Annotated in this window: 100 protein-coding genes, 3 tRNA genes and 1 riboswitch (2 of these 104 cut by a window edge); of the genes, 32 read left to right on the top strand and 71 right to left on the bottom strand. The window is 61.7% G+C overall.

Annotated elements, in window-relative coordinates; all coding sequences use genetic code 11:
* The 21 genes from EIC84_RS13740 to rpsB form a co-directional block, all read right to left on the bottom strand.
* A protein-coding gene (locus tag EIC84_RS13740; protein WP_003067346.1) for a Kdo hydroxylase family protein crosses the window boundary here: on the bottom strand, positions 1 to 662 show its 5' portion. 223 nt of this gene lie to the left of the window's left edge; only the first 662 of its 885 coding nucleotides appear in the window; the start codon lies at positions 660 to 662; the stop codon falls past the left edge of the window.
* A 46-nt stretch (positions 663 to 708) separates the two neighbouring features.
* Positions 709 to 1,128 carry a DUF4149 domain-containing protein gene (locus EIC84_RS13735; RefSeq protein ID WP_003067348.1) on the bottom strand — a complete coding sequence of 140 codons (420 nt, stop codon included), beginning with the start codon at positions 1,126 to 1,128 and terminating at the stop codon, positions 709 to 711.
* Positions 1,129 to 1,257: 129 nt separating this feature from the next.
* Entirely contained in the window at positions 1,258 to 1,734 is a 477-nt protein-coding gene (gene greA / locus EIC84_RS13730; protein WP_003067350.1) for a transcription elongation factor GreA, read from the bottom strand.
* 220 nt (positions 1,735 to 1,954) lie between these two features.
* Positions 1,955 to 5,206 (bottom strand): carbamoyl-phosphate synthase large subunit, encoded by a 3,252-nt coding sequence (gene carB / locus EIC84_RS13725; protein ID WP_003067353.1) that lies wholly within the window; start codon positions 5,204 to 5,206, stop codon positions 1,955 to 1,957.
* Positions 5,199 to 6,371: a glutamine-hydrolyzing carbamoyl-phosphate synthase small subunit gene (gene carA / locus EIC84_RS13720; protein ID WP_034362605.1), complete on the bottom strand. Its 1,173-nt coding sequence runs from the start codon at positions 6,369 to 6,371 to the stop codon at positions 5,199 to 5,201. Before carA ends, carB begins: the two co-directional genes overlap by 8 nt.
* A 172-nt stretch (positions 6,372 to 6,543) precedes the next feature.
* Positions 6,544 to 7,335: an RNA methyltransferase gene (locus EIC84_RS13715; protein WP_003067356.1), complete on the bottom strand. Its 792-nt coding sequence runs from the start codon at positions 7,333 to 7,335 to the stop codon at positions 6,544 to 6,546.
* 128 nt (positions 7,336 to 7,463) lie between these two features.
* Positions 7,464 to 8,195 (bottom strand): ribonuclease HII, encoded by a 732-nt coding sequence (gene rnhB, locus EIC84_RS13710; RefSeq protein WP_034362608.1) that lies wholly within the window; start codon positions 8,193 to 8,195, stop codon positions 7,464 to 7,466.
* Complete coding sequence (lpxB, locus tag EIC84_RS13705) at positions 8,158 to 9,354, bottom strand: lipid-A-disaccharide synthase (RefSeq protein ID WP_003067359.1); 1,197 nt, start codon at positions 9,352 to 9,354, stop codon at positions 8,158 to 8,160. The genes rnhB and lpxB overlap by 38 nt, the downstream gene beginning before the upstream one ends.
* Before the next feature lie 50 nt (positions 9,355 to 9,404).
* On the bottom strand, positions 9,405 to 10,193 hold the full coding sequence (gene lpxA, locus EIC84_RS13700) for an acyl-ACP--UDP-N-acetylglucosamine O-acyltransferase (protein ID WP_171832531.1): 789 nt from the start codon (positions 10,191 to 10,193) through the stop codon (positions 9,405 to 9,407).
* 15 nt (positions 10,194 to 10,208) lie between these two features.
* Entirely contained in the window at positions 10,209 to 10,649 is a 441-nt protein-coding gene (gene fabZ, locus EIC84_RS13695) for a 3-hydroxyacyl-ACP dehydratase FabZ (protein ID WP_003053425.1), read from the bottom strand.
* Positions 10,649 to 11,650 (bottom strand): UDP-3-O-(3-hydroxymyristoyl)glucosamine N-acyltransferase, encoded by a 1,002-nt coding sequence (gene lpxD, locus EIC84_RS13690; RefSeq protein WP_034362610.1) that lies wholly within the window; start codon positions 11,648 to 11,650, stop codon positions 10,649 to 10,651. The genes fabZ and lpxD overlap by 1 nt, the downstream gene beginning before the upstream one ends.
* A gap of 16 nt (positions 11,651 to 11,666) precedes the next feature.
* Positions 11,667 to 12,173, bottom strand: coding sequence for an OmpH family outer membrane protein (locus EIC84_RS13685; RefSeq protein WP_012839124.1), 507 nt, complete (start codon positions 12,171 to 12,173; stop codon positions 11,667 to 11,669).
* On the bottom strand, positions 12,173 to 14,488 hold the full coding sequence (bamA, locus tag EIC84_RS13680; protein WP_003067368.1) for an outer membrane protein assembly factor BamA: 2,316 nt from the start codon (positions 14,486 to 14,488) through the stop codon (positions 12,173 to 12,175). Before bamA ends, EIC84_RS13685 begins: the two co-directional genes overlap by 1 nt.
* Positions 14,489 to 14,531: 43 nt before the next feature.
* Positions 14,532 to 15,902 carry an RIP metalloprotease RseP gene (rseP, locus tag EIC84_RS13675; protein WP_034362624.1) on the bottom strand — a complete coding sequence of 457 codons (1,371 nt, stop codon included), beginning with the start codon at positions 15,900 to 15,902 and terminating at the stop codon, positions 14,532 to 14,534.
* Between the two features lie 91 nt (positions 15,903 to 15,993).
* The gene (gene ispC, locus EIC84_RS13670) at positions 15,994 to 17,172 is read right to left on the bottom strand and encodes a 1-deoxy-D-xylulose-5-phosphate reductoisomerase (protein ID WP_003067373.1); all 1,179 of its coding nucleotides are present in this window, start codon (positions 17,170 to 17,172) and stop codon (positions 15,994 to 15,996) included.
* Complete coding sequence (locus EIC84_RS13665) at positions 17,169 to 18,026, bottom strand: phosphatidate cytidylyltransferase (protein ID WP_003067375.1); 858 nt, start codon at positions 18,024 to 18,026, stop codon at positions 17,169 to 17,171. Before EIC84_RS13665 ends, ispC begins: the two co-directional genes overlap by 4 nt.
* Before the next feature lie 14 nt (positions 18,027 to 18,040).
* Positions 18,041 to 18,778, bottom strand: a complete 738-nt coding sequence (uppS, locus tag EIC84_RS13660; protein ID WP_003067377.1) for a polyprenyl diphosphate synthase — start codon at positions 18,776 to 18,778, stop codon at positions 18,041 to 18,043.
* Positions 18,779 to 18,801: 23 nt separating this feature from the next.
* Positions 18,802 to 19,362 carry a ribosome recycling factor gene (gene frr / locus EIC84_RS13655; RefSeq protein WP_003067379.1) on the bottom strand — a complete coding sequence of 187 codons (561 nt, stop codon included), beginning with the start codon at positions 19,360 to 19,362 and terminating at the stop codon, positions 18,802 to 18,804.
* Between the two features lie 37 nt (positions 19,363 to 19,399).
* Complete coding sequence (gene pyrH, locus EIC84_RS13650) at positions 19,400 to 20,122, bottom strand: UMP kinase (RefSeq protein ID WP_003053409.1); 723 nt, start codon at positions 20,120 to 20,122, stop codon at positions 19,400 to 19,402.
* A gap of 93 nt (positions 20,123 to 20,215) precedes the next feature.
* Entirely contained in the window at positions 20,216 to 21,109 is an 894-nt protein-coding gene (gene tsf / locus EIC84_RS13645; protein ID WP_003067381.1) for a translation elongation factor Ts, read from the bottom strand.
* Positions 21,110 to 21,217: 108 nt separating this feature from the next.
* Positions 21,218 to 21,970, bottom strand: coding sequence for a 30S ribosomal protein S2 (rpsB, locus tag EIC84_RS13640; protein WP_003067383.1), 753 nt, complete (start codon positions 21,968 to 21,970; stop codon positions 21,218 to 21,220).
* A gap of 227 nt (positions 21,971 to 22,197) precedes the next feature.
* Here rpsB and EIC84_RS13635 point away from each other — a divergent pair, with 227 nt between their 5' ends.
* On the top strand, positions 22,198 to 23,586 hold the full coding sequence (locus EIC84_RS13635) for an amidase (protein ID WP_003067385.1): 1,389 nt from the start codon (positions 22,198 to 22,200) through the stop codon (positions 23,584 to 23,586).
* A 97-nt stretch (positions 23,587 to 23,683) separates the two neighbouring features.
* On the top strand, positions 23,684 to 25,279 hold the full coding sequence (locus EIC84_RS13630; protein WP_003067387.1) for an NAD(P)H-hydrate dehydratase: 1,596 nt from the start codon (positions 23,684 to 23,686) through the stop codon (positions 25,277 to 25,279).
* 64 nt (positions 25,280 to 25,343) lie between these two features.
* Here the strand turns inward: EIC84_RS13630 and rnr are convergent, their stop codons facing one another.
* Positions 25,344 to 27,977, bottom strand: coding sequence for a ribonuclease R (gene rnr, locus EIC84_RS13625; RefSeq protein ID WP_034362627.1), 2,634 nt, complete (start codon positions 27,975 to 27,977; stop codon positions 25,344 to 25,346).
* Between the two features lie 34 nt (positions 27,978 to 28,011).
* Here rnr and EIC84_RS13620 point away from each other — a divergent pair.
* From EIC84_RS13620 to EIC84_RS13610, 3 genes are all read left to right on the top strand, one after another.
* A tRNA-Leu gene (locus EIC84_RS13620) sits at positions 28,012 to 28,096 on the top strand.
* A 145-nt stretch (positions 28,097 to 28,241) separates the two neighbouring features.
* Positions 28,242 to 28,326, top strand: a tRNA-Leu gene (locus EIC84_RS13615).
* Between the two features lie 141 nt (positions 28,327 to 28,467).
* A tRNA-Leu gene (locus EIC84_RS13610) sits at positions 28,468 to 28,552 on the top strand.
* 146 nt (positions 28,553 to 28,698) lie between these two features.
* On the opposite strand, the gene EIC84_RS13605 is transcribed toward EIC84_RS13610, so the two are convergent.
* Complete coding sequence (locus EIC84_RS13605) at positions 28,699 to 31,359, bottom strand: DUF349 domain-containing protein (protein WP_003063734.1); 2,661 nt, start codon at positions 31,357 to 31,359, stop codon at positions 28,699 to 28,701.
* A gap of 215 nt (positions 31,360 to 31,574) precedes the next feature.
* Positions 31,575 to 35,471, bottom strand: a complete 3,897-nt coding sequence (locus EIC84_RS13600; protein ID WP_003063736.1) for a DUF748 domain-containing protein — start codon at positions 35,469 to 35,471, stop codon at positions 31,575 to 31,577.
* Positions 35,472 to 36,340: 869 nt separating this feature from the next.
* Here EIC84_RS13600 and EIC84_RS13595 point away from each other — a divergent pair.
* From EIC84_RS13595 to nrdR, 3 genes are all read left to right on the top strand, one after another.
* Complete coding sequence (locus tag EIC84_RS13595) at positions 36,341 to 37,174, top strand: lytic transglycosylase domain-containing protein (protein WP_034359288.1); 834 nt, start codon at positions 36,341 to 36,343, stop codon at positions 37,172 to 37,174.
* Positions 37,175 to 37,289: 115 nt separating this feature from the next.
* Positions 37,290 to 37,444, top strand: a riboswitch (ZMP/ZTP riboswitch).
* A 35-nt stretch (positions 37,445 to 37,479) separates the two neighbouring features.
* Positions 37,480 to 38,727: a serine hydroxymethyltransferase gene (gene glyA / locus EIC84_RS13590; RefSeq protein ID WP_003063740.1), complete on the top strand. Its 1,248-nt coding sequence runs from the start codon at positions 37,480 to 37,482 to the stop codon at positions 38,725 to 38,727.
* A 21-nt stretch (positions 38,728 to 38,748) separates the two neighbouring features.
* Positions 38,749 to 39,225, top strand: a complete 477-nt coding sequence (gene nrdR, locus EIC84_RS13585; RefSeq protein ID WP_003053388.1) for a transcriptional regulator NrdR — start codon at positions 38,749 to 38,751, stop codon at positions 39,223 to 39,225.
* Positions 39,226 to 39,370: 145 nt separating this feature from the next.
* On the opposite strand, the gene EIC84_RS13580 is transcribed toward nrdR, so the two are convergent.
* Together EIC84_RS13580 and aroC are read right to left on the bottom strand one after the other, a co-directional pair.
* Positions 39,371 to 41,206 (bottom strand): bifunctional UDP-sugar hydrolase/5'-nucleotidase, encoded by a 1,836-nt coding sequence (locus EIC84_RS13580; protein WP_003063743.1) that lies wholly within the window; start codon positions 41,204 to 41,206, stop codon positions 39,371 to 39,373.
* A gap of 50 nt (positions 41,207 to 41,256) precedes the next feature.
* Complete coding sequence (gene aroC / locus EIC84_RS13575) at positions 41,257 to 42,354, bottom strand: chorismate synthase (RefSeq protein ID WP_003063745.1); 1,098 nt, start codon at positions 42,352 to 42,354, stop codon at positions 41,257 to 41,259.
* Between the two features lie 67 nt (positions 42,355 to 42,421).
* Between aroC and EIC84_RS13570 the strand changes: the two genes are divergently transcribed.
* Entirely contained in the window at positions 42,422 to 42,688 is a 267-nt protein-coding gene (locus tag EIC84_RS13570) for a hypothetical protein (protein ID WP_003063747.1), read from the top strand.
* 81 nt (positions 42,689 to 42,769) lie between these two features.
* Here EIC84_RS13570 and EIC84_RS13565 read toward each other — a convergent pair whose 3' ends face one another.
* Entirely contained in the window at positions 42,770 to 43,222 is a 453-nt protein-coding gene (locus EIC84_RS13565) for a CBS domain-containing protein (RefSeq protein ID WP_003053381.1), read from the bottom strand.
* 253 nt (positions 43,223 to 43,475) lie between these two features.
* On the opposite strand from EIC84_RS13565, the gene EIC84_RS13560 reads away from it, so the two are divergent.
* From EIC84_RS13560 to EIC84_RS13545, 4 genes are read left to right on the top strand one after another with little or no spacing between them, the layout of a single operon-like run.
* Positions 43,476 to 44,774 (top strand): O-acetylhomoserine aminocarboxypropyltransferase, encoded by a 1,299-nt coding sequence (locus EIC84_RS13560; protein WP_003063749.1) that lies wholly within the window; start codon positions 43,476 to 43,478, stop codon positions 44,772 to 44,774.
* 15 nt (positions 44,775 to 44,789) lie between these two features.
* Positions 44,790 to 46,289 (top strand): DUF4303 domain-containing protein, encoded by a 1,500-nt coding sequence (locus EIC84_RS13555; RefSeq protein ID WP_003063751.1) that lies wholly within the window; start codon positions 44,790 to 44,792, stop codon positions 46,287 to 46,289.
* A 28-nt stretch (positions 46,290 to 46,317) separates the two neighbouring features.
* Positions 46,318 to 47,127 carry an alpha/beta fold hydrolase gene (locus EIC84_RS13550; protein WP_003063752.1) on the top strand — a complete coding sequence of 270 codons (810 nt, stop codon included), beginning with the start codon at positions 46,318 to 46,320 and terminating at the stop codon, positions 47,125 to 47,127.
* Between the two features lie 17 nt (positions 47,128 to 47,144).
* The gene (locus tag EIC84_RS13545) at positions 47,145 to 48,032 is read left to right on the top strand and encodes a PoNe immunity protein domain-containing protein (protein ID WP_003063753.1); all 888 of its coding nucleotides are present in this window, start codon (positions 47,145 to 47,147) and stop codon (positions 48,030 to 48,032) included.
* Here the strand turns inward: EIC84_RS13545 and EIC84_RS13540 are convergent.
* Entirely contained in the window at positions 48,018 to 48,830 is an 813-nt protein-coding gene (locus EIC84_RS13540; protein ID WP_003063754.1) for an alpha/beta fold hydrolase, read from the bottom strand. The two genes, EIC84_RS13545 and EIC84_RS13540, sit on opposite strands and share 15 nt — an antisense overlap.
* Positions 48,831 to 49,082: 252 nt before the next feature.
* Here EIC84_RS13540 and EIC84_RS13535 point away from each other — a divergent pair, with 252 nt between their 5' ends.
* A complete protein-coding gene (locus EIC84_RS13535) occupies positions 49,083 to 49,439 on the top strand; it encodes a DUF962 domain-containing protein (protein ID WP_003063755.1) in 357 nt (118 codons plus the stop codon).
* Between the two features lie 101 nt (positions 49,440 to 49,540).
* Here the strand turns inward: EIC84_RS13535 and EIC84_RS13530 are convergent, their stop codons facing one another.
* On the bottom strand, positions 49,541 to 50,824 hold the full coding sequence (locus EIC84_RS13530) for a YhjD/YihY/BrkB family envelope integrity protein (RefSeq protein ID WP_237704426.1): 1,284 nt from the start codon (positions 50,822 to 50,824) through the stop codon (positions 49,541 to 49,543).
* A 551-nt stretch (positions 50,825 to 51,375) separates the two neighbouring features.
* Between EIC84_RS13530 and EIC84_RS13525 the strand changes: the two genes are divergently transcribed.
* Positions 51,376 to 51,891 carry a DUF2069 domain-containing protein gene (locus EIC84_RS13525; protein ID WP_003063757.1) on the top strand — a complete coding sequence of 172 codons (516 nt, stop codon included), beginning with the start codon at positions 51,376 to 51,378 and terminating at the stop codon, positions 51,889 to 51,891.
* On the opposite strand, the gene EIC84_RS13520 is transcribed toward EIC84_RS13525, so the two are convergent.
* Positions 51,878 to 52,831, bottom strand: a complete 954-nt coding sequence (locus tag EIC84_RS13520; protein WP_003063758.1) for a LysR family transcriptional regulator — start codon at positions 52,829 to 52,831, stop codon at positions 51,878 to 51,880. The genes EIC84_RS13525 and EIC84_RS13520 overlap by 14 nt on opposite strands.
* A gap of 143 nt (positions 52,832 to 52,974) precedes the next feature.
* Here EIC84_RS13520 and EIC84_RS13515 point away from each other — a divergent pair, with 143 nt between their 5' ends.
* On the top strand, positions 52,975 to 54,405 hold the full coding sequence (locus EIC84_RS13515) for an FAD-binding oxidoreductase (RefSeq protein ID WP_003063759.1): 1,431 nt from the start codon (positions 52,975 to 52,977) through the stop codon (positions 54,403 to 54,405).
* 64 nt (positions 54,406 to 54,469) lie between these two features.
* Here EIC84_RS13515 and EIC84_RS13510 read toward each other — a convergent pair whose 3' ends face one another.
* The gene (locus EIC84_RS13510; RefSeq protein WP_003063760.1) at positions 54,470 to 55,096 is read right to left on the bottom strand and encodes a hypothetical protein; all 627 of its coding nucleotides are present in this window, start codon (positions 55,094 to 55,096) and stop codon (positions 54,470 to 54,472) included.
* 241 nt (positions 55,097 to 55,337) lie between these two features.
* Here EIC84_RS13510 and EIC84_RS13505 point away from each other — a divergent pair, with 241 nt between their 5' ends.
* From EIC84_RS13505 to EIC84_RS13495, 3 genes are all read left to right on the top strand, one after another.
* Positions 55,338 to 56,168: a thymidylate synthase gene (locus EIC84_RS13505; RefSeq protein ID WP_034361728.1), complete on the top strand. Its 831-nt coding sequence runs from the start codon at positions 55,338 to 55,340 to the stop codon at positions 56,166 to 56,168.
* Between the two features lie 123 nt (positions 56,169 to 56,291).
* A complete protein-coding gene (locus EIC84_RS13500) occupies positions 56,292 to 56,795 on the top strand; it encodes a dihydrofolate reductase (RefSeq protein ID WP_003063762.1) in 504 nt (167 codons plus the stop codon).
* 193 nt (positions 56,796 to 56,988) lie between these two features.
* The gene (locus EIC84_RS13495; protein WP_003063763.1) at positions 56,989 to 58,071 is read left to right on the top strand and encodes a metallophosphoesterase; all 1,083 of its coding nucleotides are present in this window, start codon (positions 56,989 to 56,991) and stop codon (positions 58,069 to 58,071) included.
* 95 nt (positions 58,072 to 58,166) lie between these two features.
* On the opposite strand, the gene EIC84_RS13490 is transcribed toward EIC84_RS13495, so the two are convergent.
* Complete coding sequence (locus EIC84_RS13490) at positions 58,167 to 58,400, bottom strand: DUF333 domain-containing protein (protein WP_231879701.1); 234 nt, start codon at positions 58,398 to 58,400, stop codon at positions 58,167 to 58,169.
* 392 nt (positions 58,401 to 58,792) lie between these two features.
* Positions 58,793 to 59,695, bottom strand: a complete 903-nt coding sequence (locus EIC84_RS13485) for a LysR family transcriptional regulator (protein ID WP_003063765.1) — start codon at positions 59,693 to 59,695, stop codon at positions 58,793 to 58,795.
* Positions 59,696 to 59,886: 191 nt separating this feature from the next.
* On the opposite strand from EIC84_RS13485, the gene EIC84_RS13480 reads away from it, so the two are divergent.
* The 4 genes from EIC84_RS13480 to xth all read left to right on the top strand — a co-directional run bounded on the left by EIC84_RS13480 (position 59,887) and on the right by xth (position 64,725).
* Complete coding sequence (locus EIC84_RS13480) at positions 59,887 to 60,792, top strand: tripartite tricarboxylate transporter substrate binding protein (protein ID WP_080554119.1); 906 nt, start codon at positions 59,887 to 59,889, stop codon at positions 60,790 to 60,792.
* Positions 60,793 to 60,802: 10 nt separating this feature from the next.
* The gene (locus EIC84_RS13475; RefSeq protein ID WP_003063768.1) at positions 60,803 to 62,404 is read left to right on the top strand and encodes a sulfatase; all 1,602 of its coding nucleotides are present in this window, start codon (positions 60,803 to 60,805) and stop codon (positions 62,402 to 62,404) included.
* A 42-nt stretch (positions 62,405 to 62,446) separates the two neighbouring features.
* A complete protein-coding gene (locus EIC84_RS13470) occupies positions 62,447 to 63,541 on the top strand; it encodes a porin (RefSeq protein ID WP_003063770.1) in 1,095 nt (364 codons plus the stop codon).
* A 407-nt stretch (positions 63,542 to 63,948) separates the two neighbouring features.
* Complete coding sequence (gene xth, locus EIC84_RS13465) at positions 63,949 to 64,725, top strand: exodeoxyribonuclease III (RefSeq protein WP_003063772.1); 777 nt, start codon at positions 63,949 to 63,951, stop codon at positions 64,723 to 64,725.
* Positions 64,726 to 64,738: 13 nt separating this feature from the next.
* Here the strand turns inward: xth and EIC84_RS13460 are convergent, their stop codons facing one another.
* The 32 genes from EIC84_RS13460 to surE form a co-directional block, all read right to left on the bottom strand.
* Positions 64,739 to 65,506: a hypothetical protein gene (locus EIC84_RS13460; RefSeq protein ID WP_223305606.1), complete on the bottom strand. Its 768-nt coding sequence runs from the start codon at positions 65,504 to 65,506 to the stop codon at positions 64,739 to 64,741.
* Between the two features lie 200 nt (positions 65,507 to 65,706).
* Positions 65,707 to 67,257, bottom strand: coding sequence for a nitrogen regulation protein NR(I) (gene ntrC, locus EIC84_RS13455; RefSeq protein ID WP_003063776.1), 1,551 nt, complete (start codon positions 67,255 to 67,257; stop codon positions 65,707 to 65,709).
* Positions 67,258 to 67,303: 46 nt separating this feature from the next.
* Positions 67,304 to 68,413 carry a nitrogen regulation protein NR(II) gene (gene glnL / locus EIC84_RS13450; RefSeq protein ID WP_003063778.1) on the bottom strand — a complete coding sequence of 370 codons (1,110 nt, stop codon included), beginning with the start codon at positions 68,411 to 68,413 and terminating at the stop codon, positions 67,304 to 67,306.
* A gap of 36 nt (positions 68,414 to 68,449) precedes the next feature.
* A complete protein-coding gene (locus EIC84_RS13445) occupies positions 68,450 to 68,962 on the bottom strand; it encodes a hypothetical protein (protein WP_003063780.1) in 513 nt (170 codons plus the stop codon).
* Between the two features lie 179 nt (positions 68,963 to 69,141).
* Complete coding sequence (glnA, locus tag EIC84_RS13440; RefSeq protein WP_003063782.1) at positions 69,142 to 70,557, bottom strand: type I glutamate--ammonia ligase; 1,416 nt, start codon at positions 70,555 to 70,557, stop codon at positions 69,142 to 69,144.
* 322 nt (positions 70,558 to 70,879) lie between these two features.
* Positions 70,880 to 71,767 carry an EI24 domain-containing protein gene (locus EIC84_RS13435; protein ID WP_003063784.1) on the bottom strand — a complete coding sequence of 296 codons (888 nt, stop codon included), beginning with the start codon at positions 71,765 to 71,767 and terminating at the stop codon, positions 70,880 to 70,882.
* 14 nt (positions 71,768 to 71,781) lie between these two features.
* Positions 71,782 to 72,762 carry a sterol desaturase family protein gene (locus EIC84_RS13430; protein WP_003063786.1) on the bottom strand — a complete coding sequence of 327 codons (981 nt, stop codon included), beginning with the start codon at positions 72,760 to 72,762 and terminating at the stop codon, positions 71,782 to 71,784.
* Between the two features lie 21 nt (positions 72,763 to 72,783).
* Positions 72,784 to 73,611, bottom strand: a complete 828-nt coding sequence (locus tag EIC84_RS13425; RefSeq protein ID WP_034361734.1) for a polysaccharide deacetylase family protein — start codon at positions 73,609 to 73,611, stop codon at positions 72,784 to 72,786.
* A gap of 72 nt (positions 73,612 to 73,683) precedes the next feature.
* Positions 73,684 to 74,850 carry a YncE family protein gene (locus EIC84_RS13420; protein WP_003063790.1) on the bottom strand — a complete coding sequence of 389 codons (1,167 nt, stop codon included), beginning with the start codon at positions 74,848 to 74,850 and terminating at the stop codon, positions 73,684 to 73,686.
* A 279-nt stretch (positions 74,851 to 75,129) separates the two neighbouring features.
* Positions 75,130 to 75,654, bottom strand: a complete 525-nt coding sequence (locus EIC84_RS13415; RefSeq protein WP_003063794.1) for a phosphoribosyltransferase — start codon at positions 75,652 to 75,654, stop codon at positions 75,130 to 75,132.
* A 40-nt stretch (positions 75,655 to 75,694) separates the two neighbouring features.
* On the bottom strand, positions 75,695 to 77,071 hold the full coding sequence (locus tag EIC84_RS13410) for an adenylosuccinate synthase (RefSeq protein ID WP_003063796.1): 1,377 nt from the start codon (positions 77,069 to 77,071) through the stop codon (positions 75,695 to 75,697).
* Positions 77,072 to 77,108: 37 nt separating this feature from the next.
* Positions 77,109 to 78,257 carry an ATP phosphoribosyltransferase regulatory subunit gene (locus tag EIC84_RS13405; RefSeq protein WP_003063798.1) on the bottom strand — a complete coding sequence of 383 codons (1,149 nt, stop codon included), beginning with the start codon at positions 78,255 to 78,257 and terminating at the stop codon, positions 77,109 to 77,111.
* A gap of 93 nt (positions 78,258 to 78,350) precedes the next feature.
* Positions 78,351 to 78,539, bottom strand: a complete 189-nt coding sequence (locus EIC84_RS13400; protein WP_003063799.1) for a DUF2065 family protein — start codon at positions 78,537 to 78,539, stop codon at positions 78,351 to 78,353.
* A 147-nt stretch (positions 78,540 to 78,686) separates the two neighbouring features.
* Positions 78,687 to 79,577 carry a protease modulator HflC gene (hflC, locus tag EIC84_RS13395; RefSeq protein WP_003063801.1) on the bottom strand — a complete coding sequence of 297 codons (891 nt, stop codon included), beginning with the start codon at positions 79,575 to 79,577 and terminating at the stop codon, positions 78,687 to 78,689.
* Between the two features lie 11 nt (positions 79,578 to 79,588).
* A complete protein-coding gene (gene hflK, locus EIC84_RS13390; RefSeq protein ID WP_003063802.1) occupies positions 79,589 to 80,980 on the bottom strand; it encodes an FtsH protease activity modulator HflK in 1,392 nt (463 codons plus the stop codon).
* 71 nt (positions 80,981 to 81,051) lie between these two features.
* The gene (hflX, locus tag EIC84_RS13385) at positions 81,052 to 82,215 is read right to left on the bottom strand and encodes a GTPase HflX (protein ID WP_003063804.1); all 1,164 of its coding nucleotides are present in this window, start codon (positions 82,213 to 82,215) and stop codon (positions 81,052 to 81,054) included.
* 101 nt (positions 82,216 to 82,316) lie between these two features.
* A complete protein-coding gene (gene hfq, locus EIC84_RS13380; RefSeq protein ID WP_012839170.1) occupies positions 82,317 to 82,571 on the bottom strand; it encodes an RNA chaperone Hfq in 255 nt (84 codons plus the stop codon).
* Positions 82,572 to 82,675: 104 nt separating this feature from the next.
* Positions 82,676 to 84,016, bottom strand: a complete 1,341-nt coding sequence (gene der, locus EIC84_RS13375; RefSeq protein ID WP_003063809.1) for a ribosome biogenesis GTPase Der — start codon at positions 84,014 to 84,016, stop codon at positions 82,676 to 82,678.
* Positions 84,017 to 84,031: 15 nt separating this feature from the next.
* Positions 84,032 to 85,207: an outer membrane protein assembly factor BamB gene (bamB, locus tag EIC84_RS13370; protein WP_003063811.1), complete on the bottom strand. Its 1,176-nt coding sequence runs from the start codon at positions 85,205 to 85,207 to the stop codon at positions 84,032 to 84,034.
* 2 nt (positions 85,208 to 85,209) lie between these two features.
* Positions 85,210 to 85,887, bottom strand: a complete 678-nt coding sequence (locus EIC84_RS13365) for a tetratricopeptide repeat protein (protein ID WP_003063813.1) — start codon at positions 85,885 to 85,887, stop codon at positions 85,210 to 85,212.
* A 49-nt stretch (positions 85,888 to 85,936) separates the two neighbouring features.
* The gene (gene hisS / locus EIC84_RS13360) at positions 85,937 to 87,253 is read right to left on the bottom strand and encodes a histidine--tRNA ligase (RefSeq protein ID WP_003063815.1); all 1,317 of its coding nucleotides are present in this window, start codon (positions 87,251 to 87,253) and stop codon (positions 85,937 to 85,939) included.
* A 199-nt stretch (positions 87,254 to 87,452) separates the two neighbouring features.
* On the bottom strand, positions 87,453 to 88,733 hold the full coding sequence (gene ispG, locus EIC84_RS13355; RefSeq protein WP_003063818.1) for a flavodoxin-dependent (E)-4-hydroxy-3-methylbut-2-enyl-diphosphate synthase: 1,281 nt from the start codon (positions 88,731 to 88,733) through the stop codon (positions 87,453 to 87,455).
* A gap of 19 nt (positions 88,734 to 88,752) precedes the next feature.
* A complete protein-coding gene (locus tag EIC84_RS13350) occupies positions 88,753 to 89,742 on the bottom strand; it encodes a helix-turn-helix domain-containing protein (RefSeq protein ID WP_003063821.1) in 990 nt (329 codons plus the stop codon).
* On the bottom strand, positions 89,735 to 90,586 hold the full coding sequence (gene pilW, locus EIC84_RS13345) for a type IV pilus biogenesis/stability protein PilW (protein ID WP_223305607.1): 852 nt from the start codon (positions 90,584 to 90,586) through the stop codon (positions 89,735 to 89,737). Before pilW ends, EIC84_RS13350 begins: the two co-directional genes overlap by 8 nt.
* Before the next feature lie 25 nt (positions 90,587 to 90,611).
* Entirely contained in the window at positions 90,612 to 91,733 is a 1,122-nt protein-coding gene (gene rlmN / locus EIC84_RS13340; RefSeq protein WP_034361741.1) for a 23S rRNA (adenine(2503)-C(2))-methyltransferase RlmN, read from the bottom strand.
* 132 nt (positions 91,734 to 91,865) lie between these two features.
* Positions 91,866 to 92,291 carry a nucleoside-diphosphate kinase gene (ndk, locus tag EIC84_RS13335; RefSeq protein WP_003053316.1) on the bottom strand — a complete coding sequence of 142 codons (426 nt, stop codon included), beginning with the start codon at positions 92,289 to 92,291 and terminating at the stop codon, positions 91,866 to 91,868.
* Positions 92,292 to 92,413: 122 nt separating this feature from the next.
* A complete protein-coding gene (locus tag EIC84_RS13330) occupies positions 92,414 to 94,003 on the bottom strand; it encodes a pseudouridine synthase (protein WP_003063829.1) in 1,590 nt (529 codons plus the stop codon).
* Entirely contained in the window at positions 94,000 to 95,172 is a 1,173-nt protein-coding gene (gene scpB / locus EIC84_RS13325; protein WP_034361743.1) for an SMC-Scp complex subunit ScpB, read from the bottom strand. The genes EIC84_RS13330 and scpB overlap by 4 nt, the downstream gene beginning before the upstream one ends.
* Positions 95,173 to 95,271: 99 nt before the next feature.
* Entirely contained in the window at positions 95,272 to 96,330 is a 1,059-nt protein-coding gene (locus EIC84_RS13320; RefSeq protein ID WP_003063836.1) for an RluA family pseudouridine synthase, read from the bottom strand.
* 2 nt (positions 96,331 to 96,332) lie between these two features.
* Positions 96,333 to 97,193 carry a peptidoglycan DD-metalloendopeptidase family protein gene (locus tag EIC84_RS13315; RefSeq protein ID WP_003063839.1) on the bottom strand — a complete coding sequence of 287 codons (861 nt, stop codon included), beginning with the start codon at positions 97,191 to 97,193 and terminating at the stop codon, positions 96,333 to 96,335.
* 13 nt (positions 97,194 to 97,206) lie between these two features.
* Positions 97,207 to 97,992 carry a protein-L-isoaspartate(D-aspartate) O-methyltransferase gene (locus EIC84_RS13310; protein WP_034361763.1) on the bottom strand — a complete coding sequence of 262 codons (786 nt, stop codon included), beginning with the start codon at positions 97,990 to 97,992 and terminating at the stop codon, positions 97,207 to 97,209.
* The gene (surE, locus tag EIC84_RS13305) at positions 97,989 to 98,774 is read right to left on the bottom strand and encodes a 5'/3'-nucleotidase SurE (protein ID WP_003063843.1); all 786 of its coding nucleotides are present in this window, start codon (positions 98,772 to 98,774) and stop codon (positions 97,989 to 97,991) included. The genes EIC84_RS13310 and surE overlap by 4 nt, the downstream gene beginning before the upstream one ends.
* Positions 98,775 to 98,896: 122 nt before the next feature.
* Between surE and EIC84_RS13300 the strand changes: the two genes are divergently transcribed.
* From EIC84_RS13300 to EIC84_RS13290, 3 genes are all read left to right on the top strand, one after another.
* A complete protein-coding gene (locus tag EIC84_RS13300; RefSeq protein WP_003063846.1) occupies positions 98,897 to 99,874 on the top strand; it encodes an NADPH:quinone oxidoreductase family protein in 978 nt (325 codons plus the stop codon).
* A gap of 86 nt (positions 99,875 to 99,960) precedes the next feature.
* Positions 99,961 to 101,568 carry an alkaline phosphatase gene (locus EIC84_RS13295; RefSeq protein WP_003063848.1) on the top strand — a complete coding sequence of 536 codons (1,608 nt, stop codon included), beginning with the start codon at positions 99,961 to 99,963 and terminating at the stop codon, positions 101,566 to 101,568.
* 22 nt (positions 101,569 to 101,590) lie between these two features.
* Positions 101,591 to 103,261: a phospholipase D family protein gene (locus EIC84_RS13290; protein WP_003063850.1), complete on the top strand. Its 1,671-nt coding sequence runs from the start codon at positions 101,591 to 101,593 to the stop codon at positions 103,259 to 103,261.
* 1 nt (position 103,262) lies between these two features.
* Here the strand turns inward: EIC84_RS13290 and EIC84_RS13285 are convergent, their stop codons facing one another.
* Complete coding sequence (locus EIC84_RS13285; protein ID WP_003063852.1) at positions 103,263 to 104,642, bottom strand: NAD(P)/FAD-dependent oxidoreductase; 1,380 nt, start codon at positions 104,640 to 104,642, stop codon at positions 103,263 to 103,265.
* A gap of 386 nt (positions 104,643 to 105,028) precedes the next feature.
* Here EIC84_RS13285 and EIC84_RS13280 point away from each other — a divergent pair, with 386 nt between their 5' ends.
* From EIC84_RS13280 to EIC84_RS13270, 3 genes are all read left to right on the top strand, one after another.
* Positions 105,029 to 105,292, top strand: a complete 264-nt coding sequence (locus tag EIC84_RS13280) for a ParD-like family protein (RefSeq protein WP_003063854.1) — start codon at positions 105,029 to 105,031, stop codon at positions 105,290 to 105,292.
* Entirely contained in the window at positions 105,289 to 106,095 is an 807-nt protein-coding gene (gene map, locus EIC84_RS13275; protein WP_003063857.1) for a type I methionyl aminopeptidase, read from the top strand. The genes EIC84_RS13280 and map overlap by 4 nt, the downstream gene beginning before the upstream one ends.
* 140 nt (positions 106,096 to 106,235) lie before the next feature.
* On the top strand, positions 106,236 to 106,568 hold the full coding sequence (locus EIC84_RS13270) for an SMR family transporter (RefSeq protein WP_003063858.1): 333 nt from the start codon (positions 106,236 to 106,238) through the stop codon (positions 106,566 to 106,568).
* Here the strand turns inward: EIC84_RS13270 and EIC84_RS13265 are convergent.
* From EIC84_RS13265 to EIC84_RS13245, 5 genes are all read right to left on the bottom strand, one after another.
* A complete protein-coding gene (locus tag EIC84_RS13265; RefSeq protein WP_003063860.1) occupies positions 106,562 to 107,254 on the bottom strand; it encodes an alpha/beta hydrolase in 693 nt (230 codons plus the stop codon). The two genes, EIC84_RS13270 and EIC84_RS13265, sit on opposite strands and share 7 nt — an antisense overlap.
* 195 nt (positions 107,255 to 107,449) lie before the next feature.
* Complete coding sequence (arfB, locus tag EIC84_RS13260; protein ID WP_003063861.1) at positions 107,450 to 107,860, bottom strand: alternative ribosome rescue aminoacyl-tRNA hydrolase ArfB; 411 nt, start codon at positions 107,858 to 107,860, stop codon at positions 107,450 to 107,452.
* Positions 107,857 to 108,795, bottom strand: coding sequence for an alpha/beta fold hydrolase (locus EIC84_RS13255; protein ID WP_003063862.1), 939 nt, complete (start codon positions 108,793 to 108,795; stop codon positions 107,857 to 107,859). The genes arfB and EIC84_RS13255 overlap by 4 nt, the downstream gene beginning before the upstream one ends.
* Positions 108,789 to 109,232 (bottom strand): type II 3-dehydroquinate dehydratase, encoded by a 444-nt coding sequence (gene aroQ, locus EIC84_RS13250; RefSeq protein ID WP_003063863.1) that lies wholly within the window; start codon positions 109,230 to 109,232, stop codon positions 108,789 to 108,791. Before aroQ ends, EIC84_RS13255 begins: the two co-directional genes overlap by 7 nt.
* 133 nt (positions 109,233 to 109,365) lie before the next feature.
* On the bottom strand, positions 109,366 to 109,701 hold the full coding sequence (locus EIC84_RS13245; protein ID WP_003063865.1) for a hypothetical protein: 336 nt from the start codon (positions 109,699 to 109,701) through the stop codon (positions 109,366 to 109,368).
* A gap of 226 nt (positions 109,702 to 109,927) precedes the next feature.
* On the opposite strand from EIC84_RS13245, the gene EIC84_RS13240 reads away from it, so the two are divergent.
* From EIC84_RS13240 to EIC84_RS13230, 3 genes are all read left to right on the top strand, one after another.
* Positions 109,928 to 111,745: a glutamine--tRNA ligase/YqeY domain fusion protein gene (locus EIC84_RS13240; RefSeq protein ID WP_003063867.1), complete on the top strand. Its 1,818-nt coding sequence runs from the start codon at positions 109,928 to 109,930 to the stop codon at positions 111,743 to 111,745.
* Positions 111,746 to 112,055: 310 nt separating this feature from the next.
* The gene (locus tag EIC84_RS13235; RefSeq protein ID WP_003063869.1) at positions 112,056 to 113,477 is read left to right on the top strand and encodes a YdgA family protein; all 1,422 of its coding nucleotides are present in this window, start codon (positions 112,056 to 112,058) and stop codon (positions 113,475 to 113,477) included.
* A gap of 323 nt (positions 113,478 to 113,800) precedes the next feature.
* Positions 113,801 to 115,343, top strand: the 5' portion of a protein-coding gene (locus EIC84_RS13230) for a DUF3300 domain-containing protein (RefSeq protein ID WP_003063871.1). Its footprint extends 581 nt past the window's final position; 1,543 of the gene's 2,124 nt are visible here — the first part of the coding sequence; its start codon is at positions 113,801 to 113,803; its stop codon lies off the right edge, out of view.

Here is a 115,343-nt window from a genome sequence, read left to right as displayed (position 1 = left end):
GGATCGCCCTTCATGCCGTCATGCAGCTGCAGCATCAAATGGTCGTATTCGCTGCGATAGGACTTGGTCACATGCAGCAGCTCCAGCGCCTTGGCCTGCCAGGCGCTGTAGGGCTTGGCACGCGGCACAAAACGCTTGGCCACATCGGTGAAGGGCTCGCCCACTCGCCAGACCCGGGGCTGGCCATCCGGGTTGACATTGGTGAAGACGCGCAGAATGCGCTCGCCATAGTTGGGCCGCGAAGGAAAGGCATCCACATGCATGCGCTTGTCGTCGGCACGCCAGGACTGCGCCCGCGTCTCCACCTGCGAAGGTCGGTAGCTGGTGGGTGCCATGCGCACCACCGGCATATAGGCGGGAAACAGGCCGGCGATCAGCGCCGTGGCCTGGTCGCGAAAGCGCCTGACCATGCCCGCCACCTGGGCCTGCGTGGCCTCGTCGCCTGCCACACCCTTGATCGAACCATCCACATTGAGGCTGATATTGCGCGTCTTGGGATCGCGCACATCGGGGCGCAGCAGCGCTTTCTCCTGCTCGGTCAGCTGAAAGCTCAGTTGCGGAAAGTACAGCACCTTGCCGGCTTCGACGGCAGCAGTCCATTCATCGCGCCCCTGGACCTGGCTCCAGTCGGTCGCGTCGATTTTTACGATTTGAGATTCCATGGCTTCGGCAGTGTACTCCCCGCAGCTGGCGCGGGCTTGCACTGGATCAAGCCGGCTTGCGCGCGCCCGCCACACGCCACAGCACGATGGCGGCGCACAGCCACTGCAGCGCATACATGCCGGTGCCTACGCTGTGCCAGAGCCTGAGGTTCTCGCGCGCCACGATCTTGGGCGACACGCCGTACTGCACCAGCAGCGCCAGCAACATGCCGGCGATAACAAAACCGATAGCTGCTTGCGCCCATTGCTCAATCTTTTCAGCATGTTTTCGCTTTGAAAACACCAGCAGAAGAGCGCAACATGCTATGGAAATCCAGGTCTGCGCGGCGAACAGCTTGGCCGCCATAAAGCCCGCCAGAGCCGGCGTGGGCAGATGGGCAAACAGCATCGGCACGGCCACAAAGCCAATGGAGCACAGACTGCCCCACCATAAAGCGGCCAGGAAAACAGGCAAACGCTCGTACATAGTCACGAATCCTTGAACGCGGCGCAGCGCCCAGGCCAGAAACATCAAGCAAGGGCAGCCCCGCAGCGAAGATGTTGCCCCCCTCCGCGAGGCAGAGAGCGGGAAGGCGCGCAGCGCCTCAGGGGGTGCTTATACGTACTTTACGCCAACGATTTCATAGCGACGCTCGCCGCCCGGTGCCTGCACCACGGCGGTATCGCCCTCTTCCTTGCCGATCAGGGCACGGGCAATGGGGCTGGACACATTGATCAGGCCGTGCTTGAGATCGGCCTCGTCCTCGCCCACGATCTGGTAGGTCACGGGCGAGCCGCTGTCTTCATCTTCCAGGTCCACGGTCGCGCCGAACACCACGCGACCGCCGGCATCCAGCTCGGTCGGGTCGATGACCTGCGCGGCGGATAGCTTGCCCTCGACCTCGAGGATGCGGCCTTCGATGAAGCCCTGCTGCTCCTTCGCGGATTCATATTCGGCGTTTTCGCTCAGGTCACCCTGAGCACGGGCCTCTGCAATGGCTTGAATGACCGCGGGACGATCCACAGTCTTCAGGCGTTGCAGTTCCACTTTGAGCTTTTCTGCTCCGCGCTTGGTGATTGGGATGGTGGCCATGATCGAGTCTCCAAATTCAGCAAACGCCGCGCCAAGCGCGGCACCTCTCGCACAGTCCTGAGTGACAACGTCAAACAGGGGCCTGTGCCCCAAAAGCAAACCGCCGCACGTTGCCGCGCGGCGGTTCAAATACATTACCGCAGATTATGCCGTGTTTGCCGCGGCACAAGTGCGGTAAAAACCCGGCAGCCCTTGCGGGCTGCTTCGGGCGTCAGGCTTTTCAGGCCTTGGTCAGCATGGCATGCAGCTCTTGCACCGAGTGCACGTCCAGATTGCCGCGCATGGCCTTCATGCCTTCCACGGCCGCTTCCGCGCCGAAGATGGTGGTGAAGGTGGTCACACGTGCCAGCAGCGCGCTGGTACGGATCTGGCGCGAGTCGGCGATGGCGTTGCGACGCTCTTCCACGGTGTTGATGACCAGGGCAATTTCGCCGTTCTTGATCATGTCCACGATGTGAGGACGGCCTTCAGTCACCTTGTTGACCGCCTGCACTTCCAGGCCAGCCTCAGCAATCGCTGCAGCTGTACCGCGTGTAGCGCACAGGCTGTAGCCCATGGCAACCAGTTCCTTGGCCACGGCCACGGCACGGGTCTTGTCGTTGTTCTTCACCGACAGGAAGACCTTGCCTTCGGCGGGCAGGTGCACGCCGGCACCCATCTGGCTCTTCACAAAGGCTTCGCCAAAGGTCTTGCCCACGCCCATGACTTCACCGGTGGACTTCATCTCGGGGCCGAGAATGGTGTCCACACCAGGGAACTTCACGAACGGGAACACGGCTTCCTTGACGCTGAAGTAAGGCGGTGTGACTTCCTTGGTGATGCCCTGCTCGGCCAGCGTGTCGCCGGCCATGCAGCGTGCAGCCACCTTGGCCAGTTGCACGCCGGTGGCCTTGGAGACGAAGGGCACGGTGCGCGAGGCACGAGGGTTCACTTCCAGCACGTAGATCACGTCCTGGCCGTCCGCTTCCTTGATGGCGAACTGCACATTCATCAGGCCCACCACATGCAGGCCTTCGGCCATGGCTGCGGTCTGGCGCTTGATCTCAGCGACGGTCTCGGCCTTCAGGTAGTAAGGGGGCAGCGAGCAGGCGGAATCACCGGAGTGAACGCCGGCTTGCTCGATGTGCTCCATCACGCCGCCGATGTACACGGCACCGGTCTTGTCGCGCACGCAGTCCACGTCGCACTCGATGGCGTTGGACAGGAAGTGGTCCAGCAGCACGGGAGAGTCGTTGGAGACCTTCACGGCTTCGCGCATGTAGCGCTCAAGGTCACGCTGCTCGTGCACGATTTCCATGGCACGGCCGCCCAGCACATAGGAAGGACGCACCACCAGGGGGTAACCCAGGCCGGCAGCCTTTTCCAGGGCTTCGGCTTCGGTACGCGCAGTGGCGTTGGGAGGCTGGCGCAGACCCAGTTCGTTGAGCAGCTTCTGGAAGCGCTCGCGGTCCTCGGCGGCGTCGATCATGTCGGGCGTGGTGCCGATGATCTTCACGCCTTCGCGCTCCAGGCCCAGTGCCAGCTTCAGAGGCGTCTGGCCGCCGTACTGCACGATCACGCCTTCGGGCTGCTCCACGTCCACGATTTCCAGCACGTCTTCCAGCGTCAGAGGCTCGAAGTACAGGCGATCGGAAGTGTCGTAGTCGGTGGACACGGTCTCGGGGTTGCAGTTGACCATGATGGTTTCGTAACCATCTTCGCGCATGGCCATGGCGGCGTGCACGCAGCAATAGTCGAACTCGATGCCCTGGCCGATACGGTTCGGGCCACCGCCCAGCACCATGATCTTCTTCTTGTCCGTGGGAGCTGCTTCGCACTCTTCGTCATACGTGGAGTACATGTATGCGGTGTTGGAAGCGAACTCGGCCGCGCAGGTGTCCACGCGCTTGAACACGGGACGCACCTTCAGCGCCTTGCGCGCTTCGCGCACGGCCTTGTCGCTGGTGTGCAGCAGCTTGGCCAGACGGCGGTCGGAAAAGCCCTTTTGCTTGAGGGTGCGCAGAGTCTGGGCATCCAGAGCCGCCAGAGCGCCTTCGCCCTTGGCTTCGTAGAGCTTGTCCAGGTCGAGTTCGATCTTGACGATCTCCTCGATCTGCACCAGGAACCACTTGTCGATCTTGGTGATGTTGTGCACCTCGTCCAGCGACCAGCCGGCAGCAAAAGCGTCACCCACATACCAGATGCGGTCGGGACCGGGCTCGCCCAGCTCCTTTTCCAGGATTTCGCGGTCCTGGGTCTTTTCGTTCATGCCGTCCACGCCCACTTCCAGGCCGCGCAAGGCCTTCTGGAAGGATTCCTGGAAGGTACGGCCGATGGCCATCACTTCGCCCACGGACTTCATCTGCGTGGTCAGGCGGTTGTCGGCAGCAGGGAACTTCTCGAAGGCGAAACGCGGGATCTTGGTGACTACGTAGTCGATCGAGGGCTCGAACGAAGCGGGGGTCTTGCCACCGGTGATTTCGTTCTTGAGCTCATCCAGCGTGAAGCCCACGGCCAGCTTGGCCGCGATCTTGGCGATGGGGAAGCCCGTGGCCTTGGAAGCCAGTGCCGAGGAACGCGAGACGCGGGGGTTCATCTCGATGACGATCATGCGACCGTCCTTGGGATTCACCGAGAACTGCACGTTGGAGCCGCCCGTGTCCACACCGATCTCGCGCAGAACGGCCAGAGATGCATTACGCATGATCTGGTATTCCTTGTCGGTCAGTGTCTGGGCCGGCGCCACGGTGATGGAGTCACCGGTGTGCACGCCCATGGGATCCAGGTTTTCGATGGAGCAGACGATGATGCAGTTGTCCGCGGTGTCGCGCACCACCTCCATCTCGTACTCTTTCCAGCCCAGCAGGGATTCTTCGATCAGCAGCTCGTTGGTGGGCGAAGCCTCCAGACCGCGCTTGCAGATGGTTTCGAATTCCTCGGGGTTGTAGGCAATGCCGCCGCCGGTGCCGCCCAGCGTGAAGCTGGGGCGGATGACGGTGGGGAAGCCCATCTGCTTTTGCACGGCCCAGGCTTCGTCCATGGAGTGGGCGATGCCGGAGCGCGCGGAGCCCAGACCGATCTTGGTCATGGCGTCCTTGAACTTCAGACGGTCTTCGGCCTTGTCGATGGCTTCGGGCTTGGCGCCGATCAGCTCGACCTTGTACTTGTCCAGCACGCCGTTCTTCCACAGGTCCAGCGCGCAGTTCAGCGCGGTCTGGCCGCCCATGGTTGGCAGGATGGCATCGGGGCGTTCCTTGGCGATGATCTTCTCGACCGTCTGCCAAGTGATGGGCTCGATGTAGGTGACGTCGGCGGTGGCCGGGTCGGTCATGATCGTGGCAGGGTTGCTGTTGATCAGGATGACCTTGTAACCCTCTTCACGCAGGGCCTTGCAGGCCTGCACGCCGGAGTAGTCGAACTCGCAGGCCTGACCGATCACGATGGGACCGGCGCCAATGATCAGAATGCTTTTTAGGTCGTTGCGCTTAGGCATTTTTGTGTTTCTCCATCAGCGCTGTGAAGCGGTCAAACAGATAGCCGATATCGTTGGGGCCGGGCGATGCTTCGGGGTGACCCTGGAAGCAGAAGGCAGGCACATCGGTGCGCTCCAGACCTTGCAGCGTGCCGTCAAACAGGCTGATGTGCGTGGCGCGGGCATTGGCGGGCAGCGACTCCAGCTCCACCGCAAAGCCGTGGTTCTGGCTGGTGATGCTGACGTGGCCGGTGTCCAGGTCCTTGACGGGGTGGTTGGCACCGTGATGGCTGTTCTGCATCTTGAAGGTCTTGGCACCGGAGGCCAGAGCCATGATCTGGTGGCCCAGGCAGATACCGAACACCGGCATCTTGGCTGCCATGATCTCTTGCACAGCGGCAATGGCGTAGTCGCAAGGCTCTGGGTCGCCGGGGCCGTTGGACAGGAACACGCCGTCGGGGTTCAGGGCCAACACATCCTTGGCTGGAGTCTGGGCGGGCACGACGGTCACGTCGCAACCGCGCTCGGCCAGCATGCGCAGAATGTTCTTCTTCACGCCGAAGTCATAGGCCACAACCTTGAACTTGGGCGATTCGAGCTTGCCGTAGCCTTCGCCCAGCGTCCACTCGGCCTCGGTCCATGGGTAGGACTTGTCGGTGGACACGACCTTGGCCAGATCCAGCCCCTTCATGCTGGGGGCAGCCTTGGCGGCGGCGATGGCCTCGTCGATCCTGGCCTGGGTGACTTCTTCACCAGAGGCCAGACCCACGATTGCGCCGTTCTGCGCGCCTTGGTCACGCAGCAGTCGCGTGAGCTTGCGGGTGTCGATGTTGGCGATGGCGACGGTCTTACCTTCGGTCAGGTACTCGGACAGCGTCTGGGTGCTTCGGAAGTTGCTGGCCAGCAGGGGCAGGTTCTTGATGATGAGACCTGCGGCATGGATCTTGTCAGCTTCGACGTCTTCAGGATTGACACCGTAGTTGCCGATGTGCGGATACGTGAGCGTCACGATCTGCTGGCAATAGCTGGGGTCGGTGAGGATTTCCTGGTAGCCGGTCAGCGAGGTGTTGAAAACGACTTCGCCAACAGTGGTGCCTTGCGCACCAATCGAGTTGCCAATAAAGACCGTGCCGTCTGCGAGCGCCAGAATGGCGGATGGGAAATTTCCCTTGAGAGACAAAAGCACTGGGTTCTCCGGTTTTTTAATTACGGTTACGCCCAACGAAGCCCCGGCGTGTGCGCTGGGACATTTGTGTCTGCAGGGAATGGCGAGGAAGCGTCGCTAGGCGTATGAAGGAATGCTTGAAAGCCGCCCATTATAGGCTCTGTCCGCTTCACCCCTTTGAAGCGCCCCGGGATTACCCTCTACGGCGTAGCATGCTTACGCTGCTCGCATGCAGGCAGATCGCGGCCGCAGCAGCCACATTGAGTGACTCCTCACCTCCGGGCTGCGCAATGCTGATGCGGTGGCTCGCCATCTCCATCAGCGCATCGCCCACACCCTGCCCTTCATGACCCATGGCCCAGGCACAGGGCCATGGCAGATCTGCCTCATGGATCAATGTCCCCTGATGGGAGCTGGTCACTACCAGGGGCACTTGCAGGCCTTGCACATCATCGACCGAGGCCGCCTCGACCAGATGCAGGCCGAAGTGAGCACCCATGCCGGCACGCAGCACCTTCTGACTCCACAGTGCGGCCGTGCCCTTGAGCGCCAGGATCTGGGTGAAGCCGAAGGCCGACGCGCTGCGCAGGATGCTGCCCACATTGCCGGCATCCTGGACGCGGTCCAGCACCACGGTGGCAACGCCCGGCTGCACCTGCACACCCGCATCCCAGTCCATCACATAGCCCATGCGGGCAGGAGATTCCAGAGCGCTGATCTCGTCGAACAAGGCATCTGCCAGCACCACGACCTTGCCGGCAGCCTGCACCCACTCCTCGGGCGCCTGAGGCCAGAAAGACTGCGCAAAAACGGCAAGCTTTGGTTTCAGACCCCGCACCAGGGCCGCACGGCAAAGATGATCGCCTTCAAGCCAGACCTGCCCCTGTTTGCGATAGGCCGTGCTGTCCTGGGACAGACGGCGCAGTTCTTTGACGAAAGCGTTGTCGCGCGAATGAATGTCCGTGACCTGGGGGCGTGCAGCCATGTCGACCTCTGAGAAAAAACAAAAACCCGGCATGCAAGCGCCTGGCCGGGCTTGAAACAAGAAGATAGAACGCCCGAGGCGGCCCTGCGCCGCACTCGGGAATGCAGACAATGTCGATCAGGCGCGCATCAGACGTAGAGCGATGCCTGCGACATCAGCAGGCTGGACGTCACACCCGACAGCCCGGTCTCGCACAGCACAGGCTGCGCCATGCCGCCTGCACACACCTGGCCGGCTTGCAGCACCTGGGCCACGGGCGCAAAGGAGCGCCTGTGCTCTGCCGTCGCACCATGGGCGCGCAAGGCCTGCAGATGCGCGGCCGTGCCATAGCCCTTGTGTCCGGCAAAGCCGTACTGCGGGTACTGGGCATCCAGGCGTTCGCACCAGCGGTCACGCGTGACCTTGGCCAGGATCGAAGCTGCGGAAATGGCCTGCACCAGCGAGTCCCCCTTGACGATGGCCTCGGCCTGCACATCGATCTGCGGCAGCTGGTTGCCGTCCACCAGCACCAGCACGGGCTTGAGACGCAGGCCCATCACCGCGCGACGCATGGCCAGCAGCGTGGCCTTGAGGATGTTGATCTCGTCGATCTCCTGCACCGAAGCCTGAGCTATGCAAAAGCACAGCGCCTTGGCACGGATCTCGTCGTAGAGCACCTCGCGGCGGTTGGCCGTGAGCTTCTTGGAGTCATTAAGCCCGGCAATGGGCTTCAGGTCGTCCAGGATGACGGCGGCAGCCACCACCGGACCGGCCAGCGGGCCGCGCCCTGCCTCATCCACCCCGGCAACCAGCCCGGGCGGATGCCAGGGCAGGCAACCTTGCTCAAGCAGCGGGGGTGGCAATGATTTTTTGGATCGCATGGGCAGCCAGTTCGGCGGTATCGCGGCGCAGTTCGTGATGTAGCGCGGTGAAGCGCTCAACCAGCGCTTCAATGGTGGCAGGAGAATCCTGGCTGGCTCTGAGCCAGCCCAGTGCGGCCTGGGCCAGCGCCTCGGGTGTTGCCGCATCCTGCAGCAGCTCGGGCACGACAAAATCGCCGCACAGAATATTGGGCAGCCCCACCCAGGGCTGCAGCTGTTTGCGCCTCATCAGGCGCCAGCTCCAGGGATGCATGCTGTAGCTGATGACCATGGGGCGCTTGTAGAGCGCCGCCTCCAGCGTGGCGGTGCCGCTGGCAATCAGCGTGCAGTCGCAGGCTGCCAGCACATCGTGGGACTGGCCCTTGACGATGAGACATTTGCCCTGCATGCCGGCCTCGGCAGCAATGCGCTGCACCTCTTCGTACAGCGAAGGCACGGCCGGCACCACGATCCGGGTCTGAGGCAACGCCTTCTGGACCAGCGCCGCCGCCTTGAAAAAGCCTGAGGCAATGTAGCGCACCTCGGAGCGGCGGCTGCCGGGCAGCAAGGCCAGCACCAGACCCTCTTCGGCCAGGCCCAGGCGCGCACGCGCGGCCGCTCTATCGGGGTGCAGCGGAATCACCTGCGCCAGCGGATGACCGACGTAGGTGGCTTCGATGCCATGCTGGGCCAGCAGTTCGGGCTCGAACGGGAAGATGCACAGCACATGGTCGGCCGCGCGACGGATTTTCTCCACGCGATCGGCACGCCAGGCCCAGATCGATGGACAGACAAAGTGCACGGTCTTGATGCCGGCTTCACGCAAGCCGGTTTCCAGCCCCAGGTTGAAGTCGGGGGCATCCACACCGACGAAGACCGAGGGTGGATGCGCAATCAGGCGCTGGCGCAGCTTTTTGCGAATACCGAGCAACTCGGCCACGCGCGCCAGCACTTCCCAGCTGTAACCATGCACGGCCAGGCGCTCTGACTGCCACCAGGCGTCAAAGCCGCGCTCCTGCATTCTGTCGCCGCCTATGCCCATGGAGCTCGCATCGGGCCAGCGCTGACGAAGACCGTCCAGCAACAGCGAAGCCAGCAGATCGCCCGAGGCCTCGCCTGCCACCATGGCAATGCTGGGCGCTATGGAATCTGGAGCAGCTTGCGCTTGCTTATTAGTCATTTCAGAGCTATTCACGTCTCAAACTCAGATAGGGACAGCGCGAGTCGCTATCAACGTGTAATGCCGTTGCTTGCCGATGCCAGAAAGGACTGCATGAAGTCCACGTCCTGCACGGCTTCAGGCGTTGCCGATTTGATCGCATCCATGGCCGCAATGGCATGTTCCAGCGTCAGACCCTGGCGGTACAGCAGCTTGTGCATTTCACGCACGGCGGCAATGCGCGCATCCGAGAAGCCACGACGCTTGAGACCGATCAGATTCACGCTGCGAGCGGCCAGCGGATTGCCATCCACCGTCATGAAGGGCGGCACATCCTTGTTCACATGGGCCTGAAAGCCCACCATGGCATGTGCACCTATGCGCATGCGCTGCAGCACACCGGTCAGGCCACCAATCGTCACCCAGTCGCCGACATGCACATGGCCTGCCAGCGTGGTGTTGTTCGCCAGTGTGGTCTGGTTGCCAATGATGCAGTCATGCGCGATATGCACATAGGCCATGATCCAGTTGTCATTGCCGATGGTCGTCTCGCCACGATCCTGCGTGGTCCCCGTATTGAAGGTACAGAACTCGCGCACCGTGTTGCGATCGCCGATCACCAGACGTGTGGGCTCGCCCGCGTACTTCTTGTCCTGGGGCTGCGCACCCAGCGATGCAAACTGGAAGATGTGGTTGCCTTCACCAATGGTGGTGTCGCCTTCGATCACGCAATGCGCCCCCACCTTGCTGCCGGCGCCAATGCGCACCCTGGGGCCGATGACCGCATACGGCCCCACCGACACCGAGGTGTCAAGCTGGGCCGCCGGGTCCACCACGGCGGTGGGATGAATCAAGCTCACAGCCGCCATCAACGCTTATCCCACGTGACGCATGGTGCACATCAGCTGAGCTTCAGCGGCCACTTCGCCATCCACGCTGGCGACGGCGTTGAACTTCCAGATGCCGCCACGCACGCGGTCGATGGTGATCTCCAGGGCCAGCTGGTCTCCCGGCACCACGGGGCGCTTGAAGCGAGCAGAGTCGATGCCCACGAAGTAGTAGATATTGTTTTCATCGGGCACCTGGCCCATGGCATCGAAGGCCAGCAGGCCGGCAGCCTGGGCCAGGGCTTCAAGAATCAGCACGCCGGGCATGACCGGACGACCGGGGAAATGCCCGGTGAAGAACGGCTCGTTGAAGGTGACGTTCTTGATCGCCTTGATGCGCGTGTTGCGCTCAAGCTCCAGCACCCGGTCCACCAGAAGAAAGGGATAGCGGTGAGGCAGTTGCTTGAGAATTTCTTGAATATCCATCATCAATTTCCGTTGTTGCTTTGCCGGCCCTCAGCCAGCGCTTGTTCAAGCTTCTTGACCCGCTCCCGGAGCGTGTACAACTGCCTGAAGGTTGCAGCGTTCTTTTCCCATTGCTCGTTCTCTTGCAACGGAAAGATGCCTGTATAAAAACCTGCCTTGGGCAAAGAGCGAGTGACCATGGAGGTCGGCGAAATCACCGTGCCATCCGCAATCGTCAAATGCCCCAGAATATTGGCAGCTCCACCAATCTGGCAGCGCTTGCCGATGCGCGCACTGCCGGCAATACCGGTATTGCCGGCAATCACCGTATGCGCACCAATGTGCACATTGTGGGCAATCTGCACCAGATTATCGATCTTGACGCCATCTTCAATGACTGTGTCATCAAGTGCCCCACGATCCACGCAGGTGTTGGCGCCGATTTCCACATCGTTGCCGATGCGCACGGCCCCCAGCTGCTCTATCTTTTCCCATTGGCCCGCCGAAGGCGCGAAGCCGAAGCCGTCGGCACCGATGACCACACCGGGATGCAGAATGCAACGCTCGCCCAGCACACAGCCCTGGCTGATGGTGACGCGCGATTTCAGCACCGTATCGGCACCGATGACCGCGCCGGCCTCCACCACACACTGCGGCCCCACATAAGCACTTTCATGCACCTGGGCCGTGGCATCCACCACTGCGCTGGCATGAATGCCGCGCGGCCTGCCGCCCTGCTGGTGCGCCTTCCACCACTGGGTGGCACGCGCGAAATAGGCATAAGGATCGGCCGTGACAATGCAGGCACCACGCTGCGCCGCTTCATCGCGCATCATCGGCGCCACAATGACACAGGCCGCCTGTGAGGCGGCCAGTTGCTGGCGATAGCGGGGATTGCTTAAAAAGCTCAGATCACCGTGGCCCGCAGAGTCCAGTGGAGCGATGCGCGAGATAGGCATCTCGCGCTCGCCACCTACCAGTTCTCCACCGAGCGCATCGAGAATCTGTCCCAATAGAACGCTCACAAAAGTATCCTTGGGATTACTTTGTGCCGTTCAGGGCCTTGATGACCTTGTCGGTGATATCAAACTTGGGATTGATATACACGGCCTCTTGCAGGATGACATCGTACTTTTCAGTCTCGGCCACTTGCTTGACAACCTTGTTCGCACGATCCAGCACGGTGGCCAGTTCTTCGTTCTTGCGAGCATTCAGGTCTTCCTGGAATTCACGGCGCTTGCGCTGGAATTCACGATCCTGATCCACCAGCTGACGCTGGCGCGAAGCACGCTGGCTCTCGGACATGGTGGTAGCTTCACGTTCGAACTTGTCCGAGGCGTTCTTCAAGGAGTTGCCCTGATCGACCAAATCCTTTTCACGCTTAGAAAACTCCTGCTCAAGCTTGGCTTGGGCAGCCTTGGCAGCGGATGCCTCACGGAAGATACGATCCGTGTTCACAAAACCGGCCTTGAATTCCTGTGCATGCGCAGAGACGGCCATGGCGCCAAGCAGCACAGCCAAAGAAAGATGGCTAGAGAGAGATTTCATTAGAAAGATGTTCCGATTTGGAATTGCAGTTTCTGGATTCTATCGCCGGTTTCCTTACGGATTGGCTGAGCATACGCCAAACGCAGAGGACCCAGCGGCGAAATCCAACTAATACCGATACCGGTGGAAGCACGCAAGGTTCCCAGATCCATGCTTTCACCTTCCGCCCACACATTACCCACGTCCACAAAGCCGAACAGACGCAGTGTTCTGTCATTACCGGCACCCGGGAATGGGACCATGAATTCGCCATTCAAGGTCAGCTTGCGCGTACCGCCCAAGGCCAGATTGGTGTTCACCGTGTCACGACGCCCCAGAGAGCCTTGCTCAAAGCCACGCACCGAGCCCAAACCACCCGAATAGAAATTCTTGAAAATGGGATAGGAATTACCGCCCAGGCCCTTGCCCCAGCCCAGCTCGCCGTTCAGGGCAATCGTGTACTTCTTGTTCAGCGGAATATATTGCTGAATCTGGTAGTTGGCCTTCGCATAGCGCATATCGCTCATGAACGAAGCTTCCAGATTCACACGCTGATAGCGACCGGCATTGGGTGCCAGTGCACTGTCGCGGTTATCACGAGACCATCCCAGCGTCAGAGGGATGCCGGTCTTGGAGCAACCAATGTTTTCGCCAGCCAGACCACCGCAATACTCGTTATAGACCGCCGGCATATAGGTGCCGGGCTTGATCTCGTTGCCTTCGACACCGGCACCGAAGAAGATGGTGTCCACTTCGCTGAAGGGCACGCCGAAACGCACGCTGGCACCCTTGGTGATGATCTTGTAGGCGCCATCGTCATAGTAGGGACGGATGGTGCGATAGTACAGGTCATAGGTGCGCGAAATACCCGTATCCGTGAAGTACGGATTCGTGGTCGACACCACCATGGTGCGGTTGTACTTGCTGGTGTTGATGTCCAGGCCCAGATAGTTGCCCGAGCCGAACACGTTTTCCTGCTTGATACCGAAGGACAGCGAGACCTTTTCTGCGCTGGAGAAACCGGCACCCAGTTGAATCGAGCCCGTGGGCTTTTCCACCACATTGATCATCAGATCGACCTGGTCGGGAGAGCCTGGCACTTCCTGGGTTTCGATTTCAACCTGGGTAAAGAAGCCCAGACGGTCGACACGGTCGCGCGACAGCTTGATCTTCTGGCCGTCATACCAGGATGCCTCGAACTGGCGGAACTCGCGGCGAATCACTTCGTCGCGGGTCTTGTTGTTGCCGCTGACGCTGATGCGACGGATATAGGCGCGGCGCGAAGGCTGAGCCTGCAGCACCAGGGACACACGGTTGTTGGCACGATCGATTTCGGGCACGGCTTCCACCTTGGCGAAAGCAAAACCGAAATTGCTGTAATAGTCGGTAAAAGCCTTGATGGTCTCGGAAACCTGGTCGGCGTTATAGGGCTCACCGGGCTTGATCTTGACCAGCGACTTGAACTCGTCGTCACGATCCAGGTAGTTGCCTTCGAGCTTCACGCCGGAGACCACATACTGATTGCCTTCGTGAATATTCACGGTCAGACCGATGCTTTGCTTGTCCGGAGAGATGGCGACCTGTGTGGACTCTACACGGAACTCCAGATAGCCGCGCTGCAGATAGTAGGAGCGCAGCGACTCCAGATCGGCATTGAGCTTGTTGCGAGCGTAGCGGTCAGACTTGGTGTACCAGCTCATCCAGTTGCCTGTGTCCTGGTCGAACAGGTCCTTGAGCGTCGATTCCTTGAAGGCCTTGTTGCCCACAATGTGGATTTCGTTGATCTTGGCCGGTTCACCTTCGGAGACGGTGAAGGTCAGGTTCACTCGGTTGCGCTCGATAGGCGTCACCGTGGTCACCACTTCAGCGCCATACAGACTGCGGTTGATGTACTGGCGCTTGAGTTCTTGCTCGGCGCGATCAGCCAACGCCTTGTCGAAAGGGCGGCCATCGGCCAGGCCCACGTCACGCATGGCCTTGAGCAGAGTGTCCTTGTCGAACTCCTTGGTGCCGGCAAAGTTCACCTCGGCAATGGTGGGGCGCTCTTCCACAACCACCACCAGCACATTGCCATTGGCTTCGAGACGCACGTCCTTGAACAGACCCAGAGCAAACAACGAACGAATGGCAGCCGCGCCCTTTTCGTCGTTGTAGTCATCGCCCACGCGCAAAGGCATGGAGGCGAACACCGTACCGGGCTCCACTCGCTGCAAACCCTCGACGCGGATATCTTGAACTTTGAAGGGCTCCAATGCCCATGCCGCTTGCGCAGCTAAAACCATAGCAGCCAGGGCAGTTGCAGAGCGCACGCCCAAGCGATTGAAATGTTTTTTCATGAGTGGAAATCGCCGCGAATGCGGCCTACCGTAGCGGTAAAAATTAGCCCCAGAGCCGGTTGATATCGTTGAAAAAGGCGACTGACATCATCAGCAATATGACTGCGACGCCTGCACGCTGCAGTCTTTCAGCCCAGACATCAGAGACACTGCGCCCCGTCAAACCTTCCCAAAGATAATACATCAGGTGCCCACCATCCAGAACGGGCAATGGTAGCAGGTTGAGAACGCCCAGGCTGATACTGATAAGCGCGAGGAACGACAGGTATTGCACCAGCCCCATGCTGGCGGACTTGCCTGCATAGTCTGCGATCGTCAAAGGACCGCTGATATTCTTGAGCGAGGCCTGACCGATCAGCATGCGCCCCATCATGCGCAGTGTCATGGAGGACAGCTCCCAGGTCTTGTGCACACCGGCGCTCAAGCCATCCAGAAAGCCATGGCGCACCAGCACCATCTCGGGCTGGCTGCCAATAAAGGCGTTCACACGTGCAGTTGCTGCTTGTCCATCCTTGCCAGGTACTATTTCCGGCTGCACCCGCAGGTTCAGACGCCGGCCCGCACGCTCCACAGCCCAGGCCTGCGGCTCGACTCGACCGGACGCACCCGAGGCACGAATCGCGGCACGCGCCTGAGCACCATCCTGAGCTGCCTGACCATCGATGCTGAGCAGCACATCGCCTTTTTGCAGACCCGCCTTTTCCGCCGGGCCACCTGCAACAACCTCTTCTATAACCGGACGACTCCAAGCACCCTGCAGCCCGACCTTGTCAAAGAAAGCTGCATCCGGTTCCTTTTGTTGCAAAGAAGCGAGATCGAGCAGCACGACACGCGCTGCGCCATGTTCTTGTACCGCCACCTCCAGCTGCAAGGTTTCACCTTCAATGGCAGCTGTCGTCACCAGCCAGCGCAAATCACCCAGGGCACGCACAGGCTGCCATTCCTTGCCACCCACAGAGGCACGCTGCACCCAGTCGCCGCTTTGAATACCGGCCTGATGCAGCAACGTGCCTTCCGGAGGAGCCGCAAGCCGGGCTGCAGGCTCGTTGGTGCCCACCCAGTTGACCACCGCCAGCAGCGCCACGGCCAGCAACAGATTGGCCGCAGGTCCCGCCGCAACAATCGCTGCACGTGAGCGCAGGGGCTGATTGTTGAAGGCCAGGTGTTTTTCCTCGGGTCTGACCTCGCCCTCGCGTTCGTCAAGCATGCGCACATAGCCGCCCAGAGGCAGCGCCGCGATCACATATTCGGTACCCGACTTCTTGCCGACCCAGCGCAACAGCGGCTTGCCAAAGCCCACGGAGTAACGCAGCACCTTGACGCCACAAGCCACGGCAACGCGATAGTGGCCCCACTCATGCACCGCAATCAGAACGCCGAGCGCCACGATGAAAGCCACAACCGTCAGCAACACCTGAAACTCCTTAATGCCAATCAATGCTTGGAGCGTGCAGCAGGCCGCAAGTTCAACCGCAAGCCCTCAAGCCACCAAACTCGGTGCCAGATCAGCGCGCCCACAGCCTGACTATGTCAGCCGCACGCTCGCGCGCTCGCTCATCGAGCGCCATCAACTCTTCCAGACTGCCCACGACACCGGGTTGCACGGATTCCAGCGTCTGCAGATTGACGGCATGAATGCGGTCAAACGACAGGCGACGCTCCAGGAATGCGGCGACAGCCACTTCGTTCGCTGCGTTGAGCACCGTGGTCGTACCCTCGGGCGCGCGCAGCGCCTGCCAGGACAGATGCAGGCCCGGAAAGCGATACGCATCCGCCTCCTCGAAGGTCAGCGCCGCCAGCTTGGCGAAATCCAGCACAGGTGCGCCGCTCTCGATGCGCTCTGGCCAGGCCAGACCGCAGGCAATCGGCACACGCATATCGGGCGTGCCCAGCTGAGCGAGCACGGACGCATCCTTGAACTGCACCATGGAATGCACGATCTGCTGCGGATGGATCACCACCTTGATCTTCTCGGGCGCCATATCGAACAGCCAGCGCGCCTCGATCACCTCCAGCGCCTTGTTCATCATGGTGGCCGAGTCCACCGAGATCTTGCGCCCCATGGAAAAATTGGGATGCGAGCAAGCCTGCTCGGGCGTGATTTCGGACAGTGTCGCCGGGTCGCGTTGGCGGAACGGTCCGCCCGATGCCGTCAACAGCAAGGAGTCAACGCGATCAACCCAGGTGCTGCTGTCTTCGGGCAAGCACTGGAAGATGGCCGAGTGCTCGCTGTCGATGGGCAGCAAAGTGGCTCCATGGCGCTTGACGGTGTCCATGAACAGCGCGCCGCCCACCACCAGGGCCTCCTTGTTGGCCAGCAGCAGACGCTTGCCGGCCCTGGCGGCCGCCAGACAGGGTGCCAGTCCGGCCGCTCCGACAATCGCCCCCATGACAGCATCCACATCGGGATGCGACGCGATCACTTCAAGCGCGTCCCGCTCCTGAAGCACCAGTGTTTGAAGCCCGTTTTGCTTGATTGCCTCAGCCAGTTGACGAGCATGGGGCGCACTGGCCATCACAGCGAACTGCGGCTTGAACTGCGCGCATTGCCTGAGCATCAGATCCACCTGCGTGGCTGCGCTCAGCGCGAAGATTTCGTATTGTTCAGGGTGGCGCGCCACCACATCCAGGGTATTGGTTCCGATGGAACCGGTAGAACCCAGAACCGTGATTTTCTGCTTCATGGATGCACAAAGGATGAGAGCATCATCGCCAACGGCAGTGTGGGCAGGAGGGCATCAATGCGATCCAGGACACCACCATGGCCGGGCAGCAAGCCGCTGCTGTCCTTGACACCGACGCTGCGCTTGATGAGGGATTCGACCAGGTCGCCCACCACACTCATCGCAGCCATAAACACCGCAGCCAGCAGCAGGAACCAAAGTCCGCGCGACTGCAGCACCGAATAGAAACTGAGAACACCGGCGCCGTAGTGACGATCTGCCCAGCTCCAGACCAGAGCCAGCACAATCACCCCCAGCATGCCGCCCCAGACACCTTCCCAGCTCTTGCCGGGACTGATGGAAGGAGCCAGCTTGTTCCTGGTGAACTTCAGGCCGAAAGTGCGGCCTGCAAAATAGGCAAAGACATCAGCCACCCAGACCAGCACCAGCACCGACAGCAGGAAGTTGATGCCGATATTACGCGCCTGCACCACGGCCAGCCAGGCCAGCCACAATGCCAGCACGCCGCCGACCAGACGCACTGCTGCCGGAATATGCGGCCAGCCCGCCACGCCAGCGCGCAGCAGCAAAACGCCCCCCAGCACCCAGAGGGAACCTGCAATCAGCCACACCGTGGGCAGAGGCTGATCCACCCAGCCGGCCCACCAGGATCCTGCGCACAGCGCTGTACAAACAGCCCCCAGGCCCAGTGAGCCTGCCTGTCCAAAACCATTGAGTCGCCCCCACTCCCAGGCACCAGCCGCCATGAACAACAGCATCAGTGCGGCAAAGGGCACGGTGCTGGCCGTATAAAACAGTGCCGGCAACAAAATAGCCAGCAAAATCAAGGCGGTAATGACGCGCTGCTTGAGCATGGCACCTCTTATGGTTAAGCCGTCAAGGTGACGGTGGATGATGGTTGAATCTGCTCGGAAGTCTGGCCGAAGCGGCGCTCACGACCGCCAAACACGGCAATGGCCTCGTCAAGAGCCGCCTCGTCGAAATCAGGCCACAGGGCATTGCTGAAAAAAAGCTCTGTATAAGCAGCCTGCCAGAGCAGGAAATTGCTGATGCGAGTTTCACCGCCAGTGCGGATCATGAGATCAGGATCCGGCACATGAGCCAAGGCCATGGCCCTGTCCAGATTCTCGGGAGTCAGCTCCAGCCCCTGGGCCACCAGCTTCTGTGCAGCCTGGGCTATATCCCAGCGGCCACCGTAGTTGAAGCAGACGTTGAGAACCAGACGTGTGTTGTGAGCGGTGATGCGCTCGGCCTCTGCCAAGCCCTCCCGAACCTTGTCGCTCAGCCCCTGGCGGTCGCCGACAAAGTACAGGCGCACGCCGTCGCGGCTGAGTTGAGCGACTTCCTTGGCCAGGGCATTGGCCAGCAGGCTCATGAGCCCCGAGACCTCTTCCTGAGGTCTGTTCCAGTTCTCGGAGGAAAACGCAAACACCGTGAGCACCTGCACACCACGCTCGACGCAGGCGCGAGCGCAGCGGCGCAGGGACTCCACTCCCTGCTTGTGACCGGCAAGACGTGGAAGCAGACGGCGCTTGGCCCACCGTCCGTTGCCGTCCATGATGACGGCGATATGGCGCGGAACCGCGCCGTTTTTCTTGGATGTCAAAAGTGCAAGTCCTTTGGAAAGACTCAGACCGCCATGATGTCCTGTTCCTTGGCCGCCACCAGCGTATCGACCTCGGCAATATGCTTGTCGGTGATCTTCTGGATTTCGGCTTCGGAGCGCTTCTGATCGTCTTCAGAGGCTTCCTTGTCCTTGACCAGCTTCTTCACGCCTTCATTGGCATCGCGACGCAGGTTGCGAACGGCAATCTTGGCGTTCTCGCCTTCGTTGCGCGCCAGCTTGGTCATTTCCTTGCGGCGCTCTTCGCTCATGGGAGGCATGGGCACGCGGATCAGGTCGCCCATGGAAGCGGGATTCAGACCCAGATCGCTCTCGCGAATGGCCTTTTCCACCTTGGCGGCCATGTTCTTTTCCCAGGGCTGCACGCTGATGGTGCGGGAATCCAGCAAAGACACATTGGCCACCTGGGACAGAGGCACCATGGAGCCGTAGTACTCGACATGGATGGCATCCAGCAGCGCGGGATTCGCCCGGCCGGTACGCACGCGAGCCAGGTTGTTCTTCAGAGCCTCGATGGACTGACCCATCTTGGTTTCGGTGTTCTTTTTGATTTCAGCGATCGTCATGTTCTTGTTCCTTTGCGGGCATGTGGCGGCAAAACGCTCAAGCGTACACCAGAGTGCCTTCGTCTTCACCCATGACCACGCGCTTGAGTGCGCCGGGCTTGACGATGGAGAACACGCGAATCGGCAGCTTCTGATCGCGGCACAGCGCGAAAGCGGTGGCATCCATGATGCCCAGATTGCGCGAGATGGCCTCATCGAAAGCCAGCTTGTCGTAACGCGTGGCCGAAGGATCCTTGACCGGGTCGGCCGTGTAGACGCCATCCACCTTGGTGGCCTTGAGCACGACTTCGGCGCCAATTTCAGCACCACGCAGCGCAGCGGCCGTGTCGGTGGTGAAGAAGGGATTACCCGTACCGGCAGCGAACACCACGACCTTACCCTCTTCCAGGTACTGCAGCGCCTTGGGACGCACATAGGGCTCGACCACCTGCTCGATACCGATAGCCGACATCACGCGCGCCGTCAGGCCCTGCTTGTCCATGGCATCTGCCAGAGCCAGGGCATTCATCACCGTGGCCAGCATGCCCATATAGTCGGCAGTCGCACGGTCCATGCCGACCGAGCCACCTGCCACGCCGCGGAAGATGTTGCCGCCGCCGATCACCACGGCAACCTGCACACCCACCTTGGTCACTTCCACGATCTCAGCCACCATGCGCTCGATGGTTGCACGGTTGATGCCGAACTGGTCATCTCCCATTAACGCCTCCCCCGACAGCTTGAGCAAGATGCGCTTGTGGGCTGGAATGGCGTTGGACATGGTGTTTCTCCGATGGAAGTTGAATGAGTATGAAAACGGGAGGGGAATAAATCAATCGCGGCTCTAGGCCGCGATTGTTGCTAAGGCTTAGGTTTAAGCACCAGCCTTGGCTGCTGCCACCTGGGCAGCCACTTCAGCGGCGAAGTCATCAGTCTTCTTCTCAATGCCTTCACCCACGACATACATCGTGAACGCCTTCACATTGGTGTTGGCAGCCTTGAGCATCTGAGCCACGGTTTGCTTGCCGTCAGCAGCCTTCACGAAGACCTGGTCGGCCAGGGACACTTCCTTCAGGTACTTCTGCACGGAGCCTTCCACCATCTTGGAGACGATGTCGGCGGGCTTGCCGGATTCGGCTGCCTTGCCTTCGGCCACAGCGCGTTCCTTGGCGATCAGGTCAGCAGGCACGTCAGCGGAAGTCAGAGCCACGGGCTTCATGGCGGCCACATGCATTGCCACGTCCTTGGCAGCAGCAGCGTCGCCGTCGAACTCGACCACCACGCCAATGCGGGTGCCGTGCACGTAGGCAGCCAGGCCAGCGCCGCTGAAAGCCTTGAAGCGACGGAAGGACATGTTTTCGCCGATCTTGCCGATCAGACCCTTGCGCACGTCTTCCAGAGTGGGGCCGTAGCCGTCTTGTTCGTAGGCCAGAGCGCCCAGAGCGTCCAGGTCAGCAGGGTTGTGCTCGGCGACCAGCTTGGCAGCGGCATTGGCCATGGCCAGGAAGCTGTCGTTCTTGGACACGAAGTCGGTTTCGCTGTTCACTTCGATCAGGCCGCCCTTGCCGCCGTCGATGAAAGCAGCCACAACGCCTTCAGCAGTCACACGGGAAGCGGCCTTGCCAGCCTTGGTACCCAGCTTGACGCGCAGCAGCTCTTCAGCCTTGGCCATATCGCCATCAGCTTCGGTCAGAGCCTTCTTGCATTCCATCATGGGGGCGTCGGTCTTGGCGCGCAGTTCGGCGACCATGCTTGCAGTAATTGCCATCGTATTTCTCCAGTATCAGTTCGATTCGTTACAGGATTCCGGCTAAAAAAACGGGGCTACCTAGAGCCCCGCTTTTTCTCGCGATGCGGTCGCGCAGCCGGACTTCGCTTAGGCGGCGGATTCTTCCACTTCCACGAACTCGTCGCCGTTCTCACCGGCAGCGGCCTTCACCACGTCGTTCAGACGAGCTTCACGGCCTTCCAGGATTGCGTCGGCAATGCCTTGGGCGTACAGCTGCACAGCCTTGGCGGAGTCGTCGTTACCAGGGATCACGTAGTCGATGCCATCGGGGTTGTGGTTGGTGTCAACCACGCCGATCAGAGGAATGCCCAGCTTCTTGGCTTCAGCGATAGCGATCTTGTGGAAGCCCACGTCGATCACGAAAATGGCGTCGGGCAGACCGTTCATGTCCTGAATGCCGCCGATGTCCTTTTCCAGCTTTTCCAGTTCGCGAACGAACATCAGCTGTTCCTTCTTGGACATGGATTCCAGACCGGCTTCTTGCTGAGCCTTCATGTCCTTCAGACGTTTGATGGAGGTCTTGACGGTCTTGAAGTTGGTCAGCATGCCGCCCAGCCAGCGCTGGTCAACGAAGGGCACGCCAGCGCGCTTGGCTTCTTCAGCCACCAGCTCACGGGCTTGACGCTTTGTACCCACCATCAGGATGGTGCCGCCGTTAGCAGTCAGCTGCTTGGCGAACTTCTGGGCTTCCTGGAACATCGGCAGGGACTTTTCCAGGTTGATGATGTGGATCTTGTTGCGGGCACCGAAGATGAACGGAGCCATCTTGGGATTCCAGAAACGAGTTTGGTGACCGAAGTGGACGCCGGCTTCCAGCATCTCGCGCATTGTTACTGCCATGTTAATTACCTCAAAGGTTGGGTCTAAAATCCGGCCCAACGATTGCAGCCGCCTTGAAAAAAGCGATCGCAACACCTTGAATAGGCCGGTTTGCTATTTGCCTTGCCGACTTAAAAGCAATTGCTGCAACACACAAAAACGCCATCGCATCAACCACTTTCAGAGCTTTTCAAGTCAATCCTCACGGACTAACCCTTAGCAAAGCCGCAAAATTTTAGCACACTGCCATGCAACTCGACCTCAGTCACGTCGCTCTTGAGATCCGCGAAGGCCGCCAAAGCGCTGCAAACCTCATGCAAATGAGCATTGCTGCCGCGCAAAGCCCCTTGTGCGCCAACGTTTTCAGCCAGACTTTTTTTGACGAGGCACGCTGGGCTGCTGCAGAAACGCCATCCACTACCCCCCTGGCCGGCTTGGCCATCTCGGTCAAGGACCTGTTCGACACGCAAGGCGCGCGCAGTGCCGCCAGCTCCCTGGTGCTGCAGGATGCGCCCCTCGCCCGCACAGACGCCACGGCCGTTGCCCGCCTGCGCGCGGCAGGCGCGGCCATCATCGGCCGCACCCATATGGTCGAGTTCGCTTTTTCCGGCGTTGGCGTGAACCCGCATTTCGGCACCCCCGCCGCGCTGGACGCGCGCCACCCCGCCAACCCTCAGCTGGCGCCCACGTGGCCGGCGCGTATTCCCGGCGGATCCTCGTCAGGCGCTGCTGTTTCCGTCGCCAGCGGCGCCGCCTGGGCGGCACTGGGCTCGGACACCGGCGGCTCCATCCGCATTCCCGCTGCACTCAATGGCCTGGTTGGCTTCAAAAGCACGGCCAGACTGGTACCCACCGAAGGAACAGTGCCTCTATCACCCACACTGGATACCGCCTGCGCCATCACCCGCAGCGTGCGCGATGCCGTGCTGCTGCACGAGATTCTGGCCGGGCGCAAAGTCGCCAGGGATGAACGCAGCCTGAGCCAGTGGCGCCTGGCAGTGCCGCGCCCCCTCTTCTTCGATCAGATCGAGCCCGCCGTTCGCAACGCCTTCGAACGCAGCATCGCCAAGCTGCAGGCCGGCGGCGCGCAGATCGAGTGGATTGACCTGCCCGAGCTGGAGGAGCTGGACGGCGTCAACACCATCGGCGGCTTCTCGCCCACCGAAAGCTATGCCTGGCACCGGCGCCATCTGCAGGATCCCGCCAAAGCCGCGCTCTACGATCCCCGGGTGCGCTCGCGCATAGAGCGCGGCGCGAGCATGAGCGCTGCCGACTATCTGGATCTGCTGGCCGCGCGCAAGCGCTGGATTGCCAAGATGGAGAGCGCCATTGCTGGCTATGACGCCCTGCTCTCGCCCACCACGCCGATCACGGCACCCACGATTGCATCCGTCGCTCCGGCCAACGGCTTCGATGCTGCAGCCGACCTCAGGCGTGACGAAGAATTTTTCCGCGTCAACGGCCTGCTGCTGCGCAATACCAGCGTGGTCAATATGCTGGACGGCTGCGCCCTGTCACTGCCGTGCCACAACCCGAACGAGCTCCCCATGGGCCTGATGATCTGGCATGCCGCCCTGCACGACGATGCCATCCTGAATATCAGCGCGGGCATCGAAGCCATACTCAATCGCGACTGACTTCCATTTTTGTAGCTATAACCGCTTATGGTTACTGGACCACAAGGCAAAAATCATCAAAACCCACAAATGCGCAGCCGGAGGCTATCCTCGGACCATGCTGCGCATTTCTCCCTCCGACACCCCGCCCGCCTCCATTTCCGCTGGTCAAGGCTGGCCGCTGTTCAGCACTGCCGCCACGCGTCAGATTGAGAAGGCTTGCGCCGAGCGCCTGCCGCCTCACAGGCTGATGGAACGCGCAGGCCTTGCCATCGCCAGGCTGACAACGGCAATAGCCCCGCACGCGCAACGCATCTGGATTGCCTGCGGCCCGGGCAACAACGGCGGCGACGGCTTTGAGGCGGCAGCTCAGCTCAGGGCCATGCTGCCCCATGCGCGAATCATGGTCAGCGAAGTGCGCGCACCTGCCGAACTTCCGTCCAACGCGCAGACTTCCCGGGACAAGGCCTTGCAGGCTGGCGTGCAGTGGCTCGATGACGCCCCCCCCGATCTGGAACCACAAGACCTGTGCGTCGATGCACTGCTGGGCATAGGACTGAGCTCGCGCACTTCCAGCAAGACCTCGGCTGCCGATCAGCGCCTGCTGCAGTTGCTGGCCCAGGTTCAGCACTGCACCTGCAACGTACTCTGTGTAGACGTTGCATCAGGCCTCGATGCCGATACCGGTCAATATCCGAGGGAGTTCGTGCCTGGCCATATCGCCACCGACCAACGACGCCACACGCTTGCCTTGCTGACCTTGCAGCCCGGCCTGTTCACCGGTCAGGGCCGCGATGCCTGCGGACAAATCTGGTGGGACGACCTGGGCTGCGGCATTGCCAGTGCTCCCGACGTACCGAGCTCGCCCACCCTAGCCGCTGTAGCACAGCCCACGGCACATCTGAGCAACCCAGGCCTTGCCTCCTCAAGAGCACGCCCGCACGCCAGTCACAAAGGCAGCTTTGGCGATGTGGCCGTGCTCGGTGGCGAAGGCCTGGGCATGCGCGGCTTGTCGATGACGGGCGCTGCCTGGCTGGCGGCACTGGCGGCACTGCACGCAGGAGCCGGCCGCGTCATGCTGGCCTTGCTGGACGAGCAATCACCGCAAGGCATTGCGCCCTGGCCGGAAATCATGTTGCGCCGGCCTGCCGCGCAGGACTGGAGCCTGGCCACTGCGGTCTGCGGCTGCGGTGGCGGCGAGGCCGTGCAGGCCTGGTTGCCTCACATACTGGCACAAGCTCCGCAACTGGTGCTGGATGCAGACGCACTCAACGCCGTTGCGGCCAGCCCGGCACTGGCGCAGCAGCTGAGCCAGCGCGCCGCACGCCAGCAGACCACGGTCTTGACCCCCCACCCGCTGGAGGCCGCGCGCCTGCTGCAGACCAGCACTGCTCAAATACAAGCCAACCGCCTTCAATCCTGCCTGCAGCTTGCCAGCAAATTTCAGTGCACGGTGCTGCTCAAGGGCTCGGGCACGGTCGTTGCCAATCCACAGCAGCAAGTCTGGATCAATGCCAGCGGCAATGCCCGCCTGGCCACGGGCGGCACGGGCGATGTGCTGGCCGGATTGATAGCGGCGCTATGGGCACAGGGTCAAAGTGCCGATATGGCAGCGACTCAGGCAGCCTTCCGCCATGGCCACATTGCAGATTGCTGGCCAGCAGATCTCCCATTCAGAGCCAGTGCACTGGCTCTGCGTCTGGGCAATCAATAAACTGCAAAAAACAAAGGCCTTGCCATTATCGGGCAAGGCCTTTCAGCTCTTGATAGGAGAGCAATCAGCGCTCGGTCTTGCGCTTGCTGGTTTTGCTTGCCGGTGCAGCCTTGGTACCCGCCGCAGGCTTGGCAGCAGCCTTTACGGCTTTGGGAGCCGACTTCGCCACAGACTTCGTTGAGACCTTGGTTGCGGGCTTTGCGACCGACCTTGATTCAGGCTTGACCGCAGCCTTGACAACAGAGACGGCCGGAGCATCAGGCGCAAGCAGAGCTGCAACCTTTTTCCTGCCTGCCGCCTTGCGAGGCTTGGCTTGTTGCACCTCGATGACGGACTCCATCACAGGCTCAGGCTTGGGCGCGGCTTGCTCTTGTGCGTACTCTGCTTCCAGTGCGGCCAGATTCACGCTTTTCAGCATGGCTTTCTTGGCTGCCTTTCGCCCCTGCTTGGCGCGATCGGGCTCAGGTGCAGAAGCAGGGCCCGTAGCAGCATTGCGCTGCGCGCGATTGGCCTTGGCATCGCGACGACTCCACTTGTCGGCATAGCCGCCCGCACTGCGCTCGTCACGCGACTCGCGACGGCCACGCCCCTCATCCTTGGCTTGGCCACGACCGCTGCGTGGTGTTTGTACCAAGCCGTCCTCGCCATCGCGAACCAGGCGGAAGTCGATGCGACGTCCGTCCAGATCCACGCGACTGACCTGCACCCGCACTCGTGCGCCGATGCCATAGCGAACACCCGAGCGCTCGCCACGCAGCTCCTGCCGGGCTTCGTCGAAGCGGAAGTAGTCGCCGCCCAGCTCGGTGATATGCACCAGCCCTTCCACATACATGGCATCCAGCGTCACAAAGACTCCGAAGGTCGTGACCGAGGAAACCGTGCCCGCGAACTCCTCACCCAGATGCTCGCGCATGTATTTGCATTTGAGCCAGGCCTCCACATCGCGGCTGGCCTCGTCGGCACGGCGCTCGTTGGCACTGCAGTGCAGGCCGGCAGCCTCCCAGGCCTGGAATTCCTTGGCCGCCGAGCGCTTGCGCGGCTTTTGCCCCGGCTCGACCACACGCGAAGAGAGGCGCTTGGCCATCTTGGCTTCGGCTTCACCCGGCGTGGGCAGGCTGGGCAGCTTGTAGTGTGTGCCGTTCAGCTCAGCCTTGATCACGCGGTGCACCAGCAAGTCTGGATAACGACGAATCGGGCTGGTGAAGTGGGTATAGGCCTCAAAGGCCAGACCGAAGTGCCCCGAGCCTTCCGGCGTATAGAAAGCCTGCATCATGGAGCGCAACAGCATGGTGTGAATCTGCTGCGAGTCAGGACGGTCCTTGGTGGCATTGGCAATCTGCTGAAACTCCTTGGTCGAAGGGTTTTCGCTGATGCTCATGCTCACACCCATGGCCTTGAGGTAATTGCGCAGAATTTCCTGCTTTTCCAGCGAAGGCTTGTCGTGCACGCGGAACAGGCCAAGCTGCCCGCTTTGGTCGATGAAATCTGCGCTGCAGACATTCGCCGCCAGCATGGCTTCTTCAATCAACTTGTGCGCATCATTGCGAGTGCGCGGCACGATTTTTTCGATGCGTCCGTTGTCGTCGCAGACGATTTGCGTCTCGGTCGTCTCAAAGTCCACGGCACCGCGCGCCTCACGAGCCTTGAGCAGGGACTGGAAGACGCCATACAGATTCAGCAAATCCTGCACGCGCTCCTTGCGCTTGGCTGCTTCTGGGCCGCGCGTATTGGCCAGGATTGCAGCCACCTCGGTATAGGTGAAGCGCGCATGGCTATGCATTACCGCTGGGTAGAACTGATAGGCGTGAATCTCACCTTGCGCCGTGATCAGCATGTCGCAGACCATGCACAGCCGATCGACGTCGGGGTTCAAGGAGCACAGCCCGTTGCTGAGCTTTTCCGGCAGCATGGGAATCACTCGGCGCGGGAAGTACACGCTGGTGGCGCGGTCGTAAGCATCCACATCAATGGCGCTGCCTGTGGTCACATAGTGACTCACGTCGGCAATCGCAACAAGCAGGCGCCAGCCCTTGCTGCGCCCCACCTTGGCGGGCTCGCAATACACGGCATCGTCAAAGTCGCGCGCATCTTCGCCGTCAATGGTGACCAGAGGAATATCGGTCAGATCAATGCGGTGCTTGTAGTCTGCGGGTCGGACTTTTTCGGGCAGCGCCTTGGCTTGCTCGAGACAGGCGTCGGAAAAGATATGCGGCACGCCATACTTGCGCACCGCAATCTCGATTTCCATGCCTGGGTCATCCACCTCACCCAGCACTTCGGTGATGCGGCCCACAGGCTGGCCGAACAGCGCCGGCGCCTCGGTCAATTCGACCACCACCACCTGCCCCGGCTTGGCCGCACCTGTGGCGTTGGAAGGAATCAGAACATCCTGGCCGTAGCGCTTGTCTTCAGGGGCCACAAGCCACACACCGCTTTCTTGCAGAAAGCGACCAATGATGGGCTGGTCTGGACGCTCCACGATTTCCACCACACGGCCTTCGGGGCGACCGCGATGGTCATGACGGGCGATACGCACCTGGACCTTGTCCTTGTGCAGCACCGCTCGCATTTCATTGGGGGGAAGGTAGATGTCACGCTCACCATCGTCACGGACGACAAAGCCGTGTCCGTCGCGGTGGCCCTGCACAGTGCCCAAAATTTCTTCGTTCATATCGGCAACTTTTGCGCGAGGGTTCATTTTCTTGATATACAATCTATGTCTTTCCTGAGATGCCCAGGTGGCGGAATTGGTAGACGCACTAGTTTCAGGTACTAGCGGGTAACTCCGTGGAGGTTCGAGTCCTCTCCTGGGCACCAAGTTTAACGACAACCTGCAAGGGTTGAAACAAACTTGGGAAACATTCCTCAAGGGAATGTTCGCAAGCCAGACGGCATCTTAGAAAATTTGAAGATTCGGATTGAATGCAGAAAAAATGCATTACAATACGAAGATTCCCTGAAAGCCCAGGTGGCGGAATTGGTAGACGCACTAGTTTCAGGTACTAGCGGGTAACTCCGTGGAGGTTCGAGTCCTCTCCTGGGCACCAAACACGACAAGCCGTTGCATGCAAATGCAGCGGCTTTTTCGTTTTACCGCCCTTCAGCCGCCGCGCAAAGTTTTCTGAAAAATCCGCGCAAACCAACATGAGCAGTACTCAAGCCGCTATATAATTCATTCACTCTGAAATGCCCAGGTGGCGGAATTGGTAGACGCACTAGTTTCAGGTACTAGCGGGTAACTCCGTGGAGGTTCGAGTCCTCTCCTGGGCACCAAACACGACAAGCCGTTGCATGCAAATGCAGCGGCTTTTTCGTTGGCGCCCCCGACTCCCTCTGACAGTACGCAGCACATACGAAAAAAGGGAGCCCAACGGCTCCCTTTTTCTTGAGCAACGCCTCCCATCGGGGCGATATGTCGCTTACTTGCGCAGCAATTGCTTGAGTGCGGTCTGCAGGCGACGGGCAGATGCCTCATCGCTGGCACTGCCCAGCACAGTGGCCACGTCCTGACCCCAGGTCTGCTGGGGCGAAGGATCGTTGCGGCGGGTCAGCATCTGCAGCTGCAACGCACGGCGTGCCGCCAGTTGATCGGCAGGAGTGTGCACATCGGCAGCCATTTCCAGGCGCAGCAGGGCCTCTGCAGCATTGCCCTTGGGCGCAGCAGCCACAGCACCGGACCAGGAAGAGCGCACAGGCGCCGTCACCTTGCTGCCCAGTTGCTGAGCCGATGGCAGCTGCGCAGCATCACGAGCCTGCCAGGCACCGAGTAGTTGAGTCAGCGCCTCGCCGTGCGCCTGGGCTGCCAGCTTGCGCAGAGCCTCCTGGGCATGCTCCACGGCATCACGCTGGGCACGGAAGGCTGGATCGGCCAGACGCGGTCCGCGCTCCTCGCGCGTGAACTCGCGACGGCCACGGCCGGCATCGCGGCTGTCGCGACCATCACGACCACCGCGCTCGCCACGCGCTGCATCGCGGCCACGGCCGCCATCCTTGCGATCGCCAGGACGACCACCTGCAGCAGTTGCCGCTTCCTTCCTCATTCCAGGGCGGTCATCGCCACGCACGGCCACCACGGGGCGTGCCGGCTTGGCCACTGCAGCGGCTTCGCTCGCTTGCGCCTCAACAGCTTCAGACGCTTGCTCTGTCTGGCCCTGGGGCTGGTTTTCATCAGCCTTGGCGGGCTGAGCCTTGATGGCTGCTTCGAGCTCGGCCAGCGCTGCATGGATCTTTTGCGCATCGCCGCTGGCATTGGCCGCCTCGACCGCCTTGGACGCATCCAGCACGCGGCGATCATGCTCGGACAACTCAACCGCCACCTGGCTGCGACCACCACGCTCCACGCTCTTGCGATTGAAGGCATCGTCCAGCGGCTTGCGGAATGCATCCCAGAGCTTTTGCTCGTGCTTGCGATCCAGCGGCACCACCTGGGCTTCGGCCTGCCAGCGCTGCTGCAGCGCCTTCACGGCGTCGATGCGCAGGCTGGGGGCTGCCCCCAGGGCCGTGGCTTCGTCGATCATGGCATGGCGACGCTCCAGGCTGGCCTTTTGTGCAGCCTGCAGGGGCGCTTCGGCAGCAGCCATGGCCTGCTTGAACAGGGGCTGCAATTCGGCAAACAGCTTTTCGCCGATATGGCCGCTTTCACGCCAGCGCTCGCCGAACTGGCGCAGCGCGCGCAACATGTTCTTCCAGTCCTGGCTGGCCGCATTGCTTGCAGCCCAGGCCTTGATTTCTTCGATCAGCGCCAGACGCTGGGCCTTGGCCTGCGTGCTGTCCTGACGAATCTTGTCGTGCCAGGACTCGACCACCTTGTAGGCTGCGTTGCAGGCCTCGTCAAACTTCTTCCACAGCGCATGATTGGCCATGGCACCTTGGTCGGCCTGCTTCCATTGTTCGCGCAGGCTGCGCAGGGTTTCCTGGATCTTGCGACCACCCAGTGCCTGGCCTTCGGGACGGTTGAGCAAGGCTTCGGCCTTGGCCACCAGGTCTTCGCGCAGTTTCTCGGCCAGTTGACGCTGCCAACCCTCGGCCTCACCGGCGGCCAACAGGGCTTCATGCACTTCGCCCACCAGCGCTTCGTCCACAAAGCGTCCATGGGCCTTGATGGCTGCGCGCATGGCTTGCACGGCCTCAGAGCCGGCCTGGCTGTTGCCAGCTGCAGTTTCTGCCTTCAGCGCCTGCAGAGCCTGCCCCAGGCCAGCCTTGGCTGCTTCCACCTGCTCGGGCGTGGGCTTGCCACGGCCAGCGGCGGCTGCGCGCGGTGCGGCGGGCTTGGCCACTTCCACAGCAGCGGCTTCGGGAGGCAGACCACGGGCCACGCGGATTTCGTCGGCCCAGACGGGGACCGTGGGCAACGGCGCTGCCTCGTCGGCGGCAGCAGCCTCGGTCTGTGCCAGTGCAGACTGGAAAGCATCCCAAACCAGCGCCAGTTGTGCAGAGGCTGCTTCCAGCTGAGGCGGGAAACGGCCGTCCACGCTGCCCCAGCTGGCGTCACCGGTCAGCTCCTTGGCCTGCTCCTGCCAACGCGCAACATCGACTCCCAGGGCTTCCAGCACCGCCTTGGCATCCTTCCAGGACTTGGTGGACAGCACTTCGATGCGCTGCGCCAGCAGCAGCGCCACTTCGCGCTGCACCTGGGTGCGATGCTGCAGGTCCTCCACCGCCTTCACGCGCTCGCCCAATCGGGCCTTGAACTGCGACAGAGGCTCGCGCGACAGCGCGGCACCGGCCTTGGCGGCATCACGCTGCCAGGCAGCCGCAGCCGCCGCATCGAAGGGCTCTGCTGCCAGCAGTGCCTGAGCCTTCTCGGCCCATTCCACGGAGATTTTTTCCTGATTCGCGGTGCGACGGATCTCGTCAAGGCGTTCGCGCACGGCACGGGCAGCACTCTTGTCGCCCTTGCTCAGTTCCTTGTGAACGTCCTGGAGTTGCTCGACCGTGGGCTGAGTCGCCAACCAGTCGCGAATGCGCGCGGCGCGATCACCCGACGTCTCGGCGGAGAAAGCACCACCCGTCAATGCATCCAGCGGATGTTGCTCAGTATTCTTGGCAGAGGCCGGGTTCACTTCAGATGCATCAGACATGGTGCTGCTAGGAGAAATAGATGTCATGTAAGGGTCAGAAAATGCTTGGCAGCCAGCGCAGTCAACGCTGCAACTGGCCAGTGCCAGCCCACATGAGGGCAGACTTTCCAAGCGCAAGCCCAGGCACATGAGCACCTGGGCAAACCGGTATTTTCGCCTTTATTTAAAGGCAAGCCAAAAAATGCGAAATCGCAAGGTGTTTCGCAGCACTTTCATCACTGCGCAGACAGGCTCAACTGGGCACGTGGCGTCCAGTCCTTGTCCTGCACATCCAGCTTGGGAGCGCCCAGGAACAGGCGTTCCAGCGGCAGCTGTTGCGTGGCCAAATAGTCCCTCACAGCCACACCGCGCGCCAGCGCCAGCTCGCGCATGGCATCGTCAGGTACCTTGATGCTGGCCACCAGCAGCGCCGTCATCTGGTCTGCAGGCAGATCCTTGGCCATTCCGACCATGTTGCGGGGCTTTTTGATGTCGGCACGACCGTAAACGGCCTTGAGCAGAGCCGGACGCTCGGCATCGCTGAACTCCATCACCTCGTCGCCACTCTTGCCTTCGCGAATCACGTTGCGGCGCTTTTGGGCCAGCAGCAGACGATCCAGCTCTTCAGTCTTCCAGGCCTCCTTGTCTTCGGCCTCACGCGACTCCCCCACCACCGTCATCTTGAGTGCGGGGCGGTCGTTGAGTGCCTTGACGATCTTGGTCAGTTGCTCCCTGGCCTTGCCGTCGAGCTTGGCGCTGCCCGGCGCAAAGTTGACTGCGCCCGACTCGTCGCCACCCGAGAACGCTCCCGACAACAGCGCAAACGGCGCGGTCACGGCCTTCATGATGATGTTGCCGATCACCTTGAAGATGATGGGCGCCAGACGGAACTGCGGGTCGTTGAGCGAGCCGCTCAGAGGCACATCGAGATCGATCACGCCGTTGCGGTCGGACAGCAGGGCCACCGCCAGCTTGACAGGCAGCGATGCGGGTGCGCCCTCCACCTTGTCGCCAAAGGTCAATTGGCGCAGCACCAGCTTGTTCGATGCCGTGAGCTGCCCATCAGGCTGCACCTTGTAGTTCACATCCATATAGAGCTTGCCGCGCTCTATGCCATAGCCCGCGTACTTGATGGAATATGGCGACAGCGGCGACAGCTCCAGGTCATTCATCTGGGCACGCACATCCAGTGCCAGAGGCTTGGCCAGCGGGTTGACCTTGCCGCTGATATCGAGCTTCGCCGTACCCTGGGCCTTGCCCTTGATTTCAAGATCGGCCATTTGCGGCTCGACCTGGCCTGCAGGAGCCTGCGAAGAGAAGGCGCTCAGACGGCCGTTCAGCTCACTCAGATCGGCCGAGTAGTTGGGCTGAATGAAATAGTCAGAAAACTGCACCTTGCCGCCCGTCAGCACAATGGGCCCGACCTTGATGATGGGCGCGGGGCCGACATCTTCGGGCTTTGCGGGCTCAGCCACGGGTCTGCTGAGCTCGGGCTTCTCGCCAGCAGCCGCCTGGGCGTTCGCCTCTTCGTTCTGTGCGACGGACTGCTCGGACCTTTCGGTCTTCACGATGTCCTGCAGATTGATGCGGCCGTTGCGCTGCACGATGACGCGCGCAAAAAAGTCGCTCAGCGCGGTTTCGCGCACGCTCACCCGCAGCGGCTGAGCCGGTTGCATATTCAGGTCCAGGCCGCGCACCACCAGTGTTTTCCAGGCCAGCAAATCATCGCCAAGACCCAGGCCTGTGCGCGCAGCCAGTGCCTTGGCACGGTCTGCCGTGGAGTCATTGAGCACCGCTGTCAGCGCACCCTTGGCAGTACTGGGCTTGCCCACTTCCTCCTGCACAGGAGCCGCAAGCGTGGAGCGCACGCGCAGGTCGTTGAGCTCCACATCACCCGACACAGACAGCTGCGGCCCCTTGGCATGGGCCAGATAGTTAAGCTTGCCTCGGAAGTTGCCGTCGGCACGCACCAGATCCACATTGAGCTTGTGACCGAAATACGGCTCCAGCGCATGCAAGGGCACGGCACGGGCCTGCAACTGTCCCTGAGCCGAAACAGGGGTCAGACCCAGCTGCCCCTTGAACTGAATATGACCAGCCTGCACACGGCGACTGGCAGCTAGCTGAGCCGAGACCTCCAGCGGAGTCGGCGCTGCCTTGGCCGCCAGAGGCTCGAAAGCACCCAGGCGTATGCGCAAGGCGCTCACATCCAGCTGCACGGGCCGTGCTTTCCCGCCTTGCACAGGTGCTGCATCGCGAAACTGCAGCGCACCGCCATCCACGGCAATCGCTGCCAGCTTGACCGACCAGGGCTTGCCCGGCTCCGCCTTGCTGCCCTGCGTTGCCGGCTTGGCTGCAGGCGCTGCCACGGGCAACCAACGCTCGTACATCCAATGCCCTTGTGCGTCACGCAGAGCCGCGAGCTGCGGCTTCTGCACGGCAATGGCCTCCACCTGCACCTGCCGGGCAGCAAGATCGACCTGAACGCCGCTGACCTTGATCTGTTCGATATTGACAGGGGCCTGCTTGTCCTGCAGCTGCAGCTTGTCGGCAGTCAGCTCGGCCACCTCTGCCACGACTCCGCCCTCACCCCAGGAAATCCGGGCATCGGTATTGAGCATGGCGCTGAGCTGCGGCTTGAAATGCGCTTGCATATAGGGCTGCACCCATTGCAGCGGCATCTGCTCGAGCTTGAGATTGAGATTGCCCGCCTTGTCCGTGGCTTCTCCATCCACAGCCAGCCTGGCTGCCCCCTCCACCCGGGCCTGCTCAGCCGCTTGCAAACCTGCAGTGGCCGTCAGTTGCAAAGGCGCATTCATGGGCCAGGCCAGATTCTTGGCCTGCAGCACCAAAGGAGCCAGGGTCAGCGCCGCAGGCGCCGCGCCTGTTGCGGCATCCTGCCAATGCACGATGCCGCCTTCAATATCGAACTGCTGCACGCCGACGACCAGGGGCTTGCCAGGCTTTTCGGCCTTCGCATCTGCCTGGGCCGGAGTGCTGGCCTCGGCGGAGGCGGGCTCAGGCACGGCCTTCTCGAGCGGCGCTGCGGGGGCACCGGTCGGCGCGTTCAACCCCAACCAGTTGATCACGCCCTGCGCATTGCGGCTGGCATGAACCTCGGGCTTGACCCAGCGCACCGATTCGAGCGCAATCTGGTTCTGCAGAGGCTGAACATTCTTGAGCTGCACCTCCAGCGCATCAAAGTTCAGCAGCGGCGCGCTCTGGCGGTCCTGCACCGCGACATTGCCCAAGGCCAGCTTGCCGCTGATGCTGACCACAGGCTGATCTTTTTGCTCGAAGCTGATCTGCAGATCCGTGTCCAGCACGCCAGACAGAGGCTGCACGGGAACGCTGGCAGGCACATAGCCCAGATAAGGGGCCAGATCGATGTGCTCCCATTTGAGTTGCATCGCCGTCTGGCGGGTGTCGGTGAACGGCGTGCTCTCGCCCGATGTGTCGAACTTGCTGCCGTTGAGATCGAAAGCCAGATGCGGCAGCACCTTGATCTCGCGCTTGGAGGCCAGATTGCTGATGAAAGGAATGCTCAGTTGCAAGTCCTTGAGCTCGTGCTTGCGCTGTACAAACTCGTCATTGAGCTCGATACGGCCGTCGCGCAATGCAATGTTGTAGAGCGCAAAGTTCAGGGGCTTGGACGGCTCTTCGTCCTCAGGCTCGGAGAGCCTGGCAATCACATCGTCGATATCGAGCTTGCCCAGTGAATGCTGGGTCAGTCGCACCACCGGCGCATCGACCTCGATCGCATCCAGCACAGGAGCGAGCCTGAACAAGGACTGCGCGCTGGCATTGATGAAGATGCGCTTGATCTGCAGCTGTGGCTCGGCGGCAGACTTCAGATCTTTCTGAGCCGCCGAGCCCTCTGGATGCGCAGTTTCAGCTACTTTTTTTATAGCCTTATCGATCACCAGTTCGTGCAAGGTGATGGACATGGCCCAGGGCGCAAACTCGATCTTGCCCACATGGACGCCGCGCCCCAGCTTCTCGGCAGCCCGTTTTTCCAGCTGGCTTTTGGCCACCCAGGGCACTACCGCCCACAGCAACAGCCATAACAGCAAAAGAGCAAGAACAGACCAGATCAGCCGACGAAGCCAGCGATTCGATGTGAGCAAGGACATGGGCAATTGTTATTGATGCAGAGATTGAAAGCCTTCCAAGACTCTCAGGGGCGGGACCCGCCGCGCGCCCGGAACACCACTGTACCTTGACGCACCCTGGTGTATCTAGATTGCGCTCTATATATAGATAGAGGCAAGAGGCGTTTCCAGGGAGAAGTTTGCGCCATAGGAATGCCGACCAGAGGCAGATGCGCGCGAAAAATGCAAACAATGCGCTACAGGAAAAAGACAACGCTGGAAATGACAAAGCCCGGAAGTGGCGAAACCGACTTCCGGGCTTTACGGCCGGTACCAGACCGGGCCGTTTTTCGCGGATCAAGGAGGGTGTGGTCCTTGCCGCTGGAAGCAACGATTGCTCCCTTTTGTGCCTCAAGCGAAGATAAAGAGCAAGTGCCAACAACCCATGGAATCAAAGGCCTCGGCGGAGTTTGCTTTTCCTTTCCTTTGGCAAGCACCTGCAACGTGCAGGCAGATTCACTATATCTGTGCTCGCGTAGGGCTACCAGGCTTTTTGCACTTTATTTCGCCTTGATGACAAATAAAACGATGTGAGCGTATACACCTCTTGAATCCGTGATTTTTTGCTGTAATTTTTTGAGCAAGCTGTACATTCATACAGTTTTTATATAATTTTAAAATCTAAAAAGTATTTTTGTTAGTGTTGACTGAATATTTAGAGCGCTTCTAGAATCCGCCAGCGCTCGAAATGAGCGTTTTTTGTTTCCGCTGCCTCACGACTGAGCAGACCGATCGGCGCCCCAAGGGGCGCTTTTAATCGGCCCGCAGCAAACCTCATCGGCCAGTTGTCCTGGTTGCACTGCGAGATTGATCCGGTGCGACCTCGGGCGATAGCCAAGAAAGGACAAGCTATGCCAGCGTCAGGAAAATTAATCGCCTCTGCGCGAACGTTGGGCCATAAGACGGCCCACGGTTTTCTTGCTCTTACTCACAACGGTTTCGCCCTGCTGGGCTTGGCCGTGGCCATTTCGGCCCTGATTCTGATCTCTCGTCCGGACCTGCGTCTGGCCGGTGCAACCGAGCTGCGCGAGTGGCTCGACACACGCCTGCCCGCCAGCACCGTGGTGGCTGCCGCCGAAGTGGAGGAAGCCCCTGCTTCCGCCAACATCGTCGTCGCCAGCGACCGCGCCACGGCCGTCAACCCCAAAAACCTGCCCAAGGAGCAGGCGGCTGTGGCCTACTGGCTCAGCAAAAAATACCGGGTGGCGCCCGAGCCGATTGCAGCCCTGGTCAGCGAAGCCTATGTCCAGGGCAAAGCCAACAAGCTGGATCCGACGCTGATTCTGGCCATCATGGCCATTGAATCGAGCTTCAACCCGTTTGCCCAAAGTTCGGTCGGTGCCCAGGGCCTGATGCAGGTGATGACTTCCGTGCACACCGACAAGTACGAAAGCTTTGGCGGCCAGCACGCGGCCTTCGACCCCGTGACCAATCTCAAGGTCGGCGTCAAGGTGCTCAAGGAATGCATTGCCCGCGCCGGCTCCATCGAGGGTGGCCTGCGCTACTACGTGGGTGCAGCCAATCTTCCTTCGGACGGCGGCTATGCTGCCAAGGTGCTTGCCGAACACCAGCGCCTGCGCCAGGGCGTGGGCCTGCAGGCCAGCCCGCTGATGACGGCCAAGTCCGACGAAGCCACCAAGGTCTCTCACGCTCAGCAAGTGGCACTGGCCAACTCCAACCTCTAAGCGACAGACCCCTGCATTTCTCAAGCTGGCTCCGGCCAGCTTTTTTTATGCCCCGGCCAGGTCCTGCGGGAAAAACGGGCATAGGTTCTTCAGCCATGCCAGCTCAGCTACACTAGCGGGTGTACGCAACTGGCGATAGGCGCAGAATTTTCTGCCGCTGACGTGGAATCCGGCAGACTGCAAGGTCTGTGAACCACCGGGGAGCGTACCGCCCAGAGCCGCAGCGACTGCAGCCTGCAAGCGTTTCAGCCGTTCGCCTGGGCAGCCCTTGGCCTCAAGGGAATTTCTAAGTTCACAGGACTGCCATGTTTCAACGCACCGATACCGTCGCGAAAGTCGACCCCGAACTGTTTGCAGCTATTGAAGCTGAAAACCATCGCCAGCAAGAGCACATCGAGCTGATTGCCAGCGAGAACTACTGCTCGCCCGCCGTGATGGAAGCCCAGGGCTCCCAGCTGACCAACAAGTACGCCGAAGGCTACCCCGGCAAGCGCTACTACGGTGGCTGCGAGCATGTGGACGTGGTCGAACAGTTGGCCATTGACCGCATCAAGCAGATCTTTGGCGCCGAAGCCGCCAATGTGCAACCCAATTCCGGCTCTCAGGCCAACCAGGCTGTGCTGATGGCTTTCGCCAAGCCAGGCGACACCATTCTGGGCATGAGCCTGGCCGAAGGCGGTCACCTGACCCACGGCATGGCGCTGAACATGTCCGGCAAATGGTTCAAGGCCGTCTCCTACGGTCTGAATGCCGACGAAGCCATCGACTACGACAAGCTCGAAGAGCTGGCCCGCGAGCACAAGCCCCGCATCATCGTGGCTGGTGCTTCCGCCTATGCCCTGCGCATCGACTTCGAGCGCTTCGCAAGAATAGCCAAGGAAGTCGGCGCCATCTTCTGGGTGGACATGGCCCACTATGCCGGCCTGATCGCCGCAGGCGTGTACCCCAACCCCGTGCCCCACGCCGACGTGGTCACCACCACAACCCACAAGAGCCTGCGCGGCCCTCGTGGCGGCGTGATCCTGATGAAGGCCGAGCACGAGAAGGCCATCAACAGCGCCATCTTCCCCGGCCTGCAAGGCGGCCCCCTGATGCATGTCATCGCAGGCAAGGCCGTGGCCTTCAAGGAAGCCCTGACTCCCGAGTTCAAGGCCTACCAGGAACAGGTCGTGAACAACGCCAAGGTGTTTGCCGAAACGCTGACCGAGCGCGGTCTGCGCATCGTCTCCGGCCGCACCGAAAGCCACGTGATGCTGGTGGACCTGCGCGCCAAGGGCATTACCGGCAAGGCTGCCGAAGCGGCCCTGGGTCTGGCTCACATCACCGTGAACAAGAACGCCATCCCCAACGACCCCGAGAAGCCTTTCGTGACCAGCGGCATCCGTATCGGCACGCCCGCCATGACCACCCGTGGTTTCGGCGAGGAAGAAGCCCGCATCACTGCCAATCTGGTGGCTGACGTGCTGGACAAGCCCGAAGACGAAGCCAATCTGGCCGCCGTGCGCGCCAAGGTGGCCGCGCTGACCGCCAAGTTCCCTGTCTACAGCAAGTAATTCCTGCTGCGCTGAGCTGTCATGAAGTGCCCCTTCTGCAACCATCCGGACACGCAAGTGGTTGAAACCCGCGAGTCCGAGGACGGGGGCTTCATTCGCCGCCGCCGCCGCTGCGGCGGCTGCGACAAGCGCTTCACGACCTACGAGCGCCCCGAGGTCAGCTTTCCGACCGTGGTCAAGAGAGACGGCCGCCGTATCGAATACGAGCGCGCCAAGCTGCAAGGCTCTTTTCAGATCGCGCTGCGCAAGCGCCCCGTGAGCACCGAACTCATAGATGCCGCCATAGAGCGCATCGAGGACAGGTTGCTCAATCTGGGCCAGCGTGAAATCGATTCCAGCCGCCTCGGCGAGCTGGTGATGGATGAACTCAAGGGCCTGGACAAGGTCGGCTATATCCGCTTTGCCAGCGTCTACCGCAGCTTCGAGGATGTGGACGACTTCAAGAACATCATGGATGAGGTTCGCAGCCCCAAGGCCAAGGCCGCCAAAAAGCCCTAGGCCTGGCCCTGACCGCCATGCCATGCCAAAAGCCACCCTCGGGTGGCTTTTGTTTTGCGCGATTGACGGCAAGCATTTGCTATGAAATCATGAGCTTCATGCGCATTATTTCAAAGGGAATCAAATAGATATCTATCTTGTTTCCTTAATGAACGCGCGTAATACGCTCCTTTAAAGGTAGCGCCATCGGCCCGCTGCGGCTTTGTTCGCGTACATGCTCGGCCAGGGCATCCAGATCCGGCATGCCACCCACCACGTCGATGCCTTGCGTGAAGATACTGAAGTTGTCGCCGCCGCTGCCCAGATAGCTTTGCAGTCCCACGCGGTAGCGCTGTGACATCTCGAGCAATCGACCGTTGAGGCGCAGCTCGCTCACGCGCCGACCCGCGGGCTGGCTGCGGTCAAAGCGGTAGCTGAAGCCCTCGGACACCTGCAGAATGCGCGGCGCATTCACGGTGTTGCTGCCGCTGTCGAACTGCTGCTCCAGCGCCTGGCGAATCTGCTCGCCCGTCAGGCCCATCACCATCAGCGTATTGCCGAACGGCTGAACGCTGAACAACTGTCCATAGTTCACGCTGCCGTCAGCCGCAGGCAGCAGGTCGGCGCGCACACCGCCGGGGTTCACAAAGGCCAGTTGTGCCCCACCCGCTGAGGCATCGCGCGTGGCCGCGAGTATGGCGTCGGCCACGATGCGCCCCATCACGCTTTCGCCATTGGCTTGCGTCATGCGGCTGACAGGTCCGGCCAGCCGCCCTGCAACGGCCTCGGCCAGCGGCCGGGCCGCAGCCTTGTAACGAGCAACCAGCGCCGCCACTTCGGCATCGGCATCAAAGACTACAAACTCGGGCTGCAAGCTCACCATGCCGCCAACGCTGCGATAGCCCTCGCCCTGCACGATGGTCTGGTGCGCGGATTTGCGGATCACGTGACGTGCGCGCGCATCCACCGTGAGCCGGATTTCGGTCAGCAGCGTGCCGTACTGGCCGGCGCTGGTCAGCAAAAAGGGCTTGCGGGGATTCACCCTGGCGTAATCGCAGATATAGGAGCGATGGGTGTGACCGGAAATCACCACATCGACCTCGCTGGAGAGCTGCTCCAGAATCGGCACGATGGCACCGGACAGACCTTGGCAGCTATCGTCCTGCAGGCCCGAAGTGGTGGCCCCGCCCTCATGGATCAGCAGCACGATCACATCGGCGCCCTGCGCACGCAGCTGTGGAATCAGCGCATTGGCCGTCTGTGCCTCGTCGGCAAACCTCAGCCCCCTGACCCCACTGGGCCGCACCATATGCGGCGTGTTCCTGAGCGTCATGCCGATGAAGCCCACGCCTATGCGCAGACCGTCTTGCTCGAAGAACTTCACCCCGGTCGCCGGAAACAGCGACCGGCCGTCGCCGCGCAGCGTATTGGCCGCGAGAAACGGGAACTGCGCACCCCTGAAAGGCTGGTTGATCTGACATGGCTGCTTGCTGGTGAACTTCTCGCAGCCCCCATGCTGCATGCGCAGCAGCTCGGCCACGCCCTGGTCGTATTCGTGATTGCCGGTGGCCGCGAAGTCCACCCTCATGAGGTTGAGCACCTCTATCGTCGGCTCATCGAGAAACAGCGCAGAGACCATGGGCGAGGCCCCGATCATGTCCCCGGCCGTGACCAGCGCCACATGGCGGCTGGCCTGGCGGCGCTGGGCGATGGCCCGGGCCATGTAGGCAACGCCACCAGCGGGCACGGCAATGTTCTGTCCCTGCGCGTTCTGGGCCGTCACGGCCAGTCCGGGCGGCTCCAGATGGCCGTGCAGGTCATTGAAGCCCAGCACGGTGATCTCCATGCTGGCAGGCCTGAGCGCACCGCCACCGCAAGCACTCAAAACCAGCACGAACAGCCCAGCGCACATGGGGCGGAAGGCATTGCGAAAAGCACAACGCCAGCCTGGCGACAGGGCGCGAGACTGGCGTTGATCCGGTTTTTTGTCAGTTGCAACCATCAGACTCTCCTGAGTCAGAGGTTTTAACGCACAAAAAGGTCTAGGTGATGTCAGCTGGCCGAGGCAGGAATCGGAGCCAGGCCGGAATCCACATCGGCATTCTGCGCGCGGTGGCGCAGCGCATGGTCCATCACCACCAGCGCCAGCAGCGCCTCGGCAATCGGCGCGGCGCGGATGCCCACGCAGGGGTCGTGGCGCCCCTTGGTGATGACTTCGGTGCTCTGGCCGTGCACGTCTATGGACTCACGCGGCGTGATGATGGAGCTGGTGGGCTTGATGCCGATACGCACTTCCAGATCCTGGCCGGTGCTGATGCCGCCCACGATGCCGCCCGCGTTATTGCTGCGGAAACCCTCGGGGCTCAGCGAATCGCCGTGCGTGGTGCCGCGCTGGGCCACACTGTCAAAGCCCGCGCCGATCTCCACGGCCTTGACGGCGTTCAGACCCATCATGGCGTAGGCGATGTCGGCGTCCAGGCGGTCATACAGGGGCTGGCCCAGGCCGACCGGCATATTGCTGGCGTTCACACGCAGCGCCGCGCCGCAGGAATCGCCGCTCTTGCGCAGCTGCTCCATGTATTCCTCGAAGCGGCTCACATCGGCCACGGGCGCGAAAAAGGGGTTGTTCGGCACATGCTCCCAGCTCTCGAAACCTATGGGCAGCTCGCCGATCTGGGTCATGCAGGCGCGGAACTCGGTGCCGAACTTTTCCTTGAGCCACTTCTTGGCCACGGCACCCGCAGCCACGGTGGGCGCCGTCAGGCGTGCCGAGGAGCGACCGCCGCCGCGCGGATCACGGATGCCGTACTTCTGGAAATAGGCATAGTCGGCATGACCGGGACGAAAGCTCTGCGCGATATTGGAGTAATCCTTGCTGCGCTGGTCGGTGTTGCGGATCAGCAGCGCAATCGGCGTGCCCGTGGTCTTGCCTTCGTAGACGCCGGAGAGAATCTCCACGGCATCGGGCTCGTTGCGCTGCGTGACGAACTTGCTGGTGCCGGGGCGGCGTCGATCCAGATCATGCTGGATGTCCGCCTCGCTCAAGGCCATGCCCGGAGGGCAGCCGTCAATCACACAGCCAATGGCCGGACCGTGGGACTCACCGAAATTGGTGACCGTGAAAATTGTGCCGAAGGTATTGCCGCTCATAGGCTGCCGATTATCGTTGAAGTGATGATTGACGGCTGCACACTGTCCTGCCTAAAGTCTTTTCACCATGCTCAAACTTGCGTTTATTCTGGCCTCGGCCCTGGTGTCCGTGGTGATCGGCGGCGTCGGCGGTCTGCTGTTCTTCGAATTTGCACCGTCGCGCTGCGCGGGCCAGTATGCCTGCGGCTACGGCAAGGCCGTGATCGGCATGATGGTGGGCCTGGGTGTCGCCTTGCTGTGCTTTGTGGGGCTTCTGCTCAAGGGTCTGCGCAAGGCAAAGCCGCCAACGACTGTATTGCAGAGCCCGCACAGCCCAGCCGACCGACAGCCATAAGGCAGCGCTGCGTCGCCTGCAGAGCACATCAGGCTGGACATGAAAAACCCCGCCTCGGCGGGGTCTGCAGCAAAAGCTGGCTTATTCGGCGCCCTGGCGCTCGCCTTCGGGCCAGTCGCGGATATAGGCCTTGAGCATGCGGTTCTCGAAGTTCTGGCTGTCCACCACGGCCTTGGCCACGTCATACAGCGAGATCACGCCCATCAGCATGCGCTTGTCCATCACGGGCATGTAGCGCGCATGGCGGTCCAGCATCATGCGGCGCACCTCGTCCATATCGGTTTCCATGGTGCAGGTCATGGGCGCGTCGTCCATGGCGCCGCGCACGGAGATGTTCTCCACGCCGCCGGTCTTCACAAAACCCTGGATCACTTCGCGGAAGGTGAGCATGCCCACCACATCGCCGTGATCCATCACGACCAGCGAGCCAATGTCCTTCTCCGACATCACCTGCACCGCCGCGGCCAGGCTTTCGTCGGGCGACACCGTGTACAGGGTATTGCCTTTGACGCGCAGGATGTCACTAACTTTCATTGCTGTTCTCCGAATCTGTTTGGCACGCTGTGGCAGCTTTTGTCCTGCATGTGTCAGCACATGCGGCATCGCTTTGCACAGAATGCAGGTGCGTGCACAAATATAGCCCACAATGGCTTGCATTGAGAAAAACTAAATCAATGACGAAACATATGAATTCCCACATATTCATTCGTCTATCCGACCAAATCGATATTTGATTGCGTGCTCGATCACACATTGCGTCGATCAAAACCAGCCATGGAGACAAAACATGCCCGGCTACTCTGACCCCGGCTTTGACACCCTGAGCCTGCATGCAGGCGCCCAGCCCGACCCCGCCACCGGCGCACGTGCCGTACCCATCCACCTGACCACGTCCTTTGTCTTCGAATCCAGCGACCACGCGGCAAGCCTGTTCAATCTGGAGCGCCCCGGCCACGTCTACAGCCGCATCTCCAACCCCACCAATGCAGTGCTCGAGCAACGCGTCTCGGCCCTGGAAGGCGGCGTGGGCGCGATTGCCGTGGCCAGCGGCCAGGCGGCGCTGCACCTGTCGATTGCCACGCTGATGGGCGCGGGCAGCCATATCGTGGCCAGCACGGCCCTGTATGGCGGCTCGCAGAACCTGCTGCACTACACGCTGGCGCGCTTCGGCATAGAGACTACCTTCGTCAAGCCAGGCGACATCGATGGCTGGAAGGCTGCGGTGCGCCCCAACACCAAGCTGTTCTTTGGCGAGACCGTGGGCAACCCCGGACTCGATGTGCTGGACATTCCCACGGTCCGCCAGATCGCCCACGAAGCCGGCGTGCCGCTGCTGGTGGACTCGACGCTGACCTCGCCCTGGCTGATCAAGCCTTTCGAGCATGGCGCGGACATCGTCTACCACTCGGCCACCAAGTTTCTGTCCGGCCACGGCACGGTGATTGGCGGCATCGTCGTCGATGGCGGCAGCTTCGACTGGGAAAAATCGGGGCGCTTTCCCGAGCTGACCCAGCCCTATGACGGCTTTCACAACATGGTGTTCAGCGAGGAGTCCACCACCGGCGCCTTCTTGCTGCGCGCCCGCCGCGAAGGCCTGCGTGACTTCGGCGCCTGCATGAGCCCGCACAGTGCCTGGCTGATCCTGCAGGGCATCGAAACCCTGCCGCTGCGCATGGAGCGCCATATGCGCAACACCGAAAAAGTGGTGCAGTTCCTCGCCAGCCACCCGCTGGTCAGCCGCGTGGGTCACCCCATGCTGGAGACCCACCCCTCGCACGCTCTGGCCAGGAAGCTGCTGCCGCGCGGCGCCGGCTCGGTGTTCAGCTTTGACATTGCCGGCAACCGCAACCAGGGCAAGAAGTTCATCGAAACGCTGAAGGTCTTCAGCCATCTGGCCAATGTGGGCGACTGCCGCTCGCTGGTGATCCACCCCGCCAGCACCACGCATTTCCGCATGAGCGACGAGGCTCTGGCCCAGGCCGGCATCGGCCAGGGCACGATCCGGCTGTCGATCGGCCTGGAAGATGCCGACGACCTGATCGACGACCTCAAGCGCGCACTGAAGGCGGCCGAGAAAGCCGTCTGAGAGACCTGAACAACCATGGTTGCCACAACTTCTGCATCGCTGGACTGGAAGCAGTTTGAACAGACTTTATTCAGCATCTACTGGCAAGATGCTCAGGCGTTCCTGGCCGCGACCCCTCAAGAAAGCATCTACGCACTGGCCTTGAACGGCCTGTATCGCGAGCAGGACGGCCCCATTTACCTGCCCACGCTGTCTGCCAATAGCGAGCAGGCCTATTCACAAATGGTGAATGTCCCCGAGCCGCAGGGTCGCTTGTCCGAATTCGACCTGGATACCGGCCAGTTGGGCAGTCTGCGCTGGAACCCGCCGGATTGGGAATGGGAGGAGCTGGATTCGGCCTCGGACTCTCAGGAGTTGGAGCAACTGGAGCAAGCCTTGCTGGCCGAGGCCAATAAAAGCACGCCTGCCCACTGGTTGCGTACCGAGGCGCATCTGATCAAGGCGCTGACCCGCATCTGCAAGCAACTGACCAAAGCCTGCCAAAAATCGCCCTGGTCCAGCCAGCTCACTCCAGAGTTTGCGGTGCTGATCTACGTGGAAGACACTCAGGAGTGCGAAGCCCTGGCACGCGAGAGCATGGGGGAGGCGCGCTTTCTTGCATTGTTTCCCAGCCATGACCAGGAAGCGCAAAGACGCGCCAGAGTTACCGCGCTCTCCCCCGCTCAACAGCTGCAATACCATCTGAGCTGCCTGGAAGGTATCGGGTGCACGGAACTGGGACTGAGCCACAAAGAGGCGCAATTGCTGAGCGAGGAGGCTGAGGCTGCGCTGCTTGCCATGGATCACAGCCAGGTGGCTCATGCGCTGCTGCCCATGCTGACTCGGCCTGGCAAACAGTGGCGTGCGGCCATGTTGCTGGCCCAGATGGCTTACCGGGACGAACAGGTACTGACTGCACTGCGTCAGCAGGTTCAGGCCCCCGTCCACAGCCCCAGGGAAGAAAGCGAGCGAGGCTGGTGCGCCAGTGCCTTGGGGTCGCTAGGTGACCAGGAATGGCTGCAGCAGCAAATAGGCGCCACGGCCGTGCCTGTGGACAGAATCGCGCAAGGCATTGCCTACCCCTACCGCGCCTGGAACAGCAAGCCAGGAACCACGGCCCTGCACCTTGACTACGCGCCACTGGAGCGGGCACTGAACCTCAAGCATCCGGCCTTGACCCGGGCGCTGAATGAAGAGCTATCACCCGGAACCGGTTATTGCAGCCTTCGGGTTGAGGATTTGGAGCAAGCCCTGCTCGCTCTGCAGTCCGTTCACGCTCTGGTGCGCGTTCATGCGGCTTGCATCATGGGAGAGCGAAGCCTTGGGGCCGCCGCGGGCAGGCGCATCACTCCTGTACTGGCACAGGCCCTGAGTCACGACCGCAACGAAGGCGTACGTTATCAGGCCATGCTGGGCCTGCGGTATTGGAAAAAAGCCGGCACAGCGCAGCGCGCCACGATTGAGCATGCCGCAGAACACGATGCCAGTGACCACATACGCGAACTGGCTCAGCAATGGCTGAATGAACACTGCTGAGTCACAAAGAACAGAACCGGAGACAAACATGCAAATCAATGTGCAAGGCGCAGACATCTACGCCTACACCGGCGGCAAGGCTTTCGACGCGGCCAAGCCCACGGCCATTTTCATCCACGGCGTGCTCTGCGATCACAGCGTCTGGGCGCTGCAAAGCCGCTACATGGCCAATCACGGCTGGAACGTGCTGGCCATCGATTTGCCTGGCCATTGCAAAAGCAGCGGCCAGGCCCCGCAAACTGTCGAAGAAGCTGCGACCTTCATCGGCGCGCTGATGGATGCGGCAAACCTGCAGCAAGCTGCGCTGATCGGCCATAGCTGGGGCAGCCTGATTGCCATGGAGACCGCGGCCAGGCTTGGGGACCGCATCAGCCATCTGGTGCTGGTGGGCACGGCCTTCCCCATGAAGGTCTCGCCCTCGCTGCTGGAGTCGGCCCTGAATACGCCCGAGAAAGCCATCCAGATGGTCAACACCTTCTCGCGCACCACGCTGGCACCGCCCAATGGCGCAGGCAGCTGGGTGTTTGGCGCCGGCATGGCCCTGGGCCGCCGCGTGCTGGCCAGCAACGCTCACACGAATCTGCTGCATGCAGGCTTCAAGGCCTGTGACAGCTATGCGGGCGGCGAAGCGGCCATGACGCAGGTCAGCTGCCCGCTTCTGTTTGTGCTGGGCGAGCAAGACCAGATGACACCACCCAAGGCTGCAAAAGGCTTGATAGAGGCCGCCAAAGGCGCGGGCAAAACGGTGAGCGTGCAGCTCATTCCCAACGGCCACAACCAGATGACGGAGTCACCCGACGCGACGCTGTTTGCGATTCGGGATTTTCTCGCGGCATGAGCCATTAAGCTTGGGCCATGAGCCAAACCTTCCAGCACCACGGCCAACTGGCTGCCGCCTGCGCCGAATGGGCCAAAATTTCACTGACCGGTTTGCAGCCCCGGCGCAATCTCAATCTGAGCGATAAAAAAGCCGACTGGAAGGAAGCACTGAGCGCGCTCAAGCGCTTTGCCAACAGCGATAGCTATAAAGCTCACCAGGATTTCCAGGCACATGCCGCGCTGGAGAACTACTGGAAATGGAAGGAAGTGGGCGAGCAGGCGCGCTGGCTGCTGATCTATGGCATCGATCTGGGCCTCTGCGGCGATGTGCTGCGCCCCATCTACCAGGAAGTCGTCGCACTGTGGATTGATGCCGCCTCGGTGGCCGAGCATGCGCGCGCCAGCATGGCGCAGGAGACTGGCGAGGACTATGGCGTAGGTGCGCCCATCAACACGCGCACTGACGACTACGCTGTTGCCGTGACCCTGCTGTCGCTGGCCACGCTGCTGGATGCACAGGATGACGTACCGGCGATTGATGAGCATGTGCTGGCCTTCGATACGGACCAGTTGCTGGATTATCTGTGCGCAGGCGGTCTGCAGCTGCAGCAGGTCAGCGAGGAGCTTTTCCACAAACGCCCTTACGGCGCCATGAAGCCTTTTTTTGAACAGCTCGAAGCCCTGCCTGACCCGCTGCTGCCCTATCTGCAAGCCCAGTACCAGGAGTTTCTCAAGCTCTCGCCCAAGCAGCAGAAGAAAGGCAGTCCATGGCTGGGCACGGGCTACTGGGCACTGGAGGTGGCCGCCCTGGCCGTGCTCTATGACTGGGATGACAGCGCTTTGCGCAGCAGCCCCCACTACCCGGCCGATCTGGTCGACTACGCCCGTGGGCGCCTGGCTCAAACAGAGTCAGGCGATTTTTGACAGAAAACCGGCGATGCGACTGCTGATGCGCTCGGGCAGCTCGCGGTGCGGCACATGGCCGCCGCCGGCAATGATTTCCGCTTCGCAAGGGCCCTGCGCCCAGGTGCAGATGTTCTCCGGATGCACGAGGGAGCCGAATTCATCGAGCTCGCCGTGAATCGCCAGCACCGGGCAATGCACCTGTCTCAAGGCCGCATCCAGCCGGTAATGCGCGAAAGGCGGGCTCAGCCAGGTGTCCACCCAGGCTGACAGCACCCAGGCTGCCTTGTCGCCATGGTAGCGGGCAAGCCGCTCCAGTTGGCCGGGCTGGGCAAAGTTGTCTCGCGCCGCCCTGATGCCCTGCAAGGTGCGGTCTTCGACAAAGCTCTGGGCCGATTCGGTAATCAACGCCTGGCATTGCCGTCCATACGCAGCTGCCACCATGGCCGCCATGCCGCCGCCCACGCTGTGTCCCAGCATCACGAAATCGCCCAGGCCCAGCGCCCGGTGAAGCGGCGTGAAGCCGGCGGCAACCTCGCTCTCCACAAAACTGGGTTGAAGCCGATGCGGATTGGGGTCTGAATGGCCGAAACCCAGGCGGTCATAGGCAATGACTTCACGCCCGGTGGACGCGGCCAGCTGCGCGGGAAATTCGCGCCACAGATCCACGCTACCCAGAGAGTCGTGCATCAGCACCAGCGGCGCCTTGACCGCCCCGCCCTGCGCTTGCCAGCGTTTGACATGGAGCTGCCCGTCGGGCGTCTGAACACGGGTTTCACTGGAGCTGATCACAACGGGCGGCATGGTGTCGTCAAACATGGGCAGGATCTGGGTTGAATGGCGATGAGGTGTACTGCCACCTTAGCAAGAGAACGCTCATGGCAGCTTTGCCAGAAGCTGGAGTGGCCTCAAAGATGGCGAATCTGGCCGATTTTGCGCAGTCTTACCGTATATAGCCTGTCGTTCAGGTGACGAAGACCTCCGGCTGCAACTTGCCAGCACTCGCTAACCCGCTGGCCTGGCCATGCTGCCGGCAGTATAAAAACAGCATCAACTTCACCGGGGTTCGCCATGTCACAGACCACGACCTCAGAACCGGACGACGCTGTCAAAGCCAGCGTGGACCCGCGCCAGTTCAAGAGCTTTGCCGAGTTCTATCCCTTCTACCTGGGCGAGCACAGCAACGCCACCTGCAGACGGCTGCACTTCATCGGCACCAGCCTGTCGCTGGTGTTTCTGCTGGCGCTGTTTTTGACGGGCGACTGGTGGTATTTGCTCGCAGGCCTGATCTGCGGCTATGCCTTTGCCTGGGTGGGGCATTTCGGCTTTGAGAAAAACAAGCCCGCCAGCTTCAAGCGCCCGCTCTACAGCTTTCTCGGCGACTGGATGATGTGGCGCGACATCTTGCTGGGCCGCATCAAGATGTAGCGCCACTCCCCTCTGAAGCGCGCCCGCTGGCCTGCTTTGCGGGCAGCGAATCGGCTGTCCTGTCTTGAGTGCAGATATTCATAGATATCCGCCCACCGCCATCAAACTCTATGAATATTGCCTCCAGGCGCCGCAATCAGCTCGGCCACGGTCATGGCATCGAGCTGGGCACGCTGCCACAGCGGCCGCACGGCCTCTGAGGGCTCGAGCAACAGGCTCTGCACCAGGGGCTCGACCCGCGTGGCATGCGGATCGACCAGCAGCACATAGCGCGGCTCGGTGCTCTCAAGCGACACATAGGCATCGGGCGGCTGCACGGCCCCGACCCAGTCCAGCTTGGCCAGCGCCTGCAGCACGGGTTGAATCTGGGAGGCTTCCACACGCAGGCGCCGCGAAAGCTGGTGCACATACAGGCCCTTGTGCGGCAGCTCGCGCTCCTTGGCCAGGCATTGCAGCACCTCGACGGCCAGCTCGAACTGCCAGCCACGGTGTCCTGTCAGCCGTTCCACCCCGGCAAGCACCGTGGGCAGATAGGCCGTGACCAGAGCCCCCAGCAGCACAATGCTCCAGGCCACATACATCCAGATCAGCAAGATGGGCAGCGTGGCAAACGCGCCGTAGATCACCGAGTAGGTCGGCACGGACGACAGATACAGGCCCAGCACCTTCTTGGCCACTTCCATGAACACGGCCACAAACACGCCCCCCACCAAGGCATGGCGCCAGCGCACAGGCGTGTTGGGCACATAGTGGTAGAGCCCAGCCATGCCGGCGGCCAGCACCACGAACTCTATGGAATCAAAGACAAAGCGCAGGCTGCCGGGCAGCGCATTGACCATGCCCTTGGAGGCCGACATCACATAGGACGACAGCACCAGGCTCAGGCCCAGCAGCAGCGGCCCCAGCGTGATGGCGGCCCAGTAGATCAACACGCGCTGGCCCAGCGGCCTGAGCTGGCGCACGCGCCAGATGTTGTTGAGCGTGCGGTCTATGGTCAGGATCAGCGCAATGGCCGTGACCATCAGTATGGAAAAGCCGACCAGGCCCAGCTGGCTGGCCTTGGAGGCAAACTGCGTGAGATAGCCCAGCACCTGGCGCGCAATGGTCTCGGGAATCAAGCTGTCCATCAGCCAGCGCTCCAGCACCTTCTGCGCCTTGCCAAAGATCGGGAAAGCCGTGAACAAGGCCAGCGCCACGGTAAAAAATGGCACCAGCGCCAGCAGCGATGTAAAAGTAAGACTGCTGGCCGTCACGCCCAGGCGGTCTTCCTTGAAGCGCGCCAGCAGCACCTGGGCCGTGTTGTGCCAGGGGAAGGTACGCAGGCGCTGCTGCGCACGGCGGCTCCTGCGGCGCAAGGCAGTCTTGAGCTCCTGCTGGCTGGGCATCTGGGGCTTGGGGATACGCCCGGCCAGATCCTTGCAGCTAGCTGCCAGCGCCCTGGCCTTGTCGAGTTTGCGGCTGCGCGGGCTCTCGGCAACGCGCTCCGAGCCGCCGTCGGGACTGTCGATCACTCCTGAAACGCAAGCATGCACTGCTTTCTGGTCCTGGGCTGGCGTCGTATTCGGCGTGGAATAGCTGGTCCAGCCCTGAGCTGCCGTGCTGAATGCCGCCGCAGGCGTCGCGGCAGGAGCTGGCACGGGTTCGGGCCGAGCCAGGTCGTTGCCAAGATCGGGCATGGGTTCGAACACTGGCTCCAGCGGCAGGCCCGGACCATCGAGGCTGGGTTCCTGACGCTGCTCGACCTGTCTGGGCTCGGCGGCAACGTTCGCTGCATGCGCTGCAGCAGGTGCGGCTGTCGACGCCGGCGATACCACACGGTCCCGATCTTCCGTCACCGGCCTGGCTTGCTGCGTCTTGCCTTCCAACGCAGCCCAAAAGCCGGCACGCTCGTTTTTCTTCATGACGGCACTCCTTCACGAACGCAAAAGGAGGACGGGTGCTGCGCAACATCAAGCGCAGAACGCAAAACAAAACGACCGGATTCAAACAGAGCTGGCATGACCGATATGATGCCACTGCTATGACCGACGCCCTCTCGCCCCAAGCCGCCGAAAACACTTCTTCACCAATCCAGCAGCCCGGCTCCGATGTGGCCGCCACGCGCTGGCTGGCCGTGGGCAGCCTGCTGGCACTGATGCTGCTGTGCGTGGCCTGGGAGTTGTGGCTGGCACCGCTGCGCGAGGGCGGCACCTGGCTGTTTCTCAAGGCCCTGCCGCTGGCGTTCGCCGTGATCGGCCTGCTCAAGCGCCGCATGTACACCTATCGCTGGCTCAGTCTGCTGGTCTGGCTGTACTTCACCGAAGGCGTGGTGCGGGCCTGGAGCGATGCCGCGCCCAGCCGCTGGCTGGCGCTGGCAGAGGTGGCGCTGTGCGTGCTGCTCTTCATCGCCTGCGCAGCCCATGTGCGCCTGCGCCAACGTGCCGTCAAGGCGGCCCGGCTCAATCAGGCGTGATGCCTTCGAACTGCGCCAGCGTCCGCACCTGCGCCGCCAGCGCATCGAACAGCAGTTGCGCGGCCGGTGACAGCGCACGGCGCGGGCGCTGAATCAGCAGCGTGCGGCGCAGAATGCGCGGCTCGTCCAGCAGGCGAAAGCCCAGATCGCCCTGCAGACCCAGTGAAGGGTGGCGCGCCGTCAGCGCCGGAACGATGCTGACGCCCAGGCCCAGACTCACGGCCTCGAACAGCAATTGCGGATTGGACAGGCGCAGCGGTGTCTGCAGCAGGTTCTGCGGCATGCCCGGTGCCGAAGCCAGCAGTTGGCTGATGGCGGTATCGGTGGTCAGGCCCACAAAAGCCAGATGGGGCAGCCGGGCCAAATCGGCCGCCGTCAGCCGCCTGGCCTGCAGCAAGGGCTCATCGAGCCTGGCCACCAGCCCCATGGCATCGCTGATCAGCGGCTGGGTCAGCAAATCGCCGCCGGCCGGATGTGCCGCTCCCACGCCGAAATCCACGCTGCCGGCCTGCACGCGCTGGGCAATGCCTTCGGCGCTGTCCTCAATCAGATCCACCTCGATGCCCGGATGCCGGACCCTCAAGGCCGGCAGCACCGGCAGCAGCAGCACGGCCAGCACCGACGGAGCGGCAGCAATGCGCACCTTGCCGCGGCGCAGTGCGGCCAGATCGCCCAGGTTCTGAAAGCCCTGCTCCAGCGTCTCGAAGGCCTGGCGCACATCGAGCAAAAAGGCCTGACCGGCGGCCGTCAACCCCACGGTTCGCGTGGTGCGGTCAAACAGTCGCAGGCCCAGGGCATCTTCTAGCTGGCGAATGGATTCGGACAGGGCCGACTGCGTCAGGCACAGCTCGCGGGCTGCCGGGGCAAACGCGCCCTGGCGCGCCACCTCGTCAAAGGCGCGCAACTGGCGCAGGCTGACATTATTCGGAAAAACCGGCATAACCAAGCAATTTATTTCGATTGCCCCGTAGTCTGCCATGCTCTACGCTTGCGGCTTCATGGTTTTCCGGCTGCGGCCCTGTGCCTGGCTTAGGATTTCCGACTGTCTCCCCTCTCTGCCGCCGCTGCTGCGGCCTGCTTGTCATGACTTCCACCGCTTTGCTTGAATCCCTGCGCCAGATTGTGGGCGCTCCCCATGTGCTGACCGATGGCGACCTCAGCGCCTACGAACAGGACTGGCGCAAGCGCGTGCACGGCAAGTCCCTGGCCGTGGTGCGCCCCGGAAACACGGCCGAGGTGGCCGGCGTGGTCAAGGCCTGCGCCGCAGCCGGCGTGCAGATCGTGCCCCAGGGCGGCAATACCGGGCTTTCCGTAGGCTCCACCCCCGACGACAGCGGCCGGCAGGTCGTGCTCAGCCTGACGCGCCTGAACGCCGTGCGCCATATCGACAAGGACAATCTGACCTTCACCGTCGAAGCCGGCTGCATTTTGCAGAACCTGCAGGAGCTGGCCGACCAGCAAGGCCTGCTGTTCCCCCTGTCGCTGGCCGCCGAAGGCAGCTGCACGATCGGCGGCAATCTGGGCACCAACGCCGGCGGCACACAGGTGGTGCGCTATGGCAACACCCGCGATCTGTGCCTGGGCCTGGAAGTGGTGACGCCCCAGGGCGAAATCTGGGACGGCCTCAAGGGCCTGCGCAAGGACAACACCGGCTATGACCTGCGCGATCTGTTCATCGGCAGCGAAGGCACGCTGGGCATCATCACCGCCGCCACCATGAAGCTGTTCCCGCAGCCGGCCGCCCAGCTCACGGCCTTTGCCGCCGTGCCCTCCATGGAGGCCGCCGTGCGCCTGCTGGGCCTCGCGCACCAGCACCTGGGTGCGGGACTGACGGGATTTGAAGTCATGGGCCAGTTCGCACTGAGCCTGGTCGTCAAGCACATGCCGCAGCTGCGCGTGCCCTTTGCCGACATGGGCGACGAAGCCCCTTATTGCGTGCTGCTGGAGAACAGCGACAGCGAGTCCGAGCAGCATGCGCGCCTGCGCTTCGAGCACTTGCTGGAGCTGGCCTTTGAGGACGGCTGCGTGGTCAACGCCGTGGTGGCGGAGAGCCTGACCCAGGCCCATGACCTCTGGCATATCCGCGAGAGCATTCCTCTGGCCCAGGCCGAGGAAGGCCTCAACATCAAGCACGATATCTCGGTCGCAGCCTCGCGCATTCCGGCATTTGTCGAGCATGCCGACGCCGTGCTCAAGCGCGAGATTCCCGGCGTGCGTCTGGTCAACTTCGGCCATCTGGGCGACGGCAATCTGCACTACAACGTGCAGGTTCCCGAGGGCGAGGACGGCAAGGCCTTTCTGCGCGACAAGGAGGCCCTGGTCAACCACCTGGTCTACGAGGCCGTGGACGCCTTCGGCGGCTCGTTCTCGGCCGAACATGGCGTGGGCGCACTCAAGACGGACAAGCTCGAAAAATACCAGTCCCCCGTTGCGCTGCAGATGATGCGCGCCATCAAGAATGCGCTGGACCCCCAGGGCCTCATGAACCCCGGCGTGGTGCTGACGCGCGGCTGATCCTGGCATCGCCGACAAAAAAGCCCTGCATTGCTGTGCAGGGCTTTTTGCATTGACCGGGGCTTTAGCGAGAGGCAACGATATTGCGCAGCATGTTCTCAACCGCGCTGGGCCAGGGGATGTCTGCGCCATCCACATCGGTGAACACGGTCTGCCTGCCCTCGCTGAGCAACCAGACACGCAAGCCGTTGCGCACGGGATCAATCACCACGGCGGCCATTTCCTCGCCCCCTTGGTGCTGGCGATTTCCCATCACATAGAGCAGCCCTGCAGAGGGCTCCAGCGGGCCCAGGGCCTGCAGATTCTTGAGCAGCGTCTCGTACTGACTGCCGCCCATCAGCGTCTTCAGCCGCTGGGCCAGCACGCCGTCCTTCACATAGTCCACGCCGTCCCAGCGGTACTTGCCCTGCAGCGGCTTGAGGCTGTCCAGGCTTGGCTCGCCGTCCTTGGCCACATGGGGAACGCGCACTTCCTCGATGGAGAGCGTGGCCGCCTCCTCGATCTGCGCCGTGGCAGCGGGCTCTTGGGTCTGGGGCATGGCATCGGGCGGGGCGGCTGCAGCCGCAGCAGCCGCTGCCCGGGCATCCGCTGCAGCGGCGGTGGGAGATGGTGCCTTGGTCTTGTCGCAGGCAGCCATCAAGGCCGCAATCGCCAGCGCAACAGCCGCAGTGCTCACAAAATTGCGTGACATGAACTCACTCTCCTTGTTCGGCTCGGTTGTTTTCCATGACATTGTGAAGCCAGCTGCGGCAGATTTGAGACTGACAGGGCCGCAGGATGGGTCATTGACAGCGGGCAACTCGGCATGCTCCGGCCCGTGGCACACTTCGGCTATCGCGGCCCTGCGGGCCCACCCTCTTCAAGAGCTGCGGCACCTTGTGTACGCTGCCAGCACAGCCTGTCTTTGCCAGTCTTTGACCGCTTTTTGCACCATGAACTCCAGCACCAGCACCCTGCGCCCCGTGCGCTGCCAGTACGAAACCTTTATGCGCCATGTGTACGAGCACGGCGCGTCCAAGACCGACCGCACGGGCACGGGCACGCGCAGCGTGTTCGGCTATCAGATGCGCTTCAACCTCAATGAAGGCTTCCCCCTGGTCACCACCAAGAAGGTGCACCTGAAATCCATCATTCTGGAACTGCTGTGGTTTCTGCGCGGCGACAGCAATGTGAAGTGGCTGCAGGAACGCGGCTGCACCATCTGGGACGAGTGGGCCGACAAGCAAACCGGCGACCTGGGCCCGGTCTACGGCGTGCAATGGCGCAGCTGGCCCAAGGCCGACGGCACGCATGTCGACCAGATTGCCGAAGTCGTCAAGCAGCTCAAGAGCAATCCCGACAGCCGCCGCATCATCGTCAGCGCCTGGAACGTGGCCGAGCTGGACCAGATGGCGCTCATGCCCTGCCACTCCTTCTTCCAGTTCTATGTGGCCGACGGCAAGCTCAGTTGCCAGCTCTACCAGCGCAGCGCCGACATCTTCCTGGGCGTGCCCTTCAACATCGCCAGCTATGCGCTGCTGACCCATATGCTGGCCCAGCAATGCGGCCTGGAAGTGGGTGACTTCATCTGGACCGGCGGCGATTGCCATATCTACAACAACCACTTCGAGCAGGTGCAGACCCAGCTGTCGCGCCAGCCCTTCGCCTATCCGACGCTGAACATCAAGCGCAAGCCCGCATCCATCTTCGACTACGAGTACGAAGACTTCGAAGTGCTGGACTATCAGCACCATGCCGGCATCAAGGCGCCTGTGGCGGTCTGAGCAGCACTCCTGCGGATCACTGTAAAAATCAAAGCTGCTTGCGCTTGCCATCCTGCGATTTCAAATACTTTCATATCTGAAGTCCATGAATAGCAAGCGCCAGCAGCTTCTTTATTGATAGCTATGGCCATTCAACTCATTTACGCCCGCGCAGCCAACGGCGTCATCGGCAAGGACAACACCATGCCCTGGCATCTGCCCGAAGACATGGCGCATTTCAAGGAACTGACCCGGGGCTGCGCCGTCATCATGGGCCGCAAGACCTGGGACTCGCTGCCGCCGCGCTTTCGTCCCCTGCCGGGCCGCAGCAATATCGTCGTCACCCGCCAGGCCGACTGGCAAGCCGAACCGGCGTCCGATCAGATCCTGCGCGCCGCCAGCCTGCCAGAAGCGCTGGAACTGGGCCACAAGCTCTCGCAAGACGTCTGGGTCATCGGCGGCGCGCAGATCTATGCCCAGGCTCTGCCGCTGGCCGATGCCGTGGAAGTGACCGAAATCGGCCGCGACTTCGAAGGCGATGCCTTTGCCCCCGAACTGGGCGAGCAGTGGCAAGCCGTGAGCCGCAGCGAGCATGTCTCCGCCAATGGCCTTCCCTACTGCTTTGTGCGCTTCGAGCGCCGGGGCTGACCCTTGTCTCGTGCCGTGCGGGATCGTATCGGCACGGGGCGGCCAGCAGTCCGGCAAGAGACAAAACTCTCTTGCCTTAGCGGTGTTGCGTTGCAACAATTGTCAGCTTCATTGCATGACTGCCGTATGACAATGGCAAGGCAGCCTGCTGCAGCCTGAGCCCTCAAAACCCGCAAGCCTATCGCCCTTCATCATGAGCCTAGTCCAGCCCCTGCCTCCTGGCGCCCTCGATATCGTTGGCGATATCCACGGCGAATACGCCGCGCTGGTGCAATTGCTGGGCCATCTGGGCTACGACCTGCAGGGCAATCACCCCGAAGGACGGCGACTGGTGTTTGTCGGCGACTTCTGCGACCGCGGGCCGGACAGCCCTTCCGTGCTCGCGCTGGTCGGCGCCATGCTGGCCTCGGGCACGGCCCATGCGGTGCTGGGCAACCACGAAATCAATCTGCTGCGCGAAGATGCCAAGGATGGCTCGGGCTGGTTCTTCGACAGCCGCATCGACTCCGACCAGCCCAAGTACGCGCCTTTTGCACGCATGCCGGCCGAGCAGACTCCCGCCATGCTCGAGCGGCTCGGCCAGTTGCCGATCGCACTGGAGCGTGAGGATCTGCGCATTGTTCACGCCGCCTGGAGGCCCGAACAGATCGCCATGATTCGCCAGCTGCCCAGCGGCAGCGCACGCGCCGCCTACGACCACTTCGAGACAATTGCCGAAGAGCAGTCCGTTGCCCAGTGCGTGGCCGAACGCATGCGCCAGGAAGAACTGAGCTGGCCCTACAGCCTGGAAGACTATCGCCACGAGCCCCCCTTTTTGCAAGCGCACAGCGAAAACGAACTCAACAAGGCCATGGTCAATCCTTTGAAGGTGCTGACGGCCGGCGTGGAGCGCGAATGCCGCAACCCCTTTTACGCAGGCGGCAAATGGCGTTTTGTCGAACGCGTGGGCTGGTGGAATGAATATGAAGAAGCGCCCGCCGTCATCGTCGGCCACTACTGGCGCCGCCTGCGCCCGGCCGACGCACCGGCGCATGGCTCGCAGTTTGAAAACCTGTTTGGCGGCACGCCCCCGCTGTCATGGCACGGCCTGCGCGGCAATGTGTTCTGCGTGGACTATTCGGTGGGTGCCCGCTGGCTAGACCGCCTGCGCGGCGACAACCCCGTGCAGCGCAGCAAGCTTGCCGCCATGCGCTGGCCCGAGCGCGTACTGGTCTTTGACGACGGCACACAGGCCATATCGGAAAATTTCGAGCACTCCGTGGTGCTGCGCGATTGAAGCCATCTTCCACGCCTGCCAGCCCTCGCGGCATCAAGACAGCTCTGGCCTGAGCAGCGTCCTGCCACTGCCTGAAGCCAGGTCTGGGCCTCGACCTATTTCGCGGACGGCTGCCGCGCGTGCTGCACCCACTCCTCAAAAGCAGAGCCGTCAGGCAGCACGCAGGTATTTCGATCAGCATCCGCCCCCTTCTCGGTGCGCAGCACGCCACCCTGCTTTTTGCAGTTGGCCTCAGAGGGGTTGCCAAAATTGACGGAAACCGATTGCGCGCAGCCACCGGTTGCCGCCACGACGATCATCATCCCTGCCAGGCTTGAAGCATGTTTCATGGGCTCAATGTAGCAAAGACCTGCACACCCGCTTGTGAGCAATTTGCTTTTCGAAGGCATCAAGAAAGACCATGTCCCTCCAGAAAGTCCAGCCTCTCGAAGCCCTGAATGGGATCGCTGCAGACAACCTTGTCTGCACCAGATCTTGATCTGCTGCCAACCCACAGGCTGAACCAGATTTGGATCGTCAAAGCCCCCGTGGACAGCTGGCAGGCTCGCCTGTCGGGTGGTTGGAGAGGTGTCCAACTCGCGTGAGTTTCGCAGCGAGGAAACATGCCCGAACTCACCATTTGCGTGCACAGCATTGATGCGCCAGGTGCCTATTCTGGTGTACTCCCACTCCTCCATCTGCAGCCCTCGCTATCGACCAGGGCCCTTCTATCCTTAGTCTTTTAGCTGTGAAAGAACTGCTTGAGCCTTTCATAGAGGAAATCATTGAGCAACTTGATGCGCCGGGGGGTGTGTTCGCGCTGGGGAATGAAAACATGCACGTCCAGACGAGGGCCGCTGTAGCCGAGGGGGAGCTCTACCAGCGCTCCGCTGGCTATGAGAGGTCGCGCAAAGTAATCTGTCAGTTGGCCGATGCCTGCCCCCTGCAGCACGAGCTGCCGCTGTACGGCAGGGTCCTGCGTGATGAAGGAGAACGGCGGCTCCAGCATCGTCTGCCGGCGGGCCGATTGAAAGGTCCAGGGCCAGATGCGGTTGGTGCGTGGGTGCCTCAGGCCGATGCAGCAGTGCTGCAGCAGTTCCTGCGGGCTCTTGGGTGTCCCCTTGGCGGCCAGATAAGCAGGCGCGGCGCAGAGCATGTGAGTGAAGCGCCCGACTCTGCGCGCGACCAGCGATACGTTGAGCAGTGGTCCGCCGATCACACCGATGTCCATGCCCAGGTCCACCGTGTCGGGCCAGGGGTTCTGTGTCACGAGTTCGATGCGGATATCGGGATAGCTTTCATTGAACTGTGCCAGCAGTGGCGCCACCAGCAATTGCCCGAGACTCAGGCTTGAGGCCACCTTGATCGAGCCGGTGATGCCGCTTGCGCGGTCGCGCAATTCGCGCTCGCCCTGGTCGATCGACTGAAGACCGACGCGGCAACGCTCATAGAACACACGACCGTCTTCCGTCAATGCCATGCGGCGCGTGGAGCGGTGGAACAGGCGCACGCCCAACCACGATTCGAGCTGTGATATTTGCAGACTCACAGCCTGTGGCGTCAGGTGCAGCGATTGCGCGGCACGGCTGAAATTCTCTGCCTCAGCCACGTTCATGAATGTGGTGATGAGTCTAAGCCTGTCCATGGATTTACAAATTCTGCTTGAAGCTGTTTCAATCTTGCACCCACTGTGACAGCACGCGAGCGCTAAGTAAAGTTCGGCAAACATTCAAAATCGCCGGAGACACACAGATGCCCCACCTGCTTGGACAACTATTACTCCCCCTTTGCCTCGGCCTCGGCGGGGCAGCTTGGGGCGCGGCCGCGCAAACCGGCATGCCCACACATCCGGACAGGCCCATTACCTTGGTCGTCTCGTTCCCGCCAGGAGGGGCTCCCGACCAGATAGCACGCCTGTTGGCGCCCCAGCTTCAAGCGCGCTGGAAGAATCCCGTCATCGTGGTGAACAGGGCGGGAGCGTCGGGCAACCTGGGCAACGACTCCGTAGCCCGCGCCGAGGCCGACGGCCACACCCTGCTGGTGACACCGAATACCTTCACCATGGTCCCTCACGTGCTGCCGGCGGGCGGGCAGCATGCCGATGTCGTCAAGGACTACACTCCGATCGCTCTGCTCTCATCAGCCTCCATGCTGATGCTCGCCAACCCCAGACTCGGTGCAAAAACGGCGGGCGATGTGGCCCGGATGGCGAAGACACAGCCCGACCTGGGCTACGCCACCTCGGGCAATGGGTCTCCCATGCATATCGTGGGCGAGCTGTTCAACAAGGTAGCTCGCGTGCAATTGCGCCATGTGCCCTACAAAGGCACGACACCGGCGATCAACGACGTGCTGGGCAGCCACGTGATGCTGACCTTCCTCGGCATGCCTGTTGCCAAGCCCCTGATCGATGCGGGGCGCCTGGTACCGCTGGCCGTGGCAGACAAGGCCCGCAGCTCTTTTCTGCCCAGCTTGCCAACCATGCAGGAACAAGGCTTTGCAGGGGTGGAGGTCGACATTTCCTTCGGCGTCTATGGCCCCCGCAACATGGACCCCGCGCTGGCTGACGACATCAACAAGACCTTGCGCGAGATTCTGGCCAAACCCGAGGTCGCAGCCCAGTTCAAAAACCTGTACCAGAGCGTGGAAAACCAGTCACGCAGCGCTTTCGCCGAAAAGACCCGCGCCGACTACAAGCGCTACGGCAAGCTTGTGAAAGAACTTGGCATCACTGCCGACTGAAAGCCGGCCCATGACGAACAAGACTCCCAACGTGCTGCTGATCGTCACCGACCAGCAGCGTGCCGACCACCTGGGCTGCGCGGGCAACGCGCTGCTGCAGACACCAAACATTGACCGCCTGGCCCGCACCGGCGTACGCGCCAGTAACTTTCACGCTGCCAGCACCACCTGCATGTCCAATCGCGCCACGCTGATGACCGGACGGCTGCCGTCGCTGCATGGCGTGGTGCACAACGGCATCAGCCTCTCGCGCGATCACACTACCTTTGTGGAACTGCTGCGTGCAGGAGGCTATGCCACGGCACTCATAGGCAAGTCTCACCTGCAGTCTTTTGGCTATGACGGCCCGGCTCGCCGTCGCTGGAGCCATGCTGACCAAGGTGTCGCGCCGCCGCTCGAGCTACTGGACGCACGAAAGCGCCAGCGTGACGGCGACGGGTATTTGAACGAATGGACGCCCGATTGGCGCAGTGGCAAGCGCATGGCGGTGACCACCCCTTACTACGGCTTCGAACATGTGGAGCTGGCTACGTTCCACGGCGACCAGGTCGACGGTGACTATGCCCGCTGGCTGGCCCAACGCCACCCCGCACCCGACAGTCTGCGCGGCCGCGCCAACGCCCTGCCTTCGCCAGGCTACAGCGCGCCGCAGGCATGGCGCACGGCCATGCCTGAGGCACTGTACCCCTCGGCCTGGGTGGGGGAGCGCGGCTGCGATTGGCTCAGAAAGCATGTGCAGGGTTCACCCGGCAAGCCGTTCTTTCTCAACCTGTCCTTTCCCGATCCGCACCATCCGTTCACCCCTCCGGGACGGTTCTGGGATATGTACCAGCCTGAGGACATGCCATTGCCACCCAGCTTCGGCAAGCCCGGCAACTCTCAACTGCTGGTCGACGTTCATCGCTACACCAGAGAGGGAGGCTCCCGCGAGGGTTACGGCGCCTACGCCGTAACCAGCCGTGAATGCCAGGAAACGCTGGCCCTGACCTACGGCATGGTGAGCATGATCGACGAGCAGGTCGGGCAGTTACTCCATACTCTTCAGGAGTTGGGCATAGAGGACGACACCGTCATCATCTTCACCAGCGACCACGGCGACATGATGGGCGACCACGGCATCGTGCTCAAGGGTGCCATGCATTTCAGTGGGCTCACGCGCGTACCCTTCATCTGGAAGGACCCATGCAGCCGGGCCGCTCCTCCAGTCCTGGATCTGCCATCCGGAACCATCGACATTGCCAAGACCGTGCTGGCGCGCTGCGGGCTCGCCCCCTACAACGGGATTCAGGGACTCAATCTGCTGCCCTGGCTGGACGGGCAGTCGCAAACAGTCCCATCGCGCCCTGGTGTCATTGTCGAAAGCGAGCCCGTGGTGCTGCCGCACGGAAGAACGCACCGCTACCGCCTTCGCAGCCTCGTCAACGAAGAATGGCGCCTGACCTTGAGCAACTTGCCCGAGCTGTGCGAGCTCTACGACCTGCACGCCGATCCGCTCGAGCAACACAACCTGTGGCATGAGCGCGCTGCCGAGCGCGGACAGTTGTGTATGCAGCTGCTGATGGAGCTCAGCGAACAGGCTGATTGCTCGCCACTGCCGACGGCTATCGCCTGAGGTGCATGCGAACGTTGGACCGCAATGCTGGAGGAGACCCCGATGAACAAGCAATTTTTCTGTGCCGCTGCATTCCTGTGGGTGGGAGGCACCTGTCATGCCCAAGCAAGCATCACAATCTATGGGCTGCTCGACACCGCTGTCGAGCACATCAACCATGTGGGTGCCACTGGTTCTGGGCTCACGCGCATCCCCAGCAATGCGGGCAACATTCCATCCAGGCTGGGATTTCGTGGCCGTGAAGATTTGGGGGGAGGAATAAGTGCCCAGTTCGTTCTCGAAATGGGCATCGCACCTGATTCAGGCGTCTTGAACCAAGGTGGGCGCGGGTTTGGGCGACAGTCGTTTGTTGGCCTGAACGGCCCCTGGGGTCAGGTTGGCCTTGGCCGGCAGTACACGATGCTGTTTTGGTCGATGCATGACGCCGATGTCATCGGGCCGGGTATGCACAGCATTGCGAACTTCGACAGCTATTTTCCGAATGCACGCGCCGACAACGCCATCTCCTACAAGGGCACATTCTCAGGACTGACCGTTGGCATGACCTACAGCTTTGGGCGCGATACGGTCAATGCTGGCCCTAGCCCCGCCGGCACAAATTGTGCCGGCGAGAGTGGCACCGACAGGAATGCTTGCCGCGAATGGTCGATGTTGCTCAAGTACGACTCCGCCAGTTGGGGGGCTGCGCTGGCTCATGACGTACTCAAGGGGGGCTCGGGTGCATTTGGTGGTCTAAGCCAAAGCAGCATGAGCGACAAGCGCACCATGCTCAACGGTTATGTGAAATTCAACGGAATCAAGATTGGAGCGGGATTTCTGCGCCGCGACAACGATGGCTACAAGGTCTCCCCCCGCAGCGACCTGTGGTTCGTCGGCCTTTCATATCCCGCAGGGGCATGGACTTTCGACACCCAGTACTACCGGCTCCAGTACAAGTCCAATCGCGACAAAGGCCAGTTCATGGTGCTGCGTGGCACCTACCACCTCTCCAAACGAACCGCCGCCTACGCGTCACTGGGACACATGAAGAACAGCGGCAATGCCACATTCAGCGCTAGCAGCGGCCAGGCTGGCAGCCTGCCGGTCGCCGGAATCAACCAGACAGGCTTCGGCGTCGGTATCCGTCATATGTTTTAGCCAATGGCACTCACCCAAATACGAGCCTGACGGAGATGCCGACCCAGCCTTGTTGCAGTGACATGGCTCAGTCACCTCGCTGGTACAAGCCGTCAAGGCCCTGGAGCGTGTGCGTAGCCTGATCGCACTCTGGCTGTTACACCGGCACGGCACGTGCGTGTGCATGTGATGCCACATGTGCGACGGCTCAAAGGCATGTTCATCACTCATAGGCTTGCGACTGCAACTTGGCCGCCTTATTCCAAAACGCGCTCGCTCAGCGGGAACTATGTGGCTGATACGATAGAAGGAGCTGAAAGCACGACCATCTTTTGAACACCTTTTTTAGGTAGCTAGCTGGGTAGCTAGAGCTAGGAACCTGAAAATCAGATACGCAACCCATTGAAATCAAGTGGGCTTATATGACAATGAAAATTGCCACCTGGAATGTGAACTCCTTGTCCGTACGACTGCCGCAGGTGCTGGACTGGCTTGCCGCCAACCCCGTCGATGCACTGGGACTGCAGGAGCTCAAGCTCACCGACGACAAGTTCCCGCACATGGCGTTCGAGGAAGCTGGCTACAAGGCAGTCAGCCACGGCCAGAAGACCTATAACGGCGTAGCCTGGATCACGCGCGACACGGGACGCGATGTGGTGCGCAACATTCCCGGGCTTGACGACGAACAGGCCCGCATCATTGCCACGACCATAGACTCGCCGAACGGCGAAATTCGTCTGATCAACGGCTACTTCGTCAACGGCCAGGAACCTGGCTCGGAAAAATTTGCCTACAAGATGCGCTGGCTGCAGGCGTTGCACGATTGGATCCAGAACCAGATGACCCTGCATCCGCGCCTGGTGCTGGTGGGGGACTTCAACGTGGCTCCCGAAGATCGCGACTCCTACGACCCCGTCGGCCTCAAGGACACGATCCACCACACGGTAGAGGAACGCGACCATTTCCAGCGCCTGCTGCAGCTGGGCTTGAGCGATGCCTTCCGCATGTTCGAGCAGCCGGAAAAAAGCTACTCCTGGTGGGATTACCGCATGCTGGGCTTTCAGAAGAATCGCGGCCTGCGCATCGACCATATTCTGGTCAGCGAGGCTCTCAAGAGCAAGGTCAGCGCCTGCAGCGTGGACCGTGCTCCGCGCAAGAACAAACAGCCCAGCGACCACGCCCCCGTGGTTGTCACACTGAACTGAGGCGGGACGCGGATCAGGCGGCGCCATGGCTCAGCCACTGCAAGGCCTGCAGCTGGCCACGCAACAGCATCACATGGCGTTTGAGCAGCTTGGCGACTTTGACCGGCAAATCCAGCTGAACAGTGTGCTCCGTGCGCTCCAGCCAGGTCTGCAAGCGCCGCAGCACATCCAGCCAGGTTTCGGCCGCCGTCTCCCCCAAGTAGTCAAGCCAGGTCTTGCGCACTCGCTCCAGCAGACCGCCCTCATCCAAGGCCATGGATAGCGGGGCGACCGGAACACCATCAAGCAGCTCCTCCAGTTCGGAAACCAGCTTGTGCGAATCCTGCGAGAAGCGGCGCAGGGCATCGACAGCCATGCTGGAGTCCGCAGTCGTCAAGAACAGTCTGGAGCTTTGCGCAAAACGCCGTCCTGCCTGTAATGCCAGAGCAAGACTGTTCTTCGCCATCTGGCCCAGTACAGCCTCCGCGCAAGGCTTGGACAGGGGTGGAACAATCGCACGGCGCCAGGCTGCCTTGACGGCAGCTCTGACCTGAGACCAGTCCAGCAGGCTGCCCCCGCAATGCCGCGACCAATGCTGGCGCAACTCGGCCTCCAGGGATTCGAAACTCCTGCTCCTCCCCGAAGCCGTCTGCCGAGCCCGATATCTGCCGGCCTGCCAGCCCAGCAGATAGGCGGGGTAATACTGATCAAAGCTACGCCCCGGGACAAAGTAAGGCTCGCACATATAGCGCTCGTGCCAGAAGGCCTCCTCGGCCTCCGGCATCTGCAGCAATGGCGACAAGGCGTTCGCATCCCGCGGGAAAGACTCCGGTGCAGGCGGGAAAGAGATGGGTAAAGGCAAGGCAGACAACGCAAACAGTCCAATCAACAAGAGGCCTGTTGATTTTTATCCCTGCGCCATCTACCTCATGTCGTCAACCGTGATTGCACCATGTAGGACGGATAAAACCCACCGCGAAAGCGAGTGACCACTGCACTGCTTCAGTCGAAATTCTCGTTTTCCAGCCCCAGCTCCTGCAGCTTCCGGGTGATGGTGTTGCGGCCAATCCCCAGCCGGCTGGCAGCCTCGACTCTGCGACCATGCGTGGCTGCCAGGGCCGTTCGCAGCAACTGAGCCTCGAACTGATGGGACAGCTGATCCCATACATCGTGGTGGCCTTGCGACAAAAGCTCCTCGGCCTGCTTGCCCAACCCTTCCAGCCAGCCATCGGTCAATGCCGGAGCTTCGGTCAAAGGCGTTGCCGCAGTGCCCGGCACGGACATGGATGCCGCCTCAGGCAGATTTGCCCTGGACTGGTCCAGGCCCACACCACTGCTCAATGCGCTGGCAAAGACTGCTGTACTCACCGGTGCAGAGCTGCCCAGCACTTCGGGCGGCAAGTCCTTGAGTGCAATCTGCTGGGCCGGAGCCATGACGGTCAACCAGTGGCAGATGTTTTCCAGCTGGCGCACATTGCCCGGGAAGTTGAAGGCCTGCAGGCGGCTCATGGCGGCCGTGCTCATGCGTTTGGGCTCAACCCCCAGCTGACGCGCGCTTTGCTGCAGGAAATGCTGGGTCAGCATGGGCACGTCTTCCTTGCGCTCGCGCAATGCAGGCAGGCGCAGACGGATCACATTCAGGCGATGGAACAAGTCCTCGCGGAAAGCTCCGTCCTTGACGCGCAGCTCCAGATCCTGGTGCGTCGCCGCAATCACACGCACATGGGCCTTGACGGCCTGATGTCCGCCAACCCGGTAGAAATGACCGTCGGAGAGCACCCGCAGCAGACGCGTCTGCAGCTCGAACGGCATGTCTCCGATTTCATCGAGAAACAGGGTACCGCCTTCGGCCTGCTCGAAACGCCCCCTGCGCTGGGTCTGCGCGCCGGTAAAGGCGCCGCGCTCGTGGCCGAACAGCTCGGACTCCAGCAGATCTTTCGGAATGGCTGCGGTATTGATGGCCACAAACGGTCCGCCGGCAACCGGAGAATGCTTATGCAGCGCCCGTGCCACCAGCTCCTTGCCGGCACCGGACTCCCCGGTGATCAGCACCGTGACATGACTCTGACTCAGTCTGCCGATGGCGCGAAACACGTCCTGCATGGCAGGTGCCTGACCCAGCATTTCCGCCTGCACCGGAGCCTGCACATCGGCCACCTCCTCGCGCTGGCTTTCCTCGACGGCGCGCCGGATCAACTCCACGGCCTTGGGTACGTCGAAGGGCTTGGGCAGATACTCGAAGGCTCCACGCTGGAACGCCGAGACGGCACTGTCCAGATCGGAATAGGCCGTCATGATGATCATGGGCAGTCCGGGCTGCTGCGCCCTGACCTGCTCCAGCAGCTCAAGGCCCGAGCCGCCAGGCATGCGTATATCGCTGACCAGCACCTGTGGAGCCTGACGCTCGGGATCGCTGTTGTCCACATCAGCCAGGGCCTTGAGCACATCACGCGGCTGGGTAAAGCTGCGAATGGGCCAGCCTTCACGCCCTAATGCCTTTTCAAGCACAAAGCGGATGGAAGGGTCGTCGTCCACAATCCAGATTGGCTTCATTCGTGCAACATCCTTCCCTTCTTCTGCATATTGATAATGTCAGGCTTTATGGCAGCGGTATCAGGATTCGGAAATCCGTCCTCCCCGGCTGGCTCTCGCACTCGATCAGGCCATGGTGACGCTGCACAAAGGTCTGAGCCAGCGTCAGCCCCAGGCCGGATCCGCCGTCTCTGCCGGAGACCAAAGGATAGAAAATCCGCTCCTTGATGGCATCTGGCACGCCTGACCCGTTGTCGATTACATGCAATTCCAGTGCCAATCTGTAGCGCTCGCGCCCCAGAGTGACTTGTCTGGCCACACGCGTCTTCAGAATGATCTCGGCATCGCCCTCTGCAATGCGCCGCCCCAGCGCCTGTGCCGCGTTCTGAACGATATTGAGCAGAGCCTGTATCAACTGTGCGCTGTCGCCTCTGAACTCGGGAATGGAAATGTCATAGTCGCGCGTGATCTTGAGCCCCTGAGGATGCTCGACCAGCACCAGTGAACGCACGCGCTCGCAGACCTCGTGGATGTTGACGTCGCCCACCTCATGCGGGTGGCGATGCGGAGCCAGCAATCTGTCCACCAGCGCCTGCAGGCGATCGGCCTCGTGAATGATGACCGTGGTGTATTCCAACAACTCGGGCGTGACCAGATCCATCTGCAGCAACTGGGCCGCGCCGCGAATGCCGCCCAGCGGATTCTTGATCTCGTGCGCCAGATTGCGGATCAGTTCCTTGTTCGCCAGCGCCTGCTCTCGGATGCGCTCCTCGCGATCCTGACGGGCCTGCTGCTCCAGCGGCCACATCTCCACCATGACATGACCGGCCTTCTCGGCCAGCGAAACCGCTGCGTGAATCGGCAAGGGCTCCTGCCCCAGGCGCAGCAGGCTGGCCTCGAAGCGCAGCGCAGCAAAGTCGTTGGAACGGGCGCCGCTGAGCGCCTTGTCCAGCAAGGCAGGCTCGGCAAAGCAGGTGGCGAAGTCACTGCCCACCATGATGCGACGCGACTGACCCAGGGCGTTTTCCAGCGCCGCGTTGACGAAGCGCACCATGCCGTACTCGTCAAGCACGGCAATCAGGGTGCAAAGCCAGTCCAGCGACTGGTAGCCGTGAGCATTGGCCTGATCCGGATCAGGCCTGGAGATATCGGGGAGCGGGGCTGCAGTGGAACTCATTCGATAGACCAAAAATGACCAGCCCCAGGGGCCGGATTAATTGACCGCAGGCAGCCGGTCCAGCTCTCGCCTGATGCCTGCGATATCACTTTCCTGGCGTGTGATATCGGCCTTGAGCTTGGCCACCCGCTCCGGGTAGCCCTGAGGGTTGCGCAACTCCAGCGCCGTGCGCACGGGGTTGCCATCGTTGTACTCCGCCTTCAGCTCGGCCAGTCTGGCCTGGGCCTTGTTCAGCTCGCCTTGCAGGATGGCTCGTGCATCGGAGTCACGCGCTTTCTGCGCGGCACTGTCGCTGCGGGCCGGGGCCGGCGCGCTCGATGCAGAGCTACTTGCCGGCTTGGGCTTGGCCGCAGCCGCAGCGGCATTGCCACCCGAGGGCCTGGTGCCGTGAATCACCGTCACGCCACTGCCATCGACCGGCTTGCACCCTTTGGCCTTGGCCTGCGAAACATTGTTGGTGTACTCATTGCCGCAGCGGTAGATCACATCCTGGGCAGAAACCAGCCCGGATGCAAGACACAGCAACGACAACACATAAAACTTCTTCATTCGGTCCTCTCAGGCAGACGGCAGCCGCAAGTCCGCAATACCCTGAGTATCGCTCCAAGCCCGCGGCTTTTATTGACTACTTGACCGCCACCAACCCGTTTGGTTCCTTTGCTGCCATGCCCGCCGCAACGGGCGCTCAATAAAAAAGGCGGCTTGCGCCGCCTTTTTTGACCTCTGCTTTACAGCGAGAAGTACATATCGTATTCGACAGGGTGCACCGACTGGCGATAGCGAGTCACTTCGCCCATCTTCAGCTCGATGTAGGCATCCAGCATGCTGTCGGAGAACACACCGCCCTTGGTCAGGAACGCACGGTCGGCGTCCAGGGCTTCCAGAGCCTGATCCAGGCTGTGGCAGACGGTAGGCACCAGCTTGTCTTCCTCGGGAGGCAGGTGGTAGAGATCCTTGGTCGCGGCTTCGCCGGGATGGATCTTGTTTTCCACGCCGTCCAGGCCGGCCATCAGCAGAGCTGCGAAACCCAGGTAGGGGTTCATCAGAGGATCGGGGAAGCGGGCTTCCACGCGACGAGCCTTGGGATTGCTGACGTAAGGAATACGGATGGAGGCCGAGCGATTCTTGGCCGAGTAGGCCAGCTTCACGGGCGCTTCGAAGCCGGGAACCAGACGCTTGTAGCTGTTGGTGCCGGGGTTGGTGATGGCGTTCAGCGCACGAGCATGCTTGATGATGCCGCCGATGTAGTACAGGGCGAAGTCGGACAGGCCGGCATAGCCGTCGCCGGCAAACAGGTTCTTGCCATCCTTCCACACGGACTGGTGCACGTGCATGCCGGAGCCGTTATCGCCAGCGTAGGGCTTGGGCATGAAGGTTGCCGTCTTGCCGTAGGTGTTGGCCACGTTCCAGATGATGTACTTCTGCAGCTGTGTCCAGTCGGCACGCTCGACCAGGGTCGAGAAGCGTGTGCCGATTTCGTTCTGACCGGCGCCGGCCACTTCATGGTGGAACACTTCGACAGGGATGCCGACCGCTTCCAGCAGCAGCGACATCTCTGCACGCATGTCCTGAGTGCTGTCGACAGGAGGAACGGGGAAGTAGCCACCCTTGACGCGAGGACGGTGACCACGGTTACCGGTTTCGAACTTGGTGCCGGTGTTCCAGGGAGCCTCGTATTCTTCGATTTCGAAGAAGGGGTTGTGAGGCTCTGTACCCCAGCGCACGCCGTCGAAGATGAAGAATTCGGGTTCGGGACCGAAGTAAGCGGTATCGCCCAGGCCGGAAGCCTTCAGATAGGCTTCGGCACGCTTGGCGATGGAGCGGGGATCGCGGTCGTAGGCCTTGCCATCACCGGGTTCGATCACATCGCACTGCAGAATCAGTGTGGTTTCTTCGAAGAAGGGATCGATATTGGCAGTGTTGGGATCGGGAACCAGCTGCATGTCCGAGGCTTCGATACCCTTCCAGCCGGCAACGGAAGAACCGTCGAAAGCATGGCCCGAGGCGAACTTGTCCTCGTCGAAGTGCGACACGGGCACGGTCACGTGCTGTTCCTTGCCGCGGGTATCGGTAAAGCGCAGGTCCACGAACTTGACCTCGTTATCCTGCACCATCTGCATCACGTCTGCAACGGTCTTCGCCATTAGATCTCTCCTGCCAACTTTGGCTGATCAAATAAAGAATGAATAGTATCTAGCAGTTTGCGTGCCAACTCGAACTCGGCGCCTCACAACAACATCTGCGCACCGAAACCGAGCCTTGGTGTAAAGATATTCGGCACAAGACATAGGCACTTACCAGAGCTGCATCTGCAAACTGCACCAAACAGACGCGCATTGTCTCACTGCCAGAGCACGCCTCACAATTGCACCATTTTGGTGAACATCATTGCACCAAAATGGTGCAATTTAGAAATAGGATTGTTTTTGGTGCATGACACCTGATTCGCCCTGCTGCAGACGCTTCTCAGCGAGCCACCGAAGCTGCACCATCCGAATCATCTGCACCAGGTGCAAACGGGACCTGCGGGTCGGCAGCACTTGGCATGGTCTGCGCCCTCATTTGCTCCAGCGCCGCCAGGCAGAAGTGAGCAAACCACAGTGCAGAGAAGGCAAACACCAGCGCATAGATCCAGATCGCAATCGGAACCAGAATCCAGAAAGCGGCCAGGAACAGCAGCCCGGAAATCCAGACCACACCAGGTGCTGCGCCCAGATAGCCGCAGATCACACCCATCAGAATGAGCGACATGCGGTGACGGGCAAACAGGGCCCGGCGCTCGTCCTTGCTGGCATGCTCGGACAAGGCGTCAAATGCCATGACCCTGTAGGTGAGCCATCCCCATATCAAAGGCGCCACCACCAGCATCAGCGGCGGGAACACCCATAGCGGCAGAGTGACAAACAAGGCCAGCAGCGCAATCAACGTGGAGCCGCCCGACCAGACCAGGCTGGCTACGGTGGAACCACCATGCTTTTTCTCGAGCCCGACAAAGCGTTTCTCGGCCACCAGCTGCGTCAGCACAGGCGCCATGAACAGGCCCACTAGCAGCAAAACCAGCACCACGAGTACCGGCATTGCGCCCAACACAACAAAAATGGAAGCCACTACCTCCGAGGCATACCCAAGGCCCAGCCCCTGCAGCCATAGCCATAAGGAATGCAGCCAGCCCACCCCGTCCAGCAGACTTTGCACCTTGAGGACCGCATCGGCCCAGAAGAAGTAACCCAGAAGCCAGGCCATCAAGGCCATGGCCAGCAGCGGCAAGAGTGACCAGACAATGACCCGCTTATGCAGGCAATACGCCATGGCACGCCAAAAAGAGTCGAGTAGCAAGCTCATGCTGGCAAGCATACTCAAGGATTGACTTATGCGCGACCCATCAATCGCAGGACAGCCAGCCACTGCTGCGCCCAGAAGCCACGGCCATAGTCGCGCAATTGACCTTTTGCATTCGCTTGCACCTGATCGCGAATACCCGTGGGGTCATAGCGCAGATCAAAGTTGGCCGTGCCAAACAATATGTCCCACCAAGGCAGCAATACGCCGAAATTGTTGCCATGCACCTTCTTGTTGCGCACGGGCGCCATGGGTTCGTGGCCGATACCGATGGCGTGGTGGCGGCGGTGAAAGCGTGGACTGATCCACAGGCGCTCGCCCAGCTGGCCAAACCAGATGCGCACGTTGGCATGCTGAAAGCTCTCGCTGAGCTGGGTCAGGGCCACGATGGCCACGAACTGCCCCGGAGCCACGCCAATCAGCTGTGCCACCAGCACGATGATGGCGTCATGGATCACGTCGTCTAGCAGGTGATTGCGGTTGTCGCTCCACACCGTCATCTGGCGCTGCGAGTGGTGCACGGCATGCAGCTTCCACCACCAGGTAAAACCGTGCTGGCCTCGATGAATCCAGTACTCGACCAGATCGAAGACGACCAGATACATCAACAGGCTGACCCAGGCATTGTCCGTCACGCCCGGCCAGATATCGTCAAGATGAAAGCCGGGCATGCCCAAGACATGAAGCCTGCCCATGAGGGCATCCCACAAGGGATCGATCGTGAAGAACAATGCCAACCGGAAAAATCCCAGCCGGTGAATCAGCGTGTAGAGGATGTCCACGCGAATCGCCTGGCGGTCCACCAAGGGCTCGACTGGCCTCCAGCGCTGCAGCGGCACGATCACCGCGACCATGACCGCTATCTGCAGCAAGCCCACCAGCAGCCAGCCTGTGGCCGTGTAGCCATCTTCGAGCAGGTTCGCCATGCCGAAATGGAACAGAAACGGCTGAACCACGCCTTCAAACAAGCGTTGCTGTGCCTCTCCAAACATCTGAACCAACCAATCCACAACTCACTCCTCTTGCAGCACTCAGCGGTGCTGCGCAATCCAGCCCTGGTACGCCGGATGCTCGGCCAGCGTACGAAAGCAAAAACCCTTATCCAGCAGACCGACGATCAGAGGCTCCAGCACCGCCGGGGCCCAGGGATCCTGGCGCGACCAGATGCCGAGGTGGGCCAGCAAGATATCGCCGCCACCTATGTTTTTGAGTGCCTGGGCCAGCAAGCGTTCATTCGGATATTTGTCGCTGGGCAGCTCGTCGCCCAGAAAGCCTGCCGGCGCCCAGCCCACATGCTGAAAGCCACCCTGCTGCGCTGCGGCAATCAGCGCGGGCGATGTCTTGCCGCCCGGTGCACGATACAGCGGCAAGGTCTTGCGACCCGTGATCTGGGTCAGCCGCTGGGCGGAGCGCGCAATCTCCTGGCGGTATTCATCGGCAGATACCACAAAGCTCTGACCGGCTCTGGGCCCGGCCGAGGGCTTGACCTTGAAGTGCGTGACCTGACCCGAGGCCTTGTCGCGGATATCGGCCAGCCAGTACATATGGTCGAAGGTATGGGATGCGAGCTGGTGACCTTCGTCGGCACGCGCCTTCCACCAGGGCGCCCAGAAGTCGCCCAGACTGCTGCCCCCCTCCTTCGTGGCCTCATTGGCCGCAAAGAATGTGACGGGAACCTTGTGCTTTTGCAGCACCTGGGCGACAAGCTGGGCTATGCCCATATGCCCGGTGTCGAAGGTCAGGTAGACCGCCTTGGAGCAAACGCCTGAAGCCATCTTCTTTGCCGCTTCGGCAGCAAAGGCTGGAACGGCAGACAGGCCGCCGACCAGCGAGCCGAGCATGAAACAACGTCTTTGCATCCACCCTCCTTGAGGTGGCCAACACGGAGACCAAGCCATCCCTGCCGTTTCGATGCAGCAGGGACAAGCACCTTAGCGCGCGGCGTGGGACAGCGTCCAGACACCGTGAGGCGACTTGCCCACATTGACCTGATTGACCACCTTCTTCTCCACCGTGTCGATCACCGACAGCTTGCGCGCCCAGCGCGAGGCCACGAAGATGTAGCGGCCGTCGGCCGAGACATCCATGCAGTCGGGGCCGCCAGGCGCCGGGTAATTGGCAACGACCTGGCTGCTGACCATATCGATCTTGCTGATGGTATTAGCCACGCGATTGCTCACGTACAGATGGCGGTCATCGCCAGCAGCGCGGAAGGCATGGGCGCCGGCTGCCGTCTTGATCTGACCCAGGCTGCGTGGTTCGGGACCGGTGATGTCGAAGACTTCGACACCATCGCCGCCCGTCAGGCCGACAAACAGCTTTTTGCCATCAGGGCTGCCATAGACGTCCGCAGGCATGGGGCCGGTGGGCACTCGGGCCTTGATGGTCTGGGTGGCGATATCGATGGCCACCAGGGCGTCGCTGTCCTGCATGGTGGAGTACAGCGTCTTGCTCTGCGCGTCGATGAACAAATGGCTGGGCGTCTTGCCGGTGGAGACGCGCTTGACCAGGGTCGGCGTCTGCGTGGCCGCATCCCAGCGGTAAAAATCGATGTGGTTGAGGCGGTTGGCTGCCGTGACGAACCACTTCATATCCGGCGAAAAGCGCAGGTGGTATGGGTCCACGATATCGCGGATCACGCGCTGCACGGCACCCGTGCGCGGATCCACCAGAGTCAGCGAATCGCCCAGCGCATTGGCCACCACCAGCGACTTCTCGTCTGGCGTCAGATACAGGTGATGAGGCTCCTTGCCCGTGGGAATGCGCGACTGCTCCTTCCAGGTCTGCGGATCGATCACGCTGATGGATGCATCCAGGGAATTGAGCACAAAGATGGGCGTTGGGCCTTGGACTGCACGCGCAGCCTGTGCGGGCTTGACAGCGGCGGGCGACACAGGTGCACCGGTTGCAACTGCCGCCGCGGGCGCGACCACAGGAGCGGCAGCGACCGCCGGAGCGGCTGCCTTGGCAGACTTGAAACCGGGCAAGGCCGAAGCCCCCAACCATGCCGCGGCGCCCACGCCCACGACCAATGCCACAGCAGCGCCAGTGCGCCCAATAGAAAGACGTCCCACAACCACCACCTTCTCAGAATCCATGCAGTGTAGCTGCGCCAATGCAGCCGCTGCCAACACAAGCCTTCTGGTTTACAAAGCTTGTTGAAATGCCGCGCCAAGCTTGCCCGATCGGCGCAGGCCGCATCATGACAACAATTCAAAACAGGAGCAGCTAGCTCCTGCTTTTATTACGGTACAGCTTTAAAAAAGCTTGAAACCGTTGGAATAAAGGCACATGACGCTCATCTATTGATGAACATCATTGCTCTATAAAAAAAGGAGCCCCAAAAGGGCTCCTTTGCCAACGTCGGTGACGGGTCCTCAGACCTTCCACTTCTCCGCCAGCTTTTCGGGATTCAGCGTGTCATAGCCTTCAAAAGGCTGGTGAATCCAGGGGTTGGTGGCCAGGAAGTCCACCGAGTAATCAGGCTCGAAGGTCGACACGCCCTTGGTCCAGATCACGGCGCTGCGCAGCTCCGTAATAGGTGCGTAGTTGGTCTTGAGCATGGCGATCACGGCCTTGAGCGTGGCGCCCGAGTCCGCCAGATCGTCCACCAGCAGCACGCGGCCGGAAATATCGCCCTTGGGCGTGGCGATGAAGCGGCCGATGTCCAGGTGGCCCTGCACCGTGCCGGCTTCGGCGCGGTAGGAGCTGGTGGACATGATGGCCAGGGGCTTGTCGAAAATGCGGCTCAGGATGTCGCCGGGACGCAGACCACCGCGTGCCAGGCACAGGATGGTGTCGAATTCCCAGCCGGACTGGTGGATCTTGATGGCGAGCTTTTCGATGAGACCGTGGTACTCGTCGTAGCTCACATACAGGTGCTTACCGTCTTCTGTCAGCATGGGCACAGTTCCTTTGAAAGTTCAGTAAAACCCGGCCCGATCAGGCGGCGCTGTACGGGTTGTGCATCAGGATGGTGTGGTCGCGGTCGGGGCTGGTGGACACCATGGCAATGGGCACACCGGTCACTTCGGCGATACGGTCCAGATAGCGGCGAGCGTTCACGGGCAGCTTGTCGTACTCGGTCACACCCACGGTGGAGTCTGTCCAGCCAGGGATGGATTCGTAGATGGGCTTGCAGCGCTCGATATCGTCCGCGCCCAGAGGCAGCAGGTCGATCTTCTCGCCGTCCAGCTCGTAGCCCACGCACAGTTGCAGCTCTTCGATGCCGTCCAGCACGTCCAGCTTGGTGATGCACAGACCGGACAGACCGTTGATCTGGGCCGAGCGCTTGAGCAGCGCAGCATCGAACCAGCCGCAGCGGCGCGAACGACCGGTGGTCACGCCCTTCTCAGCGCCCACGGTGGACATGACCCAGCCGGGAGTGCCTTCCTTTTCCCATTCCAGCTCGGTGGGGAAGGGACCGCCGCCCACGCGGGTGCAGTAAGCCTTGGTGATGCCCAGGATGTAGTGCAGCAGACCTGGGCCCACGCCAGCGCCTGCGGCGGCATTGCCGGCCACGCAGTTGGACGATGTGACATAGGGGTAGGTGCCGTGATCCACGTCCAGCAGCGTGCCTTGCGCGCCTTCGAACAGCAGGTTGCCGCCTTCGGCGTGAACGGCATTGAGCTCGCGCGAAACATCGGCAATCATGGGCTTGATCAGCTCGGCATGACGCATGGCTTCTTCGTACACGGCGTCGAACTGAACTTCGCCGTCCTTCATGTAGGGAGCCAGGCCGGCACCGAAGTCGAAGTTCTTGGAGCCCAGCACGTTCACCAGAATGTGGTTGTGCAGGCTCAGCAGCTCGCGCAGCTTGGTGGCGAAGCGCTCGGGGTGCTTCAGGTCCTGCACACGCAGGGCACGGCGGGCGATCTTGTCTTCGTAGGAGGGGCCGATGCCCTTGCCGGTGGTACCGATCTTCTGCACGCCACCCTTTTCACGGGCCGCTTCACGGGCCACGTCCAGAGCCTGGTGGAAAGGCAGGATCAGCGGGCAGGCTTCGGACACGCGCAGACGCTCACGCACTTGCACGCCGGCCTTTTCCAGACCTTCGATTTCTTCAAACAGCTTGCCCACGGAGAGCACCACACCGTTGCCGATGTAGCACTTCACGCCGGGACGCATGATGCCGCTGGGAATCAGGTGCAGAGCCGTCTTCACGCCGTTGATGACCAGTGTGTGACCGGCGTTGTGACCGCCCTGGAAACGCACGACGCCGTTGGCGCTTTCGGTCAGCCAGTCAACCAGCTTGCCCTTGCCCTCATCACCCCACTGGGTGCCGACGACGACCACATTGCGACCTTTGGATGTATTCATATTCCAATCCGATAAATCGAAGAATTAGTCAAATGCCTTAAATGGCTTGCACGACCCATTGCCCGCCGACATTGGCAAGCTCACGGTCGCAGTGGAACTCATCCACTTCGCTTTCATGCCCTGGCAGCACGCAGACCACCGTCTCGCCCTGCTGGCGCAATGCGGCAATGGCGGCAGCCACTTGCGCGTCATCACCCCAGGGGGCGCGAATGGCAGCCTTGAGCGGACGCTCGGGCACGACAGCCACCAGTTGTTTGATATCGAGACTGAAGCCGGCAGCGGGACGGTTGCGCCCGAACACTGCACCGACTTCGTCGTAACGGCCACCGCGCACCAGGGCATCGCTGCCGCCGGGCACATAGATCGCAAAGCGCGTGCCGCTGTAGTAGGAGTAGCCACGCAGATCGGCCAGGTCGAAGCTGACCTTGACGCCATCCAGATGCTGCACCAGCCAGCGCAAATGCGACAGCACATTGCGCACGCCGGCAGTGCGCTCCAGCAGCTTTTCAGCTTGATCGAGCACTTCCATGCCGCCGTACAACTGCAGCAACGCCATCAGGCCTTCACGCGAGGCTTCGGGGAAATCGCGGGTCAGCTGAGCCAGCTCGGTTGCATCCTTGGAGGCCAGGGCCGCATGCACGCCGCGCAGCACCTGCTCGTCCACCATCACGCCAGCCAGCAGGCTGCGCACGATGCGCACATCGGCCAGATCCACGATGACGTCCTTGACGCCCGCTCCCTTGAGGCAGTCGAGAGCCAGATGCAGGGCTTCGAGGTCGGCTTCCAGGCCTTCATGGCCGTAGATTTCAGCACCGAACTGGAACGGCTCACGCGTGGCACGCGGACGATCGGGGCGCGCATGAACGACAGGACCGCAGTAGCACAGACGGGTTACGCCCTTGCGATTGAGCAAATGTGCATCAATGCGCGCCACCTGCTGCGTCATGTCTGCACGCAGGCCCATGGTGCGACCAGAGAGCTGGTCAATCAGTTTGGAGGTTTGAAGGGCAAGAGCTTCGCCTGTACCCGTCAGCAAGGACTCCAGATACTCCAGCATGGGTGGCATGACAAGCTCATAGCCATAGCTGCGCGCAGTATCGAGCAATCCTCGACGCAATTCTTCGATGTGCCGTGCCTCGGAGGGCAAAACATCGGCAATGTGATCCGGCAGGACCCAAGCAGACATGGAGAAATGGGGAGGCTGTTAAAAATGCGATTCTACCGGCTTTGCCAGCCCTGCCCAATTTGACCGCTAAGGCCTAGCCAGTATCGGCAGTATTTAAAGCAGCACCAGCATGATGGCGCCTGCTGCGATACAGAGCAATCCGCAAAAGCGCAGCTGCCCATCCCTGAGCTGCAGCAACTGGGAAAACAGCTGGCGCCACAGCCCGGGCGCGAACAGGGGCAGCAACCCCTCCAGCACCAGCAGCATGGCGATCGCCAGTCCCAGGACCTCCCACCAACCCATTGCCATCCCCCCAATAGACAATGGCCCTCAAGGGGCCATTGCTTGTATCGTTGTCAAAGCTTTCCGAACTTGCGCAAACAAGGGTGCACAACAGGCATTTCTATCGGCAAAACACCATGCCCGATTCGAATTTGCGCAAGCCTAGGCCTATTTGCCAGCGGAGCCGCCACTGCGATAAGCCTTGAAGAAGTCGCTTTGCGAAGGATCTAGCACCAGTACATCGCTCTTCTTGGAGAAGCTCTCCTTGTAAGCATCCAGACTGCGATAGAACTGCGCAAACTGCGGATCCTTGCCAAAGGCTTCTGCATAGACCCGTGCCGCTTCAGCATCACCCTCACCCTTGATCTTCTGTGCATCGCGGTAGGCATTGGCAATGGTGATGTCACGTTGACGGTCGGCCTCGGCGCGAATCTTTTCACCCTCAGCCGCGCCCGTGGAGCGCAGCTCGTTGGCCACGCGCTTGCGTTCGGCCTCCATACGGCGATAGACGGACTCGGTGATGGTCTCGGCATAGTCCACGCGAGTGATGCGCACATCGACGATATCGACACCCCAGGGCTTGGAGCCGCGCACGGTTTCCAGCACTTCACGCTTGACGTCGGCCATCAGCGTTTCACGCTTGGAAGACAGCAGCTCACGCACAGTACGGCGGTTGATCTCTTCCTGAAAGGCATTGCGCACCACACGGTTGAGCTGCATGGCACCGGCAGATTCATCCAGACCCACGTTACGGATGTATTCCGAAGGCTCGGAGATGCGCCAGCGCACATACCAGTCGATGACCACGCGCTGCTTTTCAGCCGTGAGCATGGGCTCGGTATCGGTGCTGTCGAGCGTCAGCAGACGCTTGTCGATGTAACGCACGTTCTGCAGCGGTGGCGGCAGCTTGAAGTTAAGCCCGGGCTCGGTGATCACTTCCTTGATCTGACCCAGCGCATAGACCACACCGAACTGACGCTGATCCACGACAAACAGGGTCGAGCTCAGCAAGGCCAGCACCACGAGAATGCTGGTGACAAAAAATCCGATTCGATTCACTGCATTCTCTCCTAGCGTGCGTCACGGTCACGGCTGCGCGCATCGCGGCTGCGGGCATCACCGGCGGGATTGGGTACTACACGTACGTTGGCTGGAGCCGAAGCTGCGCCGCCGGCAGCTGCATCACCCGACGCAGCGGGAGCGGCGGCGCTGCCACCCACGTTCTGCATGATCTTGTCCAGAGGCAGATACAGCAGATTGGAGCCCTGGCGCGACTCCACCAGAACCTTGGTCACGTTGGTGTAGACCTGCTGCATCGCATCGATGTAAAGACGGTCGCGTGTGACCTGAGGAGCCTTCTGGTACTCGGAATACAGCGAACTGAAGCGTCCGGCATCACCCTGAGCCTGGGCCACGATCTTGGACTTGTAGGCCGCAGCCTCCTCACCCAGACGCGCCGCCGCACCCGCAGCACGAGGCACCACATCGTTGGCATAAGCCTGGGCCTCATTCTTGGCACGCTCACGCTCCTGACCAGCCTTAAGCACATCGTCAAACGAGGCCTGCACCTGCTCGGGCGGCCGCACGCCGCCTTGCTGCATATTGATGCCCACCACCTCAACGCCTACCTTGTAGCGATCCAGAATGGACTGCATCAGATCGCGTACTCGCGGCGCGATCTGATCACGCTCCTCAGCCAGAGCCGCGTCCATCTTCATCTTGCCGACGACTTCGCGCACGGCGGACTCTGCCACCTGGATCACGGCCTCGGAAGGACTGCGGCTTTCGAACAGCCAGGCTCGCGCATCGCTCAGACGGTACTGCACGGCAAACTTGATCTCGACGATGTTCTCGTCCTCGGTCAGCATTGCCGATTCACGCAGCCCCGTGCTGCGCACGATGTTGTCGCTCCCCACCTCCGCAGAGCGGATCTGCGAAACATAGACCAGCTCATGCTTTTGAACGGGATAAGGCAGGCGCCAGTTGAAGCCCGCTCCCACGGTGCTCTTGTACTTGCCAAACTGCGTGATGACGGCCTGCTGGCCTTCCTGCACGATGAAAAAGCCCGTACCCAGCCAGATCAGCACGGCCACGCCGGCAATCAGGAAAATTCCTTTGCCGGGGTTGAAAGGCTCGCCAGGCTGACCGCCGCTGCGGCTGGGTGGCACACCACGGCCGTTGCCGGAGCCACCACCGAACAGACCGGAAAGCTTGCGATTGAGATCACGCCACACCTCCTCCAGATCAGGCGGCTGGCCTTGCTGAGGAGAGGAAGGACGGGGTCGCTGCTCGGGTGCGGGCGGCATCGGAGGACGCTCCCCTTCGGGTGCCGAGCTGTCCGGCTTGGAGCCATCTTCGTTATTGTTGTCGCCACGACCCCAGCGCGGATCGTTCAAATTGAACATCCCGCGAATGCGTTGCGGCAGCACCGCCAGGCGATGGACGCGTTGTGAAAAATTCATGCGAGACGTCTCTGTGTTTTCAAAAAGACATGGACCATGGCAAGCATTGTGCCCAATAGGAACGCAAGCCCCTAGTATTGCGCGTCGTCATCAGGGGACATCCAGTACGTATCGTCCTGCCCCTCGACTTCTTCGCGTGCCGCCTCTTCACGTACCTGCAAAACCCGGTCAGCCAACATCTGCCGCAGCTGCGCCAGCCCCTGCCCCGAGCGAGCACTGACAAACACACGCGGCACCGGCGTGCCATCGAGCTCATACATATCCTGCAGCAGGGCAGGCTGACGCTCGGGCTCAATGGCATCCAGCTTGTTGAAAACCAGAATCTGGGGCACATCATCGGCCCCGATTTCACCCAGAACTTTTTGGACTTGTTGTATTTGTTCGGGGAATCCGGGGTTCGATGCATCCACGACATGCAGCAGCAGATCGGCGTCAATCGCCTCCTGCAAGGTGGCCTGGAAAGCATCCACCAGACCGTGCGGCAAGTCACGAATAAAACCGACGGTATCCGACAGGGAAACCGACTCCTCGGCCTCCGCCAGATACATCTGCCGGGTGGTGGTATCCAGCGTGGCAAACAGCTGATCTGCGGCATAGGCGCGGGCCTTCACCATGGCATTGAACAGCGTGGATTTGCCGGCATTGGTATAGCCAACCAGGGAAATATTGAAAACTTCGCGACGCGAGCGCTGACGCCTCTGCGTGGAACGCTGCTTCTTGACCTTTTTCAGGCGCTCCTTGGTGCGCTTGATGGCATCGTCAATCATGCGGCGGTCAAGCTCGATCTGCTTTTCACCGGGGCCGCCACGGCCGCCGATACCACCAGCCTGACGCTCCAGGTGACTCCAGCGGCGCACCAGGCGCGTGCTGATGTATTGCAGGCGAGCCAGCTCCACCTGCAACTTGCCTTCATGGCTGCGTGCACGCTGGGCGAAGATTTCCAGAATCAGCATGGTCCGGTCGTTGACCGGCATCTGGATATGGCGCTCCAGATTGCGCTGCTGCGCCGGGCTCAGAGCCTGGTCGAACCAGACTTCCTTGGCGCCGTGCATCTGGGCCAGCATGCGGATCTCATCCGCCTTGCCACTGCCCACGAACAACGCGGGATCGGGAGCTTTGCGCTTGCAGGTCAAGCGCGCCACGGGTTGCAAGCCAGCGGTCTGTGCCAGCAGGCCCAGCTCTTCCAGCTCGTCATCGAAATGGGGAACACCAAAATCCACGCCCACCAGCAGCACTGGCGCAGACGCGGAACGTTCAAAGGATTCAGAACTCAAATACCTGTCCCGTAGGGTAAGAGCCGCGCCGGACTAGCCGGCGGGCGTTGACGCAAGAAAGCTTAGGCAGCAGCGGCGTCGTTGTCAGCCGGAGTAGCGGCCGAGAAGTTCACGGCGCGACCGGGAACGATGGTGGAGATGGCGTGCTTGTATACCATCTGGGTCACAGTGTTGCGCAGAAGCACCACATATTGGTCGAACGACTCGATTTGGCCCTGCAGCTTGATGCCGTTGACCAGATAGATGGAGACCGGCACATGTTCACGACGCAGTGCGTTCAGGAACGGATCTTGGAGGAGTTGACCTTTATTGCTCACGATATTCTCCGTGTTCGAAGAGTGTTGTTGTAAACCGACACATTACCACAGGGCCCGGGAAAAACAGCAAAAAGGGTTTTCCCGTAGGCACCAGCAGATAGCTATTAATCCTTGTCGGCGTAAGGATTATGGGAGGTTTTCAAGTCGATGCGCAACGGGGTGCCGACAAGATTGAACTCCTTGCGGAAACGACCTTCCAGAAAGCGCTTGTACGCATCGGTGACCAGTTCCAGCGAGTTGCCATGGATCACGATGATGGGCGGGTTCATGCCGCCCTGGTGGGCATAGCGCATCTTGGGACGATAGGCTCCCACCTTCTTGGGCGTCTGGAACTGGATCGACTCCATCAGGATGCGCGTCAGCACAGGAGTAGGCATCTTGCAGGTGGCTGCACGATGGGCCTGGATGATGGATTTCCACAGCGGCTCGAGACCCTGACGCTTTTGTGCCGAGATGAAGTGCAGCGGCGCAAACTTCAGGAAGGACAGGCGCGTCTCGATGGAGCGCTCCAGCATCTGACGCTGGTAGTCATCCACGGCATCCCATTTGTTGATGCCCAGCACGACCGAGCGGCCGCTTTCCAGGATATAGCCCGCAATATGAGCGTCCTGGTCGGTCACGCCTTGCGTGGCATCGATCAGCAGCAACACGACGTTGGCGCCTTCGATGGCCTGCAGCGTCTTGACCACCGAGAATTTCTCGATGGCTTCGAACACCTTGCCCTTGCGGCGCAGACCGGCTGTATCGATCAGCTCGAACTTCTGACCATTGCGCTCGAAAGGCACGGTGATCGCATCGCGCGTGGTGCCGGGCATGTCAAAAGCCACCAGACGCTCTTCACCCAGCCAGGTATTGATCAGCGTGGACTTGCCGGCATTGGGACGACCTGCCACCGCCAGACGTACGGGCTTCTGATCTTCCTCGCCAAAAACCTCTTCTTCAGGCTCGGGCAGATTCAACAGACCCAGGGCTGCATCGACCAGGCTGCGCACACCCTGACCGTGGGCGGCAGACACGGGCACGACCTCGCCAAGACCCAGCTCATAGAACTCGGACAGCTGCACGCCATCCTTCATGCCTTCGGCCTTGTTGGCCACCAGAATGGTGGGCTTGCCCAGACGGCGCAGGTAGTTGCCGATCTCGTGATCCTGACCGGACAGACCGGCACGCGCATCCAGCACGAAGATCACGACATCGGCTTCCGCCACGGCTTGCTGCGTCTGCTTGGCCATCTCCTTGAAGATGCCGCGCGATGCGTCCGGCTCGAAGCCGCCCGTATCGATGACGATGTACTCATGCTTGCCCTGACGGCCCTGGCCGTAATGGCGGTCACGCGTCAGCCCTGCAAAGTCGGCGACGATGGCATCCCTCGACTTCGTGAGTCGATTGAACAGCGTCGACTTGCCCACATTGGGGCGCCCTACCAGGGCAATAACTGGCTTCATTCCAAAAACAACCTATCAATCCGGCTTGAAGCCATACACAGTTCCGCTTCGGCTGACGATCACCAGAGTATTGGCGGCGACAACCGGGGAAGTGGCAACTCCTGCCTTGTCAGTTTCCAAACGGGCCAGTGCAGAGCCGTCTTCACGCGAGAGCATGTGCACTGTCCCCAAATCATCGGCCAGCACCACGGAGCGGCCCAGCACCAGAGGTGCCGTCAGCTTGCGGTACTGCAGCTTGTCGATGGACCACAGACGCTGACCGTCTGCACGATTCCAGGCCTGTACCGTGCCGTTGCTTTCGGCGCCAAACACGGCCTGCTCGTCGCCCGCCACGCCATCGCTACCCTTGGAGGTCTGCGTCCAGCGCACATTGGCCGTGCTCACATCCACGCACCCCACCGAGGCCTGGAACGCACGTGCGCAGACACTGCTGCCCACACGGCTGACGGGACCAACCAGATCCACCAGTCGCTCCACATCGTTGGTCCCGCGCGGTGCGGCCAGAGGAGCCATCCAGCGCACCGAGCCATTGTCAGGATCAACACCTGCCAGACGTCCGGACACGCCTACCACCAGATTATTACCAACGGCCTGCAAAACGCCTGGCTGACGCAAAATAAGCGGTTCATTGCTGGGGCCTTCAACCGACCACAGCTCACGACCCGTATTGGCATCGAAGGCCGCCAGAGAACGGTCAGCCGCCATCACGAACACGCGACCGCCAGCCACCAGAGGCGGCGTATAGACTGCGGCAGTCAGATTGCTCTTCCACAGCTGCTTGCCTTCGGCAAACACCATGAGCTGGTTGCTGCGTGTAACCACCGCTGTGCGCTGGCCGTCGCTGCCCACGCCGGTGGTCAGCGGCTCGCCCGCACTGAACTTGCCCAACTGGCTGCCGGTATTGCCATCAAGCGTCGTAACGCTGCCATCCTTGGTGACCACGGTGACGGTATTACCCTGCACCAGCGCAGGCATGGCCAGAGGCACTTCGCTGCCCAGCTTGGCCGACCAAGCCTGATGCACCGCGATCTTGCCTGGATTGGGCCCCAGGTCCAGGGGCTTGGGCTTGTCCTTGCCGCCGAACATGGAACAAGCAGCCAGCGACGCGGCCACAGCAGTCAGCACCAGCACACGGGCTGCGGATTGCGCTGCGGGGGCAGCGAACTTCACTTGATGGGCAAAAGTCTTCAAGATTATTTCTCCGACGGCGTTGTCTTGACCAGGGTCGCGGCTTCAGGAGCCACGCCCAGCGCATTCAGCTTGAATTCCACCAGATGGCGGTAGTCCAGATCCTTGTCCAGCGCCTTGTAGGCAGCCTGGTACTGGGCAACCGCCTCAGCCTGCTTGCCCAGCGCCACATACAGATCGCCACGGCGATCAGCCTGTAGACCGGCATAGGACTCGGGCATGGCCGCCTCAAGCACCTTCAGACCTTCGTCATAGCTTTTTTGCTGCTCCAGCACGGAAGACAGACGAATGCGAGCGAGGGCCTTGAAGCTTTCATCGCCCTTTTCGGCCACCCAGCTCAGTTGAGCCTTGGCATCATCGAGCTTGCCGGCATCCACCGAGGCCTTGGCCATCAGCAAAGCCGTCTGAGCGGCCTGTGCCGTGCCCGCGTACTTGTCCCGCAACTCGCTGAAAGCCTGGTCGGCGCGCGCCGCATCCTTGGCCGTCAGCGCTTCGTCCACGGCGAACTCCAGGGCCGAGGCCTGGGTGGCCTGACGCTTTTGCCAGTACTGCCAGCCGTTCCAGCCGGCCAGTCCGAGAAAGACCACGACCAGCACGCTGGTGATCAGAGTTCCCCAGGAATTCCAGAAATGCTTGAGCTGCTCAATTTGCTCTTGTTCTTCAAGATCGAGATGATTTGCCATGGCTACTTAGATTGGATGGAACGCTGGTCGGAAAACGAGGTGCGGAAAATCAAACCGCCGATTTTAGGCTGCCGGCCCACAGGGCCACGTCCGCCAGAGCTTGCTGCACCTGCTGGCCTTCGCCGTCGCGCAGCGACTTCACAGTCACCTTGCCCTGGGCCAGCTCGTCGGAGCCGAAGATCAGGGCAAAGCGTGCACCCGAGCCATCGGCCTTCTTGAACTGGGACTTCATCGAGCCCATGCCCTCGGCCGAGCCGCCGGCCGCGGCATGCATCTGAACCGCCACACCGGCTGTACGCAGCTGCTGCACGGTCTTGAAGACCTGAGGCAGCACCGAGGCGTCGGGAATGATGGCGTAGACATCGGCTGCGGGCTGGGGAATCTCCACCCCCACCTCCTTGAGCACTTCGAGCACGCGCTCCACGCCCATGCCCCAGCCCACGGCCGGAGCGGGCTTGCCGCCGATTTCCTCGATCAGATAGTCGTAACGACCGCCGCCGCAGATCGTGCTCTGCGAACCCAGCTTGTCGGTAATGAACTCGAACACCGTGAGGTTGTAGTAATCCATGCCGCGCACCAGACGCGGGTTCAGGCTCCACGCCACGTCGTTGGCATCCAGAATGTCCTGCACAGCCTTCAGATGCGCCTTGGATGCATCGCCCAGATAGTCCATCAGCCTGGGAGCTGCGTTGACCATTTCCTGCATGGCAGGATTCTTGGTGTCCAGAACGCGCAGCGGATTGCTGTACATGCGGCGCTTGGCTTCCTCGTCCATCACCTCGGTGTGCTGCTCGAAGTAGGCAATCAACGCCTCGCGGTGGGTCTTGCGCTCCTCGGGCTGACCCAGGCTGTTGAGCTCCAGACGCACGCCTTCAATGCCTAGTTCTTTCCAAAGTTGAGCGGCCAGCAGAATCACTTCTGCATCCAGCTCGGGACCGGCAAAACCCAGGGCTTCCACACCGACCTGGTGGAACTGGCGATAGCGACCGCGCTGGGGCTTTTCGCGCCGAAACATCTGACCGATGTAGAACAGACGCTTGCCGCCTTCATACAGCAGATTGTTTTCCACCACCGAACGCACCACGCCGGCCGTACCTTCAGGACGCAGGGTCAGATGCTCGGCCTGGCCATGCTTATCCGCCCGGTCCTCAAAGGAGTACATCTCCTTTTCGACGATATCGGTCACCTCGCCCAGGCCGCGCACAAACAGGGCCGTGGGCTCGACGATGGGGGTGCGCATATTGCGATAGGCAAAGCGGCCCATCAGATCGCGCACCTTGGCTTCAAACCACTCCCAACGCGCCGAATCGGGTGGGAGAATGTCGTTCATGCCTTTGACGGCGGTCAGTTTTTCGTTCTTGGCCACGTGAAGTCTCACACTTGGGCTACTAGCAAAACAAGAGCATATTGCGCACAACAATCATGCCCTTCAACTAGAAACCTAATTCAAATCCATACAGATAGCGCGCAAGCAGCTATCAATTCCAAAGTCTTGGCTCGCTGGCATTGTGCCAGCAAGCGCAATCACCACCCGCATGCCGGGCCGCTGCAAGCGCTCAAGTCGCTCAGGCCTTCAGGCCGTAGCGGCGCTGCACATATTCCAGCACCAGGGTCTGAAACTCCTCGGCGATATGTTCGCCGCGCAGCGTCAAGGCCTTCTCGCCGTCAATGAACACCGGCGCCGCAGGCGCTTCGCCATTGCCGGGCAGGCTGATGCCGATATCGGCATGTTTGCTCTCGCCGGGGCCGTTGACGATGCAACCCATCACAGCCACCTTCATGGCTTCCACGCCGGGGAACTGGGTGCGCCAGACCGGCATTTCACCACGCAGGAAATCGTCGATCTTCTTGGCCAGTTCCTGGAAAGTGGTACTGGTGGTGCGACCGCAGCCCGGGCAGGCGGTGACGCTGGGCACGAACACGCGCAGACCCAGGGCCTGCAGAATCTCGGAGGCCACCACAACCTCCTGCGTGCGCGCTTCACCGGGCTGGGGCGTGAGCGAGACGCGAATCGTGTCGCCAATGCCCTCTTGCAGCAGCACCGACAGTGCAGCAGTGGATGCCACCGTGCCCTTGGTGCCCATGCCGGCCTCGGTCAGACCCAGGTGCAGCGCATAGTCGCAGCGGCGCGCCAGCTCGCGATAGACCGAGATCAGATCCTGCACACCGCTGACCTTGCAGGACAGGATGATGTTGTCGGGGTTCAAGCCGATATTCCTGGCCAGCTCGGCCGAGGTGATGGCCGAGGTGATCAGTGCCTCGTACATGACCTGGCGCGTTTCCCAGGGCTGCGCCCGCTTGCTGTTCTGGTCCATCAGCTCGGCCATGATTTCCTGGTCGAGCGAGCCCCAGTTCACGCCGATGCGCACAGCCTTGTCGTATTTGGCCGCAATCTCGATCATCTGACCGAATTGCTTGTCCTTCTTGTCGCCCTTGCCCACGTTGCCAGGGTTGATGCGGTACTTGGACAGCGCCTGGGCGCAGTCGGGGTAGTCGGTCAACAGACGGTGGCCGTTGTAGTGAAAGTCCCCCACCAGCGGCACATACTCGCCCATGCGGTCGAGCTGCTCACGGATATAGGGCACGGCCGCCGCCGCCTCGGGCGTGTTCACCGTGATGCGCACCATCTCCGAGCCGGCCTGGGCCAGCTGTCGCACCTGGATGGCGGTTTCAACCGCATCCACGGTGTCGGTATTGGTCATGGACTGCACGCGCACGGGCGCATCGCCCCCCACGGTGACCACGTTGTTGCGCCACACCACCCGGGCCTGGCGCGATTTGCGCGGCAGCGGGCTGGCGATGGCTATCGCCTGGCTGAGCTGCTGCGAGCTTTGAGAATCTTGCACTCTTGTTTACCTCGAACGGTTACTTCACCTCGAAGCGAGCCACATTGTCGCGTGTGCTCGAGATATCGAAGGGTTCACCACGTACCGTCACCTGCGTGCCCTTGGCATTGCCCACAATCACCGACAGGGGCAACTGGCCTTCGGCAGTCGCAGTTTCATCCTTGGACAGGGTCTTCTCCAGCACCACCTTGCCGGCTCCATCCCTGACCTTGACCCAGGACTGGCCGGTATTCACCTTCAGCACCAGCAGGCCGGCAGCGCCGGTCACGGGCACAGCCGCCTCGGTTGCCGGGGCTGCGGTTTGAGCAGCTGCCACAGATGCGGCGGGAGCGCTTGCTGCAGCACCATCGCCAGGCATGCCGGCCGCAGCAGCAACCGACACAGACTCTGTCACCGGCGCCGCGGGTGTGGCAGAACTGCCCTGTGCACCGCCCTCGGCCTGGGCAAGCGGTTCTGCAACCGAAGCGCTCACCGCAGCCGTCTGGTCAGACTGGGCCTGAGCCGGCGCTGGCGCGCCTGCCCCATCGGCGCCGTCAACCATCTGATGGAATGGCACAAAGTACACGGCAGCGGCAGCTGCCAGCAGAATCAGCACGCCTGCCGCAATCTTGCGAGAGCTGCTGTTGCCAGAGTCCAGCGGTGTACCCGTGACCTTGAAGCTGCTGCGCACCTTGACGGTCTCGTTGATGCCTGGACCCGCATTGGCAAGGCTTTTGATCTCGCTGCGTGGCAGCTTGGCCAGCACCGATTCGGCATCGATATGCAAGGTCCGGCACATTCCCATGGCCAGAGCACGCATGAACACATGATCGGGAAAGGCCGCATAGTCATCGGCCTCCAGCGCCTCCAGCTTGTGCTGCGGCACCTTCAATGTCGCAGCCATCACGGGCAACTGCATCCGGGCTGCTTCCCGTGCCTGACGCAACAAGACTCCGGCCGTGGCCTGACCCTGAGTTGGCACCTGCTCTTCGCTTTGCATAGTTTCCTCTTCCACCGCAGCCTCATTCATTGAAAGCTCCACGTTCATAGGCCAGCCACTGACGCGATTGAGGAAAACGCTCGCGCAGTTGATCGGCCTGTTGACGCACTCCAATATCGTCGTGCAGTGCCCTGTCTATTTTGATCCCCAGCCAGAGGCTTTCCGCACTGGCCTGATTGCTATTGTTATTCAAGCGCCGGATGTAGAACTGCGCCTTCTTCAGATCACCTTTGAGCCAAAGCACATTTGCCAGGTTGTAGCCTGCAGCGGGGTTGCCCACATCCATCTCGTAGGCACGAAACATGTTCTGGTAGGCCTGCTCCAACTGTCCTGCCTGCTGGTAGCACATGCCCTTGGCCAGCAGGGTCCTGGGCTGTTCGCGGTAGCCCGGAGCCTGCAAGGCTCTATCAAACCACTGCTGGGCTACGTCGAAATGCTTTTGCTGGCATTGCATCCAGCCGTAATTGTGAATCTGGTTGCCGTCGCGCGGATTGAGATCCACGGCCTTGCGCATGGCGATCTCGGCCTGCGTCCAGTCCTGGTTCTGCATGAGGATCAGGCCCAGCAGGCCGTATGCATCGGCGTAATCGGGCTTGGCAGCCAAGGCCTGCCCTACCTCGTCCATGGCCACATCCAGGCGCCCGGCCTGGAAGTAATTGGCAGCCAATTCCAGGCGAATCTGGGCACGGCGATTGGCATCGGCGATCTGGGCCCCGCCCGTGCCAACCACAGAAGCCTGGGGTACGGACGTAGAGGAAGTGGTGGTGGTCGTTGTCGAAGTACAACCCACAAGTGCCGCGACCGCAACCGGTACCCCCCACCGGGCCAACAAGCCCCAATGTTGCCAAACCGGTCGCTGTACCACTGCCCTCATTGATTGTCCTTTATTCAAAACTCCGTCAAGACACCTGCTTGAGCGGGATAGTACGCTGCTTGGCCATACGCTCGGCAGCGCGAGTTCTGTCCTTCACGTCGCCCGCGAGCTGACCACAGGCCGCATCGATATCGTCACCGCGGGTCTTGCGCACTGTGGTCACGATGCCGGCATTGCTCAGCAACGTAGCGAACTCGGTCACACGGGCCGAAGGCGAGCGCAGCAGACCCGAAGCGGGGAAGGGATTGAACGGGATCAGATTGAACTTGCACCAGCTCTTGCCATCGCCGCGCGCGCGCACCAACTCTATCAGCTGGCGCGCATGCTCAAGCTGATCGTTAACGCCGTCGAGCATGCAATATTCAAAGGTGATGAAGTCACGCGGCGCGAACTCCAGATAGCGCTCGCAGGCATCCAGCAACTCGGCAATCGGGTACTTCTTGTTCAGCGGCACCAGGTTGTCACGCAGCGGATCATTGGGCGCGTGCAGCGACACCGCAAGCGCCACCGCGCAGTCCTGCGACAGTCGATCCATCATGGGCACCACGCCCGAGGTGGACACCGTCACGCGACGACGCGACAGGCCATAGCCATGGTCGTCCAGCATCACGCGCAAGGCAGGCACCAGCGCACTGTAGTTCTGCAAAGGCTCGCCCATGCCCATCATCACCACGTTGGAGATGATGCGATCTTCGGTGCCGAAGCGCTTGCGCAGCGAATGCTCGGCATACCAGAGCTGGGCAAGGATTTCGCCGGTATTGAGGTTGCGGCTGAAGCCCTGATGCCCCGTCGAGCAAAAGCGGCAGCCCACGGCGCAACCTGCCTGGGACGATACACACAGCGTGCCGCGGTCGTCCTCAGGAATGAAAACGGATTCAACGGCATTGCCGTCGCCCACATCGAACAGCCACTTCACGGTGCCATCGGCAGAGACATGCTCCGTCACCACAGGCAAAGCGGTAATGTGGGCCCGGCTTTTGAGCTTTTCGCGCAAAGACTTGGCCAGATCTGTCATCTGGTCGAAATCGGATGCGCCACGCTGGTGAATCCAGCGGAACAGCTGCGTCGCACGGAAACGCTTCTCCCCGAGCTGCTCGCAATAAGCGGTCAGTCCTTCGAGGTCAAAATCAAGCAAATTAGTAGTCATATCGGCATGTGGCGAGGCGTCTTGCGAACGGTGTTTGCCACGCCGTGGCCAGCATCTTCAAGTGCTGACACCCGCCTTGCACGAATGCAAAGCGCTGGCGTCAGCGAGAGCATGCTGTAAAGCTAGCGTGGATTAACGCGAGTACACGTTCATGCCGGGGAAGAAGAAGGCAACTTCCACAGCAGCAGTTTCAGCAGCGTCGGAGCCGTGCACGGCGTTGGCATCGATGCTGTCGGCGAAGTCGGCGCGGATGGTGCCCTTCTCGGCCTTCTTGGGGTCGGTGGCGCCCATCAGTTCACGGTTCTTCAGGATGGCGTTCTCGCCTTCCAGAGCTTGAATCATCACGGGGCCGGAGACCATGAAGTCCACCAGATCCTTGAAGAAAGGACGGGCAGCGTGCACAGCGTAGAACTGCTCGGCTTCGCCGCGCGACAGGTGCACCAGCTTGGCAGCCACGATCTTCAGGCCAGCAGCTTCGAAGCGGGCGTAGATTTGGCCGATCACGTTCTTGGCAACTGCGTCGGGCTTGATGATGGAGAGGGTACGTTCGATAGCCATGATGATTATTTCCTAATCAGGGTTACTATGGGTTTTTGCCGAAAAAGCAAAACAGTTGATTTTAGCGGTGCCGCCATAGACCTTGAAGTCCGGGCAGCACTCAAATCCTTACGGATGCCTTTTTAGCGACCGCCGCGGCGACCGCCACCACCGCCGCCACCAGGGCGACGCTTGGCGTTCTGACGGGCACGCGAGAGGCTGTCGCTGCCGATATAGCCCACCGAGGTGCGCATGGGATCGGGCTGACCGCCTCCCTGCGAGCGGCCCGAGCCACCGGAGCGGCCGCCGGACTTGTTGCGCGGGTTGTCACCCAGCATGCCGCTGGGTGCCGGACGATTGCCGTCCCACTCGCCACGGCGCTGGCCGCCGCCTTCACGACGCCCCTGGGGTGCGCGATCGGCATTCATGCCATTGCCACGGCCGCCGCTGCGGTTGTTGCGACCGCCACGGTTGTTGGCGCCACGGGCACCGCCGCTGCTGCGCTCGACGGGAGCGCGCTCCTTGACACCGGCTGCCGACATCAGCGCCTGGATATCGGCCTGATCAAGCTCCACCCAGGCGCCGCGCTTGAGGCCACGCGGCAGCATCATGGCGCCGTAGCGGATACGGATCAGACGGCTGACGGCATGGCCCACGGCCTCGAACATGCGTCGCACTTCGCGGTTGCGGCCTTCGGAGATGGTCACGCGGTACCAGCAGTTGGCACCTTCGCCACCGCCATCTTCCACGGCACCGAAGCTGGCTTCGCCGTCTTCGAGCTGCACGCCGTCCAGCAGACGCTGCTTTTCTTCCTTGCTCAGCGCGCCCAGCACGCGGGCCGCGTATTCACGCTCCAGGCCGAAGCGGGGGTGCATCAGCGAGTTCGCCAGCTCGCCCGAACTGGTGAACAGCAGCAGACCTTCGGTATTCAAGTCCAGACGACCCACCGACTGCCACTTGCCATGCTGCAGCTTGGGCAGCTTGCGGAACACCGTGGGGCGGTTTTGCGGATCGTCATGCGTCACCACTTCGCCCACGGGCTTGTGATAGGCAATCACGCGTGCAGGAGGGGGGTCGATACGGAAGCGGATGGGCTGGCCGTTGACCTTGACGATATCGCCGAACTGAATGCGCTGGCCGACGTGGGCAGGCTCGTTGTTGACCGAGATGCGCCCTTCCAGTATCAGCTGCTCCATCTCCAGGCGCGAGCCCATGCCGGCCTGGGCCAGCACCTTGTGCAGCTTGGGAGAATCGACCTGGGGCGCAAGCACGCGCTTGGCGGGCATGGCGCTGCCGTTCTCTTCCTCGTCGTCGAAGTCGCCCGAGATCACATCGGCAAAGTCGATGTTCTGACCCTTGCGTCCCTTGGGCCCATGAGGAGCAGCAACGCTCTGCACAGGCACTTCGGCAACGACGGCATCCACTGCATCATGACCCTGGTCTTGGTCCTGGGACTGCAGCTCCTGCTCGGCCACGGGCTGAACCGGCTCCTCGACGGCCACGGCTTCTTCGGTACGCGGCTTGGTCACGCGCTTGCGCGCAGGCTTGACCTCGCCAGCAGCGTCCTTCTTGACGCCGGCGCGCTTGCGCGGTGCGGCAGGCTTTTTGGCCTCGGCGGCATCCTTGGCCCCATCGGCCTTGGCTGCGCGGGGCTTGCGAGTCTTCTTGACCGGTTCGGCTTCGGGCGAAGCGGCTGCGGACTCGGGCATCGGGTTCGATGTCTCGTTGTTCATTCCAGTTTTCCTTCGGGGATGACGCCATCGTCACCCTCCACAATTCCTTGTTCTGCTGACCCGACGGCATCGTCGGCCCGCGCTTTCGTCTTTGCGTCCTCGGCCTCGTCGTCGTCGCTGCCGTAGTCATCCTCGAGAAACGCCTTCAGGCCCACCCACTCGGTACGTCCGGCTTTCTTGGCCGCCGGTTTGGGCTCCGGCTCTGCCGCCTTGGCAGTCCTGGCGGGCCTGGCCGCCTTGGGCTTGCTCACGGATGGCGGCTCCTCAGTCGGCCCTGGCTCCGAATCCGGTAGCTCAATCACTATCTCTTCAGTAGCATCTTGCTCAATATCACTCTGCGCCTGGTCCGGATATGACTCCAACTCTGGCGCATCCACCTCGGACTGAAGCTCCGACACAAGCTCTGCAGGCGCTTGCGCCACTGGGTCAACATCGGTATCCGGCAGCTCCTCGGCGCCATCTTCCTCGTCCGGGGCACCCAGGATTTCACTCTCGGCAGCATCGGACTCTGTAGCGACATCCGCACCCTCTGCGACTTCGACCGGCTCTGAGACTTCCACACCCTCCTGGGGCTGGGCATCCTCCGCATCGGCCTGCGGCACGGCGGTCTGGTCGCCCTCCTCCCCATCCAGCGCCTTGAACAGACTTTGCTGGGCCTGGGTTTCCTCCAGCATGGGCAGCTGATCCAGCGACTGCAGACCCAGATCATCGAGAAACTGGCGCGTGGTGGCAAACAGCGCAGGCCGCCCCACGGTTTCACGGTGGCCGATGACCTCGATCCAGCCTCGGTCTTCCAGCTGCTTGATGATCAGGCTGTTCACGGTCACGCCGCGAATATCCTCGATATCACCCCGCGTGACCGGCTGACGGTAGGCAATGATGGCCAGCGTCTCCAGCGTCGCCCGCGTGTACTTGGGCGGCTTCTCGGGGTGAAGCTTGTCCAGGTAGACGCGCATCTCGGGCCGGCTCTGGAAACGCCAGCCAGAAGCCACCTGCACCAGTTCCACGCCCTTGAGGGCCCAGTCCTTTTGCAGGTCCAGCAGCAAATCCTTAACCGTGTCCGAGCCCAGCACATCATCAAAAAGTGAGCGCAATTCCCGCAGCGTTACAGGCTGCGGGGCACAAATCAATGCTGTTTCAAGAACCCGCTTGGCATCTACCGTATTCATGGGCGCAGCGTTTCGGGAGCGGCTGTCGCACCGACTGCGGTGGGACGCCTGATTCTAAGAAGAGAGGGAAGCGCCCCAAAGATGCCATGCGAGTGATGGTCAGAGGCTTTCCGGCAGATTGTAACGCAGACCCCATAAATCCAGTGCACCGGCCATGTCTTGTGGCAGCGGCGCATAGTGGACCAGCGGCTTTTTCGTCACAGGGTGCTCAAAGGCCAGCCTGAAGGCATGCAGTGCCTGGCGCTCCAGTCCGCCCTCGGGCTTGCCGCCATACAGCGTATCGGCTATCAGCGGATGACCGAGCGACGCCATGTGCACCCGGATCTGGTGCGTGCGGCCGGTGTGCAGCGTGCAGCGCACCAGGCTATGCGCTGCATCGCCATCGAGCAGATCGAAGTCGGTACGCGCCTGCTTGCCGGGGTGCAGATTCAGATCCACCACCGCCATGCGCAGGCGATTGCGCGGGTCACGGCCGATCGGCGCATCGACTTCGCGGCGCTTGCGGCTGCCCCATTGCTTGTGGGCAAGTGCCAGATACTGGCGACTCACCTCACGTGCAGCGATCATCTTGATGAGCGCATCCATGGTGCTTCGATTGCGCGCCACCACCATCAAACCGCTGGTGTCCTTGTCCAGCCGGTGAACAATGCCGGCGCGCGGCACCTGGCGCGCTTTTTCGTCACGCGCCAGCAGGCCGTTGAGCAGCGTGCCCGTCCAGTTGCCGGGCGCCGGATGCACCACCAGACCCGCAGGCTTGTTGATGACCAGCAGATCCTCGTCCTCATAGACCACCTGCAAATCCATGGTCTCGGGCTGGAAAGCCATGCTTTGCTGGGTGGGGCGCATTTCCACGCGCAGGCGGTCGCCCACGGCCACCTTGACCGAAGGCTTGAGCAGAACCTTGCCGTTGAGCGTGACTGCACCGTCGGCCAGCAACTGCTGCAGATAGCTGCGCGAGAACTCGGACACCCCCAGCGCCAGCACCTTGTCCACACGCTGACCATGATGCTCGGTGCCGACCATGAGCTCTCGGTTCTCGACCTCGGCCGAGGCAATGGCGTCTTCGGCTGCTTCGTCCCAGCTCTGCTCGACCGCGTCAGAAGGCACAAGCCCCTGCGGGGCAGGGGCTTGTGCGGCTTGCTTGCGTTGCGAGGCCATGCTCAACGCGAAGGCAGATAACGCGAAGGATCGACAGGCTTGCCCTGGCGACGCACCTCGAAGTGCAGCTTGACGCGATCGGCATCGGTGCTGCCCATCTCGGCAATCTTCTGCCCCTTCTTCACGGCCTGATCTTCCTTGACCAGCAGAGACTGGTTGTGGGCGTAGGCGGTCAGATAGGTGTTGTTGTGCTTGAGGATGATGAGATTGCCGTAGCCACGCAGGCCGGCACCGGCATACACCACACGGCCATCGGCCGCAGCCAGCACGGGATCGCCGGCCTTGCCGCTGATGTCGTAGCCCTTGTTGCGCTGCTCGTCGAAGCCGGCAATCAACGAGCCGCTGGCAGGCCAGATGAAGTTCACATCATCGGCGCCCTTGGCAGCAGGCGCCGGGCTTGTTGCAGGCGTGGATGGCACTGGCGTTGCGCTTGCAGCCGGGGGAGTCACGGGTGTGGTCGTCGTTGCGGCGCTGCCACCGCCCACAACCACGGGCGCGACACCGCGACCCGAGCCGGACGATGCGACAGGCGCCTCGCGTCCGGGCGGCACCACACGCACCACCTGACCGACTTCAATCACGTTGGGATTGTCCAGATTGCTCCAGCGAGCAATGTCCTTCCAGCTCTGGCCGTGCTCCAGACCAATCCTGATCAGAGTGTCGCCAGGCTTGATGGTGTAGTAACCCGGCTTGCCGGCATTTTCAGCGCCGGGCAGCGACTTGACGTCCACAGTTGAAGACGAGGAGGCCGACTGTCCGCGATCCTCCACAGGAGCCCTGTTTGCCTGGGCAGCACAACCGGCCAGGATGACACCTGCCAGCACGGCCGTTCCCCATGCACCAAGACTTCGCGATACCAACATAAGCTATTCCCTTCTAGGCGATCCCCGATTTTAGAGGGACAAAGTTGACTGCTTCCAAAACTGTCTGCGTAAAACCGTGTGAACTCTTGTCAATCACCAGCAGTGCCTGCTTACCCGCACCCACCACGACCGGAGCCACCAGACGCCCGCCCACCGCCAGTTGATCACACCACTCTTGCGGCACCACATCACCTCCGGCAGCGGAGATGATGCCCGCATAGGGCGCGCCACTGGCAAAACCCACCATGCCGTCACCGAGGATCAGATGCACATTGGACAGGCGCATGGGGCGCAGATGACCGCGCGCCTTCTCGTGCAGGCCACGCAGCCGCTCTATCGAATAAACCTCTTTGGTGAGCATGGACAGCACGGCCGCCTGGTAGCCGCAACCGGTGCCGATCTCCAGCACGCGCCCTTGCCCGTTGCGGGCCGCATCGGAGTCGAGCAGCAGCTCGATCATGCGGGCCACGATGCTGGGCTTGGAGATGGTCTGGCCGAGGCCGATAGGCAGGCTGGTGTCTTCATAGGCCTGATTGACCAGAGCACTGTCGACAAAGCGGTGACGCTCCACCGTGGCCATGGCCTGCAGCACGGCAGGGTTGCTGACGCCGGCCGCACCGATGCGCTGGGCCATGCGGGCACGCACCGTGGATGAGTCCAGCCCCACGCCCACCGGCGAGGCGGCCACACGCAAGGGATTGATGGGCTTGGGAGCAACGGGCGGCCGTGCCGCGCCGGTGCCCGTCTGCACCGAGCGTGCAATCCAGCCCGGGACCTGAGGCGGACGACGCTCGCTCACGATGCGGCCGCCGATGTGTTGGATGGCCCCGCCAGCTTGCTGGCCGTCTGCGCCCAATAGCCGAGGTTTTCATGATCGGTCAGATCCACCTTGAGCGGCGTCATGGAGACATGGCCGTGGGCCGTGGCATGGAAGTCCGTGCCTTCGGAGTCGTCCTTTGCTGCGCCGGCACTGCCGATCCAGTACATGGTCTCTCCACGCGGACTCTGCTGCTGAATGGCCTGTTCGGCCGCATGACGGCGCCCCAGGCGACACAGCTTGACGCTTTTGAGTGCATGCAGCGGCATATTGGGAATATTCACGTTCAGCAGCCAGGGAGCTGTACCGATCAGCTGCTGGGCCTGCATCTCCTGAACCATCTGACGGGCTGTGGCAGCCGCCGCTTCCAGCTCGGCCCAGCCCTTGTCCACCTGCGAGAAGGCAATCGAGGGAATGCCGAACAGATAGCCTTCCATGGCCGCGCCCACGGTGCCCGAGTAAATCGTGTCGTCGCCCATGTTGGCGCCGTTGTTGATGCCCGAGACCACCAGATCGGGCCGGTAGCCAAGCAGGCCGGTCAACGCGATATGCACGCAGTCTGCAGGCGTGCCGTTCACATAGCGAAAGCCGTTATAGGCCTGGTGCACATACAGCGGTGCATTCAGCGTCAAGGCATTGGACTTGGCGCTGTTGTTGTGCTCGGGCGCCACCACTTCGACGTCTGCCACGGTGCGCAGCGCATCGTGCAGGGCCACGATGCCTGGGGCCTGGAAGCCATCGTCATTGCAAATAAGAATCTTCATGGATGAGGCGGATTGTAGGCGGCTCCAAGGTCACGACAGAGACACGCGGCATTCGCACCACACTTCTATCATCTGCGAGCCGATTCCCCCAATCTCACCTCAAGAAGATCAGGAGACAAGATATGCACGCATGGCTTTGCACCACACCCACCGGCGTCGAGACTCTGAAGTGGACCGAGCAGCCCACGCCACAGCCCGGCCCCGGCCAGGTGCTGCTGGAAGTCAAGGCCGCCAGCCTGAACTTTCCCGATCTGCTGATCGTGCAGAACAAATACCAGATCAAGCCTCCCCTGCCCTTTGTGCCGGGCTCGGAATATGCCGGCGTGGTGCAGGCCGTGGGCGAAGGGGTCAAACATCTCAAGCCAGGCCAGCATGTGGCCTGTCTTTCGGGCACGGGCGGGTTCGCCACGCATGCGCTGGCACCCGCTTCCATGTGCATGCCGCTGCCGGCCGACTTCCCCTTTGTCGATGCCGCCGCCTTCATCATGACCTATGCCACCTCCCACCATGCGCTCATGGACCGAGGTCAGCTCAAGGCCGGCGAGACCGTACTCGTGCTGGGCGCGGCGGGCGGCGTGGGCACGGCAGCCATACAGATTGCCAAGGCGGCCGGTGCCCGGGTGATTGCCGCTGCCTCCACCGACGAGAAATGTGCGCTGTGCAAGGCCCAGGGCGCAGACCTCACCATCAACTACAGCCAGGGCGATCTGCGTGAAGCCATCAAGGCAGCGACAGACGGCACGGGACCCGACGTGATCTACGATCCCGTAGGCGGCGATTTTGCCGAACCTGCCTTCCGCTCCATTGCCTGGCGCGGCCGCTATCTGATCATCGGATTTGCCTCCGGACCCATCCCCTCGCTGCCGCTGAACCTGCCTCTGCTCAAGGGCGCTTCCCTTGTCGGCGTGTTCTGGGGCGATTTCGCCAAGCGCGAGCCTCAGAACAATGCCGCCATGATGCAGGAGCTGTCTCAATGGTGGGCCCAAGGCAGGATCAAGCCCGTAATCGACCGCACCATGCCCATGAGCGAGCTCTTCGCCGCCTATGAGCGCATGGGCTCGCGCCAGGTACAGGGCAAGCTGGTGCTGGTCAACGCGTAAAGCTGCGGTAAACCGCGGCGATGCCTGTGGGGTCGGGGAGATACTTCCAGCCACGGGCTACAAAACCCCAACACCGCAGCATCGCCATGTTTTCTCCTCTTCACGCGCCTGCGCCGGATCGCCGGCGCTTTCTGATTGCCTCCAGCCTTGCCACGGCCGTGGGCGCCCTGCCTGCCTGGGTCCGTGCCACGGAATCACTGGCCCACAACCCGTTCACCCTGGGAGTGGCCAGCGGCGACCCGGAGCCCGACAACATCCTGATCTGGACGCGGCTGACAGCGCCTCTGGCCTATCTTGGTACGGCGGTCGCGCCCGACCTGGCAGCACAGACCGTGCATTGGGAAGTGGCGCACGATGCCCAGTTCCGCCAGGCCGTGGCCCATGGGCAGACCCAGGCCAGGGCTGAATGGGGCCATGCCGTCCATGTGCAGGTCAACGGGCTGAGTCCGGACCGCTGGTATTTCTACCGCTTCCGCTGTGGCGACGCCTTCAGCACCACCGCACGCTGCCGTACCGCCCCGGCGCCCGGAGCCGATGTGCGCAAGCTGCGCCTGGCCGTAGCCTCCTGCCAGCGCTGGGAACACGGCTTCTACAGTGCCTGGGCCGACGCCGCGCAGGCCTCGCCCGATCTGGTGCTGTTTCTCGGCGACTACATCTATGAATATGCGCAGCCGGCCAAGCCCGATGGACTGGCGCGTGCGCAGCCGCTGCGTACCGCCCAGACCTTGCAGGACTACCGCGACCGCTATGCGCTGCACAAAAGCGATGCTCATCTGCAGGCCGCCCATGCCGCGTGCAACTGGTCCGTCATCTGGGACGATCACGAGGTTGAAAACGACTATGTAGCCCAGTACGGGCGAGGGGACAGTGCTCACTTTCTGGCAAGACGCATGGCGGCCTGGCAGGCTTTCTACGAAAACATGCCGCTGCGTGACAGCGCATTGCAGCGCAACTTTCAAGGCCTGGCGCTGTACCGCAGCCTGCAGTGGGGCAAGCTCGCCAGACTGCATCTACTGGACGGCCGCCAGTACCGCGATCTGCAGGCCTGCCGCCCGGAGGGCAAGGCCAGCACCGGCACCGTGGACCCGGCCGAATGCCCCGCCCTGCAAGATCCGGCGCGCAGCTTTCTGGGCTGGGATCAGGAGCACTGGCTGGCCCGGCAGATGCAGGACGATGCACGCGAGAGGGTCGACGCCACCCGCTGGAGCACCGTGGTGCAGACCACCTTGTTCTCGGCCCGCAAGCATCCCAATGGCAGGCAGTCGACCGACAGCTGGGACGGCTACCCTCAGGCCCGCCAGCGCCTGGTACGCCAGATTGCAGAAAGCCAGCCGCGCAACAGCGTGCTGCTCGGCGGGGACATTCACCAGAACTATGTCTGCGCCATTGCGGCCCAGGCCGATCAGGCTCCGGACAGAGTCAATCCGGTGATTGCCAGCGAGTTCTGCGGCACCTCCATCAGCTCGCACAGCGGCACCACACAAGCCAGGGTCGATGCCATCGTGACCCACAACCCTCAGGTGCTTTTCGCGCGCTGCGAGGAGCGCGGCTACAGCCTCGTGGATATCACGCCGCAGTCCATGACCACGGAGCTGCGCGCCGTGAGCAACCCGCTCCACGCCGACAGCAGCCTCTATACGCTGGCACGCTTTGTGGTCGAGGACCGCCGCCCCGGTCCTGTGAAGATCGCCTGATGCGCTGCGGCATACTCGGGTCATGCAAAACACACAGGCCTCGAGACCCGAACTTCCCCTGTGGCGCGGTACGGCGGCCGCCCTTCTGATCGCGGGGCTGCTCACAGGCTGCGGCCTGCCTCCCCTGCCGGATCGCATGGCCAGCGAGGCCCTGAGCGCCGAGCAGGCCCTGCAAACCCGGCTCGGCCAGGCGCTGGCGCCGCTGCAGCAGGCACATCCTGGGCAGAGCGGCATCCATATGCTGGCCGATGCCCATGACGCCTATGCCGCCCGCGCCCTGCTGGCCCGAGCCGCGCAGCGCACGCTCGATGTGCAGTACTACATCTGGCGCAACGACACCACCGGCCATTTGCTGCTCGATGAGCTGCTGCTTGCGGCAGACCGCGGCGTGCGCGTGCGCCTGCTCTTGGACGATGGCGGCACCGGCGGCATGGACGCCACCCTGGCCGCCCTGGACCAGCACCCTCTAATCGAGGTGCGGCTATTCAACCCCTTCGCCCTGCGCACGCCCAAGGCGATTGGCTATGTGACGGACTTCACACGCACCCAGCGGCGCATGCACAACAAGAGCTACACGGCCGACTCCTCCGCCACCATCGTGGGCGGGCGCAATATCGGCGACGAGTACTTTGCCGCATCCGACGGCGTGCTGTTCGCCGACCTCGATGTGGTGGCCACAGGCTCGGTGGTGGGCGAGGTGGCAGCGGAATTCGACCGTTACTGGAACAGTCCCTCCGCCTACCCGGTAGCCAGCCTGCTGCCCGCCATGCCACAGCAAGCCGTGGACAAGATCTATGCAGGCCTGCACGCCGATGTGAATCGCCCCGAATCACAGGCCTATGTGAAGGCCGTCAGCCGCAGCCGCTTCAGCACCGATTTGCTGGCAGGTCAACTGCCACTGCAATGGGCCGAAACCACCCTGGTCAGCGACGACCCAGCCAAGGTCCTGCGCGAAGCCGCACCCGAGGACTTGCTGCTGTCCCAGCTCCAGCCTGTGATTGGCCAGCCACAGCAGTTGCTGGAAGTGGTGTCGCCCTATTTCGTGCCCACCCAGGCCGGAGTCGACGCCTTTGCCCACCTGCGCCAGCAAGGTGTGCGGGTGCGCATTCTGACCAATAGCCTGGAGGCGACCGATGTGGCCGTGGTGCATGCCGGCTACGAGAAATACCGCAAGCCGCTGCTGAAAATGGGCGTGGAACTCTACGAGATGCGCCGCCAGATCGATCTGCGCAACCAGCCCGCAGCCAACGAGCCGGACAAGACACCAAGGAGCGAGCCTGCCGAAAAGACTCCCAAGCGCGAAGCCCCCTCACCTGCAGCGCTGAGCGGCAGCTCCGCCACCACGGGCAGTTCGGGCGCCAGCCTGCATGCCAAGACCTTCGCGGTCGACGGCAAGCAGCTCTTTGTCGGCTCCTTCAACTTCGATCCGCGCTCGGCCATGCTCAACACCGAAATGGGCGTGGTCATCAAAGACCCGGCCTTGAGCCAGCAGGTCAGCACCTCGCTGGATCAACATCTGCCGTACATGGCCTACAAGGTGCAACTGGACGCGCAGGGCAGGCTGAGCTGGACGGGCCAGAGTCCGCAGCCGCCCCATGAAGCCCAGACCTTTAGTGCCGACCCCGGCACCAGTTGGTGGCAGCGCTTCATGGTGCGGGTGCTGAGCTGGCTGCCCATCGAAGGATTTTTGTAACTCAGTCCAGGCGGATGGAGGGCCGCAGCCGCGCGTTCATCAGGTCGATCAGCCACAGCAGGCCGCCGCGCCAGAAGCCGTAAAGCCGCGCCTGGTGCGAGCGGTACAGCATGATGTGGCTGAGCATGGCCATGCGGCCGCGGATCACGCCGCCGTTGAACAGGCCGAACTTGCCCAGCGAACCATAGGCATCGTAATGCGCAAGCGACACCAGGGCTCCAAAGTCACGATAGGCAAAGCCTACGGGTTTGGCACCGGGACGCTCCAGCACATGAGGCAGAGTCTCGATCAGATAGCGGGCTTGCTGGTGGGCAACCTGGGCCGTAGGAGGCAAGGCCTCCTGCTTGCCCGGCAGGGTATAGCTGGCGCAATCGCCCAGAGCATAGATATCGGGGTCGCTGGTCTGCATCTCGTCATTGACCAGTAGCTGATTGCTGCGCGTGGTCTGCAAACCCAGCTGCATCAAGAATTCCGGGGCCTTTACCCCCGCTGCCCAGACACGCAGGCTGGCAGGAATCAGCTCGCCATTGGCCAGCTCGAAACCTTGCTCGGTCGCACGGCTGACGCGGCCGCCGACGATCACGGAAACGCCCAGGGCCTGCAGCCGCACACGCGTAGCTTCGGAGATCTCCTCGGGAAAGCTGGGCAGCAGGCGCGAGCCGGCCTCGATCAGCACGATGCGGAACTTGGCGGCCTCGCCCAAGGCGCCGTAGGCCGTGGCACTCTCTGCAAGCTGAACCAGCTCCGCCGCAAGCTCTACCCCGGTGGCGCCGCCGCCCACGATGGCGACCTGCAACTGTTCGCCGCTGGTCATGCAGCGCACCATGCGCAAACGAATTTCCTGGTTGAAGGCATCGGCCTTGCGGCGCGAATCGATCATGAAGCAATGCTCGTGCACACCAGGCGTGCCGAAGTCGTTGGCACCGCTGCCCACCGCAATCACCAGCTTGTCATAGGCAAGACGCCGACCCGCCACCAGCTCGCGACCATCGGGGGCATAAATGGGGGCGAGCAGAATCTCGCGTGCCTCACGGTCCAGACCGCACATCTCGCCGGGCTGGTAGGCAAAGTCGGCATCGGTGGCCTGAGCAAGATAAGTGGTCTGCTGCTGGGCCAGATCGCGAGTGCCGGCTGCAATCGTGTGCAGCATGGGCTTCCAGACATGGGCGGAGTCGCTGTCCACCAGCGTCACCGTGTCAATGCTTTCACTCTTGAGCTTGCCCAGGGCCGTGGCCACCTCCAGCCCCGCCACACCACCGCCCACGACCACGATGCGGGCCACATGCCCATTGCGTGGATGCTGTGGCTTTCGAGCTTGCGGCTCCTGGGATTCGGTGATGGGCTGCTCGCCCTGCTCTGCTTGATTGACTGCGTTTTCCATGAACGACCCTGACTCTGCGTCTGTTGTGACCGGACGCCAGAACATCTCAAGATATCTGGCACGCATTGATTGTTCTTCAATTTTTATAGCAGGAAACTCAATATGGACAAGGCAAATACTGATGATATATATCTTTTATAAGACTTGAGCTGCACCAATGCAAGGTCTGCCTTGAAAGCTTTCAATTTTCTGAATAACCCTGGCTGCAAGCAATGCCAATCAAGCGTGGCGCGCTATCAACTTCTTGAGCGCCATGTCGTACGACGTGGCCTTAAAACCCCATTCGACGAACAGCGCTTGTCAAGCAGCGGCAAAACCGCGGCTTCAACCATGCAATTTGCGTTTGTCAATATACGAAACGTATACAGACCTTATGATGCTCGGCCATGGGAATCGTCAAAATTTCAGACCAGTTGCACGACCAGATTCGTGTCTCCAGCGCGGCCCTCGGCCGCTCCATCAATGCCCAGGCCGAGCACTGGCTGCGTGTAGGCCAGCTGGCCGAGCATCACCCCCAGCTCAATTACGAAGGCATCTGCGCCCTGCTGCTGCAACAAGCCGAGCGTGAGCTGCAGCCTGCCAGCGCCCATGAAGCCGACACAGTCGTGCGCCGCCCCCGTCCTGTGCGCCTGGTAGGAGGCATGCAATGAAGCGCGGCAAACAGAAAGTCGTACCCATTCATGACGCCACCGACATCTACCTCTCGCGCAAGGCCGGCGGCCTGGCCGCCAAGGTGCTGGCCATGCTCACCCCTCATGTGCAGCCCGGCGTAAGCACAGAGGAACTGGACAAGATCTGTCACGACTACATCGTCAACGAGCTGAAATGCACTCCCACCAATGTGGGCTACTATGGTTTTCCCAAAACCGTGTGCACCTCCGTCAACCATGTGGTCTGCCACGGCATCCCCGATACCAAGCAGGTCCTCAAGGATGGCGACATCATCAATGTCGACGTCGCAGTAACCACGCCCGAGGGCTGGATCGGCGACACCAGCCGCATGTACTACGTGGGCCAGCCCAGCAATCTGGCCAAGCGCCTGGTCAACACCACCTATGAAGCGCTGGTGGCCGGCATCCGCGCCGTCAAGCCCGGGGCCACGCTGGGCGATGTAGGCCATGCCATCCAGACCGTGGCCCAGCGCGAACGCTTTTCCATCGTGCGCGAGTACTGCGGCCATGGCATCGGCAAGGTCTATCACGACGAGCCCCAGGTGCTGCACTACGGCACGCCCGGTCAGGGCCTGACGCTGCAGCCCGGCATGATCTTCACCATCGAGCCCATGCTCAACGCCGGCAAGGCCGCCACGCGCGAACTGGCGGACGGTTGGACCGTGATCACCAATGACAAATCGCTCTCCGCCCAGTGGGAGCATATGGTGCTGGTGACGGAGACCGGATTTGAGGTGCTGACCCCCTGGCCCGAAGGCACAGGCGACTACCCTGCCATCTGATCAAGCGCGGCGAACCGCGCGTATTGCCCTGGGCGAGGTGCGCACAGCCGCTGGATTTTGGCAATAACGGCCAGAAGCGGTCCGGGGTCTTGGAACCAGGCTGGAAACAGCCCGGCCCCAGCCGCACTAAAGTGCCCGGCATGACAAATTACCTGTATCTGGGCCTGGCCATCATCTGCGAGGTGATTGCCACCTCCTTCCTCGCCAGGTCGGAGGGCTTCTCCAGGCTCGGCCCCACCGCTGTTGCCCTGGTCGGCTATGCGATTTCTTTCTATCTGCTGTCGCTGACGCTGCGTACCGTGCCCACGGGCGTGGCCTATGCAATCTGGTCCGGCGTGGGCATCGTGCTGGTCTCGGCCGTCGCCTATTTCTGGCAGGGCCAGAAGCTCGATGCCCCCGCTCTGGCCGGCATGGCCATGATTGTCGGCGGCGTGCTGGTGATCAATCTGTTTTCAAAGACCGCCGGTCACTGATCGCCATCGCTGCTGAAGTCATCTGCTGACTGCGTCAGATCCTGCAGCCACTGCATGCTGGCGCGCAGTTCCTCGGGCCGTATCTCATGGGCGCCCGGATATTCGTGATAGCTCAGTTGCAAGGGCAAGGAGGCCAGACGGTCACGCACGGCATGGGCGCTGGTCAGCGGAATCACATTGTCATAAGTCCCGTGGCTGACCCAGGCCGACTTGCCCTCGAATGCGGCAGCGGGCGCGTGCAGCGACGCGATCTCGGGCAATAGACGGCTGTGCCAGACCAGTGCGGCACGCAAGGTCTGGGGCTGGGTCAGCAACTGGCTCAGGCTCATGATGCCGCCCTGGCTGAAGCCTCCCAGCACCACCCGCTCGGGCGGAATGTCCAGCTGCTGCGCGGCCTGCTCCACGGTCTGCTGCAACAAGATGCGCGCCTGCTGCTCCTGCGGCACATTGATATGGCGCGTACCATCGGCATCCACAGTGAACTGAAACCAGGCATAAGCCCCCATGCCCATGGCAAAGGGCGCACGCAGACTGAGCACATGAAATTGCGGCGGCACATAGGGCACCAGGCCGAACAGGTCCTGCTCATTGCTGCCCACGCCATGCATGAGCACCAGCAGCCAGGCAGGCCGGTCGGCGTCAAGCTGCGCGGGCCGCTCCAGATAAGTCAAAGGCAATGTGCTCATGGACAACTCCCGAAGGCAGCACGGAATTTGATGGGAAACAGGCTGTAGCGCTTTTGCATTCTGCGACTGCAGCTATCAAAACAATATAGCGCAGACCCGCAGCCGGCTGACCGATCCGCACCCGGCCCGACAGGGTACGCGCATGCCTTTTGATACAGTTGACTGGCCTAAGCGTGGCGTTGCCGCTACACAAGCTCAGTCATGCACCCGCCCGCGCAATGCCTTGATGCCGGAGCGCAGGCTTTTGCCCTGCAGGCGTCTTTGCTGCGAGCCCCAGGTCGGCTTGGTGGGCTTGCGCGGGCGTGGCGGCCTGGCAACCGTGGCCACCAACGCATTGAGGCGCTGCAGCCCATCCCACAGGTTGTGCTCCTGAGTGCGGTATTTTTGCGCCTTGATGACCACCACTCCATCGGTGGTGATGCGCGAGTCGCCCAAAGCCAGCAAGCGCTGCTGCACATCGACCGGCAGACGCGAGGCTCGAACGTCAAAGCGCAGATGCACGGCGCTGGCCACCTTGTTCACATTCTGGCCGCCCGGGCCTTGAGCGCGCACGGCGCTCCATTGCACATCGGCTTCGGTCAGCTCGAAGGCGGCCGCATTGCTCACGACAGAGCCTCCTGCAGCGTAGCGCAGAAGGTGGCCGGATCCTCGTGCTGTACCCAATGGCCGACGTTCCGCATCACCTGCCAGTCCAGCGCCCCCCGGCACTGACGCTGCATCAGCAGTTGCAGCTCGGCCAGGCAGCCCGCATACAGAGGGTCATGCTCGCCATAGATCGCCGCCACCGGCACTTTGATACGGGTCAGGGCCCTGGCCAGCACATCGGTGCGCGACAGCCGCCTGCGCGGCAGCCGGTCACGCGCCACATTGAGTGCATGCAGAGCCAGCGTCTCTTCATCAATCAGCGCCGCGTCATGCAGCATGAGGGCCGCGATATTGTGGCGATGGGCCTGCATCTGGGCCTCCAGCCCCTGCAGGTGGCGCCAGCCCAGCAGGCGCACGCTGCGTCCTTCGGTCATTCCCATGCCGGGAGCGCCGACCACCACCAGCCTCCGGGCCAGTTCCGGATGCTCGGCGGCCAGCAGACCGGCAGTCATGCCGCCAAAGGAAAAACCGACCAAATCGCAGACCGGGCCCGAATCGGCATTGCCCAGCAGTTGCCGGATGCCATAGGCCAGGGGCTCCAGCATGGTGTCCACATCCATGCCCCCGGGCACGCCATCGGATTCGCCAAAACCCGGCAGATCGGCCAGCCACAGGCTGTAGCCCGCCTCGGTCAGCGGCTGAATCACGCGCAACCAATGCGTCCAGCTACCGCTGCCGCCATGCAGCAGCACCAGCGGCAGGCCGCGCTGCGCCACCCCGGCCGGGGGCTGCCAGCCATGCCAGATCATCGCGCCGCTGTCGGCAGCTTCTCCAAGCCGGGTCTGCACGCGCTGCGCCGTGGCCTGCAACCGGGCAATCGCCGGTGGCACGTCGACACCCTGCTCCTGCGAGACCTGCTCCAGCGAACAGGCTGCTTCAACCGCCGATGTCACCACTGCGCCACCGCATCGATGGCCAGACCGTAGCCTGCCACGCCGAAGCCGCACATCACGGCGCGCGCCGTGGCCGACAGATAGGAATGATGGCGAAAGCTCTCACGCGCATGGACATTGCTGATGTGCAACTCCACCAGCGGCACGGCCGTGCCCTTGACGGCATCGAGAATTGCCACACTGGTATGGGTGTAGGCCGCTGCATTCATGATCAGCGCCTGCAACTCCCCCTTGGCGTGCAACCGGCCTGCCTCGTGAATCCAGTCCACCAGCTCGCCCTCATGGTTGCTCTGGCGGAACTCCAGCTTCAGGCCATGGCGCAGGCAAGCTTCCTCGCAGAGCTTCTGGACATCGGCCAACGTGGCCGATCCATAGATGCCGGGTTCGCGCATGCCCAGCAGATTGAGATTGGGGCCATTGAGGACGTAGACGGTTTTCACGGAAGCACTCTCCTGATTTTTGAGGACTGCCCGGATTATGCGAGCGCTGCAACCGACCCGCAGGCATAAAAAAACGGCTGCCTGGGCAGCCGTCCGTGGTGCAGAGTCTTTCAGGGCTCTGTCATCGATGTCATCAACGATAGTGATGATGATGGCGATGACCACGCCAGCGCGGGCCGCCACCGTAATAGACCGGGCCGGGCACGACCATCACGGGTGCGGGACGATACACGGGCGGCGGCGGCGCGTAGTAGACCGGTGCCGGAGGCGCATAGTAGACAGGGCGCGGCGGCATATAGACCGGGGCCGGCGCCATATAGGGTGTGGCGTAAACGGGAGCGCCGACGCCCACGGCCACGCCGGGCACGCCGATGCCGACCGACAGGCTGACGCCGCCATGCGCCTGGGCGCCTGCGGCAGCCATCAGGCCAGCAATAGCGATAGAGCCAGCGGCAAGCAGCTTGGCCATGCGGGGGGAAGTTGTTCTGGACATCACAATCTCTCCTCTGTTTATGTGTCACCGAGGGCAAGCCTGCAGATCTGTGCAGCGCCTTCGGCCCTTGGGGATATAACGTTTCAGAGTCCCGTCAGGATGGCACGGTTCCTCCAAAACATTGTGTCCAAATGCACACGAGGCAAAGCTGCAGTGTCCGCTGATCAACATGAGGTCATGACAGCCGGCCTAAAATGGTGCAATGAGCTCTGCTGACGCCTCCAAATCCAACAACTCCGCCCCTGAAGCGGTCAAGCCAACCAATTTCCTGCGCCAGATTATCGAATCGGATCTGGACAAGGGCACTTATGCCACCCGTCACTGGGGCGGCGCGCCCGGCGATGCCCAGCATCACCAAAGCGGCCAGGTCGACGAAGCCAAGATCCGCACCCGCTTTCCGCCAGAGCCCAACGGCTATCTGCACGTAGGTCATGCCAAGTCCATCTGCCTGAACTTCGGTCTGGCCCGCGACTTCGGCGGCGTCTGCCATCTGCGCTTCGATGACACCAATCCCGAAAAGGAAGACCAGGAATATGTGGACGGCATCATCGATGCCGTGCGCTGGCTGGGCTTTGACTGGAAGGATGTCGACGGACACGAGAACCTCTACTTCGCCAGCAATTACTTCGACTTCATGTACCGCTGTGCGGTCTACCTGATCGAGCAAGGCCTGGCCTACGTGGACGAGCAGTCGGCCGACGAGATGAAGGCCAACCGCGGCGACTTCACCCGTCCCGGCGTGAACAGCCCCTTCCGCGACCGCTCCGTGGCCGAAAACCTGCAGCGCTTTGCCGACATGAAGGACGGCAAGCTGGCCGATGGCGCCGCAGTGCTGCGCGCAAAGATCGACATGACCGCGCCCAATATCAATCTGCGCGACCCTGCCATCTATCGTGTGCGCCATGCCGAGCACCACAACACCGGCAACCAGTGGTGCATCTACCCGATGTATACCTTTGCGCACCCCATCGAGGATGCCTACGAGCACATCACCCACTCCATCTGCACGCTGGAGTTCGAGGATCAGCGCCCCTTCTACGACTGGCTGCTGAACCATCTGCGCGAAGGCGGTCTGATCGATGCCCCCCAGCCCCGCCAGTACGAGTTCTCGCGCCTGAACCTGACCTATGTGATCACCAGCAAGCGCAAGCTCAAGCATCTGGTGGACAACCAGTTCGTCACCGGCTGGGACGACCCGCGCATGCCCACCGTGGTCGGCCTGCGCCGCCGCGGCTACACGCCTGAGTCCATCCGCAACTTCTGCGAACGCATCGGCGTGACCAAGGACTACGCCTGGATCGACTACGGCACGCTGGACGGTTGCCTGCGTGAAGATCTGGAAAACAAGGCCCACCGCGCCATGGTCGTGCTGGACCCGGTCAAGCTCGAACTCAGCAACTGGGCCGAGGTGTTTGGCAGCGCCGAACATCTGGAGGACTGCCACCTGCCCGCCCTGCCCCACGCGGCAGAAGGTGAAGCTGTGCCAGAGCGCCGTTTTACCCTTGGCCGTGAAGTGTGGATCGAGCGCGAAGACTTTGCCGAAGTGCCGCCCAAGGGCTACAAGCGCCTGTTCCCCGGTAACAAGGTCCGCCTCAAGGGCGGCTATGTGATCGAATGCACGGGCGCCGAAAAGGATGCCGACGGTAATGTGACCAAGGTGCTGGCCACCGTGGTACCCGACACCAAGAGCGGCACACCGGGCGCCGACAGTGTCAAGGTCAAGGCTGCCATCACCTGGGTGGGCGTGATCGACGGCCTGCAGGCCGAAGTGCGCATGTACGACCGTCTGTTCACCGACCCGCAACCCGATGCCGGCGGCAAGGATTTCCTGAGCCTGCTGAACCCCGACAGCCTAAAGGTGGTCACCGCTTATGTGGAGCCTTCGCTCAAGGCTGCACAGGCTGATGACAAGTTCCAGTTCGAGCGTTTTGGCTATTTTGTGGCCGACCGCAAGGATCACCGGAGCGACAAGCCCGTGTTCAACAAGATAACCGGACTCAAGGACAGCTGGGGCAAGTAAACGCTCCAGCCAGTTTCAGCAAGGCTGCCAGGATTCACTGGCGGCCTTTTTTTATTGCGCAAGCCACTGCGGCATTTATCCCGAGAACAGCCATTCGGTTCTCCGATCGAGAAATGGATGGCGCCCCTAAATCATGGTTACATATTGAAATAAATACCGCCGGTATTGATTTTCAATACTTGATAAGCATTTACACAAAATGTTCTGAAATTCAGAGCATTCCATTATTTTCTTTCTAGAATCCTGCTCACCACAACATTACCAATCCGCAATTCATTCGCGGATTTTTTATTTTCATCAAAGGTCAAGAATGAACAAAAAAGCAGGGGCAGGCATTGCAGCGGCCATCGCCGTGATCGTGGCGGGAACACTGGGCACCAGCTATTACATGGGCGGCAAGTTGCAGCAGAGCTTTACCGAAGGCCTGGACAAGTGGAACGAGCATGGCGTGAAGATTCAGGTCACCAGCTATGACCGCGGCGCTTTTTCTTCCATCGCCAAAACGGTATGGACCCTGGACAGCGGCGACGAGCCCGTCCAGTTCACCGCCGAGCACAAGATCAGCCACGGACCGCTCCCCCTGGGCCATGCCGCAGAGATTCATACCAGCTTCAATCTGCCAGAGAATGCAGACCCGGAGCTGAAGACCGCGCTCAATGGACGCTCTCCACTGGAAGTTGACACCAAGGTCGGCTGGAGCCGCAGCAGCTCCAACGTCATGACATCGCCGGCCGTGAGCAGCAAGATCAAGGACAGCGAAATGAACTGGGGCGGCATGAAGCTCGTCTGGGACATGCCAGCCGACATGAAGGCCGCCAAGGGCACGGGCAGCTTCGCCGGCCTGCAGTTCAAGGACGAGGAAGGCAGCGTGACGCTGGACAAGGCCGATATGCGCTTCGACATGAAGCAGCCCGCGGGCCAGCAGTTCTGGACCGGCCCGTTTGCCATGACGATTGCCAAGATTGCCGCCACCAAGCAGGAAGAGGAAGGCAAGAGCTCTGCCAGCCACTTTGAAGGCATCACCATGGATTCGGACACCATCCTCAAGGGCGAGGTCGTGGAAATGACGCTCAAGACCGGCATCAAGACCGCCAAACTCGAAGACAAACAGGCTGATGACCTGGTCCTGGACATGGCGTTCAACAATGTCGATGCCAACTGGATCAACCAGGTCGTGGAAATGAGCAAGCGCAAGAACCCGCTGCTCGGTGCTTCTGGCGAAGCCGGGGACGATGAAGACGCTGACGATCAGCAAAGCGGCGATCTGCGCGAGAAAATGCTCAAGTCGCTGACACAGGCGCTGGCACGCCAGCCCGTGATCGAACTCAAACGCCTGTCCATGCGCACCCCCGACGGCGTAAGCGAGTTCGCGGCTGCCATTCAGTACCTGGGCGATGGCGAGAAGATGGGCAATCTGCTGCAGGATCTGAAGGTCAGCCTCAAGGCCGATATGCCCAAGCCCTTCATGGAAAACATGATGCTCTCGCGCAGACGCTCCAGCCTGCTGGCCGTGTTTGAAGGCGAGAGCGAGTACAAGGCCGAAGATATCGAGGAGGCAGCCAAAGCCCAGACTCAAGCCAGCCTGGACATGCTCAAGGAGCAAGGCATCTTCGAAGACAAGGACGGCAAGATGCGCACCGAGATCGTCTATGCCAAGGGTGAATTCCAGGTCAACGGCAAGCCGCTGGACGCCATGGGCACGAGCACACTCATGGGCACCATGACCGAATGACGTGACCGGCGTGCTGCGTCGCGGATCGCTCCAGGGCCTGCCTCGTGCAGGCCTTTTTCATGGAAAAAATCGCCCCGAGCGTGGAGATACAGGCGAGAAACCTCCCTCTACATGCCTTGCCCAAAATTTTTGTTATTTTCGGCCCTTAAGCCTTACCCATAATAGGAAGGAAGCTATCAAAATTTATATGCTTTCGTGGAGCATGACTGCAGCCACACGCTTTATTTGCTTACAACACTCTGTCAACAACGGCTCAACACTGGCGTTAAAACAGCATCCGCCATAGCACCGTGACTTGCACTGTGCGGCGCAAGGAGCGTTAGATGTCGCATTTCCCCCAGACCCGGCCTGAGCAGCCGGAGCAGCAGCCAAGCACGGTCGCCCGCCTCTGGCACCCAGGCATGATTGCTCTGGCCGCCGCCATGGCACTGAGCGCCTGCAACGACAAGGATTCGCCGATCAAGGCGGACAGTGCGCCGTCGGCCTCGGCACCGGCCGCCATGTCGGATGCCTCACAGCCTCAGCCCGCAGCCTATGTGCCACCCGGTGCAGACGCGCTCTACCGGATGGTGGCGCCGATTGCGCTGTACCCGGACAAGCTGGTGGCCCAGATCCTGGCCGGTGCCACCTATCCAGACCAGATCAGCGCTGCCGAAACCTGGCTGGGGCAGAACCCTGGACTGCAGAAGACAGCGCTGAGCAATGCCGTCAATGCCCAGAACTGGGACCCGTCCGTCAAGTCATTGACCCAGTTTCCCAACGTGCTGGAACAACTGGCCTCCAACCTGCCCTGGACCACGGCGCTCGGCAAAGCCTATTACAACGATCCCTCGGATGTGATGAACGCCATACAGGTCATGCGCAACCGGGCCTACAAGGCCGGCACGCTCAAGACCTCCAGCCAGCTCAAGGTCAACCTGGCGTCCGCGCCTGCCGCCGTGGCCTATACGCCTGGAGCCGTGGTCACACCGCTGCCCGACCCAGTCATAGAGCCACCGGAGCAGTTCATTGAAATCAGCCCCTCCCAGCTGGATACGGTCTACGTTCCTCAGTACGACCCGGCTGCGGTCTATGGTCAGCCGCTGCCCGTATATGGCGGCTACCGCTATGTGGAAGTGCCGCCTCCGACTCCCGTGGCCGGCGTGCCAGTGATGGCCGGCCTGCTGGGCTTTGGCACCGCCATCGTGCTGGCCGGGTCCATGGACAGGCATCCGTCCTGGGGCTGGAATGCCTGGAATATGCACTGGGGCGATCCCGAAAGGCCCTGGCGCCACGGCGAGCGCCCCCCGCCCCCGCAGGCCCGTCCGGCCGTGGTTTATAACAACACCACCTATATATCGCAGTCGCGAACCGTGGTGCAGAACATCCATCGCACGGACAACTCCTACATCAACAACATCCATGCAAATGCCGCAGGCGAGCGCCAGGTACAAGCCGGACAGCCTCAGACTGCAGGCGTCTTCGCTGCACAGCATGGACTGCAGTCGGACGCGATTGCTGGCGGCGCAACAGCAGCGGCCGTCGGTGCCGCGGCACTGGCAGCCGGTGGCCATGCCCTGAGCCAGCGCCAGCCAGCACAGAGTCCTCTGGCTACACAGCTACAGGGCAGGCCGGGCTTTGCCCAGGGACCCAACCAGGTTCCAGGCGGGCCACGCGCATCCAATGGCAATACTTTGATGCCGCCGCAAGACCCGCATGATCGCCATCCACCGCAGGCGCCGCAGATGCAGGCTGCCACGGCGGAGAAAGCCATGCAGCAACGCCCACAGGAGCCAACCCAGCGCCAGCAAGCAATGCAGCAGCAGACTCCTGTGCAGGTGCAACAGCAGCACGCCCAGGAGCAGGCCCAGCGTCAGCAGCCAATGC

Source organism: Comamonas sp. A23 (genome assembly GCF_004522605.1).
Lineage (GTDB): Bacteria > Pseudomonadota > Gammaproteobacteria > Burkholderiales > Burkholderiaceae_C > Comamonas > Comamonas thiooxydans.
Note: the sequence above shows the minus strand (reverse complement) of the source record. Positions and strands in the feature narration are given on the sequence as shown.

What these genes read in the sequence shown, in the direction of transcription:
- EIC84_RS13500 (WP_003063762.1), top strand. Translation starts at nt 56,292, where the DNA reads ATGGCCATTCAACTCATTTACGCCCGCGCAGCCAACGGCGTCATCGGC.
- EIC84_RS13245 (WP_003063865.1), bottom strand. Translation starts at nt 109,701, where the DNA reads ATGGCCAAGCTGCTTGCCGCTGGCTCTATCGCTATTGCTGGCCTGATG.
- carB (WP_003067353.1), bottom strand. Translation starts at nt 5,206, where the DNA reads ATGCCTAAGCGCAACGACCTAAAAAGCATTCTGATCATTGGCGCCGGT.
- EIC84_RS13270 (WP_003063858.1), top strand. Translation starts at nt 106,236, where the DNA reads ATGACAAATTACCTGTATCTGGGCCTGGCCATCATCTGCGAGGTGATT.
- bamA (WP_003067368.1), bottom strand. Translation starts at nt 14,488, where the DNA reads ATGAAAAAACATTTCAATCGCTTGGGCGTGCGCTCTGCAACTGCCCTG.
- EIC84_RS13560 (WP_003063749.1), top strand. Translation starts at nt 43,476, where the DNA reads ATGCCCGGCTACTCTGACCCCGGCTTTGACACCCTGAGCCTGCATGCA.
- EIC84_RS13520 (WP_003063758.1), bottom strand. Translation starts at nt 52,831, where the DNA reads ATGCCGGTTTTTCCGAATAATGTCAGCCTGCGCCAGTTGCGCGCCTTT.
- EIC84_RS13330 (WP_003063829.1), bottom strand. Translation starts at nt 94,003, where the DNA reads ATGAACAACGAGACATCGAACCCGATGCCCGAGTCCGCAGCCGCTTCG.
- EIC84_RS13410 (WP_003063796.1), bottom strand. Translation starts at nt 77,071, where the DNA reads ATGAATACATCCAAAGGTCGCAATGTGGTCGTCGTCGGCACCCAGTGG.
- EIC84_RS13285 (WP_003063852.1), bottom strand. Translation starts at nt 104,642, where the DNA reads ATGGAAAACGCAGTCAATCAAGCAGAGCAGGGCGAGCAGCCCATCACC.
- scpB (WP_034361743.1), bottom strand. Translation starts at nt 95,172, where the DNA reads ATGAATACGGTAGATGCCAAGCGGGTTCTTGAAACAGCATTGATTTGT.
- EIC84_RS13280 (WP_003063854.1), top strand. Translation starts at nt 105,029, where the DNA reads ATGGGAATCGTCAAAATTTCAGACCAGTTGCACGACCAGATTCGTGTC.
- EIC84_RS13435 (WP_003063784.1), bottom strand. Translation starts at nt 71,767, where the DNA reads ATGCTTGCCAGCATGAGCTTGCTACTCGACTCTTTTTGGCGTGCCATG.
- EIC84_RS13295 (WP_003063848.1), top strand. Translation starts at nt 99,961, where the DNA reads ATGTTTTCTCCTCTTCACGCGCCTGCGCCGGATCGCCGGCGCTTTCTG.
- EIC84_RS13665 (WP_003067375.1), bottom strand. Translation starts at nt 18,026, where the DNA reads ATGCTCAAGCAGCGCGTCATTACCGCCTTGATTTTGCTGGCTATTTTG.
- EIC84_RS13320 (WP_003063836.1), bottom strand. Translation starts at nt 96,330, where the DNA reads ATGGCCTCGCAACGCAAGCAAGCCGCACAAGCCCCTGCCCCGCAGGGG.
- EIC84_RS13480 (WP_080554119.1), top strand. Translation starts at nt 59,887, where the DNA reads ATGCCCACACATCCGGACAGGCCCATTACCTTGGTCGTCTCGTTCCCG.
- xth (WP_003063772.1), top strand. Translation starts at nt 63,949, where the DNA reads ATGAAAATTGCCACCTGGAATGTGAACTCCTTGTCCGTACGACTGCCG.
- EIC84_RS13300 (WP_003063846.1), top strand. Translation starts at nt 98,897, where the DNA reads ATGCACGCATGGCTTTGCACCACACCCACCGGCGTCGAGACTCTGAAG.
- EIC84_RS13505 (WP_034361728.1), top strand. Translation starts at nt 55,338, where the DNA reads ATGAACTCCAGCACCAGCACCCTGCGCCCCGTGCGCTGCCAGTACGAA.
- EIC84_RS13470 (WP_003063770.1), top strand. Translation starts at nt 62,447, where the DNA reads ATGAACAAGCAATTTTTCTGTGCCGCTGCATTCCTGTGGGTGGGAGGC.
- glnA (WP_003063782.1), bottom strand. Translation starts at nt 70,557, where the DNA reads ATGGCGAAGACCGTTGCAGACGTGATGCAGATGGTGCAGGATAACGAG.
- frr (WP_003067379.1), bottom strand. Translation starts at nt 19,362, where the DNA reads ATGACGATCGCTGAAATCAAAAAGAACACCGAAACCAAGATGGGTCAG.
- rnhB (WP_034362608.1), bottom strand. Translation starts at nt 8,195, where the DNA reads ATGCGATCCAAAAAATCATTGCCACCCCCGCTGCTTGAGCAAGGTTGC.
- EIC84_RS13600 (WP_003063736.1), bottom strand. Translation starts at nt 35,471, where the DNA reads ATGTCCTTGCTCACATCGAATCGCTGGCTTCGTCGGCTGATCTGGTCT.
- tsf (WP_003067381.1), bottom strand. Translation starts at nt 21,109, where the DNA reads ATGGCAATTACTGCAAGCATGGTCGCCGAACTGCGCGCCAAGACCGAC.
- EIC84_RS13315 (WP_003063839.1), bottom strand. Translation starts at nt 97,193, where the DNA reads ATGTTGGTATCGCGAAGTCTTGGTGCATGGGGAACGGCCGTGCTGGCA.
- EIC84_RS13570 (WP_003063747.1), top strand. Translation starts at nt 42,422, where the DNA reads ATGCTCAAACTTGCGTTTATTCTGGCCTCGGCCCTGGTGTCCGTGGTG.
- EIC84_RS13240 (WP_003063867.1), top strand. Translation starts at nt 109,928, where the DNA reads ATGAGCTCTGCTGACGCCTCCAAATCCAACAACTCCGCCCCTGAAGCG.
- EIC84_RS13630 (WP_003067387.1), top strand. Translation starts at nt 23,684, where the DNA reads ATGCTGCGCATTTCTCCCTCCGACACCCCGCCCGCCTCCATTTCCGCT.
- EIC84_RS13400 (WP_003063799.1), bottom strand. Translation starts at nt 78,539, where the DNA reads ATGGGTTGGTGGGAGGTCCTGGGACTGGCGATCGCCATGCTGCTGGTG.
- EIC84_RS13515 (WP_003063759.1), top strand. Translation starts at nt 52,975, where the DNA reads ATGACTTCCACCGCTTTGCTTGAATCCCTGCGCCAGATTGTGGGCGCT.
- EIC84_RS13605 (WP_003063734.1), bottom strand. Translation starts at nt 31,359, where the DNA reads ATGTCTGATGCATCTGAAGTGAACCCGGCCTCTGCCAAGAATACTGAG.
- EIC84_RS13290 (WP_003063850.1), top strand. Translation starts at nt 101,591, where the DNA reads ATGCAAAACACACAGGCCTCGAGACCCGAACTTCCCCTGTGGCGCGGT.
- pyrH (WP_003053409.1), bottom strand. Translation starts at nt 20,122, where the DNA reads ATGTCCAACGCCATTCCAGCCCACAAGCGCATCTTGCTCAAGCTGTCG.
- EIC84_RS13530 (WP_237704426.1), bottom strand. Translation starts at nt 50,824, where the DNA reads ATGCCCAGCCAGCAGGAGCTCAAGACTGCCTTGCGCCGCAGGAGCCGC.
- rnr (WP_034362627.1), bottom strand. Translation starts at nt 27,977, where the DNA reads ATGAACCCTCGCGCAAAAGTTGCCGATATGAACGAAGAAATTTTGGGC.
- EIC84_RS13715 (WP_003067356.1), bottom strand. Translation starts at nt 7,335, where the DNA reads ATGGCTGCACGCCCCCAGGTCACGGACATTCATTCGCGCGACAACGCT.
- der (WP_003063809.1), bottom strand. Translation starts at nt 84,016, where the DNA reads ATGAAGCCAGTTATTGCCCTGGTAGGGCGCCCCAATGTGGGCAAGTCG.
- EIC84_RS13235 (WP_003063869.1), top strand. Translation starts at nt 112,056, where the DNA reads ATGAACAAAAAAGCAGGGGCAGGCATTGCAGCGGCCATCGCCGTGATC.
- rlmN (WP_034361741.1), bottom strand. Translation starts at nt 91,733, where the DNA reads ATGACTACTAATTTGCTTGATTTTGACCTCGAAGGACTGACCGCTTAT.
- EIC84_RS13485 (WP_003063765.1), bottom strand. Translation starts at nt 59,695, where the DNA reads ATGGACAGGCTTAGACTCATCACCACATTCATGAACGTGGCTGAGGCA.
- EIC84_RS13595 (WP_034359288.1), top strand. Translation starts at nt 36,341, where the DNA reads ATGCCAGCGTCAGGAAAATTAATCGCCTCTGCGCGAACGTTGGGCCAT.
- map (WP_003063857.1), top strand. Translation starts at nt 105,289, where the DNA reads ATGAAGCGCGGCAAACAGAAAGTCGTACCCATTCATGACGCCACCGAC.
- EIC84_RS13495 (WP_003063763.1), top strand. Translation starts at nt 56,989, where the DNA reads ATGAGCCTAGTCCAGCCCCTGCCTCCTGGCGCCCTCGATATCGTTGGC.
- EIC84_RS13510 (WP_003063760.1), bottom strand. Translation starts at nt 55,096, where the DNA reads ATGTCACGCAATTTTGTGAGCACTGCGGCTGTTGCGCTGGCGATTGCG.
- EIC84_RS13540 (WP_003063754.1), bottom strand. Translation starts at nt 48,830, where the DNA reads ATGTTTGACGACACCATGCCGCCCGTTGTGATCAGCTCCAGTGAAACC.
- EIC84_RS13415 (WP_003063794.1), bottom strand. Translation starts at nt 75,654, where the DNA reads ATGCTGACAGAAGACGGTAAGCACCTGTATGTGAGCTACGACGAGTAC.
- EIC84_RS13425 (WP_034361734.1), bottom strand. Translation starts at nt 73,611, where the DNA reads ATGCAAAGACGTTGTTTCATGCTCGGCTCGCTGGTCGGCGGCCTGTCT.
- nrdR (WP_003053388.1), top strand. Translation starts at nt 38,749, where the DNA reads ATGAAGTGCCCCTTCTGCAACCATCCGGACACGCAAGTGGTTGAAACC.
- EIC84_RS13545 (WP_003063753.1), top strand. Translation starts at nt 47,145, where the DNA reads ATGAGCCAAACCTTCCAGCACCACGGCCAACTGGCTGCCGCCTGCGCC.
- surE (WP_003063843.1), bottom strand. Translation starts at nt 98,774, where the DNA reads ATGAAGATTCTTATTTGCAATGACGATGGCTTCCAGGCCCCAGGCATC.
- EIC84_RS13555 (WP_003063751.1), top strand. Translation starts at nt 44,790, where the DNA reads ATGGTTGCCACAACTTCTGCATCGCTGGACTGGAAGCAGTTTGAACAG.
- ntrC (WP_003063776.1), bottom strand. Translation starts at nt 67,257, where the DNA reads ATGAAGCCAATCTGGATTGTGGACGACGACCCTTCCATCCGCTTTGTG.
- EIC84_RS13735 (WP_003067348.1), bottom strand. Translation starts at nt 1,128, where the DNA reads ATGTACGAGCGTTTGCCTGTTTTCCTGGCCGCTTTATGGTGGGGCAGT.
- EIC84_RS13265 (WP_003063860.1), bottom strand. Translation starts at nt 107,254, where the DNA reads ATGAGCACATTGCCTTTGACTTATCTGGAGCGGCCCGCGCAGCTTGAC.
- EIC84_RS13535 (WP_003063755.1), top strand. Translation starts at nt 49,083, where the DNA reads ATGTCACAGACCACGACCTCAGAACCGGACGACGCTGTCAAAGCCAGC.
- EIC84_RS13580 (WP_003063743.1), bottom strand. Translation starts at nt 41,206, where the DNA reads ATGGTTGCAACTGACAAAAAACCGGATCAACGCCAGTCTCGCGCCCTG.
- rpsB (WP_003067383.1), bottom strand. Translation starts at nt 21,970, where the DNA reads ATGGCAGTAACAATGCGCGAGATGCTGGAAGCCGGCGTCCACTTCGGT.
- fabZ (WP_003053425.1), bottom strand. Translation starts at nt 10,649, where the DNA reads ATGATGGATATTCAAGAAATTCTCAAGCAACTGCCTCACCGCTATCCC.
- EIC84_RS13490 (WP_231879701.1), bottom strand. Translation starts at nt 58,400, where the DNA reads ATGAAACATGCTTCAAGCCTGGCAGGGATGATGATCGTCGTGGCGGCA.
- ispC (WP_003067373.1), bottom strand. Translation starts at nt 17,172, where the DNA reads ATGAAGCAGAAAATCACGGTTCTGGGTTCTACCGGTTCCATCGGAACC.
- EIC84_RS13565 (WP_003053381.1), bottom strand. Translation starts at nt 43,222, where the DNA reads ATGAAAGTTAGTGACATCCTGCGCGTCAAAGGCAATACCCTGTACACG.
- EIC84_RS13550 (WP_003063752.1), top strand. Translation starts at nt 46,318, where the DNA reads ATGCAAATCAATGTGCAAGGCGCAGACATCTACGCCTACACCGGCGGC.
- ndk (WP_003053316.1), bottom strand. Translation starts at nt 92,291, where the DNA reads ATGGCTATCGAACGTACCCTCTCCATCATCAAGCCCGACGCAGTTGCC.
- EIC84_RS13475 (WP_003063768.1), top strand. Translation starts at nt 60,803, where the DNA reads ATGACGAACAAGACTCCCAACGTGCTGCTGATCGTCACCGACCAGCAG.
- EIC84_RS13445 (WP_003063780.1), bottom strand. Translation starts at nt 68,962, where the DNA reads ATGAAGAAGTTTTATGTGTTGTCGTTGCTGTGTCTTGCATCCGGGCTG.
- glyA (WP_003063740.1), top strand. Translation starts at nt 37,480, where the DNA reads ATGTTTCAACGCACCGATACCGTCGCGAAAGTCGACCCCGAACTGTTT.
- pilW (WP_223305607.1), bottom strand. Translation starts at nt 90,586, where the DNA reads ATGAGGGCAGTGGTACAGCGACCGGTTTGGCAACATTGGGGCTTGTTG.
- EIC84_RS13685 (WP_012839124.1), bottom strand. Translation starts at nt 12,173, where the DNA reads ATGAAATCTCTCTCTAGCCATCTTTCTTTGGCTGTGCTGCTTGGCGCC.
- aroC (WP_003063745.1), bottom strand. Translation starts at nt 42,354, where the DNA reads ATGAGCGGCAATACCTTCGGCACAATTTTCACGGTCACCAATTTCGGT.
- EIC84_RS13420 (WP_003063790.1), bottom strand. Translation starts at nt 74,850, where the DNA reads ATGGATTCTGAGAAGGTGGTGGTTGTGGGACGTCTTTCTATTGGGCGC.
- lpxB (WP_003067359.1), bottom strand. Translation starts at nt 9,354, where the DNA reads ATGACTAATAAGCAAGCGCAAGCTGCTCCAGATTCCATAGCGCCCAGC.
- EIC84_RS13635 (WP_003067385.1), top strand. Translation starts at nt 22,198, where the DNA reads ATGCAACTCGACCTCAGTCACGTCGCTCTTGAGATCCGCGAAGGCCGC.
- EIC84_RS13405 (WP_003063798.1), bottom strand. Translation starts at nt 78,257, where the DNA reads ATGTCTGCTTGGGTCCTGCCGGATCACATTGCCGATGTTTTGCCCTCC.
- EIC84_RS13350 (WP_003063821.1), bottom strand. Translation starts at nt 89,742, where the DNA reads ATGAATGAGGCTGCGGTGGAAGAGGAAACTATGCAAAGCGAAGAGCAG.
- glnL (WP_003063778.1), bottom strand. Translation starts at nt 68,413, where the DNA reads ATGAGTTCCACTGCAGCCCCGCTCCCCGATATCTCCAGGCCTGATCCG.
- greA (WP_003067350.1), bottom strand. Translation starts at nt 1,734, where the DNA reads ATGGCCACCATCCCAATCACCAAGCGCGGAGCAGAAAAGCTCAAAGTG.
- EIC84_RS13365 (WP_003063813.1), bottom strand. Translation starts at nt 85,887, where the DNA reads ATGGCAAATCATCTCGATCTTGAAGAACAAGAGCAAATTGAGCAGCTC.
- hflK (WP_003063802.1), bottom strand. Translation starts at nt 80,980, where the DNA reads ATGAATTTTTCACAACGCGTCCATCGCCTGGCGGTGCTGCCGCAACGC.